This window comes from Dactylosporangium sp. NPDC048998 (genome assembly GCF_043197855.1).
GTDB lineage: Bacteria > Actinomycetota > Actinomycetes > Mycobacteriales > Micromonosporaceae > Dactylosporangium.
Map to the genome: position 1 here is coordinate 1 of NZ_JBICTV010000020.1, position 115,343 is coordinate 115,343.

A 115,343-nucleotide genomic window follows, 5' to 3' on the forward strand; every position below is an offset into this window, starting at 1 on the left:
GGGGGGCCCCCACCCCGGGGGCCCGAAGTTGCCGGTTGATCTCGCCATCCGGTTAGCCCCCCGCGGGGGGGGGGGTGTGGCGGGGGCCGCCCCACCCCACCCCACCCCCACGCGCGCAACTGACCCCCAGCGATGACCGTTGGCGCATGATCCACAACCGAGCGTAAGAATCGCGAATGCATCGAAAACCGCACTTATTCACGGCAATGCTAATAGAAGGAAGTAAAAACTCATATTGTCCTTTTCTGCACCTTAGATCTTCCTTTCGGGCCGTGCCGCAGCGCTCTGAACAGCCATAACTTCTTGTGACCGGAAGCGCTCCCAGTTGAGCGAACCCCCACGCAAGGAGCACCATGACACGTCCACTCCGAGCCCTAGGGGCTGCTGGCCTGCTGCTCGCGGCCTCGGTCGTCTCCGTCACTGCCACCGGTGGCACCGCACACGCCGACACCAAGATCTGCGACAAGTACGGCTCATCGACCATCGGGAACCGCTACATCGTCATGAACAACGAGTGGGGCGCGGACATCCCCCAGTGCATCGACGTGACGAGCGGCGGATTCGCGGTCACGGCGGACCACAGCAATGCCACGAATGGCGCACCGGCTTCGTACCCGGCGATCTACTACGGCTGCCACTACACCGCTTGCTCCCCCGGTACCAATCTCCCCATGCAGATCAGCAAGATCAAAAATGTAGCCAGCGACATCAGCTTTTCGTACCCAGACAGCGGCACCTACGACGCCGCATACGACATCTGGCTGGACCCGACGCCGAAGACGGACGGGGTCAACAAGCAGGAACTCATGATCTGGTTCAACCGGCAGGGTCAGATCCAGCCGGTCGGCTCCAAGGCCGCGTCCGCGACCATCGGCGGCCGTACGTGGGAGGTCTGGACCGGCAACAACGGAGCCAACGACGTCGTCTCCTACGTCGCGCCGTCGCCGATCAAGAGCTGGAACTTCAGCATTCTGGACTTCATCAATGACACGAAGACCCGCGGCGGCGTCACCGACTCGTGGTACCTGACCAGCATCCAGGCCGGGTTCGAGCCTTGGCAGGGCGGCACCGGCCTGGCCATCACCTCGTTTGCCGCCAGCGTCAACGGTGGCGATGGTGATAGCGGTGGCGGTGGTAATGGCGGTGGTGGTCCGACGCAGCAGGATACGCCCAAAACCGACGGTCGCACCTACGTGGTGCGGGCCGGCGACACCCTGACGTCGATCGCCGAACGCGAGCACGTCCCCGGTGGTTGGCAGTCGCTGTACGAACGCAACCGCGACGTCCTGGGTGCCGACCCGAACCTGATCCACCCCGGTCAGCAACTCTCCCTCTGATGGGCACACGGGGTGTCCACCGAGCCGGTAGGAACCCCGCCTTCACCCAGCGTCCCCCGCCTGGCCAACCATCCTTGGCCAGGCGGGGGGACGCTGAGTTTACGAGTGGTCATACCGACGACGGCCCGCCTCGCAGCGGCGACCGGGTGAATCAGGGGGTGGTCCGCGGCGCCCGGACCGCCACGAGTCCGGCGCTCGGTGCCCGCCGCCCTAAAATCGAGTCGTTGCCTCCCCTCGACCGGTTCCGCCGGTTTCGCCTACCCCGACACGGCGGAACCGAGGCGCTCGAGAAGAGGATTGATGATGCGAGGACGCCTGGCGGCGTGGCTGACGCGGCCCAGTCCGCCACCACTCGCTGTTGGGATCACAGTCGGCGCCGGGTTCATCGTCGTTGAGACCCTGCTGGTCTACCCGCTCCGGCAGGTCGCTCCCGTAGAGGCCCTGGCCATCGTCTACCTGGTCGGTGTGCTCGTCGTCTCCACGGTGTGGGGTTGGTGGCTGGGCGTGGCGACGTCGATCGTCAGCGTGCTCGCGTTCGACTACTTCTACACCCCGCCGGTCGGGGGCTTCGATGCGGAGGACTGGCGGGACTGGCTTGGGCTTTCGGTGTTCCTCATGGTCGCCGGGGTCGCCAGTTCGATAGCGCAACTGGCCCGCGCTCGGACGCTCGAGGCCATCGAACGGCGCAAGGAGACCGACGCGGTCGCCGAGCTGACCCGGCTCATCCTCGGCGCCGACGACGTGCGAGCGGTACTTCCCGAAGCCTCCGACCGGATCGCGCATGCCATGCAGCTGCCGTACGCGGCGATCGAGCTCGGCGCGGTCCCACCACGCGAGGGCCGGATCCAGCTGCCGCTGCGCCCCGGCGTGCTCGTCGTGCCCGCGGATCTGCCGGACCGTGTCATGCGGCGCCTGCGGGACGGGGTGGTGCCCGGGCTGACGACGGTGTTGCGGGCCGGCAGTGCGCTGCAGGCGAGCCGGGCCGGGCAGCAGGCGCTCCTCACGCAACAGGCGGCGCTGCGGCGGGTGGCGGAGCTCGTGGCCCACGGCGTCGCTCCCGCCGAGCTCGCCGCCGCGGTCGCCGCCGAGGCGGCCGAGCTGTTCAAGGCGGACGCCACGCGGATGATGCGCCGGGAGGGTCCCAGCACGGTGACCGTCGTCGCCGAGTACAGCAAGAAGCCAGGAGCCGAGCCGATGCTGGGCAAACGGCTCGACCCCTCCGGCGGCGTCACGGAGCTGGTGCTGCGCGACTCCCGTCCGGCTCGCATGGATTCGTACGAGGGCGGCAGCGGACCGCTCGCCGACCTCGCCCGCGCCGAGGGCTTCCACGCCTCCGTCGGCGCGCCGATCATCGTCGACGGCCGGGTCTGGGGCGTCCTCGTCGCCCACTGGGGCCGGGCCGGCCCATCGCCACCCGGCGCCGAGCACGAGCTCGCCCAGTTCACCGAACTCGTCGCGACCGCGATCGCCAACACCGAGAGCCGTGCGGAGCTCACCGCGTCACGTGCCCGGCTCGTCTTCGCCGCGGATGAGGCCCGCCGCGGCATCGAACGCGACCTCCACGACTGCGTGCAGCAGCGGCTCATCTCGCTCGGGCTCGAGCTGCGCGCTGCCGAGGCGGTGGTCCCCCAGGAGTTCGGCGAGCTGCGGTCCCGGCTGTCGGACACCGCCGCAGGGCTGTCCGGCGCCTTCGAGGACCTCCAGCGGATCGTCCGTGGCATACATCCGTCGATCCTCGCCCAGGGCGGGCTGGGTTCCGCGGTCAAGGCGCTCGCCCGCCGCTGCCCGGTCCCGGTGGCGGTGCACTGCGGGCCGAAGCGTCGCCTGCCCGGTCATGTCGAGGTCGCCGCCTACTACGTGGTCTCAGAGGCGCTCGCCAACTCGGCCACGCACGCCGACGCCTCGGCGATCGACGTGGAGCTCGACATCGTTGCCGATGAATCAGCGACGGGCGCAGAAGCGCGGGGCGAGATCCTCAGCGTGACCGTTCACGACGACGGCGCCGGTGGCGTGGATCCGCGTCAGGGCTCCGGCCTGGCCGGCGTGCGCGACCGCATCGAGGCGCTCGGCGGCACGCTGTCGCTGACCAGTCCGGCCGGTCGCGGCACGTCCCTCAGCGTGAAACTGCCTGTGGGCGGTCAGGACCGGCAGGGTGCGGAGGCCGACTGGTCATTCGGCGGAGCGTGACGTTCGCGACGCCACGGCGCAGGGTGATGGCTACTTGCCGTCTTCTCACACTCCTCATGGAGGTTTGCCAGCCCCACGGTGGGCAGATGGTGCTCCGCCGCGACGGAGGCGCCACATGGCGCTCCGCCGTGCACCACCACGGGAAGAGACCGGACCACCGGAAGTGACAAGGGCATGCCCAAGGACCGTGATGATGGCTGACAGGAACCGCATGCCGGCCGTGCGGCTCGACACCTCGGTACCAGCACTGCTGGTCAGGATCGGCCGATACCCGGTGCACGCCGGCACCCTCGGTGTGGTCCGCTCCCTGGGCCGGCTCGGCGTCCCGGTGTACGCGATCACCGAGGACCGGCTCACCCCGATCGCGCTCTCGCGCCACGTCGCCGGCCGCTTCGTGTGGTCAGGCAGCGAGTGGCACGACACCGGGCTGCTGGTCGAGAACCTGTGCGCCATCGGCCGCAAGCTGGGACGACCCGCCGTTGCGGTGGCCACCGACGACGAAGCCGCGGTGCTCTTGGCCGAGCACGCCGCCGTGCTCGCGGAGCACTTCCTGCTGCCGGGGGTGACGCCGAGCCTGCCGAGGCGACTGGCGAGCAAGCGTGGACTGTACGAACTGTGCACGGCCCACGACGTCCCGACGCCGCGCACCGTCTTCCCTTCCAGCCGTGAGGATCTGCTGGCGCTCGCAGGCGAGCTCACCTTCCCGGTGGTCGCCAAGAACGTGGCGCCGTGGACGCGGCTGCGGGCGCCGGCGGTACCGACGACGACCCTCGTATCGAGCGGACGTGAACTGCTGGACCGTTTCGCGGGCCTCGACGACCTCTCGGGCGTGCTGCTGCAGGAGTACATCCCGCACGAGCACGCCGAAGACTGGTTCGTGCACGCCTACTGCGACGAGGGCTCGTCGGCGGCATTGAGCTTCGTCGGGCGGAAGGCGTACGCGTGGCCACCGGGACGCGGGTGCACCGCCGACGCGCGGGCGGCCCACAACCCGGCACTGAGCGATCTGACGGCCAGGTTCTGCAAGGAGATCGGCTACCGAGGGGTCAACGATCTCGACTGGAGGTACGACCGGCGCGACGGCCGCTTCAAGCTGGTGGACTTCAATCCCCGCGTCGGCGCGCAGTTCAGGTTCGGCCAGACGGAGGACGGCGTCGACGTGGTGCGCGCCCTGCACCTGGCGATGACGGGCCGCACCGTGCCGGCGGGTGCTCAGGACTACTCGCGGCGGCTGATCGTCGAGAACCTCTACGTGCCGGCCAGAGTCCTCCACCGGCTGGCCCGGCTGCCGGCGGCTCCGCGGTCGCAGGCGCCAGGCGTGCGCAGCCATGGCGCCTGGCTGGAGGCGAGCGGGACGGATCCGCTGCCGGTGCTCGCGATGGTGCTCCGCTTCGGCGGGCAGGCGCTCGCCTCGGTGCTCCGCCAGGCCTACCGCCGCGTGCGGCTGCGCCGGACCGGACGCACGCAGACCGGGAACGGGTTCCGATCGCGTGCGGGCGGTGGCCGGTGACCTCGCTCCAGGCCCCGCGGGTCTCCATCGGCATCCCCGCGTACAACGAGGCGGCCAACATCGGCCGCCTCCTGCGCGACCTCCTCGCGCAGGACGAGATCGGCTACGAGCTCGTCGAGATCGTCGTCGCCTCCGACGGCTCGTCCGACGACACGGCGGCCATCGTGAGCGGTGTTGCCGACCCCCGCGTCAAGCTTCGCGGCTCGCGGGAGCGGCTCGGCAAGACGACGCGGATGAACCAGCTCCTGTCGGGCTTCGACGGCGACATCCTCATCCTCCTCGACGCCGACGTGTCGGTCGGCGTGCCGGACTTCGTCCCGCGCGCCGTCCAAGGTTTCCGGTCGGAGTTCGGGGTGATGGCCGTCAACGCCGTGCCACTTCCTGGCCGCACCCTTGTCGAGAAGTGCGTGGTTGCCGGCTCGTCAGCGGTCGAGCGCGCCGCCGCGCTCTGGGACGGTGGCTCGAACTACCTGGCGTTCCGGGGGGCGTGCCTGGTCCTCGGGCAGGGGTTCGCCCGCCGGCTCGAGCTGCCGGCGTCGGTCGTCGCCAACGACGCCTACGTCTACTTCCGTGCCCGTCAGCTCGGCTACGAGCCGCAGTACGATCGCGGGGTCCGGGTGCGTTTCCGGGTCCCCGCCACCGTTCGCGACCACCTGCGCCAGTCGGAGCGCTTCCGGCATTCGAGCGCCGAGTTGGCCCGGGTGCTCGCGGACCTCAGCATCCTCGAGTCCTACCGCGTCCCCCGCGGCGTCCTCGTCCGCGCCTTCCTGGCGCAGCTGCGCAGACGACCGCTCGCGCTCACCGGATACGTCGTCCTGACCGTCTGCACCCGGCTGCGCGTCGCCAGCAAGCCCGACGTCACCTGGGACGTCGCCACGTCGACCAAAGAGCTTGGTATCGCGTCATGCAGCACCGAGTAGTCAACACAACCATCTTCTTCGATTACGAGAGCACCTGGGGCATGCCCGCCGCGATGCCCTACGACCTGGCCTCCGCGACGACCGCCGTGCTCGGCGTGCTCGAACGCCACGGCGCCAGCGCGGTGTTCAACACTACGGGCAAGATCGTGGAGGACCGGCCGGAACTGATCACGCGCATCGCGCGCGCCGGCCACGAGATCGCCATCCACGGGTACGACCACACCAACCCGGCGCACATGACCGCCGCTGACAACCGGCAGTTCGAGGCCGACCTGGCGCGGGTGGAGGCCAAGATCGTCGAGCTCACCGGCACCCGTCCGGTCGGCTTCCGCTCGCCACACCTCGGCGCGCCGAGATTCTTCGACGCCGCGACGTACGACATCTTCGAGCGCCGCGGCTACGCCTGGGCCTCCAACCGGGAGATCCGCTTCGTCGACGAGGCCACGTCGCCCCACGTCACCGGCCGCGGCGACGTCATCGGCCTGGCCGGCAAGCTCATCGGCCGCCTCGGTCTCGACCGGGTCCGGCTGCTGCGCCGGATCGGACTGGTCCTGCTCAACCTGGACCTCGTCTGGCGCGATCAGACAAGGCGTCCCGCGAGCCGCGTCGCCAACCTCGTCTGGCTCGTGCGGCGGCCGGCTCCGTTCCGGCGCAGGCACCTGACCGAGTTTCCCGTACTGTCGCCCCTGGACGTCGACTTCCTGAGCGCTCGCATCGACCCCGCGCAGCCGTCGCCGCAGAGCCAGGTCGACCATATGGTGAACAGCCTCTGCCGTCTCTTCGACGAGGCCGAGGAGCACTTCAACCTCAACTTCCACGACTGGATCATCGGCACGTCGAACCGTATCGACGTGCTTGACCGGACCGTCGCATACATCGCCGCCAGCGGCCGCGCCCGCTGGGTGCTGGCCCGCGAAGGATTGGCCCGGCGGCGTGCTTAGTCTGACCCGGCAACGCTCGGCCGCGGCCAGCGGCGTCGTTCTCGTACTCCGGTTCGGGGTCGGCGCCGTCCTCAACTACAGCCTTGGCGTCGTCCTGGCCTGGATGCTGACGCCGTCGCAGTTCGGTTCCGTCAGCGTGCTGCAGAACCTGCTGTTCCTCTGCTCGGCACTGCTGTCCGCCGGTTTCCCCTGGGCACTCACGGGCATCATCGCGCAGGCGGAGGCCCGGCTCGGCGTCGACGCGGCGTACCGGGCCGCCCTGGTCGGCAATCTCGGCTTCGGCGCCGTGCTCGCCCTGGTCTTCGTGGGTGCGCAGATCACTCGCGGCGTGGTGCCTGGCGTCTCCGTCGCAACGGTCGCGGTGATAGCGGCGACGATCGCGATGACCTCGGTGAGCACGACCCTGCAGGGAGCGTTGCACGGAGAGCGGCGCTTCGACGGCCTGAGCCTCATGCAGACGACGGGCATCGGCGTGAAGGTCGCGTTGACGCTGATCCTCGTGAGCCTGGTGCGGGTACGGGCCGGCGGAGCCGCCGCCGGCTTCCTGGCCGGCGCGATCACGGCGACCGCTGTCGGCGCGTGGGCCCTTCGGGACCGGCTGCCCCGACGCGGCCCGATGGCCTGGCGCGCCACCACCTCGCGAGCGCTGTCGATGGCCATCGCCACCTCCGCGGTCAGCCTGATCATGACGACCGATGTCGTTGCCCTGAGCCTCATCGGCCAGCGGCACGGATTGAGCGCGGGCGACATCGCGGTCTACCAAGCGGCAGCGGTACTCGCACGGGCGCCGTACTTCGTGGCCGAGGCCCTCAGCAGCGCCATCTTCCCCTCCATCGCGAAGGCGGAGACCGCGGCCGCGGTGAGATCCTGGTTTCTCGCCGCATACCGATGGGTGCCGCTCGCGCTGGTGCCCTTGCAGCTGATCCTGCTGGTCGCCCCAGGGACCGCGCTGGCGTTGTTCTTCCCCGCGCCGTACGAACGCGCCGCCGATCTCCTGCGCATCCTTGCCGTCGGCACCCTGGGCCTGCTGACCGCCGACATGCTGCTCAAGACGCTGTACGCACGTGGCCTGACAGCGTCGCTGGCGCGGCGGGTCCCCATCGCGCTGACGGTGGAGGTGGTCGCCCTCGTCGTCGCCGTGCCCCGGTGGGGAACGACGGGTGCCGCCGCCGCCTTCGCGGTCGGGAGTTGGACCGGGGCGGTACTGCTCGGCCACCTCTTCGCCAGCCAGTACGGTGCGTCCTGGCCGAGCCGGAAGGTTGCCATGCGCTACCCGCTGGCCCTCGCGCCGCTGGTCGTGCTGCTCGCGGCGGCCAATGTCGTGCCGGAGCTGCCCGCCTTGGCGGTGATCGCGGTCGGTCTGGCCCTCTACGCGGTCACCGCCGTCCGGGCTCGGCTCGTGCGGGACGAGGACGTGACGCGCGTGTCGGCAGTCCTGCGGCAGCTGCGACCGAAGCGACGGGCCGCCCAGGCATGAGCAGGGGCGTCATGGCCATGCGGTTGATTCCGTGCGCGTCGGTCGTGATCGTGCTGCTGGGCTACGTCCTGTTCCTGCACCCTCGTCTGGCCGCTGTGGTTGTCGAGGCGGAGTCGATGCGGGTGACGTCCGGCGCGGCCCGCACCTACCACGATCCCGCAGCCTCCGGCGGAAGGGCCCTGCAGATGTGGACGGACGCGACCGCGATGACGGAATTCACCGTGCCGGCGGGGACCCGTCTCGTCGTACGCGCTCGCGGCGAGCAGTGCTCCGGCGCTCCGGCCATGCGCGTACAGGTGGACGGCCGTGTGGTCGAAACGGTCCAGGTGCGTGCGTCCGCCTGGGCCGACTACTCCATCGCCGGTTCCTGGGGAGCGGGTGTGCACACGCTGTCCTTGAGCTTTACGAACGACTTCGTCACCGACGCGTGCGACCGCAACCTCCATCTTGACCGCGCCGTCTTCGACGCGTCGAGCCCAACCTCGCCGCCACGACCGCAGTCCCGTGTGCTCTGGGGCCTTGGTCCGGGGATCGCGGACGCCGTCGAGGCCCCGGTCTACCGCGATGCCGGCATGAACATGGTCACGACCTGGTACAACGGCCCCGACGATCTGGAGTGGATCAGCGGCTACGCCCGGCCGTCGACGATCTCCGATCTCTATGGGTCAGGCAAGGCGGTCGAGCTGGTGGTGTGGCTCGCGGACCACCCGGAGTACGCGGTAAGTGCACAGTTTCAACGCGACATCAAGGCCGTCACCGCGGCGTTGAAAGGCAGCGGGCCGCACTACGGCCCGCTCTACGTCGTCCTGTTCACCGAGTGGGAGACCTACTCGTCCGACCCCGGGTACCCCGGCCGCCTGAAGGCGGCATACCTCAAGGCGGCGGCGGCCATCCGCGCCGAATACGCCGGCGCACGTGTCGCACTCGGCTTCGGCGGCTACCTGTGGGGCAGTTGGGGCGACCGTGATCTGTCGTTCTGGTCCGACGCGATCGCCGCGAGTGACTTCACCGCGGTCCAGCAGATGCACGCCTGCGACTACGAGCAGGATGGGCAGAGCGCACTGGTCGCCCAGATCCGCACTTCCGTGCGGCAGTTGGGCTCATATGGCAAACCGGTCATGATTTCACATTTCAAGCTGTGGGGCAGCCCGGCATGTCAAGTGCAAGCGTTCGACAAGTTCGCCAACGCGATGTTGACGGATTCGTCGATGCATGAGTTGACGAACCACGGGCTCTTCGCATGGAACTTCATGCCGGATCACTATCTCGACGATCCCGGTCCGGTCCGCGAGGCGTCGGCCGCCCTTATCGGCAGGTACTCGGCATCGCTTCCCCCGTCGCTGTACATTCCGACAGCCGGCCTTCCCCGCTAGACCCCGGCTTCTTCCCGAGTCTTCCGCACGCGGGTATAGGGGGCTGCTAGGCTCGGGGACAAAGGCCACTGCACGGCCGCGTTGACCTGCTCGGATGTCAGGTTGCGCGACGAGCCTGTAGTTGGGATTCGCCTTTTCTTCGGTTGGTGACAGCGGCCAATCATCTTTCAACTTCCGTTCACTTAGGTGAGGTTGTGAAATTGCGCCTGCAACAACGACGAAGTCAGGACAGTTCTGGACCTTCTCTTGAGGCCGGCGACGTCGGCAGATCGCTCATCGCCGACGTCGCGCGACCCTCCGTGGATCTCGAGGTGATCATCCCGGCGTACAACGAGGAGGCCCGCATCGGCGCGACGCTGCAGGACGTGGCGAACCAGACGGCCCGGCTCCCGTGGAGCGTCGGCATCGTGGTCGTCGACAACGGCAGCACGGATCGGACCGCGGACGTCGCCGACCACGCCTGCAGCGGTCTGCGCGTCCGAGTGATCGGTTGCTCCCGCCAGGGCAAGGGGGCCGCCGTCCGGCGCGGAATCCTGACCTCGCGAGCGCGGTGGGTCGGGTTCTGCGACGCCGACTCGTCGACGCCGGCCGACCTGATCCCGCGCGTCGCCGAACTCCTTTCCGCCGGTCACCGCATCGTCGTCGGCTCCCGGTACTGCAGCGGCGGCCGGCTCCTCGTCCGCCAGCCCCTGATCCGGCGCCTGGGCAGCCTCGGATTCCGGTCGCTGAGCCGGGGCATGGTCGGCGACCTGTCCGACACGCAATGCGGCTTCAAGTTCTTCGAAGCGACGCTCGCCCGGCAACTCTTCACGCAATCGCGCCTGTCGGGGTTTGCGTTCGACCTCGAATTGCTCGCCCTCGCACACCGGTCGAACATTCCGATCACCGAGCTGCCGGTTGACTGGACGGAGCGCGGAGGCTCGACGTTGCGTCTGCTCAGGGACGGGGCTTGGGCCTATCTGGAACTGATCAGTCTCCGCCTGCTGGGCACGGGCCCCGGCGACCCGCTGGCGCTGCGACCCGCAATCATCGCCCAGGCTCAGGCCCGGGACCGCGAGCGGTTGCTCGCCGAGACATGATGCCGTCCGCTCACAGAAACTGGTTCGGGGGAAACGCGGTGGAGGTTCGGCACGTCGCTGTGCTCAATTGGCGGGACAGGAGCCACCCGCGCGCCGGTGGCGCCGAACTGTATTGCGAACAGGTCGCCGCGCACCTTGTGCGGCAGGGCGTGGCGGTCACATACCTGACCGCCCGGGTGTCCGGTCACCCTGCCGTCGAGGAGCGACAAGGCTTCCGCATCCTCCGCATGGGAGGAACGTTCACGGTCTACCTCGCGGTGCTGATCTGGCTCTGGCGGCACCGCAAACACATCGACGGCGTCCTCGATTCCCAGAATGGGATTCCGTTCTTTTCCCCACTTGTCGTGGGGCGGCGACTCCCGGTGCTTCTCCTGATCCATCACGTCCACCAGCGACAGTTCGCGGAGTACTTCGGCTGGCCGATGCGATGGATCGGCCGCTGGCTGGAGAAGACCGCCACGGGACTGATCTACGGTCGCCGCGCGATCGTGACCGTCTCGCCCTCCTCCCGCAACGCGATTCGGCGGGAACTCCGCCTCAAGGGAAACGTCTTCGTCGTCCCGTGCGGGATGGACCGCCCCGACGTGCCGGACGTCGAACGCCGGGCGGCCCGGCCGCGCATCGTCTGCGTCACTCGCCTCGTGCCGCACAAACGGATGGACCTGGTCCTCGAAGCGGTCGCCAAGGCCAGGACCGTGGTCGCCGACCTGGAACTGCACCTGGTCGGCGACGGCCCCGAGGTTGACGCCATTCGCGCGCACATCAAGCGGCTCGCGCTCGAAGCATCCGTCGTGGTCCACGGACGCGTCACCGACGCCGAGCGGACAGCGATTCTGCAGACCGCGTGGATCACCGTCAGCGCGTCCACCGGCGAAGGATGGGGACTGAGCATCCTGGAGGCGGCCGCGCTCGGCGTGCCGGCGGTGGCGTTGCGGGTGTCCGGGGTGCAGGACGCGGTGCGCGACGGCCGGACCGGCGTGCTGATCGACGAGGAATCGGAGCTCGCCGCCGCGATCGTCGACCTCATCGAGCGCCTCGGTGACTCCTCGGAAGCCAGAGCGTGGGCATCGCGGGCCTGGGCCTGGTCAGCGCAGTTCACCTGGGAGCGGACCGCCGAGCGGATCCGGCTCGTGCTGGAGGCGGAAGCTGCCCAGCTCGCACTCCGCGGGCCCGACCACCGGGGAGCGGGTGACGTCGTGACGGTCGTCGAGCTGACCGGAGCGGCACTGCCCGACGCCGACCACCTGCGCAAGCGGTGCCGGCACACCGACACCTGGTCGGCGCGCGGCGACAAGATCGTCGGGCTCATTCACGGCGCCGACGAGATCGACGTGCTCACCGTGTTGCAACGCGCCGGGGTGCAGCCCAGCGACCAGGTCCGCGTCCGCCTCCGGGTCGGCCGGACGCACGACCTGCTGGAGTACGCGTGAAAAACAGCACGACACTGGACGCGCCACCGATAGCCCCCGAGCCCGTGGACGAACCCCGATCGCTGCGTGTACCGGTGGACCTGGCCGTCATCGTCGCGGTCGGGGCGCTGCTGCGCCTGGTTCCGCTCCGCAGCGTCTGGCTCGACGAGGCGATCAGCATCGGACAGGCACGCCTGCCATATCTCACGATGCTGCACGACCTGCGCTCGGCCGACGTCCATCCGCCGCTGTGGGGGAGCGTGCTGTGGCTGGACATCCGCGTGTTCGGGGAAGGTCCGCTCGCGGTCCGCGTCCCTTCACTGATCGTCGGCATCCTCTCCATCCCGTTGGTGTACCTGGTCGCCCGTGAGCTCTACGACCGGCGCGCGGGTGTTGCGGCGGCACTGCTCACCGCGGTGTCTCCCATCGCCGTCTGGTACTCCGCGGAAGCGCGGATGTACGCGTTCTACATCTTCTGGTCGCTCCTCGCCGTGCTCGGACAGGCACGGGCGCTCCGGCGTGGGCGGTGGCCGGACTGGGGCCTGTTCGCGGTCGCCTCCGCCGGCCTCGTCTACACCCACTACTTCTCGATCCTGCAGTTGTGCGCACAACACATGGTGTTCGCCGCCATCGTGATCCGCCGCCGGCTCAAGCGAGACCGGACGGCCCGCAGACTGCTCGCCGGGTGGTTGCCGGCGACCGCGGTGACGCTCGCCCTGCTGCTGCCGTTGATGCCGTACGCGGCGGAGCAGGTCGGGAACTTCATCGGGTCCAGCGACGGCGCGTCCGCGAGCAACGCCCCGTCCGGCGGCGACAGTCAGCACTTCGTCTCCCTGTACGTGATCATGGCAAACCTCGTCTGGGCGATGTGGGGGTACCACTCCGACGCCGCGATGGAGCAGTTGGTCGCGCTGTGGCCGGTCGGCATGCTCGTCATCCTGCTGCTCCTCGGCAGGGGACGCTCCCGCTCCACAGCTTTGCTGGTGTCGCTCGTCGTCGTTCCCTTCGCCCTCGCCTACCTGCTCGGTTCGAAGCAGCGGACCTTCTTCGAGCTCCGGTACTTCATCTCGGTGCTGCCGCCACTGCTCATCCTCACCGCCCGCGCGGCGACCAGCTGGCTGCGAACTGCCAAGGCGAGGGCAACGGCGATCGCCGCGATCGCGCTGAGCATGGTCGTCGGCCTCGGGGACCAGCAATTCGACCCGTCCAATCCGAGGCTCTACGACTACAGCGGAGCCTTTCGTCTGGTGAATGAGGAAGCCCGCGCCGGTGACGTCATCCTGTTCGCCCCCGGGTATCTCGAAGTACTGGTGCGCTATTACCACCCCGCCGTCACCGCCGTGCCGGTCAGGGGCGGCGTCCCACTGCCGGCGCAGCATGGTGGCCGGACATTTCTCATGGCCAGTTATCTGGACAACCCGGACAACGCGAGCCTGGTGGGCCAGGCGCTGGCACAGCTGGACACCGAAGGGCGGACGGTGCGGCGGCTGGAGCACCGGGAGAACGTGACGATCTGGATCCTGCAATGACCACGACCGAGCCGAGAGCCGACGAGCGAGCCGACCCGAGAACCACCGCGCCGCGGTGGCAGCCCAGACGCGCCAGCCGGCGTGAAGCGATGGCGTTTCGGCTGCTCGTCATGCTGAGCCTGGCGGCATCCGTCTGGTACTTCGGATGGTTGCTGCAGCCCGGCCGGGTGGGCGATCCGGTCCTGTACTGGGTGCTGGTACTGGCCGAGACGTTCAACCTCGTGCAGGCGCTCGGGTTCTGGTGGACCTGCGCGCACAATCGGACGTCACCGCGGCCGAAGATGCGCCGGACCGCGCCGAAGATGCGCCGGACCGCGAACGTGAACGTCGACGTGCTGATCCCCGTCTACAACGAACCCGTGGAGATCATCGAGCCCGTGGTGGAGGCCGCGGTCCGGCTCAAGGGGGCATGCCCACACGTGGCGATCCTGGACGACGGGAACAACCCGGAGGTGCGGACCCTCGCGGAACGACACGGGGCAAGGTACCTGCGGCGGAAGTCGAACCGGGGCGCCAAGGCCGGCAACATCAACGACGCCCTGAAGCGCACACATTCGCCGATGGTGGCGGTCCTCGACTGCGACCACGTGCCCGGCCCGCGGTTCCTCGAAGCGACCGTCGGACATTTCAAGAGACGCGACGTCGCGTTCGTGCAATCACCGCAGTACTACGCGAACGCGGCCGACAACGAGGTGGCGCGGGCGGCATGGTCGCAGCAGGCGCTGTTCTTCGGCAGTATCGCCAACGGCAAGGCCGGGCTCGACTCGATGTTCTGCTGCGGCACCAACATCGTCTTCCGTCGCGCCGCACTTGAGTCGGCGGGCGGCTTTCCCGAGGACACGGTCACCGAGGACTTCGAGCTCTCCGTGCGGCTGCACGCGGACGGCTGGAAGTCGGTGTACGTGCCCGAAGTGCTGGCCCAGGGCCTGGGGCCGGAGGACATGTCGTCGTATGTGAGCCAGCAGCTGCGCTGGTCCCGCGGCTGCATCTCGGCGATTCCGCTCGTGCTGCGCTCGCGGCTGCCGCTGCGACTGCGGCTGCAGTACCTGCTGTCCGCCTCGTACTTCCTGTACGGCTGGACCCTCCTCGTGTACATGCTGATGCCGTTGGCGCGGATCGCGTTCGGCTGGCAGCCGTTGGCGTCCGCGAGCGCGGCCGACTTCCTCCTCCACTTCGCGCCGTACTTTCTGCTCTCCATCGCCAGCGTTGCGGCAGCGGGGTTCGGCACATACACCTTCAGCGCGTTCGCCCTGGCGGCGACGAGCTTCTGGATAGGGATCGTCTGCACGGTTCGCGCGCTGCTGCGGCGACCGGCGAGGTTCGTCGTGACGCCCAAGCAGGGAAGCGCCGGGTGGCACCCTGCCGCCGTCGCGCCCTCGCTCGTCGCGACCGGCGTGCTCATCGCCGTGTCCGTGTGGGGACTGCTGCACGATCCGACGCCGGGGATCCTGAACGCCGTCGCCTTCGCGGCGGTACATTCCGCCATCCTGTTGCGAGGCGCCGCGCCCGCGCTGCGGTTGCCGCGGCGGAGGGCTGCCCCGGTCCAGACGGCTCGCGAGCGCCCCGGCGTTCCTGCCCCGCAGCCGGCGCCCGCCGAGGCCCCGGCATCGTCCGGGCGGTCGCCGGTGGCCGGCCGCGCCGTTGAGGGGATCACCAAACCCCGTGTGCCGCCGGACGTACTGGTCCCGTCGGGCGACGGCACGGCGACAACGAGCGAGACGAACATCAGCGCCTGACCGCCGGGGGCGGCGTACCGCGGTTGCGGTAGGGCGGCGAGGCCGCCGCCGTCACCGTCGCGTGTACCGTCTTCGCGGCGCTGACCCTGCTGCCGGCCCTGCTCGGCAGCCTCGGGCCGAAGGTCCTGTCGAAGCGGCAGCGCGCCCAACTTGCCCAGGGCATCGTCGAAGCCCCGGCCGGCGCCGGTAGGGCTCGCGGGTTCACCGGCATGTGGGCCCGGATCGTGCAGGCCAGGTCCTGGCTGATGGCCCCCCTTGCCCTGGTGGTGGTGGTGGTGATGCTGGCCGGCCCGGTCATGAAGATCCGCGTCGGTGACGCCGACGCCAGCAGCGACCCCGTGGCATCCCGATCGCACCGGTACTACGCCATGACCTCGGCCGCGTTCGGCGGCGGGTTCGACAATCCGATCCTCATCGCGGCCAGCACGCCGGACGCGCCGTCCCGGCAGGCGTTCGCCGCCCTGACCGGCAAGCTGGCGTCGGTGAGCGACGTCGCGGCCGTGACCCCCGGCCCGCACGTCGGCGGACGGCACCGTCCGGATGGTCACGATCATGCCGAAGAGCAGCGCTCAGGCCGAGGCCACCGGGAACCTCATCAAGCACCTGCGGGGCGAGGTCATCCCCACCGCGGAGTCCGGGACGAGCCTGCGCGCCTACGTCGGCGGCAAGGCCGCCACCAGCCAGGACCTCGCCGATGCGCTGCTGGGCCGGCTGCCGCTCTACCTCGGCATCATCGCCGTCCTCGGCTTCCTGCTGCTGGCCATCGCCTTCCGCAGCTTCCTCGTGCCGCTGGTCGGCGCGCTGAGCAACGTCGCCAGCATCCTGGTCGGCCTCGGCGCCATCACCGCCGTCTTCCAGCTCGGCTGGGGCAGCGAGCTGATGCGGGTCGGCGGTGGTGCCCCGATCACGTACATCGTCCCGGTGATGATCGTCGGCATCGTGTTCGGCCTGTCGATGGACTACCAGGTCTTCCTGGTCAGCCGGATTCACGAGGAGTGGGCCCACACCAAGGACAACCGGCGGGCGGTACAGGTCGGCGTCGCCGAGACGGGCCGGGTCATCGCCACCGCCGCGCTCATCATGCTCGGGGTCTTCGCGTCCTTCGCCTTCGGCGGGCAACGCATCGTCTCGGCCATCGGCATCGGCCTGGCCGTGGCGGTCCTCGTCGACGCCGTCGTGGTCCGCATGACCCTCGTCCCCGCGCTGATGAACATGCTGGGCGCAGCCAACTGGTGGTACCCGCGCTGGGCCCGGCGGATCACTCCGCACCTCGCCGTGGAAGGCCCCACGGACCCGGCGCCGGCGGCCCCGGCCGAGCGCGTTCGCATCCCGGTCCCCTGAACCGGCGCATGATGAAAATCTGAACCCGCAGCATGACCGAAGGCTGATCCTGTGACCATCCGCGTACTGCTCGCCGACGACCAGGCGTTACTGCGTGCCACCTTCCGCCTCCTGCTCGACGCCGACCCGGACATTGAGGTGATGGCCGAGGCGTCGACCGGCGACGAGGCCGTCACCAAGGCCCTGCGGACCGGCCCCGACGTGGTGGTGATGGACATCCGGATGCCGGGCGGCGACGGGATCGACGCCACCCGTCGTATCGCGGCGGCGCCGAGTCTGGGCGGCACCCGGGTGCTCATCCTGACCACCTTCGAGACCGACGAGCACGTCCTGGCCGCGCTGCGGGCCGGGGCCAGCGGTTTCCTCGGCAAGGGCGTCGACCCCGCCGACCTGCTCCAGGCGATCCGTACCGTCGCCGCCGGTGAATCCCTGCTGTCGCCGGCGGCGACCACCGCGCTGATCGAGCGGTACCTCGCCGTGCCGGACCCGGTCGTCGCGGCCGGCACTGCGCCCGCCGAGCTCACCGCCCGGGAGCGGGAGACCACCGCGCTGGTGGCCGCCGGGCTGTCGAACGAGGACATCGGGCGCCGGCTGTCCATCAGCGCCGCTACCGCCAAGACCCACGTCAACCGGGCCATGATGAAGGTCGGCGCCCGCGACCGCGCCCAGCTCGTGGTGTTCGCCTACGAGACGGGCCTCGTGACGCCCGGACGGCGCTGACGTGCGTGGGCTGCGCGCCGGCGGGCTGTCGCTGCTCGTCGTCCTGATCAGCATGGCCCAGATCGCGTACGGCTAGGGCCCGGGCCTGCACAAGCCGACCGTCCAGCAGGTCGCCCTGGTCGTGATCGGTGCGGGAGCGTTGCTGCTGCGCCGGCGGTATCCGCGGACCGTCGCCGTCGTGACCACGCTGTGCGGCGCCGCCCTGCCGATGCTGGCCCCGCACCAGGTCGTGGTGGACACCGCCACCGTCGTCGCGCTCTACACGGTGGCCGAGGCGACCGACCGGCGAACCGCCGCCACCCTGGGCGCCGTCGCCGCGGTGCTGCTCACGGCCAGCTCGATGCGGTGGTTGCCGGGTCACTTCCTCGACATCCGCAACGCCGTGCCGGTCAACTACGTCGCCGCCGCCGTCGCGGTCGGCGACTCGGTACGCAACCAGCGAGCCCTGTTGCGCCAGGAGCGGCGGCGTGCGGCGGAGGCCGAGCGCACCCGCGAGGGGGAGGCCCGCCGGCGGGTTCGTGAGGAACGCGTCCGCATCGCCCGCGACCTCCACGACGTGGTCACCCACCACATCACCCTCGTCAACGCCCAGGCCGGCGTCGCGCATCATCTGCTGCGCACCGATCCCGGCCGGGCCTACCAGGCACTGGCCGGCATCAAGGAGACCAGCCGGGCCGCGCTCGACGAGCTGCGCGCCACCGTCGGCCTGCTGCGCGCCGACGACGAACCGGAGAGCCTCCAGCCCGCACCGTCCTTCACCGACCTCGACGGGTTGCTCGAGTCGTTCCGCCGGGCCGGCCTCGACGTCCGGCTCACGCGGCGGGGCACGGCACGACCACTGACCGGCACGGCGGACCTCGCCGCCTACCGCATCGTGCAGGAAGCCCTGACCAACGCCAGCAAACACGGCATCGGCCCGCGGGTCGAGCTGGACCTCACCTACACCGAGTACACGCTCGACATCACCCTCACCAACCCGGCTGAGCCGGGCCGGCGCGGTCCCGGCACCGGCCACGGGCTGATCGGCATGCGCGAACGCGCCGAATCCGCGGGCGGCCGGTTCATCGCAGGCCTCCAGGCCGGCGCGTTCGTCGTCCACGCCGGCCTGCCACTCACCGTCACATCCGAACCCCCGCCACGCCGCTGACCCCGCATCGATGTCAATGAGATCGCGGGCAAAGCGCGGCCGGCCGCTCGTTGCCGGAAAACCGATACATTTATGCCTTGCTTTGACCGATGTGACGTGGGCCCGCGGGACACCCGCGGGCCCACGCGCCGATACAGGGCCGGGTACTTGCCGTCGCGGTCGCGGATCAGGACTACGGTGACGCGGTGAGCCGGGCCCGATTGAGCGCACTGGTTCGGGGCGCGCGCGGGCGCCCCGCCGTGCTGGTCGAAGTGATCATCCTCCTGCTCGGAAGTCTGGTCTTCGCGTACTTCCACGCCGCCGCCGGCAAGAGCGCCACCGCAGCCAGCGCCAACGCCCGGGTGCTGCAGTCGGTGGAACGCGCCCTCCACATCGATACCGAGCGGACGGCGAACGCATGGCTCGCCGGGCATCCGGCCCTGATCCAGCCTGCGGTGTACTACTACCGCCTGTACTACGCGGCACTCCTCGGGGTGCTGCTGTGGGTCTTCATCCGCCACGCCGAGGTCTACCTGCGGGTCCGTCGCACGCTGGTCGCGATGGCCCTCCTCGTGCTGCCAGTGTTCTGGGCGGTGCCGATGGCGCCACCGCGGTTCGCCCTGCCGGGGATCGTCGACATCGTCGCTGAACATGACCTCTGGGGCAGCCATGCCTCACGGGACCTCGACAACGGGCAGAACCACTTCTCGGCCATGCCGAGCATGCACGTGGGGTGGTCGTTGTGGTGCGCGTACGCGGTGTGGTCGGCGCTGCGGGCCGCGCACCCCCGGGCGGCCCTGCTGTCGTGGGTGTTCCCGTTCGTCATGACCTCGGTGGTGCTCACCACGGGCAACCACTACGTTCTCGATGTCGTCGGCAGTGGCGTGCTGCTCGCGGTCTCCATCGGGGCGGTATCCGTCCGGAGCCGCCTCGGGTCGTACCTGTCGCGGATCAGCGGCTGATGGTCCAGCGTCCTGGTGAACCTGATCCATCCGCACGGAACCGCCGATTCGCCAGGCACTCTCGCCGTCCGGCTCCGCGTCGCTGGCCGGCTCGCTCTCAGCCCAGCGTGAGCCACCGGATGCCGAGCCGTTCAACCCGCGCGACGTCTGCGGGCTCGAGCGGCTGCCGCCCGGTGGCCCTCCGCAGGAATCCCGGCCGGTCCCAGCCCAGCTCGCGGACCGCGTGCATCCAGCCTGGGCCGAGCAGCAACTCCATCACGACATCTCCGGCCTGCCGGGTCAGCCAGGGCAAACGTCCCAGCGCGTCCGCCACGTCCAGGCCGTGGACCGCGATCTCGACCACCCGGGTGACCAGGAACTGCGACAAGAGCATCGCGTCCCCGTGACGAGTACGCACAACCCGGTCCTCGCGCTCGGCGCGGCACAGCCGGTCCACCAGCTGCCACGTCGCGGTGAAATCCTCGGCGAGTGCGGCACCGCTGCCCTGCCCGGCCGCGTAGTCCTGCGCCAAGCCGATCCGGGCCGCGTTGGTCCGCGGGGCGAAACGGTCGTCCGGCCGGTAGTACTCGACCGCGGACACCTCGGCCCTGCCCGGCTCGGCAGCGGCCAGCATGCCCGGCAGCCAGGCGATCACCACCCGCACATGCCCCAACAACTCCCGGACCGACCAGGGCTCACACCTCGTCGGAAGATCCCACTCGTCCTCGGACAAACCCACTACCGTCCGAGAAAGCTCCCGGGCTTCAAGACGAAAGGCGTCCAGCGCACGGGTCAACGTCACGCCGGTCAAGGTATCAGCGGACACCACCCAGAAGCCGACGGCGAACCGCATCACTGCGAGATGGTGCGACGGCGAGGACCGCCCTGGTTGTCGCCCGAACGGACGCCCTATGGCGGATCGACTTCGGTCAGGCGCCGGGCCAGGTCCTCGTCGATGTCGGCGTTGCGGCCGTCGACGCTGACCTGGCCGGCTCTCACGCCTCGCCGCAGTAGTTCCGGTCCGCCGGCACGGAGATCTCCAGGGACGACTGGAGCGCGCTGATCCGCAGCCAGAAGCCGACTCCGCCGCACTGGTAGCGGGCCAGGTGGCCGCCGGGTGCCGGGTGGACGTTGGTCGCCAGCCACTGGGCCGCGCGATCGCCCGACGGGTCGTTCAGGGGCACGGCGGCGCGGCCACACCGGGCCAGGAAGGCGAGCTCGTCGGCCGTCATCGGCGTCGTGCCGGTCGAGTTGACCTCGCAGGTGATCTTGTACACCAGCTGCTGGGCGTGCTCGACGGCGAACCGGGCGCCGGCGTTGGCGTCGAGGGCGACGTTGACGTGGTGGGTGCCGGCCGCCTCGACCTCGTCGTCCAACATGGACAGACCCTGCCCGGCCAGCCACTGGTCCAGGCCGACCGGCAGCCGGTGGGCCGGGTCGCAGCCGTTGGCGTACAACGCCAGGCAGGCCGAGCGGCTCGGGCGCGGCGGGGTGTCCTCGGCGGCGCGCTGGGCCTCCGCCTCGTTGCCGGCGCGCAGCTGCAGGCCGATGTAGATGGCGGCGACCACCAGCACCACGCCGGCGACGGCGCCGGCCACGGCCAGGATGGGAAAGGACCGCCCGGCAGGTGGCACCGGCTCGTCGTCGTCTTCGACCACCTCGGCTTCGGCCACGATGCAGTTCATATCACGGCGGCCGTATCCAGGCCGGACGCGTCAATATGATGAGCGTCACAGTGATCTGCGTCGCTGAATGCCGCTGGCGGTCGGGTTCATCCCGCCGGAGCGGGGCCCCCGGCGCGGAGAGCCGCGTCCCTATGATGTCTAGGCAGACCTGGGTGACCGGTATGGCAACTGGACGACGCGGCGAGGGGACCTTCGTGAGGGAGACGGCGGGCGGGGCACGGGCCGTGGCGAGGGTCGCGGCGACGCCCCAGCCACCCCCGGGCACACCGGAGATCCGGCCCGCCAAGCGCGCCGGACAGCTCGGGCGGGTGCACATCCTGCAGCTGCTGGTGGTCGAGGCGCTGGTCGTCGGCGTGCTCATGCTGCTCGGCAAGGATGTGGTGGTCGTCGCGGTGGCCGGGGCGGTCGCCGCGCTGCTGGGTGTCGCCACCCTCGCCCGGCGCGACGGTCGCTGGTGGCTGGAGCAGTGGGCGATCGCCCGGGTGTTCCGGCGCCGCCAGGCCGCGACCCCGCCGGCCGGTGGGGCGGACGACGACCTCGCCGGGCTGCGGCTGCTCGCGCCCGGGCTGACCGTCACCGAGCTCGGCCGCTCGCACCCGGAGCTCGACAGCCAGGAGACGGCCGACATCGGCATGCTCACCCGCGACGCGGCCGAATCGGACGGCCCTGGTCGGGCCGGCGTGATCGCGGTCGCCCGCGACGCGGCCGGCTGGTATGCGGTCGCCGAGCTCGACACCGCCCTGGTCACGGCCGACGTTCCCGGCGCCGGGGTGCCGCTGGCGATGCTCGCCCGCACGCTCGCCGCCACCGGCCAGGCCGGCGTGCTGCTGCAGGTCGTCACGCAGGTGACGCCCGCACTGTCGGCCTCGCCCCAGGCCGGGACCCAGGCCAACCGCTCGTACCAGGAGCTGATCGCCCAGGTCGGGGCCGGGCCGAAGCCGGTGAACCGGGCGTCGTGGCTGGTCGTACGGCTGGAGGCGCAACTGCTCGCGGTCGCGGGCGCGGCCCGCGACGTGACCGACGAGGCGCCCGTCGTGGTCGCCGCCCTCCTGCGCCGAGCCGTGCGCACACTGGAGCGGGCCGGGTTCGCGGCCACGCCGCTCGACCGGCCGGGGCTGGTCGCCGCGCTGCACCAGGGCTGCGGCCTGGAGGGCGGCCCGGACGCACCGCGGGAGGAGTGGGACGGCTGGTCCGGCGGACAGCTGACGCACGTCACCTACTGGATCAGCGAGTGGCCGGAGCCCGCACGGGTGCCGGCGCTGGTGCGCGGGTTCTCGACGATTCCGGCCACGCAGACCACCCTCGCCACGATCGTCGCGGTGCCGGCCGCCGACCCGACCGAGGACGTCCCGGAACCGCCGCTGGACGAGGTCGGGCTGCGGTGCCTGGCCCGGGTAACGGCGCCGGCCCCGCGGATCGGGGAGGTCCACGCCCTGGTCATGCGCTGGGCCGAGGACGGCGGCGCGCAACTGCGCCGCCTCGATGGCGAGCACGCCCCGGCGGTCTACGCGACGGCCCCGACCGGAGGGGGACGCTGGTGAGCCAGCCACCGTACGAGCAGCCCACGCCGAACGAGGGCGCACCACCGGCCCAGGCGGCCCAGCCGACCCAGCCGGCCCAGGGATGGCAGCATCCGCCGTCGGCGCCGCACGTGCTGTCCCGCGGAGCCCCGGCGGCCCAGCCCGGCGTGCAGGGCTACTACGGCCCGCCCGCGACGGCCGCCTACCCGCAGGCCGCGCCGGCGAACCCGGCCTGGTATCCGCACGCCGCGCTGACGAACCCGGCCGCCTATCCGCAGGCCGCGCCGGCGAGCCCGGCGGCCGGCCCCGCGGCGGCGGCCCCCGCACCCGGGCCGCAGGCCGCGCCGGTCTCGGCGCAGCCGGGCGTCCAGGCCGCGCCGGTGAGCACGGCGTACGGGCCGGCCGCGACGGCCACGGTCCAGGGCGCCGGGCGCGCCGAGACCCACGCGGGCGCCGTCGCCCAGGGCGCCGCCGCCGGCCAGGCCTGGTCGGCCGGGGTCACCCTGGCCCGCCCCACCGGCGGTGTCGCGACGACGCCGAGCGCCCCGCCGCCCCCGGGCACGGTGTACCGGCGCGGCGACGTGGCCGGGCAGCCGCGCGTTCAGCGGCTGGCTGGGCTGCACATCGGCGCCCACGTGGTCAACGCCGCTGCCCTCGAACAGCTCTCCGCCGGCTCGCCCGGCGCCGGCCTCCTGGTGGGCGCCGACCGCAACCGGCAGCCGGTGTCGATCCGGCTGTTCCACCGCAAGCCGACCAGCGTCGTGCTGGTCGGCGGGGTCTGGGCGGCCCGGGTGCTGGCGTTCCGGGCCCTCGCCCTGGGCGCGCAGGTGTACGCCGTCACCGGCCAGCCCTCCGCCTGGGACGGGCTCGGCGCGCACGGGGTCGGCCAGAACAGCCGCGTGCAGCACGCCACGGTGGAGCTCGACCGGCTGCCGCCGGCGACCGCGCACCGGCCGGTGCTCGTGGTCCGGGACACCCCGCCGGGCGGTACCACCGCGACGCTGTCCGCCTGGCAGGCCCGGATCACCGTGGTACACCGCCTCGACTACCAGGCGGTGGAGGCGCTCAAGTCCGCCGACCTGGTGATGTTTCAGCGACTCGAGCCGGGCGAGGCCCAGTGGGCCGCGCACGTCCTGCGGATGAGCCCGATGAACACCCGGCTGGTCCAGCAGCTGGAGCCGGAGATGCTCACGCTGGTCGGCGACGGCGAGTACCGCTACGTGTGGCTGCACCAGACCGCTGGCGAACGCTACCTCCTCGGCGCTCCCCAGCGCTGAGCTCGGACCCGCCCGCCGCGGCGCTGAGGGCTCGCCGCGGCGGGGCGAGGTGTACGGTCAGCTGGCCGGCGGGGTCCAGGCGAGCTGGATCAGGCGGGCTCCCTCGCGCCGGGTCACCAGCTGGGCCCGGCCCGGCGGCAGCGGGCGCGGCTTGACCTGCCCGAAGATGGCGCCCTCCTCGCGTGGGCCGGACAGCAGGATGCCCGGCGAGGCAAGCTCCCGGATCCGCGCGACCACCGGGTCGAAGACCGCCCGGGCGGCGCCGCCGACCCGGCGGGCCACCACGAGATGCAGCCCGATGTCGCGCCCCTGGGCCAGGAAGTCCAGCAGCGGCGTCAGCGGGTTCATCGCGCCGGCCGCCACCAGGTCGTAGTCGTCGACCAGGACGTACAGCTGCGGGCCCTTCCACCAGCTGCGGGCGCGCAGCTGCTCGGGCGTGACGTCGGGCCCGGGCAGCCGCTCCTTCATCACGGCCACGACCTGGTCGATGAGGCCGGTGGTCACCTGCGCCGAGGTGCCGTAGCCGATGAGGTGCTGCGGGCTGGCCACGCCGAGCAGGCTGCGCCGGTAGTCGATGAGCATCATCCGGGCCTGGCTCGGCTCGTAGGCGGTGGCGATGCTGCGCGCCAGGCCCCGCAGGAACGAGCTCTTGCCGGACTCCACGTCGCCGAAGAGCATCGCGTGCGGCTCGGCGTCGAAGTCGAGCACGACCGGCGACAGGTCGGCCTCGGCCACGCCGATGGCGAACGCGCCCCGCCCGGAGCCCGGCTGCTGCGGCAGGGACTCGTAGGGCAGCTGGTCCGGCAGCAGCCGCACGCCCGGCGCCGGCGTGCCCGGCCAGCAGTCGCGCACGGCGGTCACGAGGGTGGCCACCCCGGTGGAGAGATCCTCGTTGCTCGGCCGGCCGTCGATGCGCGGCAGCGTCCCGAGGAAGTGCAGCCCGTCGGGCGTGAGGCCGTGGCCGGGCAGCTCGGGAACGTTCACCGCGGCCCGGCGGTTGATCACCGAGTCGGACGTCTCGCCGAGACGCAGCTCGATCTTGGTGCCGAACAGGTCGCGGACGGCCGAGCGGACCTCCATCCAGCGTGTCGCGGCGGTCACCACGTGGATGCCGAAGCCCAGGCCGCGCCCGGCCAGCTCGAGCAGTTGCGGCTCGAGGTCCTCGAAGTCGGTGCGTACGGTGCTCCAGCCGTCGACGACCAGGAACACGTCGCCGAGGACCTCGTCGGAGAGCCGGTCCTCGCGCAGCATCCGCCGGAACGACGCGACGCTGTCCACGCCCCACTCGGCGAACTGCACCTCGCGCCGTTGCAGCAGCAGGTAGAGCTCGGCCACGGTACGCCGGACCTTGTCCACGTCCCGCCGGTTGGCCACCCCGCCGACGTGGGGCAGGTCGCGCAGGCCGGCGAAGGTGCCGCCGCCGAAATCGAGGCAGTAGAACTGGACCTCGCGCGGGGTGTGGGTGAGCGCCATCGAGGCGACCAGGGAGCGCAGCAGGGTGCTCTTGCCGCTTTGCGGCCCGCCGACCACCACCACGTTGCCGACGCTGCCGGACAGGTCCAGCCACATCGGGTCGCGGCGCTGGTCGAACGGCCGGTCGACGATCCCGACGACGGCCTGCAGGTTGCCGTGCAGCGCCGGGTCGCCGGCGGTCAGCCCGCGCGTGTCCGAGGCGGTCAGCCCGGGGATGAGCTCGTCCAGCGTGGACGACTCGACCAGCGGCGGCAGCCAGACCTGGTGCGCCGGCACCCCCTGGCCCTCCATCTTGTCGACCAGGATGTCCAGCAGGCTGTCCCCGCGCGCCACCTCCTCGCTCTGCCCGGGCGGTGGCTGCTCGGGCTCGGCCTGCTGCTGCGCCTCGCCGGGGGCCGCCGCATACCAGGTGGAGAAGGCGCGCACCGGGTCGACGCTCGGGCTGTCGGCCAGCCGGGCCGGCCCGCCCTTGCGGTAGCGGCCGGACACGTACGCCGCCTTGAACCGGATCAGCCCCTCCACGCCCGCCTTGATGTACCCGTGGCCGGGTAGGCGGGGCAGCTCGTAGGCGTCGGTCACGCCCAGCACGGCCCGGCTCTCCATGGACGAGAACGTGCGCAGGCCGATCCGGTAGGACAGGTGCGTCTCCAGCCCGCGCAGCCGCCCCTCCTCGAGCCGCTGCGAGGCCAGGAGCAGGTGGATGCCCAGGGACCGGCCGACCCGCCCGATCTGCACGAACATCTCGATGAAGTCGGGGCGCAGGGTCAGCAGCTCGCTGAACTCGTCCACGATGATCAGGAGGCTCGGCAGCGGCGCCAGCGGTACCCCGGACAGCCGCGCCCGCTCGTAGTCCCGCTGCGAGGCGAAGTTGCCGGCCCGGCGCAGCAGCTCCTGGCGCCGGGTGAGCTCGCCGGAGATGGCGCCGAGCATCCGGTCGACCAGCGAGAGCTCCTCCTCCAGGTTGGTGATCATCGCGCTGGTGTGCGGCAGCCGGTCGAGGGTGGCGAAGGTCGCGCCGCCCTTGAAGTCGACGAGCACGAAGTTGAGGATCTCGGGGCTGTGCGTGACCGCCAGCGCCAGCACGAGGGTGCGCAGCAGCTCCGACTTGCCCGAGCCGGTGGCGCCGACGAGCAGGCCGTGCGGGCCCATGCCGTCCAGCGCCGACTCCTTGAGGTCCAGCTCGATCGGCCGGCCCTGCTCGTTGACGCCGATGGGCACGCGCAGCCGGTCGCGGGTCGGCCGGCCGACCCACGTGCTGCTGATGTCGAGCTCGAAGGGGTCGCCGAGCTCGAGCAGCTCGGCGAGGCCCAGGTCGGTGACGACCCCGGTCTGCTCGGCGGCCGAGGCGGCGGACAGGCGCAACGGCGACAGCTCACGGGCCAGCGACTCGACCCGCGGGCGGCTCAGCTCGTCGGCGATCCCGACCTGGGTGCTGCCGTCGAGGGTGGTCCCGGTGACCGTGCCGTCATCGGCGACGTCGAGCAGCACGGACGCGTCGTCGAGCAGGCGGGGCGGCGGGTTGGACAGGTCGATCAGGGTCACCCCTTCCATCCCGCCGTCGGTCATCAGGTGGTCGGAGCCGCCCATCGAACCCCCGTCGATGACGACCACCACGTGCTGCCGGCCGCCACCATCGGCCGGGTTGAACCGGCCCCGGTCGCCGAGCACGTCGTCGAGCATCGCCTCCAGCGCGGTGACGCTCGGCGAGAACAGCCGCAGCGGGCCGACCGCGTCGGTCTTGCCGGCGTGCTGGGCGTGCGGGAGCCACTTCGCCCAGTCCCAATCGCCGCGGGCGGAGTCGCCGAGGCAGAAGGCGATCACCAGGTCGTCGGGGGCGTGGAAGGTGGCCAGCTGGGCGAGCATCGCGCGCGCGTTGGCCCGCGTGCGGCGGGCCGGGCCGCGCAGGTAGACGTGGGCGAAGTCACGCAGCGCGATCGCCACCGGCAGGTCGGGCACGACCGAGTAGGTGGCGACGAACTTGCGCAGCGCGGCCGCGCACAGCGGCTCCAGCTCGTCGACGGGCCGGGTCTGCGGCGGCACGAGCGGGGTGGCCAGCTCCTGCGGGCCCCGCCCGACGCGCACCACACCGAAGTCGGCGTCGCGCCGCCGGCGCTCCCACAGCCGGCCGCTGGACACCGTCGACCACAGCGCCTCGGGGTCCGGGTGCCGGTAGCCCAGCGCCTCGCGCTGGCGGCGGATGTTGCTGAGGACCTGGGCGCGCTGCTGGCTGAGCCGGCGCAGGTACTGCCGGCGCCCCTCGGCCATGTCGCGCTTGCTCTGCGAGCCGCCCATGCTCGAGAGCTGGCTGGCGATCATGCCGAGCATCGATACGCCGTACATGCCACCGGCCACATAGGACAGCGGACCGCCGCGCTGGGCGCCCATCATCAGGCCCATCGCGGCGCCACCGGCGGCCATCGGCATCAGGGTGACGATCCGGTTCCATCCCTTGCCGGCGGCGGTGGGCAGCTCGGGTGGCGGATCGAGGACGATCTCACCGGTCGGCAGCGCCGGCGCGAGACGGCGCGGCAGCCGCCGAACAACGACCTGGCCCACGGTCACCGCCTCCCCGGAAATGTGCCGGCGCCTATGCTAGACGAGCACCATGTTAGGTTGGGCCCCTCATCCGCCAGGCAGCCCGCACGGCCGGGCCGCAGGCGACGCGCAGGCGACCATGAAGAGGTGGAGCTGGTGACTGCCCCGGTGGGAGTGGGCCTGACGCGGGTGACCGTGTCGACCCCGCATCGCCGCGTCGATGTCGCGCTCCCGGACCACATCCTCGTCGCGGACCTGCTGCCGCACCTGCTGCGCCACGCCGGCGTCGAGATCGCCGACGAGGGCGAGTCGCACGGCGGCTGGACCCTGCGGCGCACCTCCGGCGGCGAGCTCGACGCCGACAGCGACCTCGCCAGCCAGTCGGTCCGCGACGGCGAGCTGCTGCACCTCGCGCCGCGGAGACTCAACTGGGCGGAGCCGGCCTACGACGACGTGGTCGACGTGATCGCCACCTCGGCCCGGCGCGCGGGGCGCAGCTGGAGCGGGGTGGCCACCCGCCGCTACGGGCTCGCCGTGGTCGGGATCTTCCTCGTCCTCGGCGCCGCGCTGCTCGTCTGGGCGGGTTCGCCGTGGCTGGTGCCCGGGGTCGTCGGCCTCGGCGCCGCGCTGCTGCTCGTCCTCTCCGGGATCCTGCTCGCCCGGCTCGGCGGCGACGCCGAGGCCGGTGCGGTTCTCGGCGGATACGCCCTGCTCTACGCCGCGCTGGGCGCAGCGCTCGTCTCCGCGCCGGAGGATCAGCCGGCCGGCCGGCTCGACAGCGCCCAGGTGGTGGCCGGCAGCGCGGCGCTGATCCTGACCAGCGTGCTGGCGATGGCCGGGGTGGTCGCCCTGGCCCGGATCTTCGCCGCCGGCTTGGGCACCGGGATCGCCGGCCTGCTCGGCGGCCTGCTGTGCCTGAGCGGCACGAGCCCGGCCAGCGCCGCCGCGGTGGTGCTCACCCTCGCGATCGGCCTGCTGCCGGCGTATCCGCTGCTCGCCACCACGCTGGGCAAGATCCCGACCCCAGTGCTGCCGCAACGGCCCGAGGAGATCCTCGAGGACGCCCCGCTGCCCGACCGGGCCAGCGTCTTCGCGGCCGTGGCCCGGGCCTCCGAGATCCTTGCCGGCTGCCTGCTCGCGGCCGCGACGACGAGCGTGATCGCCGCCCTCATGCTGCTCACCGACGGTGGCCTCGGCGGGATCGTGCTGGCCCTGGTGGGGGCCGGCGTGCTGGTCCTGCGCGGGCGGCTCTTCCCGACCGCGGCCCAGCGCCTGCCGCTGCTGATCGGCGGCGTGGCCATCATCGCCGTCGCCGGCTACGGCTGGATGCGGCACACCCCGCCGGGCTCCGGCCGTGTGCTGCTGCTGGCGGTGGTGCTCGCCCTGGCCGCGACGGTGCTCGGCGGCACCCTGCGATACAGCACGCGCAGCCCGTCGCCCTATCTCGGCCGGACCGCCGACGTGCTGGACACGCTCACGATCATGGCAATGATCCCGCTCGCCTGCTGGGTGCTCGGCGTGTACCAGACGGTGCAGGGCCTCTTCTCGTCGGTGGGTTGAGATGGCTTCCCGCCGTGATCAGCTGCAGTCCTACCAGTTCCGTAGCCAGCGGGTGGTCTCCGCGTTCGTGATGCGGGAGACCGACCCGGCGCAGTCGCCGCTGCGCCGGGGCGGCGGCGCGCTGCTCGTCGGCGGGATGGTCGCCGTGCTGGTGGCCGCGGCGTTCGGGGTCTACGGCATCCTCACCAAGATCGGCGGCAGCAGCTGGAAGGTCGACGGCACGGTCGTGGTGGAGAAGGAGAGCGGGGCCACCTTCGTGTACGGCTCCGGCATCCTCTATCCGACGCTGAACTACGCCTCCGCCCTGCTCGCCGCCGGGCACGGGCCGCCGATCGTCAAGCAGGCGGCGGCCAACTCGCTGGCCGGCACCCCGCGCGCCGCGGTCATCGGCATCCCCGGCGCACCGAACTCCGTGCCGGACGCGAAGCACCTGACCAAGCTGCCGTGGACCGTCTGCTCCGCGCGCCCGGGCAACAACGGCGACCAGGCCACGGCCGTGCAGCTGAGCATCGCCGGGCCGGGTAGCGGTGCCCGGGCGTTGCCGGCCGACGACGGCATACTCGTCAGCGACAAGGCGGGCGCGCTGGCATTGATCTGGCACGGGTACCGCTACAAGCTCGACAAGGCGGTCCAGGCGTCCCTGTTCGCGGCGGCGCCGGTGACGCCGGTCGGCAACGCGCTGCTGGAGAGCCTGCCGGTCGGCGCGGACATCCGGGACATCACCGTGCCCAAGGCCGGCGCACAGAGCACGGCGGTGCCGGACCGGCACAACGGCGACGTCCTGGTGGCGCAGACCGGCTCCGGGCCGCTCTACTACCTCGTGTTCGACGACGGCCTGGCCCCGCTCACCGAGCTGCAGAAGGACATCGCCACGAAGGCCGGGGGCAACCCGAAGCAGATCGACCTGCAGACGGCCGAGCGAACCAAGAAGTCCGGCGCGCTGCCGGCCGTCACCGGGCCGCAGGCGCCCCCGCTGCAGCCGCCGCACCTGACCGCCCCCGGCGCGGGCGACACGGTGTGCGCCGAGTTCACCGCGGACGCGACGGCCCCGGCGCTGAGCATCGGCGCCGCCGTGACCGCCGTCGGCGTGCCGACCCGCGGGCGGACGAGCGCCGGTGGCGCGCTGGCCGACCTGATCGCCGTGCCGGCCGGGCGCGCGGCGCTGGTGGTCTCCGAGCCCAGCCCCGGCTACGCGATCGGCGGCTGGTTCCTGATCACCGACACCGGTTTCCGCTATCCCGTGGTGTCCAAAGAGGACGTGCAGTTCCTCGGCTACAACCCCGACGACGCGGACCGGGTGCCGGCGGCGCTGCTCGGCCGCATTCCGGCCGGGCCGTCGCTGAGCCACGCATCGGCGATCGGCGCGGCACCCATCTCGGCGAAGTGACCAGCGCCGCCAATTTGCGGTGACGCGGAAACTTGCGCTGCTTGATAGCCTCGAACCTGGGCCGGGACAACGATGGTCGGCCATGTGTTGCCGGATCCATCGTCCGGGGCACGCGGTGCGACGGCCGGTCGCACACCGAGAGACGGGGTGAGAGCAGTGGCAGGACCTACTCGGGTAACGCCTGAGATGCTGAACAACGCGGCGAAGGTCGCGACGACGGCCGGTGAGGGCATCGCCCTCAACCTGACCCGGCTGCTGAACGAGATCGAGACCCAGGCGGCGGTCTTCCAGGGTGGCGCTGGCAACAGCTTCCAGAACGTTTCGAACCAGCTCGGCCTGGAGCTGCGCAACATCCTCGAGGCGCTCAACACCATGGCGGGCAACGTCAACCAGTCCAACACGGTGTTCGGCAGCACGGACGCGGACGCCTCGGCGGAGATCGCCAAGGTCGCCAACGAGTACAACCCGGGCCTGGGCCCTGTCGCGAACGCACTGCGCGGCTGAGCGGGACGACGGAGAGGAATTGCGATGTCCAACGATCTGGTTTATGACTTCAACGGCATCACGTCGCTGTCCGGCTCGATCACGGCGTTCGTCAGCCAGATGAACGAGCACCTCGCCGAGGTGGACCGGACGTTCAACAACCTGCTGGCCAACGGCTGGAGCGGGGCCGGCGCCGACGCCTTCCAGGGCTGCAGCCAGAAGTGGCACGCCAACGCCGACCAGATGGCCCAGACGCTGCAGACGCTGTCGCAGAAGGTCGGCGACGCCGCCGTCAACATGCAGCAGGCCGACGCGGCCGCCGCCGCCCGGTTCTGAGCCGCACGGTCGAGGACGTTCTGACGTTCGCCGGCTGCCGCGCAGCACCTCACCGGGGCGCGGCAGCCGGCCGGCGTCAGCCCTCCTCGGGGCGGGCGCCGGGGACCAGGGCGGGCGGTTCGTGGGCCAGCTCGGCCGGGCGCAGGCTGCGCGGCAGCGAGCGGCCGGCGTCCTCCGCCTCCGCCAGCCGGGCTCGTCCCTCGGCGACCAGCTGCCAGGCGAGCCGGCGCAGCCAGTAGGGCACGGCCCGCAGCTGCGACCAGAACTGCCCGAAGTCGTCGGCCAGCCGGTGCAGCAGGTGAGCGCTGCGGTACTCGGCATCGAACGTGTCCGCGTCGCGCGGGTCGTCGTCGTCGAGGTACCACACCGACCCGGCGTCGTCGCCGCGCACCCGCAGCGCGATCAGGCCGCCCTGGACGTAGCCCGCGACGAGGAACTCGTCGGTGAGCCGGTCGCGGAACCAGCCGCCCGCATACAGCGGATCCTCCATCCAGTCCTGCCGGGCGAAGCCGAAGAAGTACTGGTCGGCGACGAAGCCGAAGCCCGGGTGCACCGCCGGAACGGCCGGCCGGGCGCCGTTGGTGTCGAGCAGGAACTGCCGGTACTGCGCCGGCAGCGGGTGACCCAGCGACTCCTCGACCTGGCGCAGTGCGGCCTCGGGCAGCCGCACCCCGCTGGCCTGCCCGACACCCGGCGCGCCCGCGACGTCGACGCCCCGGCGGGACCGATCGGCGCCCATAGTGGCCACCCCGCCGAGGTGCGCGAAGGAGGCGTGCAGGTCGATCGGGACCAGCGCGATGCGCCGGCTCCGCCCGAGGTGTGCCCAGGTCCACCCGTGCGGGGTGGCCCGGTCCGGTGCCGCGAGCGGCGATCCGGCGGCCGCGAGCGCCTCGTTGGCCGCCAGGACGTCGAGCACGCGAAGCTCGTCGACGCAGCGCCCGGCCGGCGGGTCGGGCAGGTCTACCAGGGCCCGGGCGTAGGGCGTCCACACTGGATAACCGTGGCCGCCGACCACCACCCCGTCCCGGTAGCGCACCCGCAGCACCGGCGCCGGCGGACGGAAGACGGTGAGCGCATACCTGGCGCCTGGAATGGGCGGCTGCGGTACGGGCGGCTGCGTCACCGGTGGTCCTCGAAGAGCATGACCGGTGGTGAGGGCTCGGCCGGCTCGGTGACCTCGACGGGGCGGCGGGCCAGGGCCGGCCGCCAGGAGCGGCGCCGGGCGCGCGGCGCGGCGACCGCGACGATCGCCAGGAGTACCGCCATGACGAGCGCGCCGCCCGCGATCAGCAGCGCGCGGTCCCGCGCCGCGGCCCGGGCCGTGTCCGCCTGGTCCGGCGTGGGTGGCTGGTATCCCGGGACGGCGGCCGGCGAGGCCCCGGTGAGCGTCTCGGTCAGCGCGCGGTACGGATTGACCATGCCGGCCAGCGCCTTGTCACCGGCGAACGCCTGCGTCGGCGTGGCGGTGGCGGTGAGCTGCCGGGCGGTCGCGGCCGGCGACAACTCGCCGCGGCGGGCCTGGACCAGCGCCACCGATCCGGCGACGAAGCCGGCCGCGACGCCGGTGCCGTCCACCGAGACCAGGCCGCTGCCGGTCTGCAGGGTCACCACCGCGGCGCCGGGCGCGCCCAGGCTCACGTAGTCGCCGGCCCCGGAGCGCGGCGTCACGTCGCCCGTCGGCCCCATCGCGGCCACCGCGATAACCCCCGGATAGGACGCCGGAAACGGTGTCGGGTTGCTCCCCTGACCCGCGGCGTCGCCGGCCGCGGCCACCACGGATATCCCGGCCGCCAGCGCGGCCTTCACCGCGCCGTCGAGGTCGTCGCTGGCGGTGTAGACCGGCAGCGGCAGGCAGATCACGTCGACCTTGGCGGTCACAGCGGCCCGGATCCCCGTGGCGAGCAGGGCCGCGGTGACGTCGGTCCGGCCGTCGGTGACCCGGATGGGCACGATCTTCGCGCCCGGAGCGACCCCGGCGAACCCGCGGTCCGTCGTGGCCGCACCGGCGATGACGCCGGCCACCTGGGTGCCGAAGCCGGCGCAGTCGGTGTTCGCCGGGCCGGTCGTTCCCGGGACGAGGGTGACGCCGTCCTCCACCCGGCCGCGCAGCTGCGGCTGTTGCGCGTCGACGCCGGTGCTGAGCACCGCGATCCGCTGGCCCCGGCCGGTGCTGAGCGCGGCGACGCTGTCGAGCGCGAGCGCGGGCCGCGCCCAGCTGGCCTGGGCGGGCTTGGCGGCGCCGGGCTTGGCGCATTCAGGGGCCGCCGACGCCGGGGCCGTCGGGGCGGCCGCCACGGCCAACCCGCCGGCCAGCACCGCGGCCGCGCCGAGGCGCACGTACCGCTGCAGGATCACGCCACTGCCCTTTCCCTCGCCGTCGCTGCGACGATAGCGGTCATCGGACCGGCTTGTCCTGGCGGAGCAGCATCAGCCGCACCGCCTCGTCGCCGAAGTACTCCTCGTCCGGGCTCCTCGGCGGCTGCCACGGGCCGCGGTGGCTCGGCGGCAGCGACTCGCCCAGCTCCTCGGGCCACAGCGCGGCCGCCTGCCCGGCGGCGACGAGGTCGTCGGCGATCCGCAGCAGCTCCTGCGCCGGGCGGGCGAGCCGGTTCCAGAACTGGTCGATGGAGTCGGCGCAGCGGTACAACAGCCGCTCGACGACCCCGGTCGCGTCGTCGCGGGCGTCGGCGCGCGGGTCGTCGTCGTCGAAGTACCAGACGGAGTCGGTGTCGGCGCCGCGAACCTTGACCGCGAGGGTGCCGCCCTGCACCCAGCCGATGCCGAGAAAGTCGGTGGTGAACCGGTCGCCGGCGTACTGGTTGGCCTCGATGATGTCCTGCGCCGGGTCGGACCGGCCCAGCCCGAAGAGGCGTTGGTCGGCCACGAACCCGAAGCCGGGCAGTACGCCCGGGATGCGCGGCGCGGCGCCGTTGGTCTGGGCGAAGAAATCGCGGTACCGCGGCGGCAGCGCGAAGCCCAGGTGCCGCTCGAGCTCGTCCATCACGTCCGCCGGCACCTGCTGGACCTCCGCCGCCACCCCGGCCCACACCGGCTCGAGGTCGACCCGCAGCCCGCGCTCCGCCCGGTCGGCGGCCAGGACGCTGATCCCGCCGGCGTGCCGGAACGACGCGTGCAGCTCGATCGGCACCAGCGCCAGCTGCCGCCGGCTTCCCAGGTGCGCCCACGTCCACCCCTGTGGCGTCCGCGGCACCTCCTCGTCGGCGCTGCACAGGGGGTCCTTGCCCGAGCGGCGCAGCAGGGCGTTGGCGGCCAGCACGTCCACCACCCGGATCTCATCGAGCGTGAGCCCGGGCATCCGTTCGGGGAGCCGCACCAGCGCGCGGGCGTGGAACTCCCAGTCCGGGAACCCGGCGGGATTCACCAGCACGCCCCGATCGTGGCGCTCACGGACCACTGGTGAGCCGAAGTTGACCAGCCGCAGCGCGTACTGCGCGCCCGGCCACATCCGCTCCATCTGGGGAAACCTCCTGTTGTGGCTCCAGCAGCCGCAGATAGCCGCTGCGCACCGTGGCCTAGCCGCGTATGTCCAATATGGACAGTGCGTGCAGCTCCGCGGCTCGGGCGGCGGGCAGCACGCCGAAGCGGGCCTCGTCGACCCGGGCTCGGGCGTGCGCGTTGGCCACCGCGAGCCGGCGGACCGCGACCGGCTCGTCGGCCAGCGCCGCCGCCCGGCGTGTGGCGCCTGGCCCGTCGACCTCGTCCGGGCGCGGCCGGGCGGACTCGGCCAGCGCCAACGCCCCGGCGTATGCCGGCGGCGGGTCGCCGTCGAGCAGCGCGTCCCCGTCGGCGGGGCCGCGGGCGGCCAGCAGCGAGGCGGCCAGCAGGTCCGTGTCCGCGTGGGGCAGCGCCCGCAGGGTCTGCTCGGCCACCGACCAGGCGACCAGGTAGTCCGGCCAGGTGTTGTCGGCCAGCCTGCGGCGGTATGCGGCGCTCACCGCCGGGGCCAGATCCGCGCGTACCGGCTCGGGCAGCAGCTCCGCCAGCGCGTCACCGACCGGTACCCGGCCGGACGGCCGCCAGCCCGGCGGCAGCGGGTACTCCCGGTGGGTGTCCGCATAGGACTCGAGCACCCCCGGGGACAGGTCGACCGGGTGCACCTCCCGGGTCACCCGGTCCACGATCCAGCCCGGCTCGCGCGGCGGCAGCGGCTCCGGGTCGCCCGGGTACGCCGGCCGTCGCGGGTATCGGTCGGGGGAGCCGTTCCACCGCACCCGGTACACCAGCTCCACACCGTCCACCGTGAAGTCCGGGCCGGTGGCCACGGCCAGCTGGTGCCCTCCGGAGGCGAGGACCAGGGCGACCGCCTCGGCGGGGCTGCCCACCGGCTCGTCGGGCGGGGCGGCCGGGCGGGGACCGGGCGCGGCCACCGGCAGCCCGGCCGGCAGCCCCCGTGCGAGCAGCGTCAGCTCGGCGGCGTCGAACGGACGGGCGGTGCCCATCGACAGCGCGGCCACCTCGGGCGTGGCGGCGGCCGCGTATCGGACGAGGACCACCGCGGCGCGCAGCTGCGGCGGGAGGGCGGCGAGCTGGCGCAGGTACCGGCCGCGGTCCTCACCGGCCGCCTCGGCCATCGAGCGGGCCTCGGGCGGGGTCATCGCCAGCAGCATCGCGGCCGTCCAGTCGGGCGGCCCGGGCGTCAGCAGCCGGACCCGCGCGCCGAGCAGGGCATCGTCGAACCACGGCAGCATCGCGGTCGCGGCGAGCAGTTCGGCGTCGGCGCTGACCAGCCGGGCCAGCTCCGCCGCCGCGCGCACGCCCACCCGCAGCAGCGCGCGGTGGTGCGCTTCGCCGGCCGGGTCGGCGAACGGCCGGCCGTCCAACGCGAGGTCCAGCAGGCGGGTGACCAGGTTGTCGAGCCGTTCCCGCCCGGCCGGCGGCACGACCGTCCACAATGGGCCACGTTCGGCGGACCAGGCCGCCGCCGCGTCCGGCTCGACCGCACTCACCATCGACCCTGACCGCTGCCGGCGAAGACCAGCCGCCCGCTCTGGATCGGGAGTTCGTCGCGGTCTCCGCGCAGCAGCGGGGCGACGTTCTCGGCCAGCGGCGCGTTCAGATACAGCAGACCGAAGCCCTGGTCCACCAGGGCGCCGGCGTCCAGCGTGAGCACCGAGAACTCCTGGTCGGACACCAGCCGCAGCAGGTCCTGCGGCTGCCAGGTCTGCACGAAGGCCACCTCGAGGTCCGGGGTCAGCGCGGTGCACGCGTTGCGGAACGCCTGCGCCAGCGGGCTGGCGCCGGGCCCGTCACCGGCCCGCGCCACCTCCTCCTGCTGCTGCTGAAAGGCGATGGCCTCGAAGGCGAGTACCAGCACCGTGAACTCCGCCAGGTCGAGGACGTGCGCCTCGCAGGGCAGCGCGCCCCACTCCACCTCGATCTGCGCCGGGTCGAGGCCGGCCCTCGGCACGGTCCCGATGCGCAGCAGCGTGTCCGGCAACCACGTGTACGGCAGGTTCGACGGGCTGCGGGGCAGGAAGAAGGCGGCGCCCACCGGTCGCCTGAGCGCACCGAGACCGACCTGGTCGTCACCGGCGCCCTCGCCGCGCCCGGTCCACCGGCGGCCGGGCCACTGCCCGTCGTCCGCCACGCGGACCGGCCGCCGCCCGTTGACCAGCGTCTCCAGCGCCGCGTCGAGGCTGTCGCCGAGGAACCACTCGCCGACCGGGTCGACGGCGAACACCTGCCCGAGGTGGTTCATCGCCAGTACCGCCTCGTCGAGCCCCTCGACGCCCAGCGGGTAGAGGCCGGTGCCGAGGATCCTTCCCGCGTCGACGATCGCGGCCATGTCACGCGCGGCGGACACCGGGTCGATCGCGAACGGGCGCGGGTTCAGCTCGTCGCCGGGCCGGTCGGTACCGATGACGAGCCCGCCGAACTCCTCCAGCGCCCGGTCCACGGCGGGATGGTCGGCCGCGGTAGCGCCGAACGGACCCTCGTACATGGCGACCGAGCGGCGGATGCCCGCCAGCGCGTCCCCGTCGAGCCGGCGGCCCGGGTGCCAGCCGGCTGCCTCCAGCGCCGCCTCGACCGCCGGGCTGAACCGCGCGCTCATGATGCGTCGCCCGGTTCGTCGCCGGGGGCCTGCAGGCCGAAGCCGAACGCGCGCAGCAGTGCCTGGCAGGACACGCAGGGCGGCACGGGCTCGCCGGCCAGCGGGTGGTACGGCTCGCGGACCGCGAAGGTCACCAGGTCCGCGCCGCGCAGCAGTTCTCCGCGCACCGACTCGACGGTCAGCGGCGCGATGCCGGCCGCCCAGCGCCGTGCGTCCTCGGCGTGCAGCAGGTCGGACAGCACGGCGACCTCCGAGCACCGGTCGCCGCCCCGGTCACGCAGCCGGGTCGGCAGCCCATCGAGCACCTCGCGCACGAGGATGTGCAGGTTGGGTTCGCCGTCGCCCTTCATGCTGAGGCCCCGGCGCAGCGAGCCGTCGGACAGCGTCAGGTGCGTGACATTGCGCGGGTACGGCGCGCGCAGCCGGTCGTGCCGGGCGGCGACGAGTGGATCCCAGGTCAACGGCGCCACCGGGTGCTCGCGCCGGTACTCGCGGTAGAGCTCGATGACGTTCTGCACGGGTGCGGACGGCCAGTAGGTCAGCTCGCCGTTCGCGCGGTCCACCACCGCCCGGCCGGCGCCCACGTCCTCGGCGCTACCGAGCGGCAGGACGCGCCACACCACGTATCCGAGGTCGAAATCCTGCACACCGAGCTCGCGGCGGGTGCCCACCGGCTTGTCCTGGTCGACCCAGGACGCCGCGATCAGCCGCGCCTCCCACTCGTCGATCACGCGCTACCTCCTGACGGACCGGCGAGGCTCAGCCTACGCAACGTGCCGAACTGGCACACCGCGGCGCCCAGCGTCGTCGAACCCTCCATTTTTGCCATAGGCCGTAGCTCAGGTCGTCAGCCGGCCGGCAGCGGTACGCGCGCCCGGCGCTCGTCCCGCAGCGCCTCCAGGGCGCGGCGGGTGAGCCGCTCCGGCCGCTCGTCGCGCAGCCGCCGGCCGTCCTCGGTCCAGAACGCCTCGCCGGGCAGCTCATCGCGGCCCGGCCGCAGGAACTTCAGCGCCTCGTCGACCGCCGACGCCGACCGGGCCAGCAGGCCCCACAGCAGCTCCTCCGGGGCCGCGCCGGACGCGATCTGACCCCAGAGGCCCAACTCCGCACCGTCCACCCCGCCGCGCGCCATCACCTCGGCGGCCGCCTGCAGGTCGTCGGAGACCCGCAGCCACTGGCCGGCGTCGATGATCGCCGAGGCGGAGTGCGGGCCGGCCCAGCTGGCCAGCGCGTCGGGTGGGTGGGTCTGCTCGCTGAGCGCGAACTCGAACTGGCGCTGCCGGCCACAGGCGCCGCAGGGGCCGCGGTGCCGCGCGATCGGCTCGACGTCCACGGTCTCGACGACCATCTCGTCCGGTTCGAAGACGGGTTCGCCGCACTCGCACGGGTGCAGCGCAATGTAGAGACTCCGCTCGATCCCGGAGCGCGGGGACAACGGCCCGGCATCGTCGTCGGGTTGCTCCGGGCGCGGGTATCGGGCCAGGAAGTCCGCCAGCAGGTCCCGGGCCTGCCGCCGGGCCCACTCCAGCCAGCCGCGCTCCAGGCTCTCCGGGTGCTCCGCCGCCTGCGCCTGCCCCGTTGGGTGCCATAACGCCTCCGCCGGTATCCGGTCGGCGCCCGGGGGCAGCGCGTCGTACGCCTCGTCGAAGCCGGCGATGACCATCGTGAGCAGGTGCCGGATGCCGTACCACTGGCCGGAGGGATCGGCCGCGATGTTCGCCCGGGCGATCCCCTCGAGCGCGGCGGCGAAGCCGGCGAGCATGGCCGGGTCGAACAGCTGCGACGCGCGGGCGTCCAGCCCCCACGCCTCGTCCATCGGCAGCTCGGCCGCCGGATCGGCGAGGTTGCGGTAGAAGAACTCCCGCGGGCGACCGCAGGCCTCGCAGGAGCCGAACAGCCGGGTCAGCAGCTGGCCCTCGATGAGCAGTTCGCTCCTAGTGGTCTCGACCCGGTTGCTGCCGCACCGGCAGTCCACGGTCTTGCTGTGGTACTTGGCCTCCCAGTAGGTGCGCGCGTTGAACGGCTCGCCGATGTGCCGGGTGCCGTAGGGCAGCACCTCGCCCATGAGGTTTTCCAGGCGGGTGCCGAGGCAGCCGAGGCTGTTCTGGTATGCGGCCATCGCCTCGGTCAGCTGCTCCCGGCACCGGTCCGGACCGGCCTGCATCACCTCGCGCGTGAACAGGCTCGGCCGCTTCGTGCGCAGCGCCCTGCCGGCCGCCGTCGACACCTGCTCCTCCGGCAGTGCGTCGGCGCCCTCGGGCAGCAGGGCGAGGGCCTCCTCGGCGGCCGCCGCGGCCCGGACCAGGCTGCGTGCCAGTACCGGCGCGAGAACGTCGTCGGGCGGCTCGCCGTCGAGCAGGTCGATGGCCGACATGCTGGCGGTGTAATACCGGTGGAGGACGGCCGTCCATCCACCTGCATCAATGATTTTGGACGGCCGGCCCGAGCGCGAATAGGCGAACTCCTCGCCGGGCAGGTTCGGCCGCTCGGTCAGCACGACGAGCAGTTCCCGCGGGCCGGCGCACTCCCGGCAGGAGAAGCCCAGCCGGTACGAGCCGGGACCCAGCTCGGTGACGGCCAGGTCCGCCGCCGGCTCGGCGGCCACGCCACAGTCGCACGGCTGCATCGAGGCGAACTCGTAGCCCTCCTCGAGCGAACGCACGGGCAGCGGGGTGCCCGGGGTGGGCGAGGTCACTGCCGCTCCGCGAGCAGGGCATGGTACCGGTCGCGGACCGCCGCCAGCCGCTCCCGCCGGAACCGGCCCGGCTCGGCCTGCCGCAGCTGGCGGCCGCGCTCGGTCCAGAACGCCGTGGCCGGCACCTCCTCGGCGCCGCCGGGCAGGAACTTGACCACCTCGTCCAGCGCGGCGCCGGCGGCGGTCAGGTCCTCGCGCGCCTGCGCGGCCTCCTCGGGGCTGAGCCCGTCCACGTCGGCCGGGGTGCCGGCGAACATGTCCGACACCCACAGCCACTCGCCCGCGTCGATCAGTTCGGACGGCTCGTCGCCGGCCGCCCAGCCGCCGGCCGCCGGGCGGGCCGGCGACTCGGGCTGGCGGAAGGCGACCTCCCGCGACCGCCCGCAGCCCGCGCAGACGCAGGTGTACCGGACGATCCACTGGTCGCCGTCAAGGCTCACGGCGCTGTTCCGCGCGGCATCCTCCCCGCCGCACTCGCACGAATGCAGATCGAGGTAGAGGTGGGCTTCTTCATTGCTCCGGGCCAGCAACGGCATGAGGTCCAGGATAGCCACGGGCCGGCGGTCGCACCGCCCTCACCGCTTGGGCTGGTACTCCTCGCGGATGGCCCGCAGGATGCCTTCCAGCCGCGCCCGCGCAGGCTCCAGGAACGATCGCGTGAGCTGGTCACCGACCCCTTCGCGCACCGATCGGCCGCGCTCGGTCCAGAATGCCGGGTCGGGCGGTGCGGCTTGCCCTGGCGGTATGAACTTCAGGATCTCCGAGATCGCCGCGATCGCCCTGGAGTAGGACTCGTAGACATCCTCGACCAGCGCGAGACTCGGCGCCTGGTCGAACTGGTGCTCGCCGTCCGCGCCGGCCTGCAGGTATCTGCTCGCGACCAGGTACCACTCGCCGGCGTCGATGAGCGTCGAAACCTTGGTACTGTAGCTGAACTGGCCACCCTCGACGCCCTCGGGGACCGGATCGGCGTGGACTTCGAATTCCCGGCGGATGCCCAGTTCCGCGCAGCCGGCGATGAACGTGCCGACCCAGCGGTCGCCCCTCATGTACGCCTCGACAAGCTCGATGGTGAGCCTGTCGCCGCACTCCGCCAGGGCCATCATCATGTACTCCTGAGCCTCAGCGGTGGAGCGCGCATCGATCACGTCCATGGCGGTGATCCTATCGGGGTGGACCCGCGTTTTCCGCACGTGGCCCCGGTGCGCCCGCGACCCCCGCGCCCGTGAAGCTACGCACGCCAGGAGCCGAGCCAGTCGAGGATCTCCTGGGCCGTGCGCAGCCGCACCGCCCAGTGGCCCGACCGATTGGTGAAGACCCCGAGGTGGTGCGCCGAGGGCTTGCCCGAACGGAGATTCTCGGACAGGTCGCGAGCGAACGACCGCTGCGCCTTGTTCTCGGCCAGCCCGGAGTCGGCAACGATCCGTGCCAGGCCGCCGGCGATGGTACCGCCTCCGGTGGTGAGGTTCGCGACGAACGAACCGGCGAACTTGGCCATGTCGGCCGCGGCCGCGCCGCCGAGCTGACTCGCTGCGCTGGTCGCGTCCTTGCCCAGCCCCACCAGCTGGCTCGCGGAGCCCGGACGCCCCAGAGGTGTCAGATGCGACGTGTCGCTGAGGCCGCGCAGGATGCCGCCGATCTGTTGCTGGATCTGCGCTGGCGCCGCATGCGCATCGACGACCACGGTCAGCGCGGTGTCCGAATTGGTCCGAATCACGCGCGCCGGCTCGCCGCCGGTGTCCCCGGTGATCACGTCGAACGCCAGGCTTTCCCGGGGCCGCCCGCCGAGGCTCAACCCGCCCCGGTCGAAGGACACCACGAACACATGGTGCTCGGCGCTCACGAGCCGCACCTCGCCGTTGCGCGGCAGGTCCAGGCGTGGCAGCGAGTCGTGCAGCGGGGTCAGCACGGTGGCGTCCGGCGCGGGCAGCGAGTCCAGCCGCTGGTGGACCTGGCTGCTCCGCTCGTCCAGTTCGGTGTGCCGTGCCGCGGTCAGGTCCGGCTGCCGGTGCGCGTGCTCCAGCTCGGTCAGCCGCTGCCGGAGCTGGTCGGCCACCCGCGACTCGAACCGCTCCACCTCGGTACCTGTGCGGGCGTAGGCGGTGCGCAGGTCCCCGGTGTACACCTCGTTGACGTCGTGCTTGGCAAACTTCTGCTCCACCGCCTTGTCGGTCAGGTGCATCTCATGGAGGTAATCGCCGACGCCCTTGAGCATGCCGCCCGTCACCGCCACGCCGCCGATCGCCAGGCCCGGCAGCGCGTGGGTCTCCGCGAAGATCACCATGACGGTACCGCCGTTGACCCCCACCGGGAGCAGCTTGCTGCGCAGGTACTCGGACAAGACCGGCAGGCCCGCACCGCGCCGGTCGATGATGGTCTCCGCCACCTCACCGACGAGCTTGTGCACCACATCCGGCTCGGGGCTGCCGTGCACCTCGACCTCGAACCGGCCCCAGCGGGTGCGCTTCACGACCAGCCGCGGGTCGCCGGTACCGCCCTCGTGCATCGTGACGTCCAGCCGCACGCGATTGCCCCGGGCCACGTCGAGGCGGTATCGCAGGTGCCGCGCCCCGGCCCCGTCCTGACTGCGGTCGCCGTCGACCAACGTCACCCGGCCGGCGTGCCGCTGCCCCACGTCGGTCATCGCCTCGTACGCGGCGGGCATCGGGTCGCCGGTGCGGTGCTGGAGCGCGAGCGTGGCCGGGTCGGCGTCGGTACCGTGGGTGGCCCGGTACTCGGCGGCCCTCGCCAGGTAGGTCAGGTTGTCGGCGGCGTCTCGTGCGGTGGTGGCGGCGTTGCTCAGCTGGGTCTCCGGCACCGACTTGACGGTCCGGTCGGAGTCGAACGACTTGCCGCCGACCGACTGGCCGGCCTTGTGCTCGCCGGTCAGCGGTGAGGCGACCACCTCGCCGGCCTTGCGCAGGACGGTACCGGCCACGCTGGCCCCACCCGCGTGCGGCGAGGAAAGGTTCTGCAGCGGCATCTGGCCCAGCGCCTGGGCGATGTCGACCGCGGCGTTCTTCGCGTGGTGCACCGCCGGGTGCGCCACCTTGGTCGCGATCTCGTGCTGCTGGGCGGCCACCTTCTCGAACGCCTTGGTGAGCGCCTTGTGCAGCGTTGGCTCGTCTGCGGCCAGCAGCTCGGGCGGCACCTTGAGGGTGAACCGGCGCCGGTCCTGCACTACCTCGACCTTCGTCCGGTCGGGCGTGTTGCCGACCTCCAGCCGTACCCTCGCGTCCGCCCCGTGCTCCACGGACACTCGCAGGTAGCGGCCCAGCCGGGGTTCCTTGATGGCCGTGACGCCCTTGGCGCCGTCCGCCAACGACCCGAATGTGTCGCCGATCAGCCCCCGCAGGGTGCGGTCGGCGCCCTGGGGCACATCCGCGGTGGACATGACCGGGTCGGTCGCGCGCTTCGCCGGGGTCCAGTGCAGGTCCGACCGGGGCACGCCGAGGGCGTCCGCGACGGACTCGACCTCCGCCCGGACCTCGCTGGTGCCGGCCCGCACCTCCCTGCCTGACATCCGGGATACCTGCAGGTTCCGGGCCAGGGCCCGCTCGTGCGTCGCCTCCGCCGCGTCGAGCGCCGCGTGCCGGCTCAGGTAGCCCGCGGTCAGCACGTCGCCGATCGCGCCGCCGGCCAGCTTGAACGCCGCGGTACCAGCGCCGAGCAGCTCGGCGGCCCCGAATCCGCCGCCGCCGCCCGCCAACGTGGCGGTCCGGTCGACCAACCGGACCCGCCAGTTGGGGATCTCCGGCGGCCGCTTGAGCTGCTCCCCGATCCGGTCGCTGAGCGCCTCTTCGATGGCATCGCGCAGCTTCCCGGCTGCCTCCTCGGCGCCGGTAACGCTCGCCAGCAGATCCCGGTCGACGACCAGCCGGAAGTGCCGGGCCAGGTCGGTGCCGGTGATCTCGGCCAGCGCGCCGGCCTTTGCGGGGCGGCCGGACTCGATCTCGACGGTGAAGCCGAGCCTGCTGTCCCGCGCCCAACCCTTCGGGTCCACCCGGTACACGTCGCGGAACTCGGCGGTACCGAGCCCGAGCGGCTCCAGCTTGGCGTTGGCCAACCTGCCCTCGGCGAGGATGTGCCGGGCCAGTGCCCGGGGCGGGTCTGAGTCACGCCAGGCGGCCCGGTACTCCCTGAGCGCGGCCCGCTGCGGCTCCGACAGGTGCCGGCCGACCAGTTCGGCGCGGTGATCGGCGCCGGGCAACCCGTCGCGCAGCCCGTGCCGTTCGATGAACAGCCCGATCTCCCGGTCGACCCATTCCGTGCGGCGCGGGCCGGAGATGCCCTCGCGCAGCCGGACAAGCTCCTGGAACTCGCCCACCTTGGCGAGGTCGCCGGCGGACAGCTTGCCGTGCCCGCCGGACTCGACGGAGGTGGTCAGCGCGTCCTGTCGCCCGAACCGGCTCAGGACGCCGAGCCGGCGGGAGCGCCCCTCGGCGGCCACCTCGCCGCTGGCGTGGCCGATCGCCCGCGCGACAGCGGCGTCGGTGCGCACGCCCTGCCGCCCGTCGAGCAGCTCGGGCGAGATGCTGACCCGCCGCACGCCGTCGGGTCCTTGGCTCACCCGGAAGTGGTCGGCCCCGATGTCCTCGGCGTGCAGGCGCAGCGCGAACGGTCGCCCCTCGCGCGGGGTGACGGTGACCAGGCCGTCGTCGTGGACCTCGATGTGGTGGACGAAGTCGCCCTCGGCGGACCCGCCCAGCGCGCCGGCCACCCGCTGCAGGGACAGCTCGATCTGGTGCGCGCGCGCCTGTTCCACGCTCCCGGGCGCGGGATGTCCACTGTGGGCACCAGGCGCCCCCGGTGGCTCGGCGCCGCCCGCCGGAGCGTGCATCGGCTCCCCGGGATCGCCGCCGCCCAGGCGCTCGCCGACGACGTAGACGTGCGTCTGGGACTGCAGGCCGGTGCGCGGGTCGGTCACCCGGATGCCCTCCAGGGCCCTGGCGACCTCCGCGTCCACGCCGCGCGGGAAGTGCCACTCCAGCCGGGGCGGGCCGCCGTCGCGGTGGTACTCGCCGGACAGCAGGATCCGCAGCTGCCGGATCACCTGCGCGCGGGCGTGCTCGAAGTCGGAGCTGCGCACGCTGAAGCTGTGGTAGTCCTTGGAGTCCCGCCAGATCCAGCGCGTGCCGTTGTCGGCGACCACGTCCACGTCGGTCTTCAGGACGGTACCGTCGGCCAGCTTCACGGTCACCGGCATGCCGACCTCGGTCACGTCGCTGAACCGCTCGGCGAGCGCCACCTCCGACTCGACGCCCCGCACGTTGTTGCCCCGGTCGAGCGCCTTCTGCACCGACGGGTTGTTCTCGCCGCGCAGCTCCCTGGTGAGCTGTGTCGCCTCGTGTTCGACGGCGCGCAGCCACCGGTCGGTACCCACCACCTCCGGGTGCCTGCTCGCGTAGGACTCGATCCTCGTCCGTACCGCTTCGACACGGTCGAGCTGGGTCCGGATCTCCCGCGCGACGTCCTCGTCCGGCGGCCGGATCGCCGCCCGTTCCGCCTGCTTCAGCAGGTCGCGCTCGTGGTGCTCGACCAGCGCGTGCTCGAGGGTGTGCCCGCGCGCCTCCGCCCCCGCACGCATGCCCTCCAGCGCCCGGGCCAGCCGGCCCTGGTCGCCGCGCGCTTCGCGGAACTTGGTCTCGAAGCCCGCCCGCGCTTTCGGGTCGGTCAGCGCGTCGTACCGGGCCCGCAGATCGGGGCGCAGATCCTCGGGGCGGAATTGCGGTGCGGCAGCGCCGCCCTCCGCCGAAGGGTCGACCGCCCGCGTGCCGCGCAGGTGCTCGTGCCACGACCTCGCGCTGCTCTGCCAGTTGGAAACGGCCTGCCGGTGCTGCGTGGCCGTGGCCCGCTCGGTCGCGGCGGCGGCTTCGTGCGCCTGCGCCACCTGGCGCGCGTGGCCGGCCTCGTTGGTCGCGCTGTCCCGGGCCTGCTGCCGGGCCACCGCCTCCGCGCTGTGCCGCTGCGCGGCCAGGTCCACCTCGTCGGCCTGCCGGCGCAGCTCCGCGGCGCGGGCCAGATCCTCCGCGCCGCCACGGGCGGTCAGTTCGTCGGCGGCCCGGCGCAGCTCGTCCGCGCGTTCGGAGCGGGCCCGCGCCCGCGCCGCCTCCTCGGCCCGGGCCTGCTCGTGCTGGGCCGCGAGGCGGTCCCGGTCGACGGCGTGCCGGCGCCACGCCTCGGCCTGTCGCGCATGCTGCTCGGCGAGCAGGTCCCGCTGCCGGGCGGACTCCTCGTGGCGGTGTGCCGTCCGGTACGCATCGCGCGCTCGCTCGGCCGAGTGCGCCAGCCGCTCGGAGTGCTGGCGCATCCGGTCGGCGGACTCCTGCCGCGGGTCGCCGGTCTGATGCCGCGCGGCCTCCTGCTGGTACCGGGCGGCCTCCTGCCGGTACCGGGTGGCCTGCTGGTCGTGGTCGCTGGCGGCCTGCTCGGCGTGCTGCGAGTACCGCGACTCCAGTTGGCTCGCCTGCTGCTCGTGCACCCGCGCCTGCTGCTCGAACCAGTCCGCCGCCCGGGTCGCGGTCACCTCCCGCTGCATCGCCTGGGTCGCTTCGTTCTGCCAGTACCGCTGCGCCGTCTCCGCCTGCTGCCGCACGTTCTCGTGCTGGTACGCCTCGTTGCGCAGCCGGGTCTCGTGCGCCCGCGCCTGATCGGCGGCCGCCCGGTGCTGCTGCGCGCGGGTCGCCGCGTCGTGCATCTCCTGCGGGTTACCGCCCTGCCGCAGCCGCTCGGTGGAGTACCGGGCGGCGTCGTCGTGCCGCGCCGCCAGCGCGCGCTGCTGGTTGGCCTGGTCCCACGCGGCGTCGCGCTGGCCCTGCTCGATGCCCACCTGGCGGGCGGCGTCCTGGGCCCGGGTCTGGTGCGCCTGCGCCTCGCTGGCTTGCCGCACCGCGTCCTGCCGCGCCGTCCGGGCCTGGTTCGCGTCGCTGACCGCCTGGTTGCGCTCGGCCAGCAGGTCCCGGTGGCTCGCCTCGGCCGTCTGCGCCGAACGGACGTCCGGCGGCTGGTGGTCGAGGTACTCGGCGGTCATCGGCCGGTCGTTCCACGTGCCCGGGGGCCGGTCACCGAACGGCATCGGGCGGGCCTGGCCGTCGACCACCAACGCGTCCATGGCCTTGATACCGGCCGGGTCGTAGATCGGGTGCGGCACCTCGTGGCCGGTGGCCGGGTCGACGAAGCGCAGGCCACCGCCGTGCGGCTCGGCGATGACCACCTTGGCCTGTTGCGGGTCGACGAAGTGCACGACGCCCTCGTGGTTCACCGCCGCCCAGGCGTGCGAGCCGCCGCCCTGCCAACCGGTGACGATCGACGCGAAGGATCCGTGGCCGCCGTTGATGAGCTGCTGGTGGATCTGGTCGAAGCCGGCGCCGACCTTCGAGACCACCTGGTCGGTCCGCTGCCCGGTCAGGTTGCCCACCAGCGACTGGTACCGGCCGCCGGTCAGGTCCTCCATCCGGCCCGGGCCGCCGCGCTCGCCGAACACCGGCGCCGCACCGTTGCCGTTGCGGTACCCGTCGTAGGTCCGCGGCGCGGCGACGGTGGGCCGGCCGTGCACGAAGGTGTCATACAGTGCGGCGACCGAGTCGTTGCAGTTCTGGCCGCGGGTCGGGTCGGCGTGCAGACCGTACGCGTTGAGCAGCCGCAGCCACGCGCCCTTCGGGTCGGGTGTGCGCACGTACCCGCCGTGCCCGTCGCTGAGCGCCTGCTCCAGCCGCGCCTGATCGACGTGCAGCACCTGGCGCAGGCCGCCCTCCGCCCCGTACGGGCGGCTGCTCCAGACCGGCGGCGGCACGTCCCGCCCGGTGAGAGCGGAGACCTGGGGGCCCGGATGGTCCGGCCCGACCATCCGGAACTGGCTCTCGGCCTCGACGTTGGCCCAGCGCCACAGGCCGCGCCGCTGCCCGGCGAGCCCGCGGGTGATCTCGTTGGCGCTGCGACCGGCCTGCTCGATGCGCCGCTGCGCATCGGCGATCCGCTGCTCGGCCTGCCCCGCCCGGGTGTCCGCCTCGGCGGCCCGGGCCTCGTGCGCCGCGGCCTCGGCCTGCCTGGCGCTGGCCTGCTCGTGCAGTTGCTGGTGCCGCGGGTCGTTCGGGTCGGTCCGCTGGGCCTCGTGCCGCAGCCGCTGCGCCTCCTCGTGGGCGAGCCGGGCGTCGTTGCGGGCGTTGGCCTCGATGGAGCGCTGGTCGGCCCGCTGGCCCTCGGCGTGCTGCCGGTCGAACTCCGCGTTGCGCGCCTCCTGCCGCAGCTGGCGTACCCGCGGGTCGCCCTCCACCGTGGCGTGGACCCGCTGCTGCGCCGAGCGGATGCTCGCCTCGTACTGCGCCCGCTCTGCCGCGTCGCGGGCGGCCTGATGGGCGTCGACGGCGTCGCCGTTGCCGAACAGGTCGCCGAGCCTTGTGCGCACCCAGTCGGACAGCCGGCGCCCGGGAGCCTGTGCGCCCGGCTCCTCGGGCCGCGTCAGGCTCGTGTTGGTCCCGGTCGTGTCGCCCTCGCGCGGGTGCTCGCCGGGCCGCGCCGGCTCGTCCGCGCGCACGTGGTGGCCGTCGGTTCGCTGCTCGCCGGAGAAGGGCACCCGGTCGGTGGGCAGCGGCTCGGCCCGGGCGCCGATCACCCGGCCGGTCCTGTCATGCGTCGGGGTGGCCTCGATCCATCCGGACGACTCCTCCCGCGGGCGGCTCCGGCCCTCCTCGAAGGCGTTGTCGAAGTGCTCGGCCTCGAGCCGGACGGCGCCGTGCTCGCTGACCAGCACGTCCCGAGTAGCGGCGACCACCGTGTGGCCGGTCCGCTCGGCCACCTGGATGGCGAGCGAGGTGGGCCGGCCGCGCACCATGCCGTCGACGCCCGCCTCGCAGGTGACCAGGACGATCCGGCGGCCGCCCAGCTCCTGGGGGTGCTCGTCGATGATCCGGTTGAGCACGCGGGCGACCTCGACGCCGGTCACGTCGCGGTCGCCGATCCGCGCACCGATCGCGCCGCCCTCGACGGTGCCGTGCATGACCGCCACGACGGTGTCCGGGCCGAGATCGGGAAGCCGCATGCCGTAGTCGCGGAGCGGGTCGCCGTGCTCGACGAGGACGACGAGCCGGCGCTGCGGGTCGACGTGGGCGGTGGCGATGGCGTGGTCGACGTAGTCCGAGCGCATGCCGAGCCGGTTGAGCAGCTGGTCGTCGGTGGAGCAGGGCAGCTGCTCGGAACGGTCGAGCGGCTCACCCTCGTTGCGGTGGCTCGCCATGTACCCGTCCCGCACCGTCTCCCGGAACCGCTCGGCGAGCTGCCGGTCGTACTCGGGGGTGCCCGGCCTGGGCTCGCCGCCGCTCGCCGCCACCTCGCGGTGCAGGTCCGCGTCGACCATCTTGGCGATCCGGCTCAGGGTTGCGGGCTCGGCGCAGCGGCCGTGCGTCTGCGACCGCAGCCCGGTGGTGATGGCCGCGAGCTCCTGGCGGACGAGCGGATGTGTTCCCTGGTCCAGATGCAGGCCTTCCTCCGCGTTCAGCGCGCTGCGGCGGGTGGGGGCGTGCTCGCCACTCACCTCGGCGCGCTGGTCGCGGTTCAGGCGCTGCCACGAGGCGTCGTCGTGACCGGAGTCGACCTCCACCCGCGTGGTCCGCTCGCGCACGCTCGTGGCGGCGACGACCCGCCCGTCGCGCAGTACGGCGGCCGCCGACATACCGCCGATCTTGCCGAGGTCCTCGACCCGGCCGTCGCCCGCCAGCCATCGGTCGGTCGTCTCGACCAGGCGGGCGTACTCGCGCTGGGCGAGATCGTGGGCCGCCCGGTGCGCGGCCTCCCGGGCGGCCGGGCCGTCGGCGCCGCCCTCCATGTGCTCGACCGGCAACCGCTCGTAGGTCGCTTCGGTCCAGTGCCGCTCGACGTGCTCGGTGACCAGCAGCCAGCGCCGGCTGCCGTCCGTCGACATCTGCATGAACTTGCGGGTGAACTGATGCACCTCGTGGCTGGGCGGCTCGGCGAGTTCGATGCGCACGGGCTGGTGCCCGTCCGGCACCGGCTCGTGCCCGACGGATGCGTCGTGTTCGTGTTGTACGTCGTGCTCGCCGCGTACCTCGTGCTCGCTGCGTACCTCGTGTTCAGTGCGTACGTCGTGCTCGCTGCCTGCCTGGTGTTCGGTGCGTACGTCGTGCTCGGCGCGTGTGTCGTGTGGCGCGTGCGCGTCGGTGTGTTCCGGCGCGCGCTCCTGCCTGGCCCGCCCCGCGGCCGCGTCCGCCACCCGGTCCACTCGCGCCGGATCCAGCCGCCGGCCGGCCCCGTCCGGCACCGACATCTCCGCGGCGACGTACTCACGCAGACGATTCGCGGTGTCGACCTTGTCCCTCGCGCCGGACGTGGCCAGCACGCGCTCGGCCAGCTCGTGCGTGCGGGCCCGGACGACGTGCGGATCGGCGCCGGCCAGACCGCCCGGCACCCGGGTCTCCAGCACGTCCGCGAAGAGCCGCCGCGGGAACTCGTGCGGGTCGGCGGTGCGTCCGCCGGCCGCGCTCACCCAGTGCGTCCCGCCGGCGCCCGGCTCCGGCAGCCGCGAACCGGGGTGCGGCTCGGCCGTGGTGGCCTCGCGGCCCTCCACCGCGAGGTCGTGCAGCCGCTGCTCCACGCGGTCGATCGAGTGGGTGGGGTGGCCCGCCTCGGCGGTCCCCAGGTGTGTGCCCTGCTCGGCGCGCAGCGCCTCCGGTGCGCGCCGGTCGCCGGCGGCGGCCAGGACCTCTTCGGCGTGCGTCCGGCCGGCGGGCCCGCCGTGGTCGCCCTGCGGCTGGCGCACGGCGACCTGGTCCGCGGGGATCTCGGTCCGCGGCCGCTCCTGCGAGCGGACCGGATCGCGGGGCTCCGCCGTGTCGGTGTGCTCGGTCCGAGGGGCGCTGTCGACCTGCTGGTGATCGCTGCCCGGCCGCCCATGACCGTCGACCTGCTGGTGGTCGGTGTCCGTCCGCTGGTGATCCGTGTCCGCCTGCTGGTGGTCGGTGCCGGCCCGTTGTTGGTCGGTGTCCGTCCGCTGGTGATCCGTGTCCGCCTGCTGATGGTCGGTCCCGGCCCGCTGGTGATCCGTGTCCGCCTGCTGGTGGCCGGTGTCGGCCTGCTGGTGGCCGGTGCCCGGCTCGTGAGACCCGGTGCCGGGTTCCGGCTGGCGCTGCTCCGGTATACGGTGCGCCGGGGGATCGGCGCCGGGCTCCTCGCGGCCCGACGGCAGGGAGCGGTCGTTCGTCCGCGTCGAGCCGCCCTCGACGGCCCGCGTCCGGGTCGGTCCGCCCCCGTCGCCGCCGCCGCCTGGGGCGCGGTCGGCAGCGGGCCGGTCCAGCACCGCGGTCGACGTCGGTGGACCGTCGAGCTCCCGGGTGTGCGTGACGGGGCCGGAGTCGGTGTGGCCCGCCTGGTGCGAGGCGATGACCGAGCCGTCGGGGCCGAGATGCACGAAGGAGCCGTCGGCGAGCCGCCAGCCGAGACCGCCGGACTCGCTGGTGTAGCCGCCCACGCCGGTGCGCGGGTCGCCGGTCCAGACGTTGGCGCCCAGCCGCGGATCGTTCAGCGCGAACACCTGGTTACCGGGGCGGTCGCCGAAGTGCGGGACCAGCTTCGAGGCCGCGCCGGTCAGCGTGTGCGGTGCGCTGAAGACGACGCCCATCCGCACGCCGTCCTCGGCGCCCCTCCACAGGTCGGCGCCCCAGTTGATGTCGGTGTGCTGGCCGGTCACCTGGCCGATGACCCATTGACTGCCGTCGGTGGCGGCGGCGGTCGTCACCCCGGCCAAGCCGCCGGTGACCATCTGGCCGAGCACCCCGTGGCCGAACATCATCCCGCCCATCAGGGCGCCCTGGCCGAGCGAGAACGCCACCTCGCCGGCGTCGATGCTGCTGCGCTCGCCGGTGACCAGCTCGAAGCCCTGGGCGAGGAAGTCCACGCCGCCCATGAACTTCGCGCCGGCGAAGGCGAGCTGGCCGACGTACCGCCCGGCCGTGCCGAGCATGGTGGTGCGCTCGAGCTCCCGGGCGACGTACGACTCGAGCATCGAGCGGGTGCTGCCCGCGAGCGCATGCTCACCGTAGTGCTCGGCGATGTTGAAGGCCTCGTGCTCGCCGAGGTGGGCCAGCTCGCGACGGCCGAGGGACGCGGCCTCGCGACCTGTCCACTTCGCGAGCAGCCGCTCGCTCAGGTCCGCCGCTATGCGCTGGCTGAGGTCGGCGGCGGCCCGGTCCAGCGCGCGCACCGCCGCCCTCGCCTCGGCCTTGGTGCCGACCTCCGCCAGTTGCTTGCGCAGCTCCTTGCGCAGCACCGAGCGCAGCACGTCCTTGCGGAACTGGCTGGCCGCCCGGTCGGCGGCCGCCTTGGCCAGCAGCCGGCGTGGACCCAGGTTGTCCACGACGTAGTGACCCAGCGCTCGCGGAGCCTTGGCCAGTGCACTGCCCGAGTGCTTGACGAGGTCCTTTCCGGCCGTCTTGAGGAAGTCCTTGACCGCGGTCCGCTCGATGATCCGCTTCAGCTCGCCCTCGGCGATCATCTCGCCGAGCCTGAGGATGGCCTGCAGGCACTTCTCGTAGGCCTCTTTGATCGCGATCCGGGCGGCCGCATAGGCCAGGCCCATCCCGCCGAGCGAGATCCCGCCGCTGAAGATGGCACTGACGATCGCGACGATCGCCTCGATCAGCAGCTGAATCAGCGTGAAGGCGATGAAGAACTCCTCGGTCTCCAGCTGGAGACCGTAGCTCTGGACGACCATCTGCATGGAGGCCATCCCCTGGATGACGCCGCCCACGTCCTGCAGGTGGGTGTTCCACGCCTGGTTGAACGCCATCGAGGCGCCGTCGCCCTGCCAGTTCTCGCTGATCGGGTCGGCGCTGTGCAGGGCGTCGTAGTAGTAGGTGTTGAGCCGCTCCGCGACGGCGCCCCACGCGTCCGCCAACCGGTAGATGTCGGCCGGGTTCGCGTCCGGCAGCTTGCCGATCATCAGGTCGACCGGCCACGTCCCGCAGCCTGGAATCCACTCCTCGAGCTGGGCGAAGGCGTGCAGGATCTCCGCGAACAGATGGTCCTGCGCCAAGCCCTGCCTCCCCCGACGTGCCTAGCCCCTATGCGCCCGGGCCCGATGCGCATGCCCGCCGGCGGGACGCCGGCAAGTCCCGATCCCTCCCGATCCCCTCCTGATCCCCGCGCCTCAGGCCGGGTGGACCGAGCCGATGTCCGCCGCGCCCTGCCCGTCGGTGACCATGTAGTCCTGCATCGTCGACGCCACCGCGTCGCCGAACTCCGTGGCGGAGGTGGCGATGCTCCTCGCCGCCTGCTTGGTCGCGTCGGTGGCGGTCGGATCGCCCCTGCGGTAGGTCTTGACGAACTCCTCCGCGAAGGAGTCCCGGCCGATCACCGCGTCGGACTCCAAGCGCTCGATGTCGCCCAGCAGCCCGGTCAGCTCGGCGCTGAGGGCCTCCCCGTCGGCGGTGAGGACGGTGGCCGCGGCGATGAGCTGCGCCGGGCTGCTGGTGATCTTCACCACGTTGCTCATGTGCCGCTCCCGTCGCCGTTCAGGTCTGCGTCGTGCCGGCTGATCACGCCGCTGAGCGAGTCCTCGCCGCCGAAGGGCCCGCGCCGCAGGTGCACCGGGACGGCCTTGTCGACGATCTCGGTGGTCTTGCCGTTGGCGTCGGTGACGGCGTTGCGGGCGGCGGTGAGGATCGCATCGGCCAGCCCGCGGGAGTCGGGGTTGCGGAACACCCTCGGGTCGATCTCCAGGTCGACCAGTTGGCCGCGCGGGCCGACGGTCACCTTCACCAGCCGGTCCGGCGACCAGCCGGTGCCGGTGATTTGGTTGATCCGCCGTTGCGTCTCGTCGAGCGAACCGATGGCGCGCTTCAGGTCATCGACCACGGTGTGCAGACTCGCCCAATCCGGACGATCCATCCGACTCACCCCGCTTCGTGCCGTCCCCGTTGTACTGCTCCCGCTCAATGTACTCAATACCGGCGATGTTCGGCGAGGTGGCGCCGCCTTCCGGCGCGGAGGCCGGCTCCGGCGCCCACAACAGCAGCCCCGGCAGATCCGGGCCGGGCAGCCGTAGCGCGGCGTCCGTGCCGGGGTCGACGACCAGGTCGTACTCCTCGCCCGGCCAGTCGGCCAGCAGATCGGACAGCCCGGCCGATGTCCACGGCACGCCGTCCGGATGCCGCGCGGCGAGCGCCTCCGGCGAGGTGAACGCCTCGATCGCCGGGCCGGCCTCCGTCCGCGTGACCAGGTATCGCGGGTGCTGGCCCCCGGTCACCGGCACGGCGAGCCGGACCTGGTTCAGCCGGCCGAGATAGTCGTCGAGCGCGGCGTCGATCCCGTGGTCGATCGCCGGATCGGTCGCCGGGCCGGCCGGCCGGTCGGCGAGCTGGGCGAGCGTCGGCACCACCCGGCTGCCCGCGGCCGCCTCGGCCAGCGCCGGCAGCGTCACCCAGGCGTCCACCGGCGTGCCGGGGTTGACGGCGAGCCGCCACGCCGGGTCGGGCCAGCGGACGGCCAGCTCGTCGTGGCCGGTGACGGTGTAGGCGGTGACCAGCCCGCCGACGGCCCCGGCCAGGGACTGTTCCGAGGTGAACACGAGCAGGTACGTCGCGTCGAGCAGGTCGTGCGTGAGGAAGCGCTGGCCGCCGGGCTCGTCCGGGAAGGCCGGCAGATACCACGGCGCGTCCCGGATGATGCGGAAGAACTCCTGGCGGTCGTCGGCGGCGAGCGCGGTGACGAGCTCCGCCTCGACCTCGTTGCCGGGTAGCCAGGCGGGCTGGACGGGGTCCGGTGCGCTCATGGTCAGGCCCAGTCGGGCTCGGCGTACGGATCCTCCTGCGGCAGGTCGCCGTTCATGAGGGCCATGAGCGCCTGGTCGAACGTGGCGCCCACGAACTTCTCCACCGCTCCGGCCAGGTGCACCGAGCCGTCCTCGGCGATGACCAGGATCGCGGAGCCGTCCTCGATGTAGCCGATTTGGAACACCCGCCGGCCCACGCTGCCGGCGACCTCCACGGCGGTGACGGCGCCCGTGGTGAGGGTGTGCCAGTCGCCGGGCCGCGGGAAGATCACGAAGGGCACCCGGGCCGACGTGACGCCGCCGCTGTTGTCGAGGGAGCGCAGGCCGCCGAACTCGTGGAAGACCTTGCGGGCCGCGTCGAACGGCTCGTACTCGAAGTAGCCGTGCTCCGGGAACCGGAACCGGCGCAGGTCGTGCACGCTCTGCTCGAGCCACGGGTCGATCTCGGCGGAGACGTCCCGGCCCGGCCGCCAGCCCAGGTCGAACAGCCGGCGCTGGAATTCCAGCGGGAAGCGCCCCGGGTCGGCCAGCAGCCCATGCTCGATCTTCCACCGGTCACGTAGCGCGATGTAGGTCGCGTCGGCCTTGTCCAGCGCCTGCCGGGCGGCCGCCACGACGGTCTCGTCCACGGGCTCCGGGCGGTATCCGCGGGCCGTGATGTGCGCCAGGAAGTCCGGCTCCGGGGGCACGAGGTGCCAGCGCAGGTAGAACGCCACCGAGCCGTCCCAGATCCACCGGCCGTCGGTGCGGAACACCCCCGGCACGGCGAGCCGGCGCGTCGGCTCCAGCAGGTCGGTGGAGCGGGTGCCGGTGTCCAGGATGACCGTGCCGGACTCGAGGAACTCGAGCACCTTGCGCCGCTGCGCATCGTCGGTGAGCCGGCCGCGGGCCGGGTCGAGACGCGGCTGGCAGTCCTCGCCCGGGGTCTGGAAGACCCGGGCCAGGCGGAAGCCGTCCATTTCGCCCGGTTCGGGGACCGGCGGCAGCCGGACCTGTCGCGGCGTGTCGGTGAGGTGCCAGTCGCCCGGCCGGCCGTACTCGTCCACCACGGGATCAGTCACCGTTACCCCCGTCCCCGCCTTGTCGTATGCGGCGTCACCCGACCTATAGCCTAATCGTGCCGTATTTGCGGTCGGCAATCCTTGTGGCTGTCGAATAGGCTCGATGGTGGACGGCTACGGCCGCTCGGCCGCGGGACACGGGGAGGTTGCGGTGGGTGACTCGGTACAGGTCGATCCGGTGGCCTTGTTCACATACGGCGGAACGCTGGCCACGAACGTGGGCCAGGCCGAGGGGCAGCTCTCCGACGCCTTCGTCGGCATCGGGCAGCACGCCCAGTCGGCGTTCGCGACGAAGCCGCCGGGAACGATCCCGTTCGCCGAGGGCCTGACGGCGGTCGCGTACAACAACCGCAACATGTCGGACTTCCAGGCGTTCCTCAAGGACGTCGGGATCGGACTGCAGGCCATCACCTCCGCGGCCACGTCGATGGCCGTGGTCTACGCGACCACGGACGAGGAGCAGGCCGACTCGGTCAACGCGGTGGACTTCGCGTTCGCGGGCGGCAGCGGCGCCCCGGCGGGCTTCCCCAAGGACGGCGTGTCGACCATGCACGACCAGCAGTTGGCCTACGACGACGCGGCCGGCCGCAACACCACCGCCGCGGCCGCCGCCGACAACCCGGACATGCTGCAGTATGCGACGAGCCAGCAGCCGGTGCCGGGCGGGTTCGTCTACACGTTCGCCGACGGCTCGCGGCTGCAGATCACCAACGCCACCGGCCAGTCGATGTACCGCAGCGACACGTCGAAGACCGTGTCCATCTACAAGCCGGGTTCGGACAAGCCCGCGATGATCGTCACCACCGGCGACTCGACGGACTACTCGGGCCAGCCGACGAAGAGCAAGACCACGCAGACGATGACGTCGGACGGCAAGTACATCACCAGCTCCGAGTCCACCACCACGCTCTCCGGCGGCACCGTGTCCGTCACGACCTCCACGACCGACACCAACGGTCAGACGCAGATCACCGAGACGAAGATCGATCCGCCCAAGAAGACCGCTCCGGACCCGTCGACCCTCGGCGAGATCGAGAAGCGTCAGCAGCAGTACCACACGCAGGGCAGCACCGAGGGCATGCAGTACGGGCGGAACTGATGTCGGGCCAGCACTCGTCGCAGGACGACTACGGATACCAGACCGACTACGCCGCGAAGGCGCGGGAGGTCGCCCTCTGGCACCACATGGGGGAGACGGGCAATCCGCTGTATTACAGCAACGAAGTGTCCAACGGTGGCCACTACACCGACGATCCGTCCAAGGACGACCACGAACGGGCCCTCCAGCGGCTGGCGACGGACGACATCGACCAGGTCTACCACCGCATCATGGCGCAGTCCGCCGAGGACGCCAGCGCGGCCGCGGCGAGCTGGGGCAAGATGCACAACGTCCTGATGGACATGTCGAAGGCGTTCTCGGACACCACCGACAAGCTGCGCAACGGCGATGGCTGGACCGCCTGGAAGTCCGACGCCGCGGACGCCTTCTACGCCAAGGGTCCGGGGGCGGCGATGAAGTCGCTCCGCGACTGGGCGGACGCCGCGGCGGCGAACCAGGAGGCGATGAACTTCCTCAGCGGCATCATCACCGACTACAAGGGCCGGATGCAGACCTTGTACAGCCAGTACCAGGCCGCGCTGGGCCTCGCTGACCAGGAGTGGAACAAGTTCTGGGACCAATATCACGACGGCAAGTCGATGCACACGGGAACGGCGCTGCAGGGCGAGAAGAGCTTCAACCGGGACATGTACATCGACCTGATGAAGATGGTCCGCGTCGGCGCGGTTCCGATGAAGTTCAACAACCAGATGGACGTGCTGTACACCCGGGTGGCTATAGCGACCCGCAACATCAACTGGTCGGCCCAGGCGTTCCAGCTCCAGTACCAGATGGCCCAGGAGTACCGTGGCCCCCTCGGCCAGATGTACACCGGGCGGGCGCAGCGCTACGAGGGTCCCACCGACGCCACGACGGTCGACCCCAACGTGGTGGCCAGGGTCCTCCAGTCCTACGTCCAGTCGAAGATGCCCCGCGTCGGCGTACCCAACATCCGCCCGAACACGGTGCCGACGTTCGTCGTGCCCGACCTCGGCCTGAACAACAAGCCCACGCCCGATCCGAACAACACCCCCGATCCGAACAACATCCCTGACCCCGGCAAGACGCCGGACCCGGGCACCCTGCCGGACCCGAACGGCCTGCCGAACCCGAGTGGCCTGCCGGACCCCAGCGCGCTGCCGGTCGGCCTGCCGGGCGTGCCGCCGTTGACCAATGCGGGTCCGCTGCCCACGACCGGCAACCTTCCCGGCGCTCTGCCCGGCACCTCCGGGCTGCAGAACGCCTTCGGCCTGCCCAACACGCAAGGCGCGACGAGCGGGCTCATCGCCCGCCCCAACGGCGTCAGCGGTCTCAGTGGCCTGGAGAATCCCCCGGCGATGCCCGGCACCGCCCGCACCGGCCCCGGGGGGCCGGCACTGCGCCGCGGCGTGCTCGGCAAGAACCGCGACGGCGTCAACGCCTCCTCGACGGATCCCAACGCCGGCCAGCTTTCGCCGCCGCACGGCACGGGCCGGCGCGAGGTCAACCGGGAGTCCAGCGCTCCACCGCAGGCCGCCCGGTTCGACGGCCTGACCGACGGCGCCGCGCCGCCGAGCACCACGCCGGTGCTGGGCCGGTCGCGGCCGACCGGCGGGACGAGCTTCACCCGCTATGGCCAGCCGGTCGGCGACCCCGGCATGCTTGCCGCCGACGCCGGGGCCGGGCCGTCGGTGCTGCGCGCTCCCGGCGGAGCGGGCGCGACGGACCGTGGAATGCCGGGCCTGCCGCCGGGCGCCGCGCCGTCCGACCGCCGGGCCACAAGGTCCTCCACACCCGGTTACTCGATGCCGGACCAGCCGGGCGACTGGATGACCGCCCCCGGCGCGGAGACGCCGGCCGCCGCGGCACCGGTGATCGACGGCAGCGCGCGGGCGGCGCGCCTGCACTCCCAGGGCCCGGTCGACCCGATGCTGCCGCCCAGGGCGGCCGGCGCGACCTCGCCCGTGCTCGGCCGGGCGGCCGGCGCGGACGCGTCGCGCCCCGCCGTGCGCCGGCGCGCCGAGCGCGGGTTGGACCCGCGGCACCTCACCAGCACCCACGCGCCCGCCGGCGAGCCGGAAGTCCAGGGCGTGGTCACCGACGAGCAGGCGTTCAGCGTCAGCACGCCGGGCGGGTCCGTGCTGGGCGCGGCGCCACGCCAGGAGCCGGAGCAGGAGCCGCAGCAGCGCATCCAGCGGCGGGTGGCGAACGAATGACCGGGCGTCGGTAGAGTGGCTGCGACCCCGACCGAACAGGTGGAACGATGGCCCAGGTCCTGACCGTCGCCCCGGGGCGCCCCGGCGCATACCCGACACTGCGTGACGCGCTGGAGGTGGCCGGCGACGACAGCGTCATCACCGTGGCCGCCGGTAGGTATGCCGAGGTGCTGCGCCTGGACGGGCGGCGGCTGACCATCGCCGCCGCCGAGCCGGGCGCGGTCACCATCGACGCGACCGCGACCGACCAGCCGGCGCTGCGCGCTCGCGGCGGGGAGATCACCCTGCGCGGGCTGACCCTGCACGCCGGTGACGCGCACGCGGTGGAGGTCGCCGGCGGCCGGCTGACCATCGAGAACTGCACCGTCCACGCGCGGTACGGTGCCGGCGTCGGCCTGTCGGACCGGGCCGTCGTGCAGGCGAGCGAGCTGGTGGTGGCGGGCGCGCAGTTCGGCGTGCTGGTCGAGGACTCCGGCGGGGTCATCGAGCGCAGCGAGATCAAGGACGTCACCGACGACGGCGTGATCGCCCGGCTGGGCGCCGACCCGGTCATCCGGGACACGACCATCAGCGGCTGCGGCTACCGGGGCATCTACGTCTACCAGGCGAGCAACCCCACCATCGAGCGGTGCGAGATCAGCCGTACCGGCGACGCCGGCATCTCGGTGGCGCACCACAGCTCGCCGACGATCCGGGAGTCGTGGATCCACGAGACGAGCGGGGTGGGCATCTTCGTCGGGCGCGGCTGCGGCGGCCTGGTCGAGGGCTGCGCCGTCGAGTCCACCGCGACCCCCGGCATCCAGATCGACGAGGGCGCCCATCCGACCGTAGTGGCCGCTACCGGGGGGCGGACCAGGCCCAGCGTCGGCCGCCAGCCGCTCGACCGGGCCATCCAGAAGGACCCGGACCGGGTCGAGAAGCTGCTCGCCGACCTCGACGGCATGATCGGCCTGGCCGCCGTCAAGGAAGAGGTCCGCACCCTGATCGACGAGATCCAGGTGAACGAGTGGCGGCGCGCGGCGGGGCTCTCCGTCGGCGCGGTCAGCCACCACCTGATCTTCACCGGCGCGCCCGGCACCGGCAAGACCACGGTTGCCCGCATCTACGGGGAGCTGCTCAAGGCGCTGGGGGTGCTGCCCAACGGCGACTTCCGCGAGGTGAGCCGGCGCGACCTGGTCGGTCAGTACATCGGCCACACGGCCGAGAAGACCAGCGAGGTCTTCACCAGCGCGCTGGGCGGCGTGCTGTTCATCGACGAGGCCTACACGCTCACCCGCTCGACCGGCGGCAGCGACTTCGGCCGGGAGGCGGTCGACACGCTGGTCAAGCTGATGGAGGACCACCGCGACGAGATCGCCGTGATCGTCGCCGGCTACACCAAGGACATGGCCGACTTCCTGGACGCCAACGCCGGTCTGGCCTCCCGCTTCGCCAAGACGATGGAGTTCGAGAACTACGACCCCGAGCAGCTGGTGCTCATCGTGCACCGCATCGCCGAGAACGACGACTACCTGCTCGGCGCGGGCCTGTCCGACGGGCTGCTCGAGTGGTTCCGGCAGATCGAGCGGGATCAGAACTTCGGCAACGCCCGGGAGGCGCGGCGGCTGCTGGAGGGCATGCGCAAGGCGCAGTCCACCCGGCTGCGGGCGCTCGGCCGGGTGCCGAGCCGGGACGACCTGCGGACCCTGATGCTCGACGACCTGCTCCACGCCACCCGGTGACCGTGACCGACCGGCTCAGGAGAACGCGCCTCTGCAGGCCTGCCGGACCTTGTCCTGGTAGTACTCGATCTTGGATCGGGCGTCGGGCGGGGTGGACGTGGCATCGTCCAGCGTCGCCAGCACCTCGCCGACCATCTTCGCACCGTCGTTCAGCGTCTGTTTGAGCTCGGGACTGATGTCCCGGTTGACCTGCGCCACGATGCTGGCGTGCCAGTCGGAGGCCTCCGACCGGGCGTCCACCATCGCCTGGTAGTGGTCGGTGCCGCCGGTCATCCGCGCCTTGGAGATGTCCGCGTCCAGCCGGCCGCCGGTTCTGGTGGCGTCGTTGAGCGCGATCGAGCACGCGTCCTGCTGGTCGGCCGGTCCGTCCTTCCCGCAGGCGGTCAGGCCGGCGAGCACACCGACGGCGGCGATCGTGGCGATCCACGCGCGCATGCGTCTCCTTCCGCGCGGGGCCATGCCCACCGCCCCGTATTCGATGCCCGAGTTCGATGCCGGGCAATGCAACAGGGTACCGCGGCGTCGGTACACCAATTGCCGCCGCGTGGAACGCCAAGAAGGACCTGCTCGCCACGAGGCACTGGCGGTGCGACGGGGCTTTCGGGCCGTGACTACACGCGGGCGGTGAGGCCACGGGAGTTACGGTCCGGACCACGACGGACATCGCGGTAGCTCGGAATTTCTCCCGGCTCCCGGTGCCCCGCCTCCCGGATCCGCCCCGAGGAGATCGCCGCGGTGTTCCTCGTCGGCGGCTCCAGTCGCATGTCGCTGGCCCACGCTGCTGCACCAGTCGCTGGGTGTCGCGCCGACGGTGATCGAACAGCCCGAGCTCATCGTGGCCGGTGGCACCCTGCACTTCCACCTCGACGCCGGCCGCCCCGGCCCTGACGGCCCGCAAATACAACGAAATCGCATCTTTCTCGCTTCACCGGCGCTACCATGCCATAACCTCCCCGATTGGGAGCGCTCCCACAGTGCGCCCGGTACCGAGGAGTCCCATGACACGCCCATTGCGCCTGCTGACGGCCGCCGGCCTGATGCTCGCCGCCTCGCTCACCGCCGTCACCGGCGGCACCGCGCTGGCGAACACCCAGATCTGCGACAAGTACGGTTCGACCACCATCGAGGACCGCTACGTCGTCATGAACAACCGCTGGGGCGCCGACACCGCCCAGTGCATCAACGTGACGAGCACCGGATTCGCGATCACCGCGGACCACCACAAGCCGACCAACGGCGCGCCCGCCGCGTACACCGCGGTGTACTTCGGCTGCCACTACGACAACTGCTCGCCCGGTACCAACCTGCCGATGCAGGTCCGCCGGATCGGGAAAGCGACCAGCAGCGCCAGCTTCGCGTACCCGGACAGCGGCATCTACAACGTTTCCTACGACGTCTGGCTGGACCCGGCACCAAACACGCACGGGACCAACCAGCAGGAGCTCATGATCTGGTTCGCCAAGCGCGGCCCGATCCACCCCGTCGGTTCCCGTGTCGCGTCCGTGACCATCGGTGGCCGTTCCTGGGACGTCTGGTCCGGCTACAACGGGTCGAGCGACGTCGTGTCGTACGTCGCCCAGTCGTCGATGACGAAGTGGAGCTTCGACGTCATGGACTTCGTCGACGACGTCAGGACACGGAGCAAGGTCACCGACGCGTGGTACCTGACCAGCGTCCAGGCCGGCTTCGAGCCCTGGGTCGGCGGCACGGGCCTGGCAGCCACGACGTTCAGCGCCGCCGTCACTGCGGGCGTGCGGACGCCGCACGGCTCGCCGTCGCCGTCGCGTTCGCATGCCCCATCGCGCTCCGCGGTGCCCGCACCCACCAGTGCCGCACCGTCCGCGAGCCCGAGTTCCGCCGAACCGGCTCCGGCAGCCAAGCCGACCTCCGACGATCGGCATTCCGGATCGGTCCTGTGGCCGGTGATCGGCGCGGTCGTCGTGGTGCTGCTCCTGGCCGGTGGCTGGCTGTGGACCCGGCGGCGACGCGGCCCCCAGCCGGGGTGATCCGTCCGTTCGGCAGGTCCGTCTTCCGGCCGGGCTACGACGGGACATCAGCCGTGCCACTGGCTCCAGAGGGCGGCGTACGGGCCGCGCCGGGCGATCAGGTCGTCGTGGGTACCCAATTCGATGATCCGGCCCGCGTGCATCACCGCGATCCGGTCCGCATCGTGGGCCGTCTGCAGGCGGTGGGCGATGGCGATCACTGTGCGGTTGTGCAGCACGGCGGCCAGCGCCCGTTCCGCCGCGCGGGCCGCCCGGGGGTCCAGCAGCGCGGTCGCCTCGTCCAGGATCACGGTGTGCGGGTCGGCCAGCAGCACCCGGGCCAGCGCCAGTTGCTGCGCCTGGGCGCCGGTCGGCGGGTGCTCGCCCAGGTCGGTGTCCAGATCGCGGGCCCAGTCCGCGCCGACCGTGCACAGTGCCTCGCGCATTCGGTCGTCCGGCGCCGCCACCATGAGGTTGTCCCGCAGCGTCTCGCGGAAGACGTGGTGCTCCTGTGTCACCAGTACCACCTGGCGGCGCAGCAGGTCCGGGGGCAGGTCGGCCACCGCGACGCCGCCCACGGTCACCGTGCCGGTGTGTGGACGGTGTACTCCGGCCAGCAACCGGCCCAGGGTGGACTTGCCGGCTCCGGAGAGGCCGACGATCGCCAGCCGTTCGCCGGGCTGGACGGTGAGATCCACGTCGTGCAGCACGTCCGGGCCGCCGGGGTACGCGTACCGGACCCCTGTCACCTCGATACGGTCGCCTGCCGGGACGGCCGCGGCCGTCGCCGGGGCGGGCGGCACGGCGGCCAGCCCCTCGACCCGGGCGAACGACGCGCTGCTGCTCTGTAACTGCTCCAGCCAGATCAGGATGCCGTCCATCGGCCCGATCAGCTGCCGCAGGTACAGGGTGGCCGCGGCGACCGTGCCCAGCGTGATCCGGCCGTCGAGGTACAGCAGGCCGCCGACCAGCAGCACGAGCACGACCGGGATGTTGTACGAGCCCTCGGCCACCGGAAAGTACACCGAGCGCAGCCGCAGGGTGGCCAGCCGGCTGCGCTTGGTCCGCGCGATCGCGGCCCGGCCGACGGCCAGCCGGGACCGGTGCAGGCGGAAGGCCTCGATGGTGCGCGCCCCGGTGGTGGTCGCGGCCAGTTCCTCGGCCAGGTCCGAGTTGGCCGCGCCCTCCTCCAGGTACGCGCTGCGGGCCCGGCGCAGGTACCAGCGGCCGACGACCACGATGCCGGACAGCCCGAGCAGCCCGGCCACGCCCAGCAGCGGGTCGAGCACGAGCACCGCACCGACCAGAAACAGCGCCTGCGTGCCGGCCACGAAGACGCCCGGCAGCACGTCGCGCAGCGTGCCGGCGACCGCGTCCACATCGGTCGTGCCGCGGGCGGCCAAGTCGCCCGGCGGCACCCGTTCGATCATCGAGGCGGGCAAGCTCAGCGCGCGGGACAGGAAGCCGGTCCGGATGCGGGCCGCGGTGCGCTCGCCAAGCCGGTACCCGAGCAGCAACGCCCACCGCGTGAGCAACGTCTGGGCCAGCGCGCACAGCAGCACGGCCGCGGCCAGCGGGTCGATCCGGGCGTCGGCGCCCCGCGATCCGGTGACCGCGTCGACGATCCGGCCCAGCAGGTACGGCGCGCCCAGAGCGGCCGCCGCGGCCAGCACGTTGAGCAGGAGGGTGGCGGCGACGGCCCCCTTGTCGGCAGCGATCAGCCGGCCCGCTGCCCGGACTATCCGACGGGTGTCCGCGATCGGCAGGATGTCGATACTCATCGCGCCTCATCGGCCGCGGTGAGGGCCTCGTCGTCCGCGCCGAACGTACGGCTGACCAGGTCGCGGTACCCGGGCTCGCGTTCCAGCAGCGCACGGTGCGTCCCGGACGCGGCCACCCGGCCGTCGACCAGGTAGAGCACGATGTCGGCCCGGTCCAGCAGCACAGGCGACGTGGTGGCCAGTAGTGTGCCGCGCCCGGCCCGGGCGGCGGTCAGCCGCTCGGCGATGGCCGCCTCGGTGTGCGCGTCCACCGCCGAGGTCGGCTCGGCCGCGAGCAGCATCTCCGGGTCGGCGAGCAGCGCCCGGGCGAGCCGGACCCGTTGCCGCTGGCCGCCGGAGAGGTTGCGGCCGTCGCGTTCGATGCGGTGGTCAAGCCCGGCGACGTCGGTCGCCACCGCGGCCGTGATCGCGCGCCGGATCGCGTCGTCGCCGGCCCTCGTGCCGCCCGCGACCACGTCACGCAGCGTCCCGGCGAACAGGTCGGCCTCGTGGTCCGCGACCAGAATCCGTTCGCGCACCGGCGGTTTGGCCACCTCGGCGATCCGGTAGGGGCCCCAGGTGGCGGCGGTTTCGCAGTACCGGCCGAGCCGGTCGATGATCGCGGCCGCGTCCTCGGGGCGGGCCGAGGCCAGCACGGTCAGCCGGCCCGGCTCGGCGACCACGCCGGACATCGGGTCGCGCAGGACCGCCGGGCCGCCCGGGGCCACGCCGTCGCCCGGTTCCTCGACCGGCAACCGCAGAAACGCGATGATCCGCCGGGCGGCGATCACCCCGCGGCTGACGTCTCCAGCGCTGAAGATCAGCATCCAGGTGGGCACGACCAGGATCGCCGCGTAGCCATACACCGCGACCAGTTCACCGACGGTGAGATCGCCGCGGACCGTCAGCCGCGCGGCCAGCCAGGTCACCCCGCCCAGGAAAACCACCGGCAGGCCGTCGCCCAGCGCGGTGATCCAGCTCAGCGCCCCGCCCATCCGGTAGCCCTCGGCCCGGACGGCGTCCGACTCAGCGGCGTAGCGGCGCAGGTGGATCTCTTTGCCGCCGAGACCGTTGAGGATGCGCAGACCGCCGAGCACATCGACCAGCCGGGCGGCCAGCCGGCCCTGCCGTTCCCGGTACTCGCCGCCGGCGGTGTTCAGCCGGTGCAGCAGTGGCCCGAGCACCACCCCGAGGACAGCCACGCCGCCCGCCACCACGAGCGCGATCATCCCGGACACCTGCACCAGCAGGGTGATGACCACCGCGTACGCGACGATCGCACCTACTCCCGGCCCGGTCACGGTCAGTGCCCGCGCGACCAGCCACACGTCCCCGATACCGATGGTGACCACCTCACCCGCGGTGATCCGGCGGGGGAGCGCGGCACCCAACTCGACCGCATGGGTCATGACCGCGTCAGCCGTGCGCAATGCGCCGTCCAGCCGGATCTTGGTCATGGTCCGGTGCCGGAGGATGCCGAGCACCGCGTTGGCCACGCCCACCACAAAGATGGCGCCGGCCCAGGCGACCAGAGGCCCGACCTGCCGCGGGCGCAGGCCGCGGTCGATGGCCTGGGAGATCAGGTACGGCGTGACAGCCAGGCTGAGCATCCAGAGCGAACTCCACAGCCCACCGAGGACGATCCGTCGTTTCTGCCGCCACGCCAGCCACCCCAGGTATCGTCCTGGCCCCCGTGTTCGCATGCACTCATCATGTCCGATGAGCGTGCCGGCCCGAACTGCTTATTCGGCGTCGGCCGGGCGCGGCGGGAGTGGCCGCGTCGTGCGCGGGGGCTTTCGCGGGGCCGCGTGGCGGGGGGCTGCCCGCTGAGCACCGCGGCCGGGGAGCTCGAAAAGCCAGGTCGCCCGGACCCGGCGCAGCCCGGTCTCGAGCACCAGGCAGGCGACGACCACCAGGGTCGTCAGGACGGCCGGCTCGACGATCGCAAACAGCAACTGCCACCGTACGTCCACAGTCGACAGTGGATCGGCGAGCAACCAGTCCAGCACCGCGAGGATCGGCATGTGGATGACATAGATCGACAGGGTGCGCCGGCCGAGCGCGGCCAGTCCGTTTCCCAGCGCCGGCCAGCGCGCGACCTGCCCGGCGGCGGTCACCCCGAACACCACCGCGACGATGCTGACCAGCGGCCAGACGAGCGGCAATTTCTGTGACGCGGTGACCCGCACGGCGAGCAGGGCGACGGCGAAGGCGGCTCCGGTCAGGGCGAGGCGCCGCGAGTTGGAGCCCCTCGCGAGCCGTTCGACGAACGGTCGGAAGTACAGCCCGGCGAGGAAGAAGAACAGGTTTTGGTACATCGCGCTGCGGTTGCCCGGGGCCGCGACGAGGCCCGCGGCCGCGGCGGCAGAGAGCGCGAACGCGCCGCCGAGCACCACCGCGGGGGGCACCCGGCGGACCAGCTTGGCGATCGTGAAGTAGAGCGCGAGTGCGTAGAGGTACCAGAGGTTCGGCGGGCTGATGGTGATTTCTTCGAGCAGCTCGAGCGGGCTGCGGGCGCGGGTGGTGTTGAAGCCGGGGGTGAGCGAGAGCACCGCGGTGTGGATGAGCACCCACAGGAGGAACAGATAGTAGAAGCGGGCCACGTTCGACCGCCGTACGACCGACCACGGCCGGTTGACCGCGTTCACCGCGAAGAGGCCGGAGATCGTGAAGAACAGCGGCATCCGCAGGGGGACCAGCAACTCGACGAGCGTCCGCCACACGTCCGGGATCGGTAGCGAGACGTCCCAGGTGATCTCGATGTAGTGCTTCTTGACGATGTGCCAGAGCACGACCATCAAGATGCAGGCCCCCTTCGCCGCGTCGGCCCAGGTCTCGCGCGGCGCGCGGGCGGAGTTTCCGGCGGAGTGCCCAGCGGCCGCGCCTGGCTCGGTGACGGTCGGCGTGCCACCCCCGGTGTGCTCTGCAGAAGTGGTCATCGCCCGGCTCGTACCTTTCTGAAAGAGTCTCCTACCCACGACGTCGAGGACGTTACACAGCGGCGAGGGCGGCTCAGCGGGTGCCCGCGGGCTCCGGCCGGGCGCTGCGCAGGATCGCGGCGAGCCAGTGCAGCTGCCGCCGGACCTGGTACGCGTCGCCGCCCTCGTGGTGGTTGAACGGGTACACGTGGATCGTGTTCTGCTCCGGCGCCGCCCCGCCGCGCGCCTGCCCGTACTGGTTGTACGCGGCGAAGATGGTGCTCGGCGGGCAGACGGTGTCACGCAGGCCGACACCGAAGTGTGCGGGCGCGGTGGCCCGGCGGGCGAAGCTCACGCCGTCCACATAGGACAGTGTGCGGCGCACTGCCGCCTCTTGCTCCCGGTTGACGGCCAGGTAGTTGACGATCTCGCCGTACGGCGGCGCATCGGTGATGTCGATGGCGCGCTGGACGTGGCACAGCAGCGGCGCGGTGGCGATGAGCGCGGCGAGGCCGGGAACGAGTCCGGCGACGGCGAGCGCGAGCGCGCCGCCCTGGCTGTTGCCGGCGGCGACCACCCGCGCCGGGTCGACCCCGGCAAGCCCGCGCACCGCGTCGACCGCGGCGACCGCGTCGGTGATGAGCCGCCGGTAGTAGTAGTCGTGCGGGCTCGTGATGCCCCAGGTGATCGGCCACGGGCCGCCGCGGGTGCCGCCGTGCGGGTCCGGGGTGTCGCCGCCGCTGCCGTACTGGCTGCCCTGGCCCCGGGAGTCCATGAGCAGGTGGGCGTAGCCGGCCACCGGCCAGGTGAGGCGCTCGTGCGGCAGGCCGCGGCCGCGGCCGTAGCCGACGTACTCGACCACGGCGGGCAGCGGCGAGTCCACCCCGGCCGGGCGGGTGTACCAGGCGCGCACCGGCTCGCCGTCGAAGCCGGCGAAGGTGACGTCCCAGGTGTCGACCAGCCGCAGGCCGGTCGGCTCGGGCCGGACGTCGAGCAGCACCGGCGCGGTGGCTTCGCGGTGCAGCGTGGCCGCCCAGAACTCGTCGAAGTCGGCGGGCTCGCTGACCGCCGGGGCGTACCGGCGGAGTTCGTCGAGCGGCAGGTCGAACAGTGCCATGGATCCTCAAACCCGGTCGATAGCCGGTCAGGAGCTGACCGGCGGTGCGGTGCTCTCCCGCACGATCAGTTCGGTGACAAGGTCGATGCGGCTGGTGGTGATGGGTACGCCGCGGGCCAGGTCGAGCAGGATGCGGGCGGCGGTGCCGGCCATGTCGCGCAGCGGCTGGTTGATGGTGGTCAATGCCGGGTCGGTCCAGGCCGCCATGGGCAGGTTGTCGTAGCCGATCAGGGAGAGGTCGTCGGGGATGCGCAGGCCGAGACGGCGGGCCGCGCGCAGCACGCCGACCGCCTGCATGTCGGCGCCGGCGAAGATGGCGGTGGGGCGGACCGGCCGGCTGAGCAGGTCCATGCCGTGCCGGTACCCGCTTTCGACCGAGAAGTTGCCGTAGCGCACCAGCTCCCCATCGACCGCGATGCCGGCCTCCTCGTGGGCGAACCGGAATCCGGCGACCCGCTCCCGGCTGCACAGCACGTCCTCTTGGCCGGAAATCATCGCGAGCCGCCGGTGTCCCAGCTCCAGCAGGTGGCGGGTGGCCTGCAGGCCGCCGTTGAAGTTGCTGGAGCCGACGGTGGGCACCGATGCCGATGTGGCGCTGTCGGTGTCGATGACCACGAACGGGATCCGCTGGCGCAGCAGCTGCTGCTGCTGTGCCTGGGTCGGGCTGGAGACGACGAAGAGGACACCGAGGGGTCGGCGGTGCAGGAGCGCGTCGAGCCACTGCTGCTGGGGATGATGCCGGCCGCCGAGCTGCGAGAGCACCACGGCATGGCCGGAGACGGCGCAGACCGCCTCGACGCCCTGGATGATCTCCATGGCCCACTCCGAGTCGAACTCGTGGAAGACCAGGTCGATCTGGCCGGCGCTGGCGGTCGCCTGCCGGGGCACCCGGCGGCGGTAGCTGTGCCTTTCGAGGCTGGCCTCGACCCGTGCGCGGGTCTCTGGCGCGACGTCGGCGCGTCCGTTGAGGACCTTGCTGACGGTGGCCACCGAGACTCCGACCTCGTTAGCGATGGTCGCGATGGTGGTGGAGCCGGGTCTGTCGGTGGTCATCGAAATCCCGTAGGCGTTGTCCCTTAACTTTCGACGGACTGTAGCACCGGCGGCCGATGGCGGTGATCCTTTCTTCGGCGCTCGCGTCGCGGCCGTTCCGGTGTCCGTGCTGGCACGAAGGGCTGAGCGCAGTCCCGGCGTCCCCCTTGACACCCACACATGGATGAACCTAGATTTTCGGCCACGTAACACCAAATTTCCGAAAGTTTCGATGATCGGAGCCCTGGGCGGTCGGCCCGCAGCCACCGCCGGCGAGCCCATCAGGTCAGCGGAAGGACGGCATGAGCAGCCAGGTGTCGGTGGAGAGGGAACCAGCGCCGGGCGAAATCCCGCCGTGGCGCGATCCGGCGCGCTCCTGCGTCGAGCGGGCCGAGGCGCTCATTGCGCTGATGGCGCTGGAGGAGAAGATCGCCCAGCTGGTCGGGGTCTGGGTCGGCGCCGACGCCACCGGCGTGGCGGTCGCCCCCCACCAGGCCGACATGGGTGGCGGCGTCCACTGGCCGGAGGTCATCCGACACGGTCTGGGCCAGCTCACCCGGCCCTTCGGCACCGCCCCGGTCGAGCCGGCGACCGGTGCGAAGGCCCTCGCCGCCGCCCAGGCCGAGATCGCGGCGAACAACCGGTTCGGGATCCCGGCCCAGGTGCACGAGGAGTGCCTGACCGGCTTCGCCGCCTGGGGCGCGACCGTCTACCCCACTCCGTTGAGCTGGGGCGCCGCCTTCGACCCGGAACTGGTCGAGCAGATGGCCGGCCGGATCGGTGCCGGCATGCGCGCCGCCGGCGGGATACCCAGCACCTACCTGGCCCCGCCGCTGGGCCGGCGCTCGGAGGTCTCCGCCGTCGACCCCACCGCGGCGTACCCCTTCGGGCACGGCCTCGGCTACACCGAATTCGACTGGACCGACGCCACCGTGCCCGGCCCGGACGGGCAGCCGGCGGCATCGGACGGCCCGGTCGACTGGCCGGTCGACGCCGAGGTCAGCGTCGCCGTCCAGGTCCGCAACCTCGGCACCCGCGCCGGCACCGAGGTGGTCCAGCTCTACCTGCACGACCCGGTGGCGCAGACGACGCGGCCGGTGGTCCGCCTGGTCGGCTACGCCCGTGTCCCGCTGGCCGCCGGCGAGCAGGCACGCGTGACGTTCGCGGTCCCGGCCGACGTCACGTCGTTCACCGGGGTGCACGGGCGCCGCATCGTCGAGCCCGGCGCCGTGGAGTTGCGCTTCGGCCGCTCCAGCGCGCGGTTCGAGGCGACCGTGCCGCTGCGCCTCGTCGGAGACGTCCGCGAGGTGGGCCACCAGCGACGGCTGGTGTCGCTCGCCGCTGTCGAGCCGACGTCCCCGCCCGCCCCCCTGGAGGCTCACCGGTGAGCACACCCACCACCCTCGGCGCCCCACCGGGCGCGCGCGGCGCGCCGGAGCCCGGGCCCGTACGTGGACGGCGACGCACCTGGCGGCAGTCACTGCGCCGGGACTGGCAGCTGTATTCGCTGGCTGTGCTGCCGCTGCTGTTCTTCGTGATCTTCCGGTACCTGCCGATGATCGGCAACGTCATCGCGTTCCGCAAGTACCAGCCCGGCGGCAGCATCTTCGGCTCCCAGTGGCGCGGCCTGCACTACTTCGAGATGTTCCTCGACGACCCCTCGTTCTGGCACGTCTTCGCCAACACGATCATCCTCGGCCTGCTGACCCTGCTGTTCTGCTTCCCGTTGCCGATCGTGCTGGCGCTGCTGCTCAACGAGCTGCGCAGCCGCTTCCTCAAGCGGTTCGTGCAGACCATCTCGTACCTGCCGCACTTCCTGTCGATCGTCGTGGTGGCCGCGCTCGTCTACGAGACGGTCTCGATGGACGGCGTGGTGAACCAGGCGCTCAAGGCGGTCGGGCACGAGCGGATCGCGTTCATCCAGGAGCCCGGCTGGTTCCGCACGATCTACATCTCCTCCGAGATGTGGCAGACGGTCGGCTGGGGCACCATCCTCTACTTCGCCGCGCTGACCACCATCGACCAGGACCTGTACGAGGCGGCCCGGATCGACGGGGCGAACCGGTGGCAGCAGACCTGGCACGTCACGCTGCCCGGGATCCGGCCGACCATGGTCACCCTGCTGATCCTCAACATCGGCACCTTCCTGGCGGTCGGGTTCGAGAAGGTGCTGCTGCTCTACAACCCGCTGACCTATCCGACCGCCGACGTCATCCCCACCTACCTGTACCGGGTCGGCGTCGTCGGCGGCAGCTTCAGCTACGCCGCGGCGATCGGGCTGTTCGAGTCGGTCATCGGCCTGGCGCTGGTGCTGTCGGCGAACTTCATCTCGCGTCGAGCGGTAGGGACGAGCCTGTGGTGACCGAAGTAGCGGCCAAGCCGGTGCTGGCCCCACGCCGGCGCAAGGGACAGCGCCCCAGTCGCGGGTATCGGGTGTTCCAGGCGGTCAACGCGGTCATCCTGACCGGTGTCGTGGTGCTGACCCTGTTCCCCTTCTTCAACATCGTGTCCATCTCGTTCAGCGACGAGCACCACATCCGGACCGGACAGGTCTCCTTCTGGCCGCGCGGGTTCAACCTCACCACCTACAAGCGGGTGATGTCGGACGCGATGTTCTGGACCAACTACCGCAACACCGTGATCTACACCGTGGTCGCCACGCTCATCTCGATCGTGCTGACCACCTGCTACGCCTACGTGCTGTCGAAGAAGCACCTGCGCGGCCGGGGGCTCCTCGTCGGGATCGCCGTGTTCACCATGTTCTTCAACGGCGGCCTGATCCCCAACTACGTGCTGATCAGCGGTCTGGGACTGCGCAACACGCTGTGGGCCATCGTGCTGCCCAACGCGATCAACGTCTTCAACCTGCTCGTGATGAAGGCGTTCTTCGAGAGCATGCCGGTGGAGCTGGAGGAGGCCGCCGCGGTCGACGGCCTGAACACCTACCAGACCCTGCTGCGCATCGTGTTGCCGCTGTCCAAGGCGGTCATCGCCACGATGCTGCTGTTCTACGCGGTCTCCTTCTGGAACTCGTGGTTCTCCGCCTTCCTCTACATGGACCGGCTGGATCTCTTCCCGGTGACCGTGTATCTGCGCAACCTCATGGCCGGTGCGACCGGCGGCTCCAACGAGGGCGAGGCCAGCGAAACCGCGCTGCAGATCGCCGCGAACATCAAGGCGGTGACCATCGTGCTCACTGTCCTGCCGATCATGTTCATCTATCCCTTCATCCAGCGGTACTTCGTCCGCGGCGTGATGCTCGGCGCGGTCAAGGGCTAGCCGCGCACCGCCACACCCCACGAGAAACACCCCCACGAAAAGAGGCAGTCCATGGCTCAACTCTCTCGGCGGCAGGTGCTCGCCGGCGCGTTCGGCTCGGTCGCCGCGATGGCGCTCGCCGCATGTGACAGCGGCGGCGACGACTCCGGCAAGAGCGACAACCTCTCCGCCAACCGTGTCGGCGCGATGGACAAGTACGCCATCGGCGACCAGTTCAAGGCCACCGAGGCCCTGAGCTTCCCGATCATGCTGCTGAGCAGCACGAGCTACCCGTACAAGAGCGACTGGCTGTTCTGGTCGGAGCTGACCAAGCGGACCAACGTCACGCTGCAGCCCACCGTGATCCCGGCCAGCGACTACAACCAGAAGCGCAGCGTCATGGTCAGCGGCGGCGACGCCCCGTTCATCATCCCGAAGACGTACCACCCGGACGAGGAGGCGTACATCGCCGGCGGCGCCATCCTCCCGGTGAGCGACTACATCGACCTGATGCCCAACTACAAGGACCAGATCACCAGGTGGAACATGAAGGCCGACCTGGACACCTACAAGGCGTCCGACGGCAAGTACTACCTGCTGCCCGGCCTGCACGAGGACGTCTGGCTGGACTATTCGCTGGCCGTGCGCACCGACGTGCTCCAGCAGCTGGGCCTGCAGACGCCCTCCACCTGGGACGACGTGGCCAACATGCTGCGGGCGATGAAGCAGCTCAACCCGGCCGACTACCCGATGTCGGACCGGTGGAGCCACAACCCGCCCGACGCCCCCGCCGGCAACCTGCTCGGCATCGTGAGCGCCGCCTACGGCACCCAGGCCGGCTGGGCCTACCAGAACCACACCTGGGACGAAAGCGCCGGCAAGTTCGTCCTCACCGGCACCATGGACCGGTACAAGCAGATGGTGCAGTTCCTCAACACGCTCGTCAGTGAGAAGCTGCTCGACCCGGAGAGCTTCACTCAGCAGGACGACCAGGCGCGGCAGAAGTTCGCCAACGGCAAGTCGCTGGTGATGAGCTGCAACGCGCAGACCCTGGTGAACGAGTGCCGCAAGGACATCGCGAAGCTCCCCGGTGCGACGGTGACCAAGATCCCGGTCCCGATGGGCCCGATGGGCGCCACCAAGCCGGGCGTGGTCCGGCTGGAGAACGGCGTCATGATCTCCAAGAAGGCCCGGGACAGCAAGAACTTCGTGGCCATGATGCAGTTCATCGACTGGCTGTACTACTCCGACGCCGGCAAGGTGTTCGCCAAGTGGGGCGTCGAGGGCACCACCTACACCGGGAAGGTCGACGACGGCAGCTTCAAGCTGGCTTCGGACGTCAACTGGGGCGGCCTCAACCCGTCGGGCACCAAGAGCCTCCAGGTGGAGTACGGCTTCTTCAACGGCGTGTTCGTCTACGGCGGCAGCACCAAGCTGCTCAACTCGCAGTTCCCGGCCGAGGAGCAGAAGTTCCAGGAGGTCATGAACGGGCGCAAGGCGCGGCCGGTGCCGCCGCCGGCCCCGCTCAACGCCGACGAGCGGGAGCAGGCCTCCCTCTGGGCGACCGCCATCAAGGACTACGTGACCCAGCAGACGGTGAAGTTCATCCTCGGCCAGCGGCCGCTGAGCGAGTGGGACACCTACGTCGGCGAGCTCAAGGCCAAGAACGCGCAGCAGTACATCGACCTGGTCAACAAGGCGTACGAGCGGGCCAAGAAGAACGGCTGAGCGTCGCGCGGTCCGGTCGTGTCACGAGGCACGGCCGGACCCGTACCGCACCGTGGGACCAGACCGAAGGACAGGCGGAGGAGCAGTGGCGATCGTCGTTCCCGACCGGCCTACCGGCCGGCTGGCCGAGGCTTGGCGGTACTGCGTCGGTACGGGCCGGTTCGAGCTGGCGCTGCGGCGCGACTACCAGGACTCACTGGCGCTCATCCAGCGGGACATCGGGTTCCGCCACATCCGCGGCCACGGGCTGCTCAGCGACGGCGTCGGCGTCTACCAGCCCTACGAGCACCGCGGCGCGCGGCACGTGCGATACGGGTTCAGCTACGTCGACCAGGTCGTCGACGCCTACCTCGAACTGGGCATCCGGCCCTTCGTGGAGCTGGGTTTCATGCCCTCCGCGCTGGCCTCCGGCGAGCAGACGGTGTTCTGGTGGCAGGGCAACGTCACCCCGCCGCGGTCCTGGACGCAGTGGGCGGAGCTGGTCCGGGCCACCGTCGGGCACCTGGTCGACAGGTACGGGCTGGACGAGGTGCGCACCTGGCCGATCGAGGTGTGGAACGAGCCCAACCTCAAGGAGTTCTGGCGTGACGCCGATCCCGAGGCGTACCACCGGCTCTACGAGGTCACCGCGCACGCGGTCAAAGATGTGGACGCCGCGTTGCGGGTGGGCGGGCCGGCGATCTCGCCCGGCGCGGACGAGTGGCTGGTGCGCTTCGCCGAGTTCGTCACCGACCGGTCGGTGCCCATCGACTTCGTCAGCCGGCACGCCTACACGTCCGGTCCCGCGCAGCACGTACCGTTCGGGGTGTACCAGACCCTGCAGCCGGCCGAGCACCTGCTGGAGCAGTTCGCCCAGCCACGCCGGCAGCTGGCCGGCACGGCGCTGGCCGGCCTGCCGGTGCACATCACCGAGTTCAACTCCTCGTACCGGCCGGACAACCCGATCCACGACACCGCCTTCCACGCCGCCTACCTGGCCCCGGTACTGGCCCGCGGCGGCGACCTGGTGGACTCCTTCTCCTACTGGACCTTCAGCGACATGTTCGAGGAGGCCGGGGTGCCGACGTCGCTGTTCCACGGCGGCTTCGGACTGCTCACCCACCGCCAGGTGAAGAAGCCGACCTACCACCTCTACGCCTTCCTCGCCCGGATGGGCGAGGAGATCCTGGCCCGCGGCGACGACCACCTGGTGACCCGGGACGCCGGCGGGCGGGCGACCGTGCTGGCCTGGGCGCCGGTCGACGTCACCCAGCCGTACCCGAGCGCCGCCTCCGGCGGCGCGCATCGCGTCCAGCTCTCGATCCCGGTCGGCACCGCGCGGAGCGCCTCGGCCGCGGTGGTCCGGTCCACCGTCAACGAGGAGGCCGGCAACGCCTGGACGGCGTGGGCAGAGCTGGGACGGCCGCGCTCGCCGCGCCCGGCGCAGCTGGACACGCTGCGTGAGCTGGCCGAGCCGGCACGCGGCCACCGGAGCCTGCCGATCGTGGACGGCCGGGTCGAACTGGACCTGACGCTGTCCCGGCATGAGGTGACCCTGGTCGAGATCACCGCCGTGGCCGACGAGACCCCGCCCTGGTGGGACGAGGCACGGTTGCTCGGCCATCCGTCCGGGGACGGAAGCGTCGGGGAGGACCAGCGGTGAGCGCGACGACCGGGACGGGACGGCAGTTCGGCGAAGGGCCGCTCTCCCGCGTGGCCTCGTTCGTCTACACCCTGCTCGTCGTGGAGCTGCTGCTGGTGGCCACCATGCTGCCGGGCCTCGCGGTGCTGATCGTCCTGGACCGCGACGCCAGCAATGTGCCGCTCGCCGCCGCCTGCGCGCTGCCCTTCGGCCCGGCGCTGTCGGCCGCGCTCTACGCGCTGCACCACCGCCGCCAGGACCTCACCGAGCTGGCGCCGGCGCCGGCGTTCTGGCGGGGGTACCGCGCCAACGCGGTCGGCGTGCTGAAGATCTGGGCGCCCTGGCTGGCCTTTGTGACCGTCGTCGGGGTGAACCTGACCCACCTGAGCGTCGCCGGGATCCCGCGCTGGTGGGCGGTGCTGCTCGTGGTGGTCGCCGTGGTGGCCACCCTGTGCGCGGTCAACGCGCTGGTGATCACCTCGCTGTTCACGTTCCGGGCCGTCGACGTGGCGCGGCTCGCCTGCTATTTCCTCGTCCGGACACCTTCGGTGGCCCTGGGCAACGCGGGCCTGCTGGCGGTGGCGGCCACCGTCACGGTGCTCAGCTCCGAGGCGGTGCTCGCGCTCGCGGGTTCGCTGCTCGCGCTGGCGTTGCTGCGGACCAGCCAGCCGATGACCACCCTGGTCCGGGAGCAGTTCACCGCGTAGGCGGCACCCGTACGACAGGAGCACAAGGACAACCATGAACCCTCGCATGGCCGCGTTCCGCGCCCGCATCGACGGCTTCGCCTTCGGCGGCGACTACAACCCCGAACAGTGGGACCCCGCCGTGTGGAAGGAGGACGTCCTGCTGATGCGGCGGGCCGGGGTCAACCTGGTCACCCTCGGCGTGTTCGCCTGGGCGTCGCTGGAGCCGGAGCCCGGACAGTTCACCCCCGAGTGGCTGGACGAGGTGATGGACCTGCTGCACGACGCCGGCATCAGCGTCGACCTCGCCACCCCCACCGCCGCGCCGCCGGTGTGGCTCAGCCACCGGCACCCGGAGGTGCTGCCCGTGGTGGAGGACGGCACCACCTTCGGGTTCGGCAACCGGCTTCAGTTCGACCCCACCTCGGCGCACTACCGCAGCGCCGCCGCCCGGATCACCCGCCTGCTGGCGCAGCGGTATTCGCAGCACCCGGCGCTGGCCATGTGGCACATCAGCAACGAGTACGGGCCGGTGGCGTACACGCCCAGCAGCGCCGCCGCGTTCCGGCAGTGGCTGCGGCGCCGCTACGGCGACCTGGAGGGGCTCAACGACGCCTGGTACACCCGGTTCTGGGGGCAGCGCTACACCTCCTGGGAACAGGTGAACCCGCCGGAGCTGCCGCGCTCCTGGTCCAACCCCACCCGCCGGCTGGACTATCAGCGGTTCGTCTCCGACGCCCTGCTCGAGTGCTTCGTCGCGGAACGGGACATCGTCCGGGAGTACCGCGACGACATCCCGGTGCTCACCAACTTCATGCGCTTCTACCGCCGCGCCAACTACTGGGACTGGGCCGCCGCCGAGGACGCCGTGGCGCTGGACATCTACCCCGACCCGGGGCAGGCCGACTCGCACGTCGCGGCGGCGCTCAACTTCGACCTGATGCGCTCGCTGCGCGGCGAACCCTGGATCCTCATGGAGCAGGCGGTCAGCGGCGTCTCCCAGTGGAAGGTCAACAACGTCAAGCGCCCCGGCCGGATGCGGCTCGGCTCCTACCAGGCGATCGCGCACGGCGCGGACAGCGTGCTGTACTTCCAGTGGCGGGCCGGGCGGGGCGGGCACGAGCGGTTCCACTCCGCGATGCTGCCCCACTCGGGCACGCGGTCACGCGGCTGGAACGAGGTGGAGGCGCTCGGCAACGAACTGCCCCGCATCGCCGAGGCGGCCGGCTCCACCTCCACCGCGCAGGTCGCCGTGCTCTTCGACTGGAACGCCTGGTGGGGCCTGGAGACCACGTACGGTCTGCCGCGCAACGACTTCGACTACCCGCGGTTGACCACCGAGCACTACCGTCCGCTGCTGCAGGCCCAGCACGCGGTGGACCTGATCTCCTTCGACTCCGACCTGAGCCGCTACCGCGTCGTGGTGGTGCCCAACGCCTACCTGATCAGCGACGAGTTCGCCGCGGCGCTGGCGGAGTTCGTCGCCGGAGGCGGGACGCTGCTCTGCTCGTTCTTCTCCGGTGTGGTGGACCTCGCGAACCAGGTGCGCCAGCCGGCCTACCCGGGGGCGCTGCGCCGGCTCATCGGCGCGTACATCGACGAATACTGGCCGGCCCGTGAGGGAGAGACGTTCGCCGTCCGGTTCGCCGACGGGACGGTCAGCACCGCGGACTGGTGGCAGGACAGCCTGCACCCGGAGACCGCCCGGGTGCTCGCCGGCTACGACGGTGGCGAGCTGGACGGCCGGGCCGCGATCGTGGAGAACACGGTGGGGGAGGGCCGTGTGGTGTACATCGGCACCCGGCTGGCCGAGGCCGCGCTGCGGGACACGCTGCTGGACGCGGTCCGCGCCGCCGGGGTCGCCCCGGTGGTGGCCGGCGCGCCGGAGCACGTGGAGGCGACCCGGCGGGTCCGCGACGGCGCCGAATACCTGTTCCTGCTCAACCACTCGGACACCGCGAGCGCCACCGTTCCGCTGCCGGTGCCCGGGGTGGACCTGCTCACCGGCGCCGCCGTGGCCGGCTCGGTGACGCTCGAGCCGGCCGGCGTCGCGGTGATCCGCACGGTGGCGTAACGGTCGCGGCGGGCCGGCGCTCAGAAGATGCGCCGGCCGTGCGCGTCGGGGATGCCGGACTTGCGCAAGAAGTACGTGTTGATCTGGTCGCGCCATTCGTGCGCGCTGCGCACCTGCTCGTCCAGGCGCTCGCCGACCCGGGCGTACAGCGCCGGGTCGACCAGCCCGGCCGGCAGGTCGCGCCACAGCTCGCGCATCTGCTCGGTGCGCCGCGCACCAGCGAAATGCGTGTCGTAGATGTGCTGGATGACGGTGCGCCCGCTGTGCAGCACATGCTGGTACGGCACGTGGTGGAAGAAGAGCAGCAGCTCGTCGGGGCAGGTGCCGAGCGACTCGTAGATGTCCGACCAGGGGGCCGGGTATTGGCCGGTGTAGCCGGTGCCGGTGGCCCGGGTCCGGTCCACGCCGATGCCGTCCCGGTCGGCGAAGTGGTAGGTGCCCCACGGGCTGTACTCGTAGCCGTCCACGTCGGGGCCGTAGTGATGGCCCGGGCGGACCATGAAGCCCACCCCTAGCGGCGCGGTGTACTGCTCGTAGGTCTGCCAGGAGCTGTCCATCAGCTCGTGCAGGGTGCGCCGCAGGGTCTGCGGGTCGGCGGTGTCGTCCGGCTGGAAGGTCAGCTCGATCCACTCGTCGAGGATGGCCGCCGGGTCGAGCGTCGGATCCCAGGTGAGCCGGCCGAAGGCGTAGAGATTGGCCTGGGCCAGCGGGTGCCCCGTCCAGTAGGGGTCGTCGCCGACGTTGGAGACGCAGACCAGCCCGCCGCCCCCGGTCCCGGCCGGCCCCGCGGGACCGGCGTCTCCCGCCGCCACCCGCGCCACGGTGGGTCCGCCCTCGCCCCAGGGCTGGAAGCCCAGCACCGTACGCCACATCGGGGCCAGGTAGCAGACGTGCCGCTGCTGGCCGGTGTACTCCTGGGTGGCCTGCAGCTCGACCGCCACCCGGGTCCGCGGCATGGCGGCGATCACCGGGGACACCGGCTCGCGGGTCTGGAAGTCCAGCGGGCCGTGCTTGACCTGGAGCACGGCGTTGTCGCGGAACTCGCCGTCGAGCGGGACGAAGTGGTCGTACGCCGCCCGCGCCCGGTCGGTGCCGCGGTCCCGCCAGTCCTGGTGGTGGTTGTAGACGAAGGCGCGCCAGTGCACCACGCCGCCGAACGGGGCGAGCGCGTCGGCGAGCATGTTCGCGCCGTCGGCGTGGGTCCGCCCGTAGGCGAACGGGCCGGGCTGCCCCTCCGAGTCGGCCTTCACCAGGTAACCCCCGAAGTCGGGGATGGTCTGGTAAACCCGGCGGGTGGTGTGCGCCCACCAGTCGCGCACCCGCTCGTCGAGCGGGTCGGCGGTGGGCAGCCCGCCGAGCCGCACCGGCGAGGCGAAGTTGACCGACAGGTGGATCCGGATGCCGTACGGCCGGAGCAGGCCGGCGACCGCCTCGACCTCGCCGAGCCGGTCGGTGAGCAGGTGCGCCTCGCCGGCGTGGACGTTGACGTTGTTGACGGCGAGGCCGTTGATCCCACAGGAGGCGAGCAGCCGGGCGTAGCCGGCGACCCGGCTCAGGTCCGTGCGCTGCACGCCGTCGCGCCAGACGATGGAGCCGCCGGCATAGCCGCGCTCGACCTGACCCATCACCGGGTGTACGTCGACGTTGTCCCAGTCGTTGACGATGCGGCGGTGCAGCGCGGGCCGGTGGTGCTCGGCGGGGCGGTGCCCGGTGAACGCCGGCTCGCCCAGGCGGGCCAGCTGGAACAGGCCGTAGAGCAGCCCGGCGGGCGTGTCGGCGAGCAGTACCGTGATGCCGTCGCGGCGGGCCAGCACGAAGCCCTCGGCGCCGGTGCTGCCGGCCTCGGCACGCACCCTGGCGGCAACCTGGGACTGGGGCGACGGGGGCAGGGGTGTCGCGGACAGGGCGAGGACCAGGTCGAGCGGCGCCGCGCCGGCTTCGCCCCCGTGGCGCACGGTGCCGCCGTGGCGCCCGGTGGCCGCGCGCAGCTCGGCCAGGACGGTGTCGACGAGCGGGCCGTCGCCGTGGACCACGGTGTGCCGGGAGCCGACGGACCGGAACGCTTCGGGTGGCAGCCAGGCGGCGTGGACCATGATGCCTCGATCCCCGCCCGTCACGCCTGGTCCGCGCGTTGGTAGAGGCGCCGGGGGATGCCGTACGCCAGGTCGATCGCGGTTTCGGTCGCCTCGTCCAGGTCGAGCAGGTGCCCGGCGACGAGCTCGGCGAGGTAGCCGGCGTCGATGCGGCGGGCCAGGTCGTGCCGGGCCGGGATCGAGGCGAAGGCGCGGGTGTCGTCGACGAAGCCGGCCGTACGGTAGAAGCCGGCCGCGTCGGTGACCGCCTCGCGGAACCGGCGCAGTCCGCCGGGGCTGTCGAGGAACCACCACGGCGCCCCGAGGTGCAGCGCCGGGTAGACCCCGGCGAGCGGGGCGAGCTCGCGGCTGTACGAGGTCTCATCGACGGTGAACACGACCATGCGGAAGCGCGGCTCGTGGCCGAACGCCTCCAGCAGCGGGCGCAGCGCCCGGGTGAACTCGGTTGCGACCGGGATGTCGAACCCGCGGTCCGGGCCGAAGCGGCGCAGCATCCCGGCGTGGTGGTTGCGCAGCACGCCCGGGTGCAGCTGCAGCACCAAACCGTCCGCGCAGGACATCCGGGCGAACTCGAAGAGCATGTGCCCGGCGAACGCCGCCTGCTCCGCGGCGCCGATCTGCCCGCGCAGCGCCGCGGCGTAGATGCGCCGGGCCTCCTGGGCCGGCAGCGGCTCGCTGCCGGCCGACTCGTGGCCGTGGTCGGTGGCCAGCGCGCCCGCGGCGACGAAGTCCTGCCGCCGCTGCCGAAGCGCCGCGAGGTAGCCGTCGTAGGTGGCGGTGTCGACGCCGGTGCGCCGCCCGAGCTCGGCGACCTCGCCGGCCCAGCCCGGATGACCGAGCTGAACGAGGGAGTCCGGGCGGAACGTCGGGATCACCCGAGCGCCCCATCCGTCCTCGGCGAGACGGCGGTGCGCGGCCAGATCGGCCAGCGCGGCGTCGGTCGTGGCGAGCACCTCGATGCCGAACCGTTCGAACAGCGCCTGCGGGCGGAACCGGGACTCGGCCAGTCGCTCGCACAGCTCGTCGTAGAGCAGGTCGGCGGTGCCGGGTGACGGCGCCCGGTCCACCCCGAACACCTCGACCAGCTCGTGCGTGAGCCAGAACCGCGACGGTGTGCCGCGGAAGAGGTGCCAGTGCTCGCAGAAGGTGCGCCAGATCCGGCGCGGGTCGCGCTCCACGTCCGGGCCGTCGCCGACGCCGAGCCACTCCAGCGGGACCCCGGCCGCGTGGATCAGCCGGGTCACGTAGTGATCGCCGGTGATGAACATGGCCGCCGGGTCGGGGAACGGCTCGTCGTCGGCGAGCACGGCCGCGTCGACGTGGCCGTGCATGCAGACCAGCGGCAGCGACCGGGTGGCGGCGTAGATCTCTCGCGCGATGTCGCGGGCCGCCGGGTCGAGCGGCAGCGCCCGGTCGTCATGCAGCCGCAGCCGTTTCACCCGATATCCTCCCTGCTGCAAACCTTTGCATCACGATGATGGCAAATATCGCTTGCGTCAAGAGCCGGGCAGAGCGGCACCCTTGACACGTTGTGCAAAGGATTTCAGACTGCTCGGCGCAGCCGACGAACGCCACGGAGGCCTGATGCCCGCCACGATCAAGGACGTTGCCCGCGCGGCCGGCGTCTCGGCGTCGACGGTCAGCCGTGCACTGTCCATGCCCGATCTGGTGCTGCCGCGGACGCGGGAGCGCGTCCAGCGGGTCGCGGACGAGCTCGGTTATCACCCCAACCGGGCCGCGCGCGGGCTCATCACCGGCCGTACCGGCAACATCGGCCTGATCGTGCCCGACCTCACCAACCCGTTCTTCCCCGGCGTGGTCAAGGGCGTGCAGGGCCGTGCGCGGGAGGCCGACTACTCGGTCTTCCTCGCTGACACCGACGAGCGGGCCGCGGCCGAGGTCGGCCTGGTTCGCAAGCTCGGCAAGCAGGTCGACGGGATCGTGCTGTGCTCACCCCGCACGAGCGAGGCCGAACTGCTCGACGCCTGCGGCGAGACGCCGATCGTGCTGCTCAACCGGCGCATCGGACGCGTCCCGTCGGTGACCGTCGACAACGGCGACGCCGTCCGGCAGGCCGTGGCGCACCTCGCGGCGCTGGGGCACCACCGCGTCGGGTACGTCGCCGGGCCGCGCATGTCGTGGTCCAACCGCGAGCGGCTGCGCGCGTTGCGCGTGACCACCGCCGCGGCGGGCGTCGAGCTGGTGGAGGTCGCGACGGTCGCGCCCCGGTTCACCGGCGGCGTGGCCGCCGCCGACCTGGTGCTGGCGTCGGGCGTCACCGCCGTCATCGCCTACAACGACCTGGTGGGCCTGGGCCTGCTCAACCGGTTCAACGCGCGGGGCGTCGCCGTTCCTCGCGACATCAGCGTCGTCGGCTTCGACGACATCGTCTTCGCCGAGATGGCGAGCCCGGCGCTGACCACCCTCGCCCAGCCTACGGAGGAGACCGGCCGGGCCGGGGTGGAGTTGCTGCTGCGGTTGTTGGAAGAGCCCGACCGCGCCGCGACCGCCCGGCGCGAGTTGTCCGCCCAGCTGATGGTGCGTGCATCGACCGGTCAGGCCGCGACCGTGCGGCGCGCGCCTCACGCACACCCCGACGACACGGGTCCCGCCGTCATCGGGCCCGGAGAGGAACCGCAATGAACATCGTCGACGTCCGCGTCATCGTCACGTGCCCGGACCGCAACTTCGTCACGGTGAAGATCGTCACGGACGAGGGCGTGTACGGGCTGGGTGACGCCACGCTCAACGGGCGTGAACTGGCGGTCGCGTCGTACCTGCGCGACCACGTCGCCCCGGTGCTCATCGGGCGCGACCCGAGCCGGATCGAGGACACCTGGCAGTACCTCTACAAGGGCGCGTACTGGCGCCGGGGCCCGGTGACGATGAGCGCGATCGCCGCCGTGGACACCGCGCTGTGGGACATCCTGGGCAAGGTCGCCGGGCTACCGGTCTACAAGCTGCTCGGCGGCCGCTCCCGGGAGGGCGTGACGGTCTACGGCCACGCCAACGGCGAGACGGTCGACGACGTGCTGGTCGAGGTGGCCCGCTACGTCGAGATGGGCTACCGGGCGGTGCGGGTGCAGACCGGGGTGCCCGGGCTGGCCAGCACCTACGGGGTGAGCCACGACAAGATGTTCTACGAGCCGGCGGACGCGGCGGTGCCGACCGAGAACGTGTGGTCGACCGAGCGCTACCTCGCGCACGTGCCGTCGGTGTTCGCCCGGGTGCGTGCGGAGTTCGGCCCGACGCTGCGGCTGCTGCACGACGTGCACCACCGGCTCACCCCGATCGAGGCCGCCCGGCTCGGCAAGAGCCTGGAGCCGTACGCGCTGACCTGGATGGAGGACCCGGTCCCGGCCGAGCTGCAGGACGGTTTCCGGCTGATCCGCCAGCACACCACTACCCCGATCGCGGTCGGCGAGGTGTTCAACACGATCTGGGACTGCGAGCGGCTCATCCGCGAACAGCTCATCGACTACATCCGCACGACGGTCGTGCACGCCGGTGGGATCTCGCACCTGCGCCGCATCTTCGACCTCGCCGCGCTGCACCACGTGCGGTCCGGGTCCCACGGAGCCACCGACCTCTCGCCGGTGTGCATGGCCGCCGCGCTGCACCTCGACGTGGCCATCCCGAACTTCGGGCTGCAGGAGTACATGCGGCACACCGAGGCCACCGACGCGGTCTTCCCGCACGGGTACCACTACGCCGGCGGCTACCTGCACCCCGCCGAGACGCCGGGCCTCGGGGTCGACATCGACGAAGAGCTGGCCGCCCAGTACCCGTACCGCCCGGCGTCGCTGCCGCTGAACCGCCTCGAGGACGGCACGGTGCACAGCTGGTGAGCCGCCTCGGCCCATCAGAGGGGTAGCTCGGTCCGGAGTTCCGCGAGGGCCGCGACCTCGTCGTCGGTCTGCCCGGCCAGCGGGATTCCGGCCCGGTGCAGGATGCCGATCGACACGATCAGCGGACCCCTGAGGAGGCATCGGAATTCCCAGTGCCCACTGTCCGTGTACACCCGCAGGAGCTCGGCGACGAAGTTCCGGTAGGTGTCCGGCTCGATGGTGAACCAGGTCCCGGCGAGATCGGTCAGCCCGGACGGCTGGTCGAGGAGGCGTGTGAGCGTGTCCACCGTGCCGAGGTAGAGCTCGGCGACCAGGTTGCCCGGGCTCCACACCGTCTCATCGCCGATGTCGAAGACAAAACTCACGGCCACTCCCGAGTGCCCGTCATCCGGGCTGCAGCGCGGCGAGGGCCACCGTGACGAGCCGGGTGCGGGCCGCGCGGGTTGCGGGTAGGTCGGCGGCGGCGCCGAGGGCGTGCAGGCAGTACGCGGCGAGCTCGGCGGCGGGAACGTCGGTCCGGACGGTGCCCGCGTCGGCCGCGGCGCGGATGACGTCGGTGAGCAGCGTGTGTAACTGGTGGCGGGCCCGGTGCAGGTGTTCGGCGCGGTGCAGTGGCACGGCCAGGTCCGGGCCGTGGCCGACCGGCGCGGCGCCGGGCTGGTGCCGGCCGCCGGTCAGCTCGGCGAGGGTGGTCAGCACGATCCGCAGCCGCTCGCCTGGTTCGGCGGCGGCCGCGGCCGCGTGGGTGAGCTGGGCCAGGTGCTCGCCGACCTGCCGTTCGTGCCAGGCGACGACGATCGCCTCCACGTCCGGGAAGTACTTGTACAGCGTCGCCCGGCCGATCCCGGCCCGCGCGGCGATTTGCGACATCGTCACCCCGGTCAGCCCGTGCTCGGCGACCAGCGCGGCGGTGGTGTCCAGGATCGCGGCGTGCACGGTGCGCCGGTGCTCGTCGATGGTCGCGTTCCACAGCCTCGGCACCCCATCATGATACATGCCGACGCCATTGCGACACTTTGTCTTGTAAAGTCGTTGGCGCCGACGCCGAGGCCGACGAGCTTGTCCACCTCGTCGGCGCGGGCGGTGAGTATGACGACGTAGCAGTCGCTGAACGTGCGCACCTGCCGGCACACCTCGATGCCGTCGAGGCCGGGCAGGCCCAGGTCCAGCACGATCACGTCGGGCGGGTGCCGCCGGGCGGCGGCGACGGCGGCCGGGCCGTCGAAGACGCAGTCGACCTCGTGCCCGTCGCGCTGCAGGTAGCTGGCCACCACCTTGGCCAGGCTCTGCTCGTCCTCGACGACCAGGACCCGTGTGCTCATGTTCTCATCCTGCCTGCACGCTGCCGGAACACGGCACGGGCGCCGCCGGGCTTCATCGAACCTTCAGGAAAGCCGCCGGGGTTTGCTCATCGACCGGGCGGACCGTGGCTGAGGGGGCTGACCGCCGGCCCCGGCGCCCAAGGAGTCTCGATGCCACCCATCATCACCCGCCGCCGACTGCTGGCCGGCGCCGCCGGGCTGACCGGCCTCGCCGGCGCCGGCCTTGCCACCGCCTGGGGCACCGGCGTCTTCGACGGCGCGCCGCGGCTGCTCGACCCCCACGCCGAGGTCGTCGGCCGGGTCGAGGCCGCCAGGCACCGTACCGGCCGTACCGTCTCCGCCACGCTGACGCCGCGACCGGTCACCGTCGACCTCGGCGGCCCGGCGGTGCAGACCTGGGGGTACTCCGAATCGGCTCCCGGCCCGCTGATCCGCGCGGGCGCCGGCGACCTGGTCCACGTCGAGGTCGACAACCGGCTACCGGTGGACACCAGCGTGCACTGGCACGGGATCGCACTGCGCAACGACATGGACGGCGTCCCCGGCGTGACACAGCCGCCGATCGCCCCCGGTGGGCGGTTCACGTACGAGTTCACCGCGCCCGACCCGGGCACCTACTTCTATCATCCACACTCCGGCGTCCAGCTCGACCGCGCTCTGTACGGCGTGCTCATCGTCGACGATCCGAGCGATCCCGGCCGCTACGACGCCGAATGGATCGTGGTTTTCGACGACTGGGTCGACGGCACCGGCCGTACCCCGGACGACGTCCTCGCGTCGCTGCGGTCGATGGCCGGCATGCACGGCGACATGGGCGGCATGATGGGAATGGGCGGGGGCATGGCCGGCATGGAGACGATGACCTCGCCGCTGCTCGGCGGCGCCGGCGACATCACCTACCCGCACTATCTGATCAACGGCCGGGTTCCCGCCGCGCCGGCCACCCTCATTGGCAAGCCCGGCCAGCGGGTCCGAATCAGGCTCATCAACGCCGGCTCCGACACCGCGTTCCGGATCGCGCTCGGCGGCCACCGGCTCAGCATCACCCACACCGACGGCTACCCGGTCACGCCGGCCGATACCGACGCTCTCCTGCTGGGTATGGGGGAGCGCGCCGACGTCACCGTGACCCTCGCCGACGGCGTGTTTCCGCTCGTGGCCCTCGCTGAGGGCAAGACCGGCCAGGCCCTCGCCGTGGTCCGCACCGGCGCCGGCGATCCGCCGCGAGCCGATGCCCACCCCGCCGAACTCGACCGTACCGTCACCATGACGGGCGTTCTGCGCGCCGCCGAGCAGGTCCGTCTCGACGAGCGCCGCCCCGACCGCACCCACCGCCTCGAGCTCGGCGGCGGCATGATGCCGTACCGGTGGACGATCAACGGCAGCACCTTCGACCACGCCACGCCGCTGCCGGTCGCGCAGGGTGAACGGGTGCGGCTGCGGTTCGTCAACCGCACGACCATGTTCCACCCGATGCATGTGCACGGGCACACCTTCGCGCTGGCCGGCGGCGGCGCCCGCAAGGACACGGTCATCGTGCTGCCGAACCAGACCGTCACCGTCGACCTCGATGCCATCAATCCCGGCCAGTGGATGACCCACTGCCACAACCTCTACCACGCCGAGACCGGCATGATGATCAACCTGGGTTACCGGGCGTGACCGACGCCTCTTGGCGACGATACCCCCAGGGGGTATTGTCGGTGGGGTGAACACGACAGCGGCAAGTGCCCACGACGGTCACCACAACCACGAGGCCGCCACGATGACACCGGAAGCCCACGTCGGTCACGCGGGCGGCCACGCGGGTCACGGCGGGCATGCCGGCGGCCACGACAAGCACGCCGGGCACGACCCGGAGCTGTTCCGGCGCAAGTTCTGGCTGAGCCTGATCCTGACCGTGCCGGTCGTGCTGACCAGCGAGATGGTCATGGAGTGGTTCGGCTACCGGATCGACATCCCCGGCATCTCCTGGGTCGGCCCTGTCCTCGGCTCCATCGTGTTGCTCTATGGCGGCTGGCCGTTCCTGGTCGGCGGCGTCCGGGAGGTCCGCGACCGGGCCCCGGGCATGATGCTGCTCATCTCGATGGCGCTCACCGTCGCCTACACCGCGTCGGTGGCCACCAGTGCCGGCCTGTTCCACCTGGACTTCTGGTGGGAGCTGGCCGCCCTGGTCACCATCATGCTGCTGGGGCACTGGCAGGAGATGAAGGCGATCGGACAGGCCCAGGGCGCCCTCGCGGCTCTTGCCGCGCTGCTGCCCGACGAGGCCGAACGAGTGTCGCCGGACGGTGCCGTCGAGGCGGTGCCGGTGGCGCACCTTCGGGTCGGTGACGTGGTCCTCGTGCGTTCCGGCGGCCGCGTCCCGGCGGACGGGCGGGTCGTGGACGGCGAGGCCGAACTGGACGAGTCGATGATCACGGGCGAGTCCAAGCCGGTTCGCCGGGGGATAGGGGACCGGGTCGTGGCCGGCACGGTGGCCACCGACTCGGCGCTGCGGGTGCGCGTGGACGCGGTCGGCGAGGACACCGCCCTGGCCGGCATCGGCCGGCTCGTCGCGCAGGCTCAGCAGTCCAGCGGGCGCGCGCAGGTCCTCGCGGACCGGTTCGCAGCGCTGCTGTTCTATGTCGCCACCGCCGCCGCGGCCGTCACGTTCGGCGTCTGGTGGGCGCTCGGCGACGTCGACCAGTCCGTGGTACGCACCGTCACGGTGCTCGTGATTGCCTGCCCGCACGCGCTCGGCCTGGCCATCCCGCTGGTGATCGCGCTGTCCACGGCGGTGTCCGCGAAGGCGGGCATCCTGGTCAAGGACCGCCTCGCCCTGGAGCGTATGCGCACCGTCGACGCGGTGCTGTTCGACAAGACCGGCACCCTGACCCGCGGCGCCCACGTGGTCACCGGCATCGCCGCCGCCGGCGGTATGACCGAGGACGACGTGCTGCGGCTGGCCGGCGGGGTGGAGGCCGACAGCGAACACCCCCTCGCGAAGGCGATCGTCGCGGCCGCCGGAGGCAGGCAGGCGCAGGCGAGCGACTTCCGGTCGCTGACCGGCCGGGGCGTGCAGGCCGCCATCGACGGCAACCGCTACGCCGTCGGCGGTCCGGCCCTGCTGCGCGAGCTCGCGGCGACCGTGCCCGCCGACCTCGCAGCGCGGACCGCCGCGTGGTCGGGCCGTGGTGCCGCGGTACTGCACCTGCTGCGGCTCAGCGACGCCGGGGCCGAGGTGCTCGGCGCCCTGGCGCTCGAGGACGAGGTACGGCCCGAGGCCCGGCGGGCCATCGCCCAGCTGCGCGCCGCAGGTGTCCGGAAGATCGTCATGATCACCGGGGATGCCCGACCGGTCGCCGAGGCGGTCGCCGCCGACCTCGGCCTGGACGAGGTATTCGCCGAGGTGCTGCCCGCCGACAAGGACCAGGCCGTCGCCGAGTTGCAGGCGCGGGGCCTCACCGTGGCGATGGTCGGTGACGGGGTCAACGACGCCCCGGCCCTGGCCCGTGCCGACGTGGGCATCGCCATCGGCGCCGGCACCGACGTCGCCATCGAGTCCGCCGGCGTCGTACTCGCCTCCTCCGACCCCCGCGGCGTCACCGGCGTGATCCGCCTGTCCCGCGCCTCCTACCGCAAGATGATCCAGAACCTGGCCTGGGCCGCCGGATACAACGTCATCGCCATTCCCCTGGCCGCCGGCTTGTTCGCCTGGGCCGGCATCACGCTCAGCCCCGCCATCGGTGCGGTCCTCATGTCCGCCTCCACCATCGTGGTGGCCCTCAACGCCCAACTCCTGCGCCGGGTCCGGCTGAGCCCGGAAGCGGCTTGAGATACCTCTCTCGGGGTGACGGAGCGCGGCTGACCGCTCCTACCGGTGGTGCGCCACCGCGGCGTGGGTGTCCGCGGTATCCGGGTCGGTGTGGATGGTGGCCGCGGTGAGCCGGGGCACGGCATGAAGGAGCCGGTGTTCGGCATCGACGGCGATGGCGTGGGCCTGCACCACGGTGAGAGCGTCCGACACGAGCAGGTCGGTCTCGGCGTGCAGGCGGTGGCCGATCCAGCGCATCCGCAGCGCCGCGACACCGAGTACGCCCGGGGTGCCGGCGAGGGTCTGCTCGGCCTTCGTGACGAGGACGGGATCGACGGCGTCCATGAGCCGGCGGTACACCTCCCTGGCGGCGTCCTTCAGCACGAACAGGATCGCGACGGTGATGAGCAGGCCGACGGCCGGGTCGGCCCACCGCCAGCCGACGGCCACGCCGCCGGCGCCAAGGAGCACGGCGAGCGAGGTGAACCCGTCGGTACGGGCGTGCAGGCCGTCGGCGACGAGAGCCGCGGAGCCGATGCGGCGGCCGACGATGATGCGGTACCGCGCGACGAGCTCGTTGCCGGCGAAACCGACGATGCCGGCGGCGGCCACCCATGGCAAGTGGGTGACGTCGGCCGGGTTGAACAGGCGATCGATGGCCTCGTAGGCTGCGAACGCGGCCGACGCGATGATGGTGAGCACGATGAGGATGCCGGCGAGGTCTTCGGCACGGCCGTAGCCGTAGGTGTACCGGCGGTTGGCCACTCGGCGCCCGAGAACGAACGCCACCCCGAGCGGTACCGCGGTGAGCGCGTCGGCGACGTTGTGCAGCGTGTCGCCGAGCAGGGCCACCGAGCCGGACAGCAGCACGATCACCACCTGCAGTGCGGCTGTCACGCCGAGGACCAGCAGCGAGATCCACAGCGCGCGGATGCCGTCCTTCGACGACTCCATCGCCGAATCGACCTTGTCCGCGGCGTCGTGCGAGTGCGGTGTGAGCAGATGGCTCAGCCGGTGCCGCAACGCCTGCCGGCCGCCCGCGGACATCCCGTGGCCGTGGTCATGATCGTGGTCATGATCATGGCCGTGGTCGTGGTTGTCGTGGTGGTGGTGACCCTCCTGCATGGACGTATGATATGTGCTCATGTACGCACGCGACAACGTTGCAACTGCCGGCGATCGGCAACAGCCACCGACGAGCGCGCAGGTCGAGACTGCGGTGACCGCGTTGCGGATGCTCGCCGACCCGACTCGGCTGCGCCTGCTGTGGGAATTGCGCGAGGGGGAGCACGACGTGACGACGCTGACCGCCGCGGTCGGTGCGGCCCGGCCGGCAGTGTCGCAACATCTGGGCAAATTGCTGCTCGCGGGTCTGGTCAGCTCGCGTCGTGAGGGCCGCCGGGTGCTGTACCGCGCCCGCGGCGGGCACGTACGTCGACTGGTGACCGAGGTGTTCCACGCCGCCGACCATCATCTGACCGGAGCGCCGGAACACGACTGACAGACGCTGAGGACGTTTCGAACGGCTCGCCTCGCCGATGGAAATGGTGCGAAATGGGACCCGGCTCCCGATCAAGGTGTGATGTCCGGTCGGGTTGTCCGGCGATGGCCGGCGCAACAACGCTCCGACCGCCACCTGATCCCGGCCAGGGCGATCCGCCGGGCTGCGTGACCCGCGCGGACGAGGCTAGGACGGCTCCGACCGGCCGCCGACCCGCCACGCCACCGCGAGCAGCAGCGCGACGCTGGCCAGCCAGCTCGCCGGCACCGCGAGGGCGCCGGGCCAGCGCGGCAGCGGCAGCCCCGGCACGTCCTCGCCGAACACCGGCAGCGCCCATCCGGTCAGCCGCCACACGGCCAGCGCGATGGCCAGGCCGAGCAGCCCGGCCGCGAGCACCAGCGCCGGATAGGTCCACAGCTTCGCCCGCCGGACGGTCCGCCGGGAGATGCCCTGCGTCCGCAGCGCCGCCTCGTCGGCGCCGCGCCCGCCACGGTCGACGCCGGCGATGAGGCCGAGGCCGCCGGCGGCGAGCAACACTGCGAGCGCGCCGGCGAGCAGGTGGAACCACATGGCCAGGGCCGGGCCCTGGGCATCGAGGCGGCGGCGGGTGCCCTCGACGCCGATGTCGCCGGTCACGATGAGGCCCTCGCGGGCCAGCCGGGTCAGCACGTCCGGCGGCGCGTCGGCGTTGAGCCACACCTCCGGCCGGGTGGCGCTGCCCGCGTCGGTTGAGACGCGGTCGGCGTACTCCAGGTCGACCAGCGTCCCGCTGGTGCCCAGCCGGGGCAGCGCCTCGGCCCGCCCGACGGCCCGCACCTCGATCGGCCGCCCGTCCAGCCCGGTCACCGGCGCGGGGCCCGGGTCCGTCCCGGCGGGCAGGACCGGCAGCGGGTAGGGGGCGTCGACCGGCTGGAGCCAGGCGCCGTCGGGCTTCCCGGCCGGCGCGTCGACGCTCAGTCGCAGCCCGGCGGGGCCGGCGGTGAGCGTGCCGCCGGTGGCCCGCCAGTGCGCGGGATCGGCGGAGCCGAGTCCGCGCAGGGTGAGGGTGAACGCGAGGCTGGTCGGGGTCGTGCTCTGCGCCCGCAGGTGCAGCGCGACCACGCGGCAGCCGTCGACACAGACCGGGGTGCGCTGCCGTAACGCGTACGGGCCCGCTGCGGCGAACTTGAACGGCAGGGTCACACTGCCCCGGCCGGTGCGCGAGGACAGCACCAGCCCGACCTCCACCGGCACGCTCATGCGCACGTCGGCGACGTCGATGTCGAACGCGACGTCCTGGCCCGGGACCACGACCGGGTCCGGGGCCGCCGGGTGCAGCCGTTCGGCCACCTGCCCGGCGCCGAGCTGGCCGTACTGCGGCAGCCAGTCCACGACCCGCTCGAGCCGGCCGGCGTCGACGGCGAGCTTGGGCGGCTCGCCCGACTCGCCGGCCGGGATCTGGGCGACGGCCATGGCGAAGTCGCCGTGCGGGTCGACGGCGCGCACCGCGTGCAGCAGGTGCTCGCGGGTGACCGGCAAGACCGGCACGACCCGGGGCGCGCCGGTGCCGATCCGGGCGGCCAGCTCCCGGTCCTTCGCCGACACGTCGGCGCCGGCCACCGCGTAGCCGAGGACCGCGACGGAGGCGATGAGCAGCAGCACCAGCCGCTGCGGGCCGGGGCGACGGGCCAGTTGCAGCGCGGCGAGCGCGGCGCTGAGCCGGCCGCGGCGCAGCGCCGCGCGGCCGAGCGCGCCGGCGGCCGGGGCGACCAGCCGGGCGCAGGCGACGGCGAGGGCGAGGATCGTCAAGGCTGGCGCGAGCATCGCGACGCCGGTGAGCCGCCCGCCGCCGAGGAACAGCTGGGCCAGCGCAGCGGCGGCGAGGACGCCGACGAGGATCTCGCCGATCGGCGCGCGCCAGCTGCGCTGATGCGCCCGGGAACGGACCCGGCGCAGCAGCTCGGCGACCGGGCTGAACAGGTGCCGGCGCTGGGCGAGCAGCGCGACCAGCAGCGCGCCGGCGGCCGTGACGGGCGCGAGCCGAAGCGCGCCGGCGTCGAACAGCGGCACGCCCAGGCCCGGGAACTGCCAGGCGGCGATGGCGCCGACGGCGAGCTGGCCGGCGACGCAGCCGCCGAGCGCGCCGGCGGCGATGGCCGCGACGCTCTCCCCGAGGGCCAGCAGCCACCGGTGCCACCAGCCGCCGCCGCGCAGCGCGATGACCGCGAGCTCGGGCCGCCGGCCCTCGACGCCGTAGTCGACGGCCAGGTACAGCACGAGATAGGCGAGCAGCAGCAGCGGTACCGCGCCCACCGGCACGGTCTGGCGGGCCAGCGCCCGGCTGCGTTCGACCCGGTCGACGAGGCCGGGGATGTCGGTCCGGACGGCGAACTGCTGGCTCAGCCGCGCCGCGCGCTCCTTGAGCTCGGCGAGCTCGCCCCGCAGCCGGCCCAGCCGCTCGGCGTCGAACGTCGCCGTCGCGGCCGTCGCGTCGACCGCGACGGTGGTCTGGTTGCGCTTGATCAGCGCGAACGTCGCCGCGTCGGCGAACACCGGCTCGCCGGCACGGCCGCTGCCGTCGACCGCGAAGTAGTCGTGCCGGCCCCAGTACTCCTCCTGCGGTTCGGCCGGCCGGTAGACGCCCACGACGGTCAGCGGCGTCGCCGGGCCGAGGGCGACGTAGATCGTCCCGGTCGGCGAGCTGCTCGGCACGGCGGACGCGAGGCCGATCGGGTCGCCGGCGCCGAGCCCGAGCCGCTCGGCGGCGTGCTCGCCGAGCATCACCTCGCCGGAGCCGAGCAGGCACCGCCCGGCCAGCAGGGTCAGGTGCGCGCAGACGTCCTGGCGGTACGTGACGCGGCTCGTGTCGCGCGGCTCGGGCTCGATGCCGACCGCCGGGAACTCGGCGGAGTACACCTGGGTGAAGCCGGGCACGGTGAGCAGCGCCCCGGCCACGTCGGTGAAGTCGACCGAGGCCGAGGCGCGGCTGTCCACGACGGCCTCGAGCGCGACGGTGCGCTCGCCGGGCGCGGCCGCGGTCACCTCGCTGCGCACGACGGCGAGGTCGACCGCCCGCAGGTACCCGGGCACGGCGACGGTCGCGCCGACCACCACGAGGGTCAGCAGGGCGAGGGTCACCGCCTGGCCGCGCCGGGTGCGCAGCATCGCGAGCACCAGGGAGATCATCGGCCGGCCTCCGCGCGCAGGCGGCGAGCCAGCGGGAGCAGCGCGGCGCCGGACGCCGCGGCGAGGACCGCGACGGCGGCCAGCCCGACCACGCCGAGCGTGGCCGGACGCAGCGCCTGCGGCGCCGGCAGCCACGACCAGTCGTCGGCGACGGCGGCCGCGGCGGCGCCGGTGAGCCGGTCGGCGACGACGGCGACGAGCACGCCGCCGAGCCCGGCCAGCCCCGCGAGAGCCGCCTGCCCGCCGGCCTCCACGGCGGCCGGGGCGCGGGCCGGCAGCCCCTGTGCGCGCAGCGCGTGCCACTCCCGCACCCGGGCCCGCTGCTGCACGGTCACCGCCGCGGCGGCGGCCACGGCCGCGAGCAGCAGCCCGGCGCCGGCGGCGAGCAGCTGGAACCCGGCCGCGAGGGCGGCGCCGTGGCGGCCGAGCCGGTCGAGGCGCGCGGTGGCGGTGTCGGCGCCGGAGACGCTCACGCCGGCGGCGGCCAGCCGCTCGGTGATGCGGTCGACGGCCGCCGGCGGCGTGCCGCGGGCGATCCACACCTGCGGTACACCGATCAGCCCCGCGTCCGGCGCGGCGCGCAGCACGGCGTCGAGGTCGGCGAGCACGCCGGCCGGACCGTAGACGGGCAGCAGCGGCGCGGTCGCGGCCACCCGCACCCGCACGCCGGCGGCGCCGAACAGCGGCAGTGCCGGGTCGCCGGCCAGCCAGGCCTTCGGCGCGGGCCCGGCAAGGATCACCGGCACGGCGGCCGGGGTGTCCACGACGTAGGCCTGGTTGTCGGCCGGCGCCGCGTCCTGCTCCCGTTGCGGGTACCGCAGCGTCAGCGCACCCGCCCGGGCCCCGACGCCCATCCCGATGCCGGCCGCGGCGCCCCGCCACCGCCGCTGGTCGCCGAGGTTCGCCGCGTCGAGGATCACCGCGTCGGGCCCCTGCTGGCGCAGCGCGCGGACGGTGAGCGCGCTGCCGCCCGGCGGCTTCGCCGGCCGGCCGTCCGCGTCCTCCTCCCCGGCCAGCCGCAGCCCGACGAGCCGGCAACCGGGGGGCGGCTCGCAGCCGCGGACCGGGGCGGACACCTCGTGCTCGCCGGGCGGCACTGGGCCGAGGGCCACGGTCAGGTCGGCGCCCGCGGCGGCCTGCCGCAGGGTCATCAATACCCGCAGCGGCCGCGCGGAGGCGTTGCCGGCGGTCAGCGCGAGCGCCGAGCCGTGAATCAGCGGCAGCGGGTCGGGTCGCGGGCCGGGCGGCTGCAGTGCGCCCGGCGCCCCGTACTGCGCGCGCCAGTCGGCCACGGCGGCGACCCGGCCCGCGTCGACGGCGAGGACCGGCGGGGACGCCGCCGGGTCGGCCAGCACCGCCATCGCGGTGCGCCCCTGCGGGTCGGCCTGGCGCACCGCGGCCAGCAGCGCGGTCGGGTTGGCCGCCTGCACGGCGAGCACCTGCCCGGCGCCGAGCTCGACGCTGACCCGCTCGGCCCGCCGGGCGCGGCCGGCCGCGGCGCCCTCGGCGGCCAGCCCGAGCAGCGCCACCGCGACCGCCATGAGCACGAAGATCCGGTCGACGCCCGGCCCGCGGGAGAATCGCAGCGCGCCGAGGGCCAGTCGCACCCGCCCGTACCGCAGCGCGCCACCGCCCAGCCGCGCGCTGCCGGCGGCGAACAGCCGGGCGAGCAGGGTCGCGGCGGCGAGCGCGACAAGCGCCGGCGCCGCCGCACCGACGCCGCCGGGCCCGGAGGCGCGCACCTGGTACAGCGCCGCCGCGGCCACGGCCAGCACGACCACATCCAGCGTGACCCGCCGCCCGCTCCCGCGCGGCGGCACCCGCCGCAGCAGTGCCGCAACCGGGGCGCGCAGGGCGGGCGCTTCCCCCAGCGCCAGCACCGCGACGCCGGCGGCGAGGGCGCCCGCGACGGCCGCCGCGGTGAGCCGCGCGATCGCCGCGCCGTCGGCCGCGAGCACCCCGGCGCCGGCCGCGGCCCGGGCGCCGGCGATGCCGAGCGGCACCCCGACGGGCACGGCGATGAGCATCGGCAGCAGGTGCTGACCGACGATCAGCCGTGCGGTCCGCCGCCGGGTCGCGCCGCGCAGCTTGAGCAGCGCCACGTCCTGGCGCCGGTCCTGCGCGGTGTGCCGCCCGACGACGGCCAGCGCCAGCCAGCACAGCGCGAGCGCCTGCACCCACCCGGCGAGCAGCCCTCGCCGGATGGCGCCCCGGTCGGCATCGACCGCCCGCAGCAGGTCCTCGCTCGGCGGCACGAGGTCGAACCCCTTGTCGCGAAGGGCCGTCCGCGTCGCCGCCAGCCGCTCGGCGACCGCACCGGCGCTGAGCCCGCCGACGAGCCACGGCGGCAGCGGCGCGGTGTAGACGGCGGTCGGCTCGTCCAGGTGCGCATCGGCGAACGTCGCGAGATCGACGAACACCGGGTCGAGCGACTCCTCGCCGGCCGCGATCCGCCCGGGCCCGAACATCGGCTCCGCCCAATATTCGCCGGACTCGTCGGCGCGCTCGTAGACGCCGGTGACGCGCAGGGTCACCTCCAGCCCCGCCTCGGTGCGCAGCGTGAGCGGGTCGCCCTCGTGGACGCCGAGGGTGTTCGCCGCGTGCCGGCTGACCACCGCCTCACCCGCCGCGTCGGGGCACACGCCCGTGATGCGCATGTGGGCGCACGCGTCGTCGCGGTAGGCGACCGGCGCGGTCCGCGCGGAGCCGGCAATGCTGATGAGCGTCCGGGTCAGCCCGAGCACGGGCCGCGCGCTACCCGGCGGCAAGATCGCTTCGACGGTACGCCGGAACTCGGCCAACGCCCCCTCGGGATCCCCGGCGGCCGGCGCACCGCGGCGCACGGTGAGCAGCCGCTGGGCCGGCGCCGCGGTGTCGATGTCGGCGGCGGCCGCCCGGGCCATGGCCGCGGCGGCGAACTGCGGCCCGGCGGCGGCGATCGCGCAGAGCAGCACCCCGAGCGCGAACACGGCGGCCGCTTGGGCCGGCCGCCGCCGCAATGCACCGAGTACGAGCTGGAGCATGCCGCCTCCCTCGCCTGCCGTCGATGACCGGATAAGCGGGCGGCGGCCACCTGCCGGCCCCGCCCCGACCGCACGACCATCTATGGCCGATCTCACTTATGTCAAGACCAAAAATAAGCATGTGATTACTCAGCGTGCGCTCTGGCACGTTGCGGGTCGCGCATAGCCGACAGCGGTCGGATAACCGACCTCCCCGGCATCCGCCGCCCGACCGTGCGGCCGCCCGTACACCGCCAGACTTGGCGACCATGACTGCGCCACACCAACCGCCCTACCAGGGCGCTCCATATACAGCACCGCCGTTCCCGCCGCCGCCGGCCCCCGCGCCGAACCGCAAGAAGGTCCTCGGCCTCGTGCTCGGCCTCGTCGGCGGGGTGTTCGCGCTCTGTCTCGTCCTCGGGACGGTCCTCGTCCTCGCCGACGGCAACGGCGACCAGCCGGCCGCCACCAACCCGGCCACCCCGGCGGCCACCCAGGCCGCGAACCCGGCCGGCGGCTACAAGCAGCCCACCGACCCGTGCGCGCTCGCCGACCCGAGTCTGCTCGGCCCGCGCGTCGGCACCGGCACGGGGGAGCCCGTCGAGGAGAAGACCAGGTACACCCTCAACGGCTGCGAGTACTTCCTCTCCGCCGCCGACGGCGCTCAGGGGCTCAAGACGTTCGCCAACGTCGACGGCGACACCGCGGCCCGCTACAAGGAGTCCGCCGAGGTGTACCCGAAGATCTCCGGCTTCGACGACGAGAAGGTCACCGGCTGCGGCTCGCAGGGTTTCTACACCCGGCGGCTCAGCGCCGGCGACAAGCGCATCGAGGCGATCCTCGTCTGCGTCGACCAGAACCTGTACGTCGAGGTCCGCTTCACCGCCGGCGGCACCGAGCCCTGGGACTCGGACGCCATGAAGACGAACATGGCCGCCCTCGCGAAGGGCATGATGGCGAAAATCCCGAAGGCATGACGGCGTGGGCCGGGCCGTCGCGCGGCCCGGTCCCTCGCCCGTTCGTGCTCGCTCGGCTTCGCAACGGACCTCTCCGGTCGCAGCTGACCTGCACGCCCCGACACTAGATCAGGTCTGCTTCGCGGTCAGGTGCCGGTGATGATCTGGATGAGTGCGTGTTCGGCCGGGTTTGGCGTGCGGCGGCGTGTGATGAGGCCGAGGTCGATCGAGCCGAGGTCGGGCAGCCCTGCGGTGACTCGGCCGAGTTCGGGTGGGGCGAGCGATTGGGAGTGTGGCAATAGGCCGAGCCCGGCCAGCGCGGCGGCGCGCAGTCCGGACAGGCTGCTCGCAGTGCATGCGGTACGGAAGGGCACGCCGCGCTCGTGAAGCACCTTCAGCGCGACGGCTCGGGTGACGCTCGGCTCGGGGTAGAGAATCAGTGGGATCGGCTCGCCTGGGCGGAGCGCGAGTTCGGGCGTGCCCAGCCATACGAGTCGGTCGCGTTGGACGATCCGCACGTCGGAGGGGTGGGCGTCGGCGACCTGTTTGGCCAGGATCAGGTCGAGGTCACGGGCTCGCATTCGCTGGTAGAGCACGCCGCTGAGTGCCACGGTCAGCTCCACGTCCACGTCGGGGTAGCGCTGGCGCAGGGTGCGCAGGATGCCAGGTAGCCGGACCTGAGCGAAGTCCTCGGAGATGCCGAAGCGGACGCGGCCGCGCGGGCGGCTCGCGGCGAAGTAGTCACGTGCCACGGCCTGGCTGTCCAGGATGTTGTGCGCGAAGCCGAGCATGGCCTCGCCGTCGACGGTCAGCGCCACCCTGTGGGTGTCGCGTTCGAGGAGCACGCGCCCGCAGGCGCGCTCAAGTTTGCGTACGTGCTGGCTCACCGTCGAGGGGCCGAGCTGGAGCAGCCGGGCAGCGTGGGCGAAGCTGCGCGCTTCGGCCACGGTGACGAACGTGCGCAGCTGAACAGGATCGAATCCGTCTTCGCGATCTGCGTTCACAGTGCTCACGGTATCCCCGTTACGGGAACACCCTCGCCTTGCCGACGATGGGATCGTGTCGTTCTTGCTCCGTCTCAGCCGGACCGTGTCGGGCAACGTTGATCGCTTCGTGATCTTCCTGCTGCTCACCGTCGCAGTGGCGACGCTGCTGCCCGCCCGTGGGAGCGTTCTGACCGGAGCCGGGCACGCGAGTACCGCGGCCGTGTGCTTGTTGTTCTTCCTCCACGGCGCCAAGCTGTCCCCACGCGACATCCTCGACGGTGCACGCCAGTGGCGACTGCACGGTCTGGTGTTCGCGACGACGTTCGTCGTGTTCCCGGTCCTCGGCCTGGCCTGCCGCGGACTCGTCCCGGGGGTGCTCACGCACCAGCTCTGGATCGGGGTCGTCTTCCTGGCTGCCCTGCCCTCGACCGTGCAGAGCTCGATCGCGTTCACCGCGATCGCTCGCGGGAACGTTGCCGCCGCGCTCTGCTCCGCGTCGGTGTCCAACCTCCTCGGTGTCGTGCTCACACCGGTCCTGCTCGCGCTGCTGATCGGCTCGTCCGCCGGCATCTCGGGCCACTCGGTGCTGTCGATCTGCGCCGAGCTGCTCGCGCCGTTCGCCCTCGGCCAACTCGCCCGCCCGCGGCTACGGGCGGTTCTGCAGCGCCACGCGTCCGCGACCGGCATCGTCGACCGTGGCTCCGTCCTGCTGGTCGTCTACGTCGCCTTCAGCGCCGGCGTTGACCAGGGCGTCTGGCATCGGCTCCCGGCCGGCCGCCTCGTCGTGCTCGCGCTCGTGTGCTGCCTGCTGCTTGCGCTCGTGCTCGGCATCACCTGGTGGGCCGGCGGACGACTTGGCTTCCCGCGCGCGGACAAGATCGTGGCGATGTTCTGCGGGTCCAAGAAGAGCCTGGTCAGCGGCCTGCCCATGGCGACCGTCCTGTTCCCCAGGGCCACTGTCGCGATCGTCATCGTTCCGCTGATCGTGTTCCACATGATCCAGCTCATCACCTGTGCCGTGCTCGCCCGACGCCTCGCGACCGCCGCCGAGCGTGCCGACACCGAAGCGGCGACGGCTCTCGCCGGACTGGCGGAGACACCGACGCCCTGACACCAGCGGCGGCCCTGGCCTCAACCAGCCCAGGGCGCGGACCTACGACGGCCGACGCGGTTCGCCGGGTGCGAACTCGCGTTCAGCCGAGCGCCTGCATCACCGGGATGAACCAGCGGCCGCGATCACCTGGTAACGGTTGGGCGCCGTGGACCATCACGGCCGTGGAGTTCCGTACTGGGACCGCGTGCTGCGTCGCCCATTCGCGCAGCTGCGGATGCCGGTCGTCGAGGTCGAATCGCACTGGTCCGCTGATGGTTCCGGCGAGATCGGCGATCAACGTCTTCGCGTCGTTGACGGTCTCTGCGAGGACGGGGCCGATGAGGACGTTGTCGATGTTTCGCCACGCGCCGGCGTATCCGCTGACCACCCCTCCCCGCTCGACAACGCGTAGCTGCTCGGCGAAGCCCGGCAGCCGCTGCACGAGGTGGCTGCGGTCGGCACCGTTGATTTCCGTGTCGAGCTTGAGGATTGCGGGGAGGTCGCCCGGAACCGCCGGTCGCGACCCGGCTGGACCCGCCGGCGGCGCAAACCGGCCCACATGCGTGTAGGTCGTGCCGACCGAGACGAAGCCGAGCTTCTCATACAGCGGGCGGCCCTGCTCGGTCGCGTTGAGGAACACCGTCGCGTCGCCCGCCTCGGCCAGCGCATGTTGCATCAGCTGCCGGCCGAGGCCACGGCCACCGTAATGGGCTGCGACGAGCACCATGCTGATCGCCGCGAGCTGGGCGCCGTATCGGGTGAGGATCGTGGTGCCGACCAGGTCGCCGACCTCGTTGCGAAGGCCGTACACGCTGCCGACGTCGAATAGCAGACGCCACTTGTGCTGCTCGGGCAGCCACTCGCGGTCCTGGGCCAGAGCGAGGCAGTCAGGGAGCTCGTCGAGCGTCAGGCGCTGGATCCGGTCGATCACAGGTAGATCCTCACTGACAGGCCACCCGGCCGCCATCGTATTTGTCACAAGAGTGATTCGCTTCAATATTGACGACTTGCAATGTTAGATTCTTCGCGACCCGATCGGTGACTGCCGGCGCGGATGGCGTCCCGGGTCGCTCACATGCACCCTTTCTACACATGTCCCGGAAAGGACGTGAAAGGTGACGAGACGTCTCTGGAAGTGGCGAGCCGGCAGCGCGGCTGCCTTGATGGTGCTGGCCGGCCTCGCCGTTCCCGACCCGGCCTCGGCTGCCTCGTCGGTGCGGACCGGGATGACCTGGACCGTCCTCGGCCAGCAGGGTGACTCGGTCCGCGTCGGCGCAGACTCGCAGACCAACCCGTACACCGGCGACACGACCGTCGACCAGCCCAGGGCCATCCTGTGCCTGCTCGTCGACGGTCGTGCCAAGCCGCCGGACGTGGTGACCGGGCCCTACAACGGCTGGGCCGCGGGCGCGGTGCAGGTCACCCCGCAGATTCCGGGACTGGTGCTGACCTCGCAGGCCCAGGGCGACACGATCTGCGCGGAGACGTTCGGTACGGGCTGGCGGCTGGCGGAGTTCCACGACGGCGGCGGGTGGAGCTTCTGGGCCAGCGGCTCGATCCCGCCCGGCACCCGGTTCTGGACCGCGATCAACGACCAGCCGGCCAACCCGTGGGACTCCGCAGGCGACATGCCGGCCAGCGTTGCGCAGCCGAAGTTCCTCACCTCCGAGGCGCCCGTGCCGGGGCAGTTCATCGCGATGCTGCCCGAGTCCACCTCCCCCGACGACGTCGCGGGCATCGCGAACAGCCTGGTGGCCACCTACGGCGGCACGATCATCGACACGATGGAATCGGGCATGTTCAGCTTCACCGCCAGCGACGCGCAGGCGCAGGCCATGAGTCTGGACTCGCGGGTCGAGTCGGTCGAGCAGGACACCTACGGCCAGCCGAGTGAGTACTCGTGGGCGATCGACCGCGTGGACCAGCGCAACCTGCCACTCGACGGCGCCCCGTACACCGGTGGCGGCGCGACGGGCGCCGGCGTCAAGATCTACATCCTGGACACCGGTTTCCGCCCGAGCCACCAGGAGTTCGGCGGGCGGGCCAGCCAGGCCGTCGACTTCATCCGGTTCTTCGGCCAGCGCGACGACTGCAACGGCCACGGCACCGCCGTCGGCAGCGTCGCCGGGGGCGCAACCGTCGGCGTCGCCCCCGGGGCGACCCTGATCTCGGTGCGGATCGCGGGTTGCCGCGGTAACGCGTACAACCCGTTCGTCTCGGTCTTCAACTCGACGATCGTCGCGGGCCTCAACTGGGTGGCCAACCACCACTCCGGACCGTCGGTCGCCAACGTCAGCTACGGCGTCCCGCCGGGCTTCTGGCGGCGCTGGCTGCGCCTGTCCAGCCCGACCGACCGGGCCGCCAAGTTCGCCATCAGCCGAGGCGTGACCGTGGTCGCCGCCGCCGGCAACGAGAACAGGAGCGCCGACAAGTCCAGCCCGGCCCGCGCCGGCGGCGTCATCTCGGTCAGCGCCACCGACCGCTTCGATACCAGGACGAGCTGGGGCAACTACGGCAAAGTCGACATGTTCGCCCCCGGCGACGGCGTACGCGCGGCGTGGCTGGACGCCGACAACCAGTACGCCTACGTCAACGGCACCTCGTTTTCCTCGCCTCTGGTGGCCGGCGCGGCCGCGCTCTACCTGCAGAGTCACCCCAGCGCGTCGCCCTCCGCCGTGGCCAGCGCGCTCTACGCCAACGCGACGCCCAACAAGGTGATCAACCCCGGCCCCGGCTCGGCCAACCGGCTGCTGTTCGTCGGGGCGCCGCCGGCCACCCACGCCGGGATGACCTGGGCGCGACTGACCCAGCGCAGCGACGGCATCGTGCAGGTGGGCCGGGATGCCACCACCAACGCGTACACCGGAGACACCCCTGCCTCGGCGGCCCTGCCGGTGCTGTGCATCTACGTGGACGGCCGGCCGGCACCCGCCGGAATCCCGACCACCGGCTTCGGCCGGTGGGCCGGCGGCGCGGTCGCGGCCACCCCGGCCATCCCGGGCGCCCAGTTGACCAGCGTCGCGGCGGCCAACGCGATCTGCTCGACGCAATTCGGCAGCGGCTGGCGGATGGCGGAGTTCCACGACGGCGGCGGCTGGTCCCTCTGGGCCTCCGGCAACCTGCCGGCCAGCCGCTTCTGGACCAGCATCAACGACCAGCCCGCCAACCCCTGGAACTGACGGCAGGCAGCATCCGGCCCGGGTGACGATCGCCCGCCCTCGGGCCGGGTGGCGGCTACTGCCCAGCCAGTCGTAGGCGCGTTTGCCGCCGCACTATGTACCGATCGTGGCGGGGGCGGCCCCGCGTTGCCCCCGCCACGATCTTCCTACTCAGGTCGAGATCGCGATGAACGATCCGGTACCGACGAGTTCGGCGTTGTACGTGTAGTTGTAGAGATCAATGAGGTTCATGATGTGGGTGACGTTGTTCGCCGGGTCCCAGACGTTGAACGTCTGGATGTCGTAGGGCACGCCGGTGGCGATCGCGTCCTTCTGCCCGCCGTATCCGTAGATCATGATGTAGTGCCGCAGGATGGTGCCCTTGGAGATGTTCCAGCTCGCGGGCAACTTGTTCGGGTTCACCAGCAGGATCACCGGACGGCCCCGTTCCAGCGACTGGCGCAGCGACTCCAGCCCGACCAGCTCGGGCAGGCCCTCGTTGGGGTAGAAGTACGCCCCGTAGCCACCACCGGACACCCGCGAGTTCAGTGACGGTGGGATGCTGGTCGGCATGGTGAAGTCGAGATCGTTGGTGCGCTCCTCGGTCGCCAGCACGTCCTGCGACGGCATGGCCAGCCCCATGGTGCCCAGCGCGGCCTGGGTGCTGGCCGGGCCGCAGTAGTTCCACTTGGTCTGCTGGTTGCCCGCCAGCTTCATGGAGAACGCCCGCTGGTGCTTCTGGTCCTTGTCGTTCACCGTGATGTCGGCATCGGCGTGGAAGCTCTGCGCGGTCACCGATATCCAGGGTGTCGCGCACGTTCGGAAGCCCGATGCATAGATGGTCAGGCACCGGGTGGTCTGTGCCGTGCCGCTGCCCATGGTCACCGAGACGGTCGCGCCGTAGGACTTGGGCCCGTTGGGCGCGGCCAGCACGATGCCACGGACGCCGCCGCCGTTGAACTGGAGGCAGAGCACATACTGCGGGGTGGAGCCGCTGAGGTCCAGCGCGCAGACCGGGTCGGCGTTGCCGGAGTTGTAGTCGCTGAGCCACTTGGTGTCGCCCGAGTCGTTGACCGGGGCCACCACCGCGAAGATCCCACCGTCACCCGGGTGGTACGACGCGGCCGAGCTGGGCTGGTACGGCCCGACCTTCATCACCTGGTCGCTGAAGTTGCCCTCGATCGTGGTGATCGCTCCACTGGAATCGACATCGACCACCACCCCGATGTGATTACTGGCTCCCGCGCTGGTGCCGAACAGCACCACGTCACCGGGCCGGATGTTGCTGGTCGAGCGCAGCGTGCCGTGGCTGGACCCCCAGTGGTAGAAGTCACCGCTGTAAGGCAGGTAGATGTTGATGCCCGCCTGGCGCCACGCCCAGCTGGCGAAGATGGAGCACCACGCCGACCCGCAGATCACGCCGTTGAGACCGTACGGGTTGCAGTTGTCACCCCACTCGTGGGTACCGAGCTGTCCGGCCACCGCGTTGACGATCTTCTGGCGCATCTCCGAGGAGGCGATGCTGCCCGTCGCCGGGGTCGGCGGCACGCTCGGGTTGCCCGGGCCGTTGGTGGGCTTCGGGTCGCTGTCGCACTTGGGCATGAAGATGTCGACGTAGCCGGTCTTCACGTAGTAGTCGGCGACCCACAGACCATCGCTGGTCTTGTCCCATACCGCCGAGCCGCCGTAGTTGAACTCGCCGTACGCCTGGCAGGTGATGGTGATGTAACTGCCGGCCGGGTACTTGTCGTTGACGTAACTGGCGGTCAGGCTCTTGGCGCGGTACCCGTTGAGCGTGGTCTTGGCCAGGTACTTGCCACCACCGCTCGAACTGCCCGAGGGGTTGTCGTTGTCGCAGCGCTTCATCACGAAGCCCATCGACCCGGTGTGCACGTAGTAGTCGGCCACCCAGTAGCCCTCGGCGGTACGGTCCCAGATCGCGTCGCCACCGTAGTTGTACTCGCCGTACGCCTGGCACATGATCGTGATGTACTCGCCGGCCCGGTACGCGTTGTTCACGGAGCTGGACGACAGGCTCTTGGCGCTCCACCCGTTGAGGTCGGTCGCCGCGGAGAAGCGCTGGCCACCGTTGAGGTTGGTGGGCGCCTTGCCGTCGATACCGATGGATGAGCAGATCGGCATGCCCGGGACCACGCCGTCGGTACCGGTCTTGATGTAGGTGTCCGGCACCCAGTACCCGTTGGCGGTGTAGTCCCACACCGTGTCGCCGGCCACGGCCGGTCCGTAGTCCTGGCACTTGATGAACACCTGCTGGCCGGCCAGGTACGCGTTGTACTTGATCCGGTCGTCCGGGTTCATGCTGCCCCGACCGTCCACGTCCACCTTGGCCACGTACTCGCCCTTGACGGTGCCGACCTTGGAGCGCCCGTCGATACCCAGGGACAGGCAGCGGGGCATGCCGCTGACGAATCCGTCGATGCCGGTCTTCACATAGGCGTCCGGCTCCCAGTAGCCGTCCGTGGTGTAGTCCCAGATGGTGCTGCCCCCGTAGGAGGGACCCGTGTCCTGGCAGATCAGGTACATGGTGGCACCCAGCAGGTAGGCGTTGGTCTTGATCCGGTCGTCCACGTTCATGCTGCCGCGACCGTCGATGTCAGCCTTTGCTGTGTACGGCCCGAACCGCACCGGGTTGTTCACTGCCTGTGCCGGACTCGCGGTGACCGCGAGGAACCCGGCCAGACAGCTCATCGCGGCCAGCGCGAGCGCCAGCCTCGATCGTTTTGTGGCCATCGTGTCCTGATCCTCCTTGCACTGTGCCGTTGGCGCGCATCGCGCCGCAGGCATCCTGGCGCGGTCCGGTATCGCCGTGGTATCGCCAGGCGTCGACATTTATGATCATGGTCGGGGGATCGGCTGCAAGAGAGACTGAGGTTGGCGCAATGGGTGAACCAGCCCCGGCGGTCCAGCCGTGTTACCGGGTACTGGGCGCGGTCGCGGTGCACCACGACACCACCGGTTGGCAGGCCGTACCCGCCGCGAAACAACGCCTGCTCCTGGCGGTGCTGCTGGCCCGCGGCAGCCAGTTGACCCCGGTCGACCTACTCGTCGACGAACTGTGGGGACGCGATGCACCGGCGAACGCGGCCAAGGCAGTGCACAACTACGTACTGCGACTGCGCCGGCTGCTGCGCGACCCGCACGGCGAGAGGATCATCACACACCGCCCGGGGTACCGGCTGCCGGTGCGCTCCGGCGAGGTCGACGCCGATCTCGTGGGGCACCTGATCAGCGTCGGCCGCGCCCAGTTGCGTACCGGGCAACCGGCCAGCGCCCAGCAGACCCTGGCCCGGGCCGCCCGGCTGTGGCACGGCCGGCCACTGGAGGACGTGACCCACACCCGGTTCATCGCCGGATACGTCGACCGGCTGGAGTCGCTGCGGCTGGACCTGCTCGAGGCGCGGGCCGACGCCGGGCTCGCCATGGGCCCGCCCCCCGACCTGGCCATCGACCTGGCCAACGGGGCACACACGGCGCCGCTGCGCGAGACGCTGTGGGCGCGGTACGTGCGGGTGTTGCATGCGTTGGGCCGCCCGGCCGACGCCGTGGCCGCCTACCAGCAGGTGGCCCGGCATCTGCGCGAGGAACTGGGCCTCGCCCCCGGCGCCGAGCTGCGCGGGGCGTACCGCAGTGTGCTCGACGCCCCGCCGTCGCCCCGATCGCCGGTGTCCCATGCCGCCGCGGCCACCGTCCCCGCCTCCGGTGGTGCCGGCACCGGCGCGCCGCCCGCCGGCATCGCGCCGGCACCGCAACCCAGCGCCTGGCGGCAGGAGCAGGGCATCCCGCTGCGGCCCCGGCAGGTGCCCCGCGATCTGTCCACCTTCGCCGGGCGGGACGGGGAGCTGGCCACCCTGCTGGGCTGGCTGGCCCCGGCCGGCAAGGCCGGCGGCGTAGCGATCATCAGCGGCCCCGGTGGGGTGGGCAAGTCGGCGCTGGCCAACCGTGCCGCCCACCGGCTGTCCGGGTACGCGCCGGACGGGCAGCTGCACGTGGATCTGCACGGCCAGGACCGGGACCCGAGCGTGGTACCGGCGCAGGCGGTGCTGGACAGCTTCCTGCGGGCGTTGGGCGTGCCACCCGGGCAGATCCCGGCCGGCCACACCGAGGCGCAGGCCATGTACCGGACCATGACCGCGGGCCGCCGGCTGCTCGTCATCCTGGACAACGCGGCCTCGGCCGGCCAGGTGGCGCCGCTGCTGCCCAGCGGCTCGGCCAGCATCACGCTGGTGACCAGCCGGGCACCGCTGGCCCTGGAGGACGCCCACCGGCTGGCCCTGGACGTGTTACCGGTCAGGGACGCGGCCTCGATGCTCGGCCGGTATGTCGGCCCGGACCGGGCGGCGGCCCAGCCGCAGTGTCTGCACCAGCTGGCGGAGCTGTGCGGCCGGCTGCCGCTGGCCCTGCGCATCGCCGGGGCGCGGCTGGCCGGCCGTCCCGAGTGGCCGGTCAACCGGCTGGTCGAACGGCTGGCGGACGAACGCCACCGGCTCGACGAACTGCGCGTGGACGACCTCGCGGTACGCGGCAGCATCCAGCTGAGCTACCGGATGTTCGAGCCCACCTCGGCACCGGCGCGTACCTTCCGGTCGATGGCCCTGACCGGCTGCGCCGACCTGCCCGAACCGGCGGTGTCCGCGCTGATCGGCGAGCCGGCCGGCCCGGCCCTCGACGAACTCGGGTACGCCCAGCTGGTGCAGGAACACGAGCCGGGCCGGTACCGGATGCATGACCTGACCCGGCTCGTGGCCCGGGAACTGGCCCAGCAGCACGAGCCGGCGCCGGCTCAGGCGGCGGCCCGCACGCGGCTGGCCGATCACTACCTGTCCGCCGCGCAGGAAGCCCGCACTCGGCTGCGGCCGGCCGCGGGAGGTCCCGGCGACCCGGAATACGCAGCGGCCCTGGAGTGGTTCGACACCGAACGCGCCAACCTGCTGGCCATCGTCACCCAGGCCGATCCCGCCGATCCGGCGCAAGCCAGGTCCGCGGTGCTCATCGCCCGGGCCGCCGCGCCCTACTTCCGGGTCCGGATGCGCCTGGACGACCTGGCCGACAGCAGCGGTGCCGCGATCCGGCTCAGCCAGGCCATCGGCGACCTCGCCGGACAGGCGCAGGCGCTGGACGACCACGCCTCGGCCTGCTTCCTGCTGGGCCGGTACCCGGAGGCTGCCGTACGGCTGGAGGAGGCGCTGCGTATCGTGCAGCAGCTGGGCGACCCGACCGGGCAGGCCCGGCGGTGGGGCAACCTGGGCATCGTGCTCAACGCGTTGCGCGACTATCCGCGCGCCGCCTACTGCCAGGACCAGGCCTGGCGGGGCTTCGGCGAGATCGGTGACCGGATCGGGCAGAGCCGGGCGCTGAACAACCTCGGCGAGGTGTACCTGGACTGCCGGCGGTACCGTTCGGCCTTTGCCGCCCTGGCCGGCTGCCTGACGCTCTGCCAGGAGAACAACGACCTGGGCGGCGAGGCGGTCGCCCTGGGCAGCCTGGGACTGGTTCTGATCGGCGCGGGCCAACCCGAGAAGGCCCGGCCCTATCTGCAATATGGCCTGTTCCTGCACCGGCACCTGGGCGGCGTCCAGGGCCAGGCGATCTGCCTGCAGGGCCTGGCGGAGACGCACCGCCAGGCCGGCCGGTTCACTCTGGCCCTGATGCAGGCCAACGCCAGCCTCGCCCTGGCCCGCCGCAGCGGCTGGCCGCCCGGCACGGGCCGGGCGCTGCTCACCGCCGGCCTGGCTCACCTGGCCGAGGGCCGGACCGCGGCGGGCCAGGACTGCCTGCGTCAGGCGCTGGCCACCGGCGGCCTGATGCCCCACGAATCCGACCAGGCCCGAGAGGCGCTCGCCGGATGATCCGACCTGTGCCGCCGATCCGGGCGGGGATTGACGAATGCGGAGGTCACCTGGCGCAGCGTCCTTCGCGGCGTCGGACTGTTTGGTTGCTCGGTGTTGGTCGATCGATGGCTTGCCTTCGTCGCCCCGGTCGCATCCACGTTGGCCGGTTGTGGAACGGGCTGGCGCTTTCGAGTCGGGTCTAGTCGGCGTCGGTCGCCGCCCCGCCGGAGGCATTCGGGTGGCTTAGCCGGCTCGGCAGCGGGTAGCTGAGCTGGCATGAGGCTCGGGTATGTCTTGTCGTGTGAAGAGAACGGGCCGGCTGATCTGATCGAACGGGCTATGGCGGCCGAGCGGGCCGGCTTCGAGGGTCTGTGGATCTCGGATCACTACCATCCCTGGCTGGACGAGCAGGGGCAGTGCCCGTTCGTCTGGTCGATGATCGGCGCGCTCAGTCAGGTCTGCTCACTGCCGATCACCACCGCGGTGACCTGTCCTACGGTTCGCATCCACCCTGCGGTCGTCGCCCAGGCGGCGGCGACGAGCGCGGTGCTCACGGGCGGGAAGTTCACCCTGGGCGTGGGCACCGGTGAAGCCCTCAACGAGCACATCCTCGGCGATCCCTGGCCGCCGGCCGGCGTCCGCCTCGCCATGCTCGAAGAGGCCGTCGAGGTCATGCGCAAGCTGTGGACCGGAAGGTCCGTCACCCACCACGGTGAGCACTACAGCGTAGAGAACGCGCGGCTCTACACGCTGCCCGACCAGCCGCCGAAGGTGTACATGTCCGCCCTCGGGCCGAAAGCCGTCAAACTGGCCGCGCGGATCGCCGACGGGTACATCGGCATCGCGCCGGAGCGCGACCTGGTGCAACGGTTCCGTACCGGCGGAGGCGGATCGAAACCCACTCAGGCCGCCTTCTTCGCGTGCTACGCCCAGACCGAGGACGAGGCGCTGCGGATCGCGCACGAGAAGTGGCGCACGATGGCCCTGCCTGGTGAACTGGCCGTGGTGCTGCCGTCACCCCGCCACTTCGAGCAGGCCAGCCGGTTGGTCACACCGGACATGCTCAAAAGCGTGGTCGTGCTTGGCGCGGACCCCGACCGGCACCTGGCCATGATCGAGCAGTACGACAGGGCCGGCTACGACGAGGTGTACGTCGCCAACATCGGCCCGCACTACCGGGAGTTCTGCGACCTGTACGCCAGCGAGGTCCTGCCCCGCGTGCGACAGCGGGCGACCATCGGCGCCTGACGCGTGTCGACGGCTCATGCACAACCAACGATGAAGGGTCCGCGCGACATGAAGGCGATAGTGTTCGACACATTCGGCGGCCCCGAGGTGCTGCACGTGGCCGACGTTCCTGTGCCCGATCCAGGACCGCAGCAGGTGCGAATCAGGGTGCATGCGAGCGGGGTCAACCCGGTGGACTCCACGATCCGATCCGGTGCAATGCAGGCCATCATCCCGACCACTTTGCCGGCAATCCCCGGCATCGACGTTGCCGGCGTCGTCGACGGGGTCGGAGAAGATGTGACGGATGTTGCGGTAGGCGAGCGGGTGGCCGGTTGGGCCGACCCTCCGGCTGGTTCGTACGCCGAATATGCCCTGGCCAGCCAGATTGCTCGCATACCGACCGAGCTGTCGTTCGCCGATGCGGTCACGTTGCCCACCGCTGGTGAGACCGCCAAACGCGGCTTGGACCTACTGGGAGTACGAGCCGGGGAAACCGTGGTCATCCACGGGGCCAGCGGGTCGGTGGGGACCGTAGCCGTTCAGCTGGCCGTTGCCCGCGGCGCAACGGTCATCGGCACCGCGAGCGAAGACAATCAGGACTATGTCCGGTCGTTGGGCGCCATCCCGATACTTTACGGTGAGGGCCTCGTCGACCGGGTTCGTGCATTGTCCCGGCAGGTCGACGCCGTGTTCGACGTGGCCGGGAAAGGTGCGCTCCCCGACTCCATCGTGCTGCGTGGAGGAACCGACCGGATCGTCACCGTCGCCGACCCGGCCGCAGGGGAGCTAGGCGTAACCTTCAGTGCTGGCACGCCGAAGGACTGGTCCACGGGCGATCTGGCCGGGCTGGCGGAGCTGGCCGCGCGCGGCGACTTGACCACCACGGTAGCCGGCACGTATCCACTCGAACGCGCCGCCGAGGTACAACGCCTCAGCCAGGGTGGCCATGTTCACGGCAAACTCGTGCTCGTCCCCTGAGAGGGTGACCTAGGCGACCGTGGCGCCGCCGCCGGCGAGTCGGAACTGGACTTCACCGGCCCACCACAAGGATGAGGCCGCCACAGACCAGCACCGCCAGGGCGATAGCGCTGCCGATCCGCGTCAGGGTGTAGGCGGTGTCGCTGGGCTCGTTGGCCTCCGGGTTGCGGTAGCTCCAGGCCTGCAGCGTCCTCCACTGCGACTCCGGGGAGATGACGCCCCACAGCAGGAGCGCGAGGAGCAGGATAAAGCTGAGCACCAGGACCATGCCCGGAAGCTATCGCCCTGACCCGATGGCCGGCATCCATCGGTGGATGGAGCGGAATGGTCCGCGAGATTGACGACAGTGTCGGTCGGACCCCTAGCGTCATGGGCCCTCCCCGAGGAAGCTCCGCGTGCCGCGGATGCGCTGGAGAAGGCTGGGCTGGCGTGGGTAACCCCCGCGCAGTGCCCGGGGGTGCCGCGATAGGGTCCTGCGGTGATCGATCAAGATGGGTACTTCGGGGAACGGATCGCGGCCAGGTACGACGAGTCGTCGGCGGACATTGCCGACCCGGCGATGGTCGAACCGGTCGTCGACACGCTCGTCGAGCTCGCCGACGGGGGCCGGGCGCTGGAGCTCGGCATCGGCACTGGGCGGATCGCGCTGCCGCTGGCGGCCCGCGGCGTCGCCGTGCAGGGCATCGACCTGTCGCGGGCCATGGTCGCCCGGCTGCGCGAGAAGCCCGGCGGCGACGCTATCGGCGTGACGATCGGGGACTTCGCCACGACGCGGGTGGACGGGGCCTTCTCCGTGGCGTACCTGGTCTTCAACACGATCATGAACCTGACGACGCAGGCGGCGCAGGTGGCCTGCTTCCGCAACGTCGCGGCGCACCTGCAGCCCGGCGGCCGGTTCGTCATCGAGGTCATGATGCCGGACCTGCGAAGGCTCCCGCCCGGGCAGGATGCCGTGCCGTTCCACGTGAGCGAGACGCGGTGGGCCTACGACCTGTACGACGTCGCGACCCAGTCCATGAGCTCGAACTACGTCGAGGTCGTCAACGGCCGCGGCGGCTTCCACTCGATCCCGTTTCGCTACGTCTGGCCCGCCGAGCTGGACTTGATGGCCCAGATGGCCGGCCTGCACCTGCGCGACCGGTGGGCGAACTGGCACCGCGAGCCGTTCACGAGCGAGAGCGCCCAGCACGTGTCCGTCTGGGAGAAGCCAGTCCTGCCGGACTGACGGCGACTCGGATCGACCGCTGATCAACTGCCGGCCGCACAACGACATCACCGCAACGACGGCGACGGCAGCTCGGCCGGCATTCGTGCCGCGGTCCGTGCCGGGCGGATCGTCAGGAGGCCGCCGGCGAGGTCGGCGACCAGGACCATGGGTTCGCCGGTGGCGCGTGGCTGGTCGTGACCGTTTCCGGCATTGGATGGACGAGCTACGACGTGACAACAACTCCGCCGATGCCTGTGCGCCCGGCCGGGGTGCCTACGAGTTCGACCGTGACGCCGGCGCGCACGCGTTCCCCGAAGACGTCGACGATGGCGTCCGTGACCCCGGAGACGAGGCGGGCGACGATATCGTCGGCGTCGGGGCGGCTGAACGCGGCCTCCTTGATGCCGAACGTGACCCTGGGCGAGGGCGCCTGTGCCGGCGCGCCGCCGACACCCCATCGGTTGGGCGCCAGGCCGATCAACTGCACGACCACGATGCTTCGGGCCCACTCCCCGTAGACGGCGACGACCGCGTCGGTCAGTTTCTCAATCAAAGCGGTTTCACGGCCGGCCAGGTCGCTCTCCAGCACGTGGACGCCGAGGTGGGGCATACCATCCTCCGCAACAGGTTTGACTGCAAATCATCTTTAGAAACAAAAGTATTTGGGGGGATGGGCGGATGTCAACGGCTGATACCACGGACAACGCGGTCAGGGAGTTGCTCCTGGTGATGCCAAGGCTGGTCGGCAGGGTCAAACGTCTGCCGTTGCCGGAACAGCTACGGTCACTTGATCTCGCGCCGAGGCACTTGTCGATGCTGTCCCTGCTCCTGCTCGACGGTCCGCTGACCGTCTCTCAACTGGCCGGGATGCTGGGTGTGGCACCGACCACGGTGAGCCTGATCGTGAGCGATCTGAGCCGCAAAGGTGTCTTGGTACGGCGCGAAGACGACGCAGACCGCCGCCGGCGCATCATCGACATCAGCCCTGACAGCCGTCCCGCCATCGCCCAATGGCTGTCTCCGGGTGCCCGTGCATGGCGACACGCCCTCGCGCCGCTGAGCCCAGCACAACAACGGATATTCGTCGATACCTTGCTCAGGTACGAGGCGGCCGTCTCAACCCCAACGCGGACGGCACCAAGGCGCGGTTAGAAGCGCATCGCACGCGGCTCCGGGCGTGCGCTGCCTACCGCGCATTGTCATCGGCAATCAAGCATGAGCGTGCTGGCAGGGCAGCAGCCGCCGGAGCGGACCTGGAACTCACACACCGTTACTGTTGACGCCCGCGACCTGCCCCAGTTCGAGGGCGTCGTGGAGCGCGTCGGCACGCACGGGGAGCTGCGCACGCACATCGTGCTGTCGGCGCAGTACGAGGGCCGGACGGTCGCCCCGCTGGACACCCCGCGCCCGGGTCACCCCGTCGGAGGGGTCGGAGCCCACGGTAGGCCGAGCGGGGGTGGCGCGGTTTGGGGATA

80 protein-coding genes and 1 pseudogene are annotated in these 115,343 nt (G+C 72.1%); 45 read left to right on the forward strand and 36 right to left on the reverse strand.

The window, feature by feature from the left end:
- Positions 1-353: 353 nt before the first annotated feature.
- The 15 genes from ACGFI8_RS32600 (at position 354) to ACGFI8_RS32670 (ending at position 19,647) form a co-directional block, all read left to right on the forward strand.
- Positions 354-1,337, forward strand: coding sequence for a LysM peptidoglycan-binding domain-containing protein (locus ACGFI8_RS32600; RefSeq protein ID WP_392810653.1), 984 nt, complete (start codon positions 354-356; stop codon positions 1,335-1,337).
- A gap of 303 nt (positions 1,338-1,640) precedes the next feature.
- A complete protein-coding gene (locus ACGFI8_RS32605) occupies positions 1,641-3,524 on the forward strand; it encodes a DUF4118 domain-containing protein (RefSeq protein WP_392810654.1) in 1,884 nt (627 codons plus the stop codon).
- 193 nt (positions 3,525-3,717) lie between these two features.
- Positions 3,718-5,034 carry a hypothetical protein gene (locus ACGFI8_RS32610; protein ID WP_392810655.1) on the forward strand — a complete coding sequence of 439 codons (1,317 nt, stop codon included), beginning with the start codon at positions 3,718-3,720 and terminating at the stop codon, positions 5,032-5,034.
- Positions 5,031-5,954, forward strand: coding sequence for a glycosyltransferase (locus ACGFI8_RS32615; protein ID WP_392810656.1), 924 nt, complete (start codon positions 5,031-5,033; stop codon positions 5,952-5,954). The genes ACGFI8_RS32610 and ACGFI8_RS32615 overlap by 4 nt, the downstream gene beginning before the upstream one ends.
- Positions 5,939-6,895, forward strand: coding sequence for a polysaccharide deacetylase family protein (locus ACGFI8_RS32620; RefSeq protein WP_392810657.1), 957 nt, complete (start codon positions 5,939-5,941; stop codon positions 6,893-6,895). The genes ACGFI8_RS32615 and ACGFI8_RS32620 overlap by 16 nt, the downstream gene beginning before the upstream one ends.
- Complete coding sequence (locus ACGFI8_RS32625; RefSeq protein ID WP_392810658.1) at positions 6,888-8,372, forward strand: polysaccharide biosynthesis C-terminal domain-containing protein; 1,485 nt, start codon at positions 6,888-6,890, stop codon at positions 8,370-8,372. The genes ACGFI8_RS32620 and ACGFI8_RS32625 overlap by 8 nt, the downstream gene beginning before the upstream one ends.
- Positions 8,373-8,383: 11 nt before the next feature.
- Entirely contained in the window at positions 8,384-9,745 is a 1,362-nt protein-coding gene (locus ACGFI8_RS32630) for a carbohydrate-binding domain-containing protein (protein ID WP_392810659.1), read from the forward strand.
- A 146-nt stretch (positions 9,746-9,891) separates the two neighbouring features.
- Positions 9,892-10,824: a dolichyl-phosphate beta-glucosyltransferase gene (locus ACGFI8_RS32635; RefSeq protein ID WP_392810660.1), complete on the forward strand. Its 933-nt coding sequence runs from the start codon at positions 9,892-9,894 to the stop codon at positions 10,822-10,824.
- Entirely contained in the window at positions 10,824-12,254 is a 1,431-nt protein-coding gene (locus tag ACGFI8_RS32640) for a glycosyltransferase family 4 protein (RefSeq protein ID WP_392810661.1), read from the forward strand. The genes ACGFI8_RS32635 and ACGFI8_RS32640 overlap by 1 nt, the downstream gene beginning before the upstream one ends.
- Positions 12,255-12,298: 44 nt before the next feature.
- Positions 12,299-13,762 carry a glycosyltransferase family 39 protein gene (locus tag ACGFI8_RS32645; protein WP_392810662.1) on the forward strand — a complete coding sequence of 488 codons (1,464 nt, stop codon included), beginning with the start codon at positions 12,299-12,301 and terminating at the stop codon, positions 13,760-13,762.
- Positions 13,763-13,851: 89 nt separating this feature from the next.
- On the forward strand, positions 13,852-15,498 hold the full coding sequence (locus tag ACGFI8_RS32650; protein WP_392810663.1) for a glycosyltransferase family 2 protein: 1,647 nt from the start codon (positions 13,852-13,854) through the stop codon (positions 15,496-15,498).
- A gap of 552 nt (positions 15,499-16,050) precedes the next feature.
- Positions 16,051-16,839, forward strand: a complete 789-nt coding sequence (locus tag ACGFI8_RS32655; RefSeq protein WP_392810664.1) for an MMPL family transporter — start codon at positions 16,051-16,053, stop codon at positions 16,837-16,839.
- 51 nt (positions 16,840-16,890) lie between these two features.
- Complete coding sequence (locus ACGFI8_RS32660; protein ID WP_392810665.1) at positions 16,891-17,559, forward strand: response regulator; 669 nt, start codon at positions 16,891-16,893, stop codon at positions 17,557-17,559.
- A gap of 121 nt (positions 17,560-17,680) precedes the next feature.
- Positions 17,681-18,706, forward strand: a complete 1,026-nt coding sequence (locus tag ACGFI8_RS32665; protein WP_392810666.1) for a sensor histidine kinase — start codon at positions 17,681-17,683, stop codon at positions 18,704-18,706.
- A gap of 185 nt (positions 18,707-18,891) precedes the next feature.
- Positions 18,892-19,647, forward strand: a complete 756-nt coding sequence (locus tag ACGFI8_RS32670; protein ID WP_392810667.1) for a phosphatase PAP2 family protein — start codon at positions 18,892-18,894, stop codon at positions 19,645-19,647.
- A 97-nt stretch (positions 19,648-19,744) separates the two neighbouring features.
- Here ACGFI8_RS32670 and ACGFI8_RS32675 read toward each other — a convergent pair whose 3' ends face one another.
- On the reverse strand, positions 19,745-20,479 hold the full coding sequence (locus tag ACGFI8_RS32675) for a maleylpyruvate isomerase N-terminal domain-containing protein (RefSeq protein WP_392810776.1): 735 nt from the start codon (positions 20,477-20,479) through the stop codon (positions 19,745-19,747).
- A gap of 142 nt (positions 20,480-20,621) precedes the next feature.
- Complete coding sequence (locus tag ACGFI8_RS32680) at positions 20,622-21,299, reverse strand: hypothetical protein (protein WP_392810668.1); 678 nt, start codon at positions 21,297-21,299, stop codon at positions 20,622-20,624.
- A 206-nt stretch (positions 21,300-21,505) separates the two neighbouring features.
- Between ACGFI8_RS32680 and ACGFI8_RS32685 the strand changes: the two genes are divergently transcribed.
- A complete protein-coding gene (locus ACGFI8_RS32685; RefSeq protein ID WP_392810669.1) occupies positions 21,506-22,852 on the forward strand; it encodes a type VII secretion protein EccE in 1,347 nt (448 codons plus the stop codon).
- Complete coding sequence (locus ACGFI8_RS32690) at positions 22,849-24,108, forward strand: hypothetical protein (RefSeq protein ID WP_392810670.1); 1,260 nt, start codon at positions 22,849-22,851, stop codon at positions 24,106-24,108. The genes ACGFI8_RS32685 and ACGFI8_RS32690 overlap by 4 nt, the downstream gene beginning before the upstream one ends.
- A gap of 57 nt (positions 24,109-24,165) precedes the next feature.
- Here ACGFI8_RS32690 and eccCa read toward each other — a convergent pair whose 3' ends face one another.
- On the reverse strand, positions 24,166-28,137 hold the full coding sequence (gene eccCa / locus ACGFI8_RS32695) for a type VII secretion protein EccCa (protein WP_392810671.1): 3,972 nt from the start codon (positions 28,135-28,137) through the stop codon (positions 24,166-24,168).
- Between the two features lie 126 nt (positions 28,138-28,263).
- Between eccCa and eccD the strand changes: the two genes are divergently transcribed.
- The 4 genes from eccD (at position 28,264) to ACGFI8_RS32715 (ending at position 31,882) form a co-directional block, all read left to right on the forward strand.
- The gene (gene eccD / locus ACGFI8_RS32700; protein WP_392810672.1) at positions 28,264-29,676 is read left to right on the forward strand and encodes a type VII secretion integral membrane protein EccD; all 1,413 of its coding nucleotides are present in this window, start codon (positions 28,264-28,266) and stop codon (positions 29,674-29,676) included.
- A gap of 1 nt (position 29,677) precedes the next feature.
- Positions 29,678-31,063 (forward strand): type VII secretion protein EccB, encoded by a 1,386-nt coding sequence (gene eccB / locus ACGFI8_RS32705; protein WP_392810674.1) that lies wholly within the window; start codon positions 29,678-29,680, stop codon positions 31,061-31,063.
- Between the two features lie 72 nt (positions 31,064-31,135).
- Positions 31,136-31,567: a WXG100 family type VII secretion target gene (locus tag ACGFI8_RS32710; protein ID WP_392810675.1), complete on the forward strand. Its 432-nt coding sequence runs from the start codon at positions 31,136-31,138 to the stop codon at positions 31,565-31,567.
- A gap of 24 nt (positions 31,568-31,591) precedes the next feature.
- Positions 31,592-31,882 carry a WXG100 family type VII secretion target gene (locus ACGFI8_RS32715; protein ID WP_392810676.1) on the forward strand — a complete coding sequence of 97 codons (291 nt, stop codon included), beginning with the start codon at positions 31,592-31,594 and terminating at the stop codon, positions 31,880-31,882.
- Between the two features lie 76 nt (positions 31,883-31,958).
- Here the strand turns inward: ACGFI8_RS32715 and ACGFI8_RS32720 are convergent, their stop codons facing one another.
- The 14 genes from ACGFI8_RS32720 to ACGFI8_RS32785 all read right to left on the reverse strand — a co-directional run bounded on the left by ACGFI8_RS32720 (position 31,959) and on the right by ACGFI8_RS32785 (position 56,490).
- The gene (locus tag ACGFI8_RS32720; protein ID WP_392810677.1) at positions 31,959-33,005 is read right to left on the reverse strand and encodes an SMI1/KNR4 family protein; all 1,047 of its coding nucleotides are present in this window, start codon (positions 33,003-33,005) and stop codon (positions 31,959-31,961) included.
- On the reverse strand, positions 33,002-34,237 hold the full coding sequence (locus tag ACGFI8_RS32725) for a S8 family serine peptidase (RefSeq protein ID WP_392810678.1): 1,236 nt from the start codon (positions 34,235-34,237) through the stop codon (positions 33,002-33,004). Before ACGFI8_RS32725 ends, ACGFI8_RS32720 begins: the two co-directional genes overlap by 4 nt.
- Positions 34,238-34,277: 40 nt before the next feature.
- Positions 34,278-35,357 carry an HNH endonuclease gene (locus ACGFI8_RS32730; RefSeq protein WP_392810679.1) on the reverse strand — a complete coding sequence of 360 codons (1,080 nt, stop codon included), beginning with the start codon at positions 35,355-35,357 and terminating at the stop codon, positions 34,278-34,280.
- Between the two features lie 58 nt (positions 35,358-35,415).
- Positions 35,416-36,852 carry a hypothetical protein gene (locus ACGFI8_RS32735; RefSeq protein WP_392810680.1) on the reverse strand — a complete coding sequence of 479 codons (1,437 nt, stop codon included), beginning with the start codon at positions 36,850-36,852 and terminating at the stop codon, positions 35,416-35,418.
- Positions 36,846-37,955 (reverse strand): SUKH-3 domain-containing protein, encoded by a 1,110-nt coding sequence (locus ACGFI8_RS32740; protein ID WP_392810682.1) that lies wholly within the window; start codon positions 37,953-37,955, stop codon positions 36,846-36,848. Before ACGFI8_RS32740 ends, ACGFI8_RS32735 begins: the two co-directional genes overlap by 7 nt.
- Positions 37,952-38,686 (reverse strand): YwqJ-related putative deaminase, encoded by a 735-nt coding sequence (locus tag ACGFI8_RS32745; RefSeq protein ID WP_392810683.1) that lies wholly within the window; start codon positions 38,684-38,686, stop codon positions 37,952-37,954. Before ACGFI8_RS32745 ends, ACGFI8_RS32740 begins: the two co-directional genes overlap by 4 nt.
- Positions 38,687-38,802: 116 nt before the next feature.
- Positions 38,803-40,650 carry a hypothetical protein gene (locus tag ACGFI8_RS32750; RefSeq protein ID WP_392810684.1) on the reverse strand — a complete coding sequence of 616 codons (1,848 nt, stop codon included), beginning with the start codon at positions 40,648-40,650 and terminating at the stop codon, positions 38,803-38,805.
- Complete coding sequence (locus tag ACGFI8_RS32755; RefSeq protein WP_392810685.1) at positions 40,647-41,186, reverse strand: hypothetical protein; 540 nt, start codon at positions 41,184-41,186, stop codon at positions 40,647-40,649. The genes ACGFI8_RS32750 and ACGFI8_RS32755 overlap by 4 nt, the downstream gene beginning before the upstream one ends.
- 39 nt (positions 41,187-41,225) lie before the next feature.
- Entirely contained in the window at positions 41,226-41,804 is a 579-nt protein-coding gene (locus tag ACGFI8_RS32760; protein WP_392810686.1) for a hypothetical protein, read from the reverse strand.
- A gap of 77 nt (positions 41,805-41,881) precedes the next feature.
- On the reverse strand, positions 41,882-53,692 hold the full coding sequence (locus tag ACGFI8_RS32765) for a toxin glutamine deamidase domain-containing protein (RefSeq protein ID WP_392810687.1): 11,811 nt from the start codon (positions 53,690-53,692) through the stop codon (positions 41,882-41,884).
- A 114-nt stretch (positions 53,693-53,806) separates the two neighbouring features.
- Entirely contained in the window at positions 53,807-54,151 is a 345-nt protein-coding gene (locus tag ACGFI8_RS32770) for a hypothetical protein (protein ID WP_392810688.1), read from the reverse strand.
- Positions 54,148-54,513 (reverse strand): YbaB/EbfC family nucleoid-associated protein, encoded by a 366-nt coding sequence (locus ACGFI8_RS32775; RefSeq protein WP_392810689.1) that lies wholly within the window; start codon positions 54,511-54,513, stop codon positions 54,148-54,150. Before ACGFI8_RS32775 ends, ACGFI8_RS32770 begins: the two co-directional genes overlap by 4 nt.
- The gene (locus ACGFI8_RS32780) at positions 54,503-55,429 is read right to left on the reverse strand and encodes an SseB family protein (protein ID WP_392810690.1); all 927 of its coding nucleotides are present in this window, start codon (positions 55,427-55,429) and stop codon (positions 54,503-54,505) included. The genes ACGFI8_RS32775 and ACGFI8_RS32780 overlap by 11 nt, the downstream gene beginning before the upstream one ends.
- 2 nt (positions 55,430-55,431) lie before the next feature.
- Entirely contained in the window at positions 55,432-56,490 is a 1,059-nt protein-coding gene (locus ACGFI8_RS32785; protein WP_392810691.1) for an SUKH-3 domain-containing protein, read from the reverse strand.
- A 151-nt stretch (positions 56,491-56,641) separates the two neighbouring features.
- On the opposite strand from ACGFI8_RS32785, the gene ACGFI8_RS32790 reads away from it, so the two are divergent.
- From ACGFI8_RS32790 to ACGFI8_RS32800, 3 genes are read left to right on the forward strand one after another with little or no spacing between them, the layout of a single operon-like run.
- A complete protein-coding gene (locus tag ACGFI8_RS32790) occupies positions 56,642-57,589 on the forward strand; it encodes a hypothetical protein (RefSeq protein ID WP_392810692.1) in 948 nt (315 codons plus the stop codon).
- Positions 57,589-59,784, forward strand: a complete 2,196-nt coding sequence (locus ACGFI8_RS32795) for a hypothetical protein (protein WP_392810693.1) — start codon at positions 57,589-57,591, stop codon at positions 59,782-59,784. Before ACGFI8_RS32790 ends, ACGFI8_RS32795 begins: the two co-directional genes overlap by 1 nt.
- A 47-nt stretch (positions 59,785-59,831) precedes the next feature.
- On the forward strand, positions 59,832-61,505 hold the full coding sequence (locus ACGFI8_RS32800) for a right-handed parallel beta-helix repeat-containing protein (RefSeq protein ID WP_392810694.1): 1,674 nt from the start codon (positions 59,832-59,834) through the stop codon (positions 61,503-61,505).
- A 15-nt stretch (positions 61,506-61,520) separates the two neighbouring features.
- Here ACGFI8_RS32800 and ACGFI8_RS32805 read toward each other — a convergent pair whose 3' ends face one another.
- Entirely contained in the window at positions 61,521-61,940 is a 420-nt protein-coding gene (locus tag ACGFI8_RS32805; protein ID WP_392810695.1) for a hypothetical protein, read from the reverse strand.
- Between the two features lie 563 nt (positions 61,941-62,503).
- Here ACGFI8_RS32805 and ACGFI8_RS32810 point away from each other — a divergent pair.
- Entirely contained in the window at positions 62,504-63,511 is a 1,008-nt protein-coding gene (locus ACGFI8_RS32810) for a glycosyl hydrolase family 5 (protein WP_392810696.1), read from the forward strand.
- A gap of 47 nt (positions 63,512-63,558) precedes the next feature.
- On the opposite strand, the gene ACGFI8_RS32815 is transcribed toward ACGFI8_RS32810, so the two are convergent.
- The 5 genes from ACGFI8_RS32815 to ACGFI8_RS32835 form a co-directional block, all read right to left on the reverse strand.
- The gene (locus ACGFI8_RS32815) at positions 63,559-65,271 is read right to left on the reverse strand and encodes an ABC transporter ATP-binding protein (protein WP_392810697.1); all 1,713 of its coding nucleotides are present in this window, start codon (positions 65,269-65,271) and stop codon (positions 63,559-63,561) included.
- A complete protein-coding gene (locus tag ACGFI8_RS32820) occupies positions 65,268-66,860 on the reverse strand; it encodes an ABC transporter transmembrane domain-containing protein (protein WP_392810698.1) in 1,593 nt (530 codons plus the stop codon). Before ACGFI8_RS32820 ends, ACGFI8_RS32815 begins: the two co-directional genes overlap by 4 nt.
- A 132-nt stretch (positions 66,861-66,992) precedes the next feature.
- Complete coding sequence (locus ACGFI8_RS32825) at positions 66,993-68,189, reverse strand: acyltransferase family protein (RefSeq protein ID WP_392810699.1); 1,197 nt, start codon at positions 68,187-68,189, stop codon at positions 66,993-66,995.
- Between the two features lie 73 nt (positions 68,190-68,262).
- Entirely contained in the window at positions 68,263-69,285 is a 1,023-nt protein-coding gene (locus ACGFI8_RS32830) for an acetylxylan esterase (protein WP_392810700.1), read from the reverse strand.
- Positions 69,286-69,312: 27 nt separating this feature from the next.
- A complete protein-coding gene (locus ACGFI8_RS32835) occupies positions 69,313-70,338 on the reverse strand; it encodes a LacI family DNA-binding transcriptional regulator (RefSeq protein WP_392810701.1) in 1,026 nt (341 codons plus the stop codon).
- Between the two features lie 281 nt (positions 70,339-70,619).
- Here ACGFI8_RS32835 and ACGFI8_RS32840 point away from each other — a divergent pair, with 281 nt between their 5' ends.
- The 7 genes from ACGFI8_RS32840 to ACGFI8_RS32870 all read left to right on the forward strand — a co-directional run bounded on the left by ACGFI8_RS32840 (position 70,620) and on the right by ACGFI8_RS32870 (position 79,684).
- Entirely contained in the window at positions 70,620-71,705 is a 1,086-nt protein-coding gene (locus tag ACGFI8_RS32840) for a fibronectin type III-like domain-contianing protein (RefSeq protein ID WP_392810702.1), read from the forward strand.
- Positions 71,702-72,679: an ABC transporter permease gene (locus ACGFI8_RS32845; protein ID WP_392810703.1), complete on the forward strand. Its 978-nt coding sequence runs from the start codon at positions 71,702-71,704 to the stop codon at positions 72,677-72,679. Before ACGFI8_RS32840 ends, ACGFI8_RS32845 begins: the two co-directional genes overlap by 4 nt.
- A complete protein-coding gene (locus ACGFI8_RS32850) occupies positions 72,676-73,596 on the forward strand; it encodes a carbohydrate ABC transporter permease (protein WP_392810704.1) in 921 nt (306 codons plus the stop codon). The genes ACGFI8_RS32845 and ACGFI8_RS32850 overlap by 4 nt, the downstream gene beginning before the upstream one ends.
- Before the next feature lie 51 nt (positions 73,597-73,647).
- A complete protein-coding gene (locus ACGFI8_RS32855; RefSeq protein WP_392810706.1) occupies positions 73,648-75,303 on the forward strand; it encodes an extracellular solute-binding protein in 1,656 nt (551 codons plus the stop codon).
- Positions 75,304-75,388: 85 nt separating this feature from the next.
- Positions 75,389-76,945 (forward strand): glycosyl hydrolase, encoded by a 1,557-nt coding sequence (locus tag ACGFI8_RS32860; protein ID WP_392810707.1) that lies wholly within the window; start codon positions 75,389-75,391, stop codon positions 76,943-76,945.
- Entirely contained in the window at positions 76,942-77,631 is a 690-nt protein-coding gene (locus ACGFI8_RS32865) for a hypothetical protein (protein ID WP_392810708.1), read from the forward strand. The genes ACGFI8_RS32860 and ACGFI8_RS32865 overlap by 4 nt, the downstream gene beginning before the upstream one ends.
- 34 nt (positions 77,632-77,665) lie before the next feature.
- Positions 77,666-79,684, forward strand: a complete 2,019-nt coding sequence (locus tag ACGFI8_RS32870; protein ID WP_392810709.1) for a beta-galactosidase — start codon at positions 77,666-77,668, stop codon at positions 79,682-79,684.
- Between the two features lie 20 nt (positions 79,685-79,704).
- Here the strand turns inward: ACGFI8_RS32870 and ACGFI8_RS32875 are convergent, their stop codons facing one another.
- Both ACGFI8_RS32875 and uxaC read right to left on the reverse strand, forming a co-directional pair.
- On the reverse strand, positions 79,705-81,777 hold the full coding sequence (locus ACGFI8_RS32875) for an alpha-glucuronidase (protein WP_392810710.1): 2,073 nt from the start codon (positions 81,775-81,777) through the stop codon (positions 79,705-79,707).
- Positions 81,778-81,797: 20 nt separating this feature from the next.
- The gene (uxaC, locus tag ACGFI8_RS32880; RefSeq protein WP_392810711.1) at positions 81,798-83,216 is read right to left on the reverse strand and encodes a glucuronate isomerase; all 1,419 of its coding nucleotides are present in this window, start codon (positions 83,214-83,216) and stop codon (positions 81,798-81,800) included.
- Between the two features lie 145 nt (positions 83,217-83,361).
- On the opposite strand from uxaC, the gene ACGFI8_RS32885 reads away from it, so the two are divergent.
- Both ACGFI8_RS32885 and manD read left to right on the forward strand, forming a co-directional pair.
- A complete protein-coding gene (locus ACGFI8_RS32885; protein WP_392810712.1) occupies positions 83,362-84,420 on the forward strand; it encodes a LacI family DNA-binding transcriptional regulator in 1,059 nt (352 codons plus the stop codon).
- Positions 84,417-85,625 carry a D-mannonate dehydratase ManD gene (gene manD / locus ACGFI8_RS32890; protein WP_392810713.1) on the forward strand — a complete coding sequence of 403 codons (1,209 nt, stop codon included), beginning with the start codon at positions 84,417-84,419 and terminating at the stop codon, positions 85,623-85,625. The genes ACGFI8_RS32885 and manD overlap by 4 nt, the downstream gene beginning before the upstream one ends.
- Positions 85,626-85,639: 14 nt before the next feature.
- Here the strand turns inward: manD and ACGFI8_RS32895 are convergent, their stop codons facing one another.
- From ACGFI8_RS32895 to ACGFI8_RS32905, 3 genes and pseudogenes are all read right to left on the reverse strand, one after another.
- Positions 85,640-85,990 carry a DUF6086 family protein gene (locus tag ACGFI8_RS32895; RefSeq protein WP_392810714.1) on the reverse strand — a complete coding sequence of 117 codons (351 nt, stop codon included), beginning with the start codon at positions 85,988-85,990 and terminating at the stop codon, positions 85,640-85,642.
- 19 nt (positions 85,991-86,009) lie between these two features.
- Positions 86,010-86,606, reverse strand: a complete 597-nt coding sequence (locus tag ACGFI8_RS32900) for a TetR/AcrR family transcriptional regulator (RefSeq protein ID WP_392810715.1) — start codon at positions 86,604-86,606, stop codon at positions 86,010-86,012.
- Positions 86,607-86,650: 44 nt separating this feature from the next.
- Positions 86,651-86,947, reverse strand: a pseudogene (locus tag ACGFI8_RS32905) (response regulator); the annotation flags it as partial.
- Between the two features lie 150 nt (positions 86,948-87,097).
- Between ACGFI8_RS32905 and ACGFI8_RS32910 the strand changes: the two are divergent.
- Both ACGFI8_RS32910 and ACGFI8_RS32915 read left to right on the forward strand, forming a co-directional pair.
- Positions 87,098-88,609 carry a multicopper oxidase family protein gene (locus ACGFI8_RS32910; protein ID WP_392810716.1) on the forward strand — a complete coding sequence of 504 codons (1,512 nt, stop codon included), beginning with the start codon at positions 87,098-87,100 and terminating at the stop codon, positions 88,607-88,609.
- 103 nt (positions 88,610-88,712) lie between these two features.
- Positions 88,713-90,764, forward strand: a complete 2,052-nt coding sequence (locus ACGFI8_RS32915; RefSeq protein WP_392810778.1) for a copper-translocating P-type ATPase — start codon at positions 88,713-88,715, stop codon at positions 90,762-90,764.
- 39 nt (positions 90,765-90,803) lie between these two features.
- Here ACGFI8_RS32915 and ACGFI8_RS32920 read toward each other — a convergent pair whose 3' ends face one another.
- Positions 90,804-91,868 (reverse strand): cation diffusion facilitator family transporter, encoded by a 1,065-nt coding sequence (locus ACGFI8_RS32920; protein WP_392810717.1) that lies wholly within the window; start codon positions 91,866-91,868, stop codon positions 90,804-90,806.
- 19 nt (positions 91,869-91,887) lie between these two features.
- Between ACGFI8_RS32920 and ACGFI8_RS32925 the strand changes: the two genes are divergently transcribed.
- Positions 91,888-92,244: an ArsR/SmtB family transcription factor gene (locus tag ACGFI8_RS32925; protein ID WP_392810718.1), complete on the forward strand. Its 357-nt coding sequence runs from the start codon at positions 91,888-91,890 to the stop codon at positions 92,242-92,244.
- 186 nt (positions 92,245-92,430) lie between these two features.
- On the opposite strand, the gene ACGFI8_RS32930 is transcribed toward ACGFI8_RS32925, so the two are convergent.
- On the reverse strand, positions 92,431-95,409 hold the full coding sequence (locus tag ACGFI8_RS32930; protein WP_392810719.1) for a hypothetical protein: 2,979 nt from the start codon (positions 95,407-95,409) through the stop codon (positions 92,431-92,433).
- The gene (locus ACGFI8_RS32935) at positions 95,406-98,432 is read right to left on the reverse strand and encodes an FtsX-like permease family protein (protein ID WP_392810720.1); all 3,027 of its coding nucleotides are present in this window, start codon (positions 98,430-98,432) and stop codon (positions 95,406-95,408) included. Before ACGFI8_RS32935 ends, ACGFI8_RS32930 begins: the two co-directional genes overlap by 4 nt.
- Before the next feature lie 248 nt (positions 98,433-98,680).
- Between ACGFI8_RS32935 and ACGFI8_RS32940 the strand changes: the two genes are divergently transcribed.
- The gene (locus tag ACGFI8_RS32940; protein WP_392810721.1) at positions 98,681-99,388 is read left to right on the forward strand and encodes a hypothetical protein; all 708 of its coding nucleotides are present in this window, start codon (positions 98,681-98,683) and stop codon (positions 99,386-99,388) included.
- Positions 99,389-99,513: 125 nt separating this feature from the next.
- Here the strand turns inward: ACGFI8_RS32940 and ACGFI8_RS32945 are convergent, their stop codons facing one another.
- Positions 99,514-100,371 (reverse strand): LysR family transcriptional regulator, encoded by an 858-nt coding sequence (locus ACGFI8_RS32945; protein WP_392810722.1) that lies wholly within the window; start codon positions 100,369-100,371, stop codon positions 99,514-99,516.
- 55 nt (positions 100,372-100,426) lie between these two features.
- Between ACGFI8_RS32945 and ACGFI8_RS32950 the strand changes: the two genes are divergently transcribed.
- Positions 100,427-101,464: a bile acid:sodium symporter family protein gene (locus ACGFI8_RS32950; RefSeq protein WP_392810723.1), complete on the forward strand. Its 1,038-nt coding sequence runs from the start codon at positions 100,427-100,429 to the stop codon at positions 101,462-101,464.
- Positions 101,465-101,546: 82 nt separating this feature from the next.
- Here ACGFI8_RS32950 and ACGFI8_RS32955 read toward each other — a convergent pair whose 3' ends face one another.
- Complete coding sequence (locus tag ACGFI8_RS32955) at positions 101,547-102,413, reverse strand: GNAT family N-acetyltransferase (protein WP_392810724.1); 867 nt, start codon at positions 102,411-102,413, stop codon at positions 101,547-101,549.
- Positions 102,414-102,561: 148 nt separating this feature from the next.
- On the opposite strand from ACGFI8_RS32955, the gene ACGFI8_RS32960 reads away from it, so the two are divergent.
- The gene (locus ACGFI8_RS32960) at positions 102,562-104,625 is read left to right on the forward strand and encodes a S8 family peptidase (RefSeq protein WP_392810725.1); all 2,064 of its coding nucleotides are present in this window, start codon (positions 102,562-102,564) and stop codon (positions 104,623-104,625) included.
- A 150-nt stretch (positions 104,626-104,775) separates the two neighbouring features.
- On the opposite strand, the gene ACGFI8_RS32965 is transcribed toward ACGFI8_RS32960, so the two are convergent.
- Positions 104,776-107,355 (reverse strand): CHAP domain-containing protein, encoded by a 2,580-nt coding sequence (locus tag ACGFI8_RS32965; protein ID WP_392810726.1) that lies wholly within the window; start codon positions 107,353-107,355, stop codon positions 104,776-104,778.
- A 149-nt stretch (positions 107,356-107,504) separates the two neighbouring features.
- Here ACGFI8_RS32965 and ACGFI8_RS32970 point away from each other — a divergent pair, with 149 nt between their 5' ends.
- From ACGFI8_RS32970 to ACGFI8_RS32980, 3 genes are all read left to right on the forward strand, one after another.
- Entirely contained in the window at positions 107,505-110,471 is a 2,967-nt protein-coding gene (locus ACGFI8_RS32970; RefSeq protein WP_392810727.1) for a BTAD domain-containing putative transcriptional regulator, read from the forward strand.
- A gap of 258 nt (positions 110,472-110,729) precedes the next feature.
- Positions 110,730-111,701: a TIGR03557 family F420-dependent LLM class oxidoreductase gene (locus ACGFI8_RS32975; RefSeq protein WP_392810728.1), complete on the forward strand. Its 972-nt coding sequence runs from the start codon at positions 110,730-110,732 to the stop codon at positions 111,699-111,701.
- Between the two features lie 48 nt (positions 111,702-111,749).
- Positions 111,750-112,661, forward strand: coding sequence for an NADP-dependent oxidoreductase (locus tag ACGFI8_RS32980; protein ID WP_392810729.1), 912 nt, complete (start codon positions 111,750-111,752; stop codon positions 112,659-112,661).
- 52 nt (positions 112,662-112,713) lie between these two features.
- Here ACGFI8_RS32980 and ACGFI8_RS32985 read toward each other — a convergent pair whose 3' ends face one another.
- Positions 112,714-112,920 (reverse strand): DUF6199 family natural product biosynthesis protein, encoded by a 207-nt coding sequence (locus ACGFI8_RS32985; protein WP_392810730.1) that lies wholly within the window; start codon positions 112,918-112,920, stop codon positions 112,714-112,716.
- 219 nt (positions 112,921-113,139) lie between these two features.
- On the opposite strand from ACGFI8_RS32985, the gene ACGFI8_RS32990 reads away from it, so the two are divergent.
- Positions 113,140-113,886: a class I SAM-dependent DNA methyltransferase gene (locus ACGFI8_RS32990; protein ID WP_392810731.1), complete on the forward strand. Its 747-nt coding sequence runs from the start codon at positions 113,140-113,142 to the stop codon at positions 113,884-113,886.
- 205 nt (positions 113,887-114,091) lie between these two features.
- On the opposite strand, the gene ACGFI8_RS32995 is transcribed toward ACGFI8_RS32990, so the two are convergent.
- Entirely contained in the window at positions 114,092-114,457 is a 366-nt protein-coding gene (locus ACGFI8_RS32995; protein ID WP_392810732.1) for a hypothetical protein, read from the reverse strand.
- Between the two features lie 89 nt (positions 114,458-114,546).
- Here ACGFI8_RS32995 and ACGFI8_RS33000 point away from each other — a divergent pair, with 89 nt between their 5' ends.
- Positions 114,547-115,020, forward strand: a complete 474-nt coding sequence (locus tag ACGFI8_RS33000; RefSeq protein ID WP_392810733.1) for a MarR family transcriptional regulator — start codon at positions 114,547-114,549, stop codon at positions 115,018-115,020.
- The last annotated feature ends 323 nt before the right edge of the window (positions 115,021-115,343 follow it).

What these genes read in the sequence shown, in the direction of transcription:
- ACGFI8_RS32795 (WP_392810693.1), top strand. Translation starts at nt 57,589, where the DNA reads ATGTCGGGCCAGCACTCGTCGCAGGACGACTACGGATACCAGACCGAC.
- ACGFI8_RS32815 (WP_392810697.1), bottom strand. Translation starts at nt 65,271, where the DNA reads ATGAGTATCGACATCCTGCCGATCGCGGACACCCGTCGGATAGTCCGG.
- ACGFI8_RS32825 (WP_392810699.1), bottom strand. Translation starts at nt 68,189, where the DNA reads ATGACCACTTCTGCAGAGCACACCGGGGGTGGCACGCCGACCGTCACC.
- ACGFI8_RS32820 (WP_392810698.1), bottom strand. Translation starts at nt 66,860, where the DNA reads ATGCTCAGCCTGGCTGTCACGCCGTACCTGATCTCCCAGGCCATCGAC.
- ACGFI8_RS32730 (WP_392810679.1), bottom strand. Translation starts at nt 35,357, where the DNA reads ATGGAGCGGATGTGGCCGGGCGCGCAGTACGCGCTGCGGCTGGTCAAC.
- ACGFI8_RS32965 (WP_392810726.1), bottom strand. Translation starts at nt 107,355, where the DNA reads ATGGCCACAAAACGATCGAGGCTGGCGCTCGCGCTGGCCGCGATGAGC.
- ACGFI8_RS32915 (WP_392810778.1), top strand. Translation starts at nt 88,713, where the DNA reads ATGACACCGGAAGCCCACGTCGGTCACGCGGGCGGCCACGCGGGTCAC.
- ACGFI8_RS32650 (WP_392810663.1), top strand. Translation starts at nt 13,852, where the DNA reads ATGGCGTTTCGGCTGCTCGTCATGCTGAGCCTGGCGGCATCCGTCTGG.
- ACGFI8_RS32755 (WP_392810685.1), bottom strand. Translation starts at nt 41,186, where the DNA reads ATGCCGTTGCTGGCCCGGAGCAATGAAGAAGCCCACCTCTACCTCGAT.
- ACGFI8_RS32630 (WP_392810659.1), top strand. Translation starts at nt 8,384, where the DNA reads ATGGCCATGCGGTTGATTCCGTGCGCGTCGGTCGTGATCGTGCTGCTG.
- ACGFI8_RS32855 (WP_392810706.1), top strand. Translation starts at nt 73,648, where the DNA reads ATGGCTCAACTCTCTCGGCGGCAGGTGCTCGCCGGCGCGTTCGGCTCG.
- ACGFI8_RS32870 (WP_392810709.1), top strand. Translation starts at nt 77,666, where the DNA reads ATGAACCCTCGCATGGCCGCGTTCCGCGCCCGCATCGACGGCTTCGCC.
- ACGFI8_RS32980 (WP_392810729.1), top strand. Translation starts at nt 111,750, where the DNA reads ATGAAGGCGATAGTGTTCGACACATTCGGCGGCCCCGAGGTGCTGCAC.
- ACGFI8_RS32600 (WP_392810653.1), top strand. Translation starts at nt 354, where the DNA reads ATGACACGTCCACTCCGAGCCCTAGGGGCTGCTGGCCTGCTGCTCGCG.
- ACGFI8_RS32885 (WP_392810712.1), top strand. Translation starts at nt 83,362, where the DNA reads ATGCCCGCCACGATCAAGGACGTTGCCCGCGCGGCCGGCGTCTCGGCG.
- ACGFI8_RS32830 (WP_392810700.1), bottom strand. Translation starts at nt 69,285, where the DNA reads ATGGCACTGTTCGACCTGCCGCTCGACGAACTCCGCCGGTACGCCCCG.
- ACGFI8_RS32655 (WP_392810664.1), top strand. Translation starts at nt 16,051, where the DNA reads ATGCCGAAGAGCAGCGCTCAGGCCGAGGCCACCGGGAACCTCATCAAG.
- ACGFI8_RS32970 (WP_392810727.1), top strand. Translation starts at nt 107,505, where the DNA reads ATGGGTGAACCAGCCCCGGCGGTCCAGCCGTGTTACCGGGTACTGGGC.
- ACGFI8_RS32640 (WP_392810661.1), top strand. Translation starts at nt 10,824, where the DNA reads ATGCCGTCCGCTCACAGAAACTGGTTCGGGGGAAACGCGGTGGAGGTT.
- ACGFI8_RS32675 (WP_392810776.1), bottom strand. Translation starts at nt 20,479, where the DNA reads ATGCGGTTCGCCGTCGGCTTCTGGGTGGTGTCCGCTGATACCTTGACC.
- ACGFI8_RS32715 (WP_392810676.1), top strand. Translation starts at nt 31,592, where the DNA reads ATGTCCAACGATCTGGTTTATGACTTCAACGGCATCACGTCGCTGTCC.
- ACGFI8_RS32800 (WP_392810694.1), top strand. Translation starts at nt 59,832, where the DNA reads ATGGCCCAGGTCCTGACCGTCGCCCCGGGGCGCCCCGGCGCATACCCG.
- ACGFI8_RS32920 (WP_392810717.1), bottom strand. Translation starts at nt 91,868, where the DNA reads ATGCAGGAGGGTCACCACCACCACGACAACCACGACCACGGCCATGAT.
- ACGFI8_RS33000 (WP_392810733.1), top strand. Translation starts at nt 114,547, where the DNA reads ATGTCAACGGCTGATACCACGGACAACGCGGTCAGGGAGTTGCTCCTG.
- ACGFI8_RS32975 (WP_392810728.1), top strand. Translation starts at nt 110,730, where the DNA reads ATGAGGCTCGGGTATGTCTTGTCGTGTGAAGAGAACGGGCCGGCTGAT.
- ACGFI8_RS32875 (WP_392810710.1), bottom strand. Translation starts at nt 81,777, where the DNA reads ATGGTCCACGCCGCCTGGCTGCCACCCGAAGCGTTCCGGTCCGTCGGC.
- ACGFI8_RS32760 (WP_392810686.1), bottom strand. Translation starts at nt 41,804, where the DNA reads ATGGACGTGATCGATGCGCGCTCCACCGCTGAGGCTCAGGAGTACATG.
- ACGFI8_RS32955 (WP_392810724.1), bottom strand. Translation starts at nt 102,413, where the DNA reads ATGGCGGCCGGGTGGCCTGTCAGTGAGGATCTACCTGTGATCGACCGG.
- ACGFI8_RS32770 (WP_392810688.1), bottom strand. Translation starts at nt 54,151, where the DNA reads ATGAGCAACGTGGTGAAGATCACCAGCAGCCCGGCGCAGCTCATCGCC.
- ACGFI8_RS32710 (WP_392810675.1), top strand. Translation starts at nt 31,136, where the DNA reads ATGGTCGGCCATGTGTTGCCGGATCCATCGTCCGGGGCACGCGGTGCG.
- ACGFI8_RS32805 (WP_392810695.1), bottom strand. Translation starts at nt 61,940, where the DNA reads ATGCGCGCGTGGATCGCCACGATCGCCGCCGTCGGTGTGCTCGCCGGC.
- ACGFI8_RS32935 (WP_392810720.1), bottom strand. Translation starts at nt 98,432, where the DNA reads ATGCTCCAGCTCGTACTCGGTGCATTGCGGCGGCGGCCGGCCCAAGCG.
- ACGFI8_RS32930 (WP_392810719.1), bottom strand. Translation starts at nt 95,409, where the DNA reads ATGATCTCCCTGGTGCTCGCGATGCTGCGCACCCGGCGCGGCCAGGCG.
- ACGFI8_RS32605 (WP_392810654.1), top strand. Translation starts at nt 1,641, where the DNA reads ATGCGAGGACGCCTGGCGGCGTGGCTGACGCGGCCCAGTCCGCCACCA.
- eccB (WP_392810674.1), top strand. Translation starts at nt 29,678, where the DNA reads ATGGCTTCCCGCCGTGATCAGCTGCAGTCCTACCAGTTCCGTAGCCAG.
- ACGFI8_RS32810 (WP_392810696.1), top strand. Translation starts at nt 62,504, where the DNA reads ATGACACGCCCATTGCGCCTGCTGACGGCCGCCGGCCTGATGCTCGCC.
- ACGFI8_RS32925 (WP_392810718.1), top strand. Translation starts at nt 91,888, where the DNA reads ATGTACGCACGCGACAACGTTGCAACTGCCGGCGATCGGCAACAGCCA.
- ACGFI8_RS32780 (WP_392810690.1), bottom strand. Translation starts at nt 55,429, where the DNA reads ATGAGCGCACCGGACCCCGTCCAGCCCGCCTGGCTACCCGGCAACGAG.
- ACGFI8_RS32610 (WP_392810655.1), top strand. Translation starts at nt 3,718, where the DNA reads ATGGCTGACAGGAACCGCATGCCGGCCGTGCGGCTCGACACCTCGGTA.
- ACGFI8_RS32840 (WP_392810702.1), top strand. Translation starts at nt 70,620, where the DNA reads ATGAGCAGCCAGGTGTCGGTGGAGAGGGAACCAGCGCCGGGCGAAATC.
- ACGFI8_RS32735 (WP_392810680.1), bottom strand. Translation starts at nt 36,852, where the DNA reads ATGGTGAGTGCGGTCGAGCCGGACGCGGCGGCGGCCTGGTCCGCCGAA.
- ACGFI8_RS32740 (WP_392810682.1), bottom strand. Translation starts at nt 37,955, where the DNA reads ATGAGCGCGCGGTTCAGCCCGGCGGTCGAGGCGGCGCTGGAGGCAGCC.
- ACGFI8_RS32620 (WP_392810657.1), top strand. Translation starts at nt 5,939, where the DNA reads ATGCAGCACCGAGTAGTCAACACAACCATCTTCTTCGATTACGAGAGC.
- ACGFI8_RS32940 (WP_392810721.1), top strand. Translation starts at nt 98,681, where the DNA reads ATGACTGCGCCACACCAACCGCCCTACCAGGGCGCTCCATATACAGCA.
- ACGFI8_RS32910 (WP_392810716.1), top strand. Translation starts at nt 87,098, where the DNA reads ATGCCACCCATCATCACCCGCCGCCGACTGCTGGCCGGCGCCGCCGGG.
- ACGFI8_RS32835 (WP_392810701.1), bottom strand. Translation starts at nt 70,338, where the DNA reads ATGACCACCGACAGACCCGGCTCCACCACCATCGCGACCATCGCTAAC.
- manD (WP_392810713.1), top strand. Translation starts at nt 84,417, where the DNA reads ATGAACATCGTCGACGTCCGCGTCATCGTCACGTGCCCGGACCGCAAC.